91 protein-coding genes (2 of these 91 only partly in view) are annotated in these 115343 nt (G+C 47.3%); 61 read left to right on the plus strand and 30 right to left on the minus strand.

The features are described from left to right. The 3 genes in view from DS731_RS04570 to DS731_RS04580 are tightly spaced (at most 2 nt apart) and all read left to right on the plus strand, a layout consistent with a single transcriptional unit that may run on beyond the window. Positions 1-920: the 3' portion of an ABC transporter ATP-binding protein gene (locus DS731_RS04570; protein ID WP_161599097.1), read on the plus strand. It extends 673 nt beyond the left edge of the window; only the last 920 of its 1593 coding nucleotides appear in the window; the start codon falls outside the window, past its left edge; it ends in the stop codon at positions 918-920. Between the two features lies 1 nt (position 921). Beyond that, a complete protein-coding gene (locus DS731_RS04575) occupies positions 922-1185 on the plus strand; it encodes a PqqD family protein (RefSeq protein ID WP_119500216.1) in 264 nt (87 codons plus the stop codon). A gap of 2 nt (positions 1186-1187) precedes the next feature. After that, positions 1188-1637 carry a lasso peptide biosynthesis B2 protein gene (locus tag DS731_RS04580; RefSeq protein ID WP_119500217.1) on the plus strand — a complete coding sequence of 150 codons (450 nt, stop codon included), beginning with the start codon at positions 1188-1190 and terminating at the stop codon, positions 1635-1637. Here DS731_RS04580 and DS731_RS04585 read toward each other — a convergent pair. Further along, complete coding sequence (locus DS731_RS04585; protein ID WP_161599098.1) at positions 1634-3322, minus strand: asparagine synthase-related protein; 1689 nt, start codon at positions 3320-3322, stop codon at positions 1634-1636. The two genes, DS731_RS04580 and DS731_RS04585, sit on opposite strands and share 4 nt — an antisense overlap. Before the next feature lie 376 nt (positions 3323-3698). Here DS731_RS04585 and DS731_RS04590 point away from each other — a divergent pair, with 376 nt between their 5' ends. Together DS731_RS04590 and DS731_RS04595 are read left to right on the plus strand one after the other, a co-directional pair. Beyond that, complete coding sequence (locus tag DS731_RS04590) at positions 3699-4346, plus strand: PEP-CTERM sorting domain-containing protein (protein ID WP_119500219.1); 648 nt, start codon at positions 3699-3701, stop codon at positions 4344-4346. Positions 4347-4357: 11 nt separating this feature from the next. Beyond that, positions 4358-4513: a lasso RiPP family leader peptide-containing protein gene (locus DS731_RS04595; RefSeq protein WP_119500220.1), complete on the plus strand. Its 156-nt coding sequence runs from the start codon at positions 4358-4360 to the stop codon at positions 4511-4513. A gap of 91 nt (positions 4514-4604) precedes the next feature. Here the strand turns inward: DS731_RS04595 and DS731_RS04600 are convergent, their stop codons facing one another. Next, the gene (locus DS731_RS04600) at positions 4605-5570 is read right to left on the minus strand and encodes a hypothetical protein (RefSeq protein WP_119500221.1); all 966 of its coding nucleotides are present in this window, start codon (positions 5568-5570) and stop codon (positions 4605-4607) included. 264 nt (positions 5571-5834) lie between these two features. Between DS731_RS04600 and DS731_RS04605 the strand changes: the two genes are divergently transcribed. Continuing rightward, entirely contained in the window at positions 5835-8195 is a 2361-nt protein-coding gene (locus tag DS731_RS04605; RefSeq protein WP_119500222.1) for a TonB-dependent receptor domain-containing protein, read from the plus strand. Positions 8196-8299: 104 nt separating this feature from the next. Here DS731_RS04605 and DS731_RS04610 read toward each other — a convergent pair whose 3' ends face one another. Together DS731_RS04610 and DS731_RS04615 are read right to left on the minus strand one after the other, a co-directional pair. Further along, the gene (locus DS731_RS04610) at positions 8300-11149 is read right to left on the minus strand and encodes an ATP-binding protein (protein WP_119500223.1); all 2850 of its coding nucleotides are present in this window, start codon (positions 11147-11149) and stop codon (positions 8300-8302) included. Then, a complete protein-coding gene (locus DS731_RS04615) occupies positions 11146-12324 on the minus strand; it encodes an ABC transporter substrate-binding protein (protein ID WP_119500224.1) in 1179 nt (392 codons plus the stop codon). Before DS731_RS04615 ends, DS731_RS04610 begins: the two co-directional genes overlap by 4 nt. A gap of 176 nt (positions 12325-12500) precedes the next feature. Between DS731_RS04615 and DS731_RS04620 the strand changes: the two genes are divergently transcribed. Together DS731_RS04620 and DS731_RS04625 are read left to right on the plus strand one after the other, a co-directional pair. Continuing rightward, positions 12501-13016, plus strand: a complete 516-nt coding sequence (locus tag DS731_RS04620; protein WP_119500225.1) for a hypothetical protein — start codon at positions 12501-12503, stop codon at positions 13014-13016. Between the two features lie 18 nt (positions 13017-13034). After that, positions 13035-13724 carry an aspartate/glutamate racemase family protein gene (locus tag DS731_RS04625; protein WP_119500226.1) on the plus strand — a complete coding sequence of 230 codons (690 nt, stop codon included), beginning with the start codon at positions 13035-13037 and terminating at the stop codon, positions 13722-13724. Positions 13725-13748: 24 nt separating this feature from the next. Here DS731_RS04625 and DS731_RS04630 read toward each other — a convergent pair whose 3' ends face one another. Beyond that, complete coding sequence (locus DS731_RS04630; protein WP_119500227.1) at positions 13749-14246, minus strand: hypothetical protein; 498 nt, start codon at positions 14244-14246, stop codon at positions 13749-13751. A 192-nt stretch (positions 14247-14438) separates the two neighbouring features. Further along, positions 14439-15584 (minus strand): methionine adenosyltransferase, encoded by a 1146-nt coding sequence (gene metK, locus DS731_RS04635; RefSeq protein WP_119500228.1) that lies wholly within the window; start codon positions 15582-15584, stop codon positions 14439-14441. Between the two features lie 464 nt (positions 15585-16048). On the opposite strand from metK, the gene tkt reads away from it, so the two are divergent. The 5 genes from tkt to DS731_RS04660 all read left to right on the plus strand — a co-directional run bounded on the left by tkt (position 16049) and on the right by DS731_RS04660 (position 22733). Further along, positions 16049-18040, plus strand: coding sequence for a transketolase (tkt, locus tag DS731_RS04640; RefSeq protein ID WP_119500229.1), 1992 nt, complete (start codon positions 16049-16051; stop codon positions 18038-18040). 24 nt (positions 18041-18064) lie between these two features. Beyond that, positions 18065-19078, plus strand: coding sequence for an erythrose-4-phosphate dehydrogenase (gene epd, locus DS731_RS04645; RefSeq protein ID WP_119500230.1), 1014 nt, complete (start codon positions 18065-18067; stop codon positions 19076-19078). Between the two features lie 31 nt (positions 19079-19109). Next, entirely contained in the window at positions 19110-20285 is a 1176-nt protein-coding gene (locus DS731_RS04650) for a phosphoglycerate kinase (RefSeq protein ID WP_119500231.1), read from the plus strand. Positions 20286-20409: 124 nt separating this feature from the next. Next, positions 20410-21309 carry a fructose bisphosphate aldolase gene (locus tag DS731_RS04655; RefSeq protein ID WP_119500232.1) on the plus strand — a complete coding sequence of 300 codons (900 nt, stop codon included), beginning with the start codon at positions 20410-20412 and terminating at the stop codon, positions 21307-21309. Positions 21310-21572: 263 nt separating this feature from the next. Next, positions 21573-22733 (plus strand): GGDEF domain-containing protein, encoded by a 1161-nt coding sequence (locus tag DS731_RS04660; protein ID WP_119500233.1) that lies wholly within the window; start codon positions 21573-21575, stop codon positions 22731-22733. A 28-nt stretch (positions 22734-22761) separates the two neighbouring features. On the opposite strand, the gene ppx is transcribed toward DS731_RS04660, so the two are convergent. The 3 genes from ppx to DS731_RS04675 form a co-directional block, all read right to left on the minus strand. Then, positions 22762-24297 (minus strand): exopolyphosphatase, encoded by a 1536-nt coding sequence (gene ppx / locus DS731_RS04665; protein ID WP_119500234.1) that lies wholly within the window; start codon positions 24295-24297, stop codon positions 22762-22764. A 6-nt stretch (positions 24298-24303) separates the two neighbouring features. Further along, the gene (gene ppk1, locus DS731_RS04670) at positions 24304-26373 is read right to left on the minus strand and encodes a polyphosphate kinase 1 (RefSeq protein ID WP_119500235.1); all 2070 of its coding nucleotides are present in this window, start codon (positions 26371-26373) and stop codon (positions 24304-24306) included. 105 nt (positions 26374-26478) lie between these two features. Continuing rightward, the gene (locus DS731_RS04675) at positions 26479-26985 is read right to left on the minus strand and encodes a glycine cleavage system protein R (RefSeq protein ID WP_119500236.1); all 507 of its coding nucleotides are present in this window, start codon (positions 26983-26985) and stop codon (positions 26479-26481) included. 170 nt (positions 26986-27155) lie between these two features. Between DS731_RS04675 and DS731_RS04680 the strand changes: the two genes are divergently transcribed. From DS731_RS04680 to DS731_RS04700, 5 genes are all read left to right on the plus strand, one after another. Further along, positions 27156-29330 carry an ABC transporter permease subunit gene (locus DS731_RS04680; RefSeq protein ID WP_119503300.1) on the plus strand — a complete coding sequence of 725 codons (2175 nt, stop codon included), beginning with the start codon at positions 27156-27158 and terminating at the stop codon, positions 29328-29330. Beyond that, the gene (gene pstA / locus DS731_RS04685; protein ID WP_119500237.1) at positions 29323-30897 is read left to right on the plus strand and encodes a phosphate ABC transporter permease PstA; all 1575 of its coding nucleotides are present in this window, start codon (positions 29323-29325) and stop codon (positions 30895-30897) included. The genes DS731_RS04680 and pstA overlap by 8 nt, the downstream gene beginning before the upstream one ends. A gap of 2 nt (positions 30898-30899) precedes the next feature. After that, positions 30900-31706: a phosphate ABC transporter ATP-binding protein PstB gene (gene pstB, locus DS731_RS04690; RefSeq protein ID WP_119500238.1), complete on the plus strand. Its 807-nt coding sequence runs from the start codon at positions 30900-30902 to the stop codon at positions 31704-31706. 12 nt (positions 31707-31718) lie between these two features. After that, positions 31719-32438 carry a phosphate signaling complex protein PhoU gene (gene phoU / locus DS731_RS04695; protein ID WP_119500239.1) on the plus strand — a complete coding sequence of 240 codons (720 nt, stop codon included), beginning with the start codon at positions 31719-31721 and terminating at the stop codon, positions 32436-32438. A gap of 280 nt (positions 32439-32718) precedes the next feature. After that, the gene (locus DS731_RS04700) at positions 32719-33990 is read left to right on the plus strand and encodes an inorganic phosphate transporter (RefSeq protein ID WP_119500240.1); all 1272 of its coding nucleotides are present in this window, start codon (positions 32719-32721) and stop codon (positions 33988-33990) included. A gap of 125 nt (positions 33991-34115) precedes the next feature. Here DS731_RS04700 and DS731_RS04705 read toward each other — a convergent pair whose 3' ends face one another. Then, a complete protein-coding gene (locus DS731_RS04705; RefSeq protein WP_119500241.1) occupies positions 34116-35096 on the minus strand; it encodes a universal stress protein in 981 nt (326 codons plus the stop codon). 266 nt (positions 35097-35362) lie between these two features. Between DS731_RS04705 and DS731_RS04710 the strand changes: the two genes are divergently transcribed. From DS731_RS04710 to DS731_RS04725, 4 genes are all read left to right on the plus strand, one after another. Then, on the plus strand, positions 35363-36271 hold the full coding sequence (locus DS731_RS04710) for a hydrogen peroxide-inducible genes activator (RefSeq protein WP_119500242.1): 909 nt from the start codon (positions 35363-35365) through the stop codon (positions 36269-36271). Between the two features lie 233 nt (positions 36272-36504). Continuing rightward, on the plus strand, positions 36505-37053 hold the full coding sequence (locus DS731_RS04715; RefSeq protein WP_119500243.1) for an RNA polymerase sigma factor: 549 nt from the start codon (positions 36505-36507) through the stop codon (positions 37051-37053). Beyond that, entirely contained in the window at positions 37040-37705 is a 666-nt protein-coding gene (locus DS731_RS04720; protein WP_119500244.1) for a hypothetical protein, read from the plus strand. The genes DS731_RS04715 and DS731_RS04720 overlap by 14 nt, the downstream gene beginning before the upstream one ends. Before the next feature lie 15 nt (positions 37706-37720). Then, a complete protein-coding gene (locus DS731_RS04725; RefSeq protein ID WP_119500245.1) occupies positions 37721-38668 on the plus strand; it encodes a hypothetical protein in 948 nt (315 codons plus the stop codon). Positions 38669-38824: 156 nt separating this feature from the next. Here the strand turns inward: DS731_RS04725 and DS731_RS04730 are convergent, their stop codons facing one another. Continuing rightward, positions 38825-40231, minus strand: coding sequence for an undecaprenyl-phosphate glucose phosphotransferase (locus DS731_RS04730; RefSeq protein WP_232373537.1), 1407 nt, complete (start codon positions 40229-40231; stop codon positions 38825-38827). Positions 40232-40559: 328 nt separating this feature from the next. On the opposite strand from DS731_RS04730, the gene DS731_RS04735 reads away from it, so the two are divergent. The 4 genes from DS731_RS04735 to DS731_RS04750 all read left to right on the plus strand — a co-directional run bounded on the left by DS731_RS04735 (position 40560) and on the right by DS731_RS04750 (position 45336). Continuing rightward, complete coding sequence (locus tag DS731_RS04735) at positions 40560-41762, plus strand: outer membrane beta-barrel protein (RefSeq protein WP_119500247.1); 1203 nt, start codon at positions 40560-40562, stop codon at positions 41760-41762. An 86-nt stretch (positions 41763-41848) separates the two neighbouring features. Further along, the gene (locus DS731_RS04740) at positions 41849-42310 is read left to right on the plus strand and encodes a polysaccharide biosynthesis/export family protein (protein ID WP_119503301.1); all 462 of its coding nucleotides are present in this window, start codon (positions 41849-41851) and stop codon (positions 42308-42310) included. Positions 42311-42371: 61 nt separating this feature from the next. After that, positions 42372-44588 carry a GumC family protein gene (locus tag DS731_RS04745; protein ID WP_119500248.1) on the plus strand — a complete coding sequence of 739 codons (2217 nt, stop codon included), beginning with the start codon at positions 42372-42374 and terminating at the stop codon, positions 44586-44588. Between the two features lie 19 nt (positions 44589-44607). Further along, positions 44608-45336, plus strand: a complete 729-nt coding sequence (locus tag DS731_RS04750; RefSeq protein WP_119500249.1) for a tyrosine-protein phosphatase — start codon at positions 44608-44610, stop codon at positions 45334-45336. A 56-nt stretch (positions 45337-45392) separates the two neighbouring features. On the opposite strand, the gene DS731_RS04755 is transcribed toward DS731_RS04750, so the two are convergent. Beyond that, complete coding sequence (locus DS731_RS04755) at positions 45393-45806, minus strand: 3-phosphoshikimate 1-carboxyvinyltransferase (protein WP_119503302.1); 414 nt, start codon at positions 45804-45806, stop codon at positions 45393-45395. A gap of 453 nt (positions 45807-46259) precedes the next feature. On the opposite strand from DS731_RS04755, the gene DS731_RS04760 reads away from it, so the two are divergent. From DS731_RS04760 to DS731_RS04775, 4 genes are read left to right on the plus strand one after another with little or no spacing between them, the layout of a single operon-like run. After that, the gene (locus DS731_RS04760) at positions 46260-47429 is read left to right on the plus strand and encodes a glycosyltransferase (protein WP_119500251.1); all 1170 of its coding nucleotides are present in this window, start codon (positions 46260-46262) and stop codon (positions 47427-47429) included. After that, positions 47413-48732: an O-antigen ligase family protein gene (locus DS731_RS04765; protein ID WP_119500252.1), complete on the plus strand. Its 1320-nt coding sequence runs from the start codon at positions 47413-47415 to the stop codon at positions 48730-48732. Before DS731_RS04760 ends, DS731_RS04765 begins: the two co-directional genes overlap by 17 nt. Before the next feature lie 38 nt (positions 48733-48770). Beyond that, positions 48771-49898 carry a glycosyltransferase family 4 protein gene (locus DS731_RS04770; protein ID WP_119500253.1) on the plus strand — a complete coding sequence of 376 codons (1128 nt, stop codon included), beginning with the start codon at positions 48771-48773 and terminating at the stop codon, positions 49896-49898. Then, positions 49898-50887, plus strand: coding sequence for a hypothetical protein (locus DS731_RS04775; RefSeq protein WP_119500254.1), 990 nt, complete (start codon positions 49898-49900; stop codon positions 50885-50887). The genes DS731_RS04770 and DS731_RS04775 overlap by 1 nt, the downstream gene beginning before the upstream one ends. 67 nt (positions 50888-50954) lie before the next feature. Here DS731_RS04775 and DS731_RS04780 read toward each other — a convergent pair whose 3' ends face one another. Beyond that, positions 50955-51764 (minus strand): sulfotransferase family 2 domain-containing protein, encoded by an 810-nt coding sequence (locus tag DS731_RS04780; protein ID WP_119500255.1) that lies wholly within the window; start codon positions 51762-51764, stop codon positions 50955-50957. Positions 51765-51841: 77 nt separating this feature from the next. On the opposite strand from DS731_RS04780, the gene DS731_RS04785 reads away from it, so the two are divergent. The 4 genes from DS731_RS04785 (at position 51842) to DS731_RS04800 (ending at position 55347) form a co-directional block, all read left to right on the plus strand. After that, entirely contained in the window at positions 51842-52702 is an 861-nt protein-coding gene (locus DS731_RS04785; protein ID WP_119500256.1) for a glycosyltransferase family 2 protein, read from the plus strand. A gap of 31 nt (positions 52703-52733) precedes the next feature. Then, positions 52734-53525, plus strand: coding sequence for a Stf0 family sulfotransferase (locus DS731_RS04790; RefSeq protein ID WP_119500257.1), 792 nt, complete (start codon positions 52734-52736; stop codon positions 53523-53525). 71 nt (positions 53526-53596) lie between these two features. Further along, complete coding sequence (locus DS731_RS04795) at positions 53597-54400, plus strand: polysaccharide pyruvyl transferase family protein (RefSeq protein ID WP_119500258.1); 804 nt, start codon at positions 53597-53599, stop codon at positions 54398-54400. 107 nt (positions 54401-54507) lie between these two features. Beyond that, on the plus strand, positions 54508-55347 hold the full coding sequence (locus DS731_RS04800) for a class II glutamine amidotransferase (protein ID WP_119500259.1): 840 nt from the start codon (positions 54508-54510) through the stop codon (positions 55345-55347). Between the two features lie 46 nt (positions 55348-55393). Here the strand turns inward: DS731_RS04800 and DS731_RS04805 are convergent, their stop codons facing one another. The 5 genes from DS731_RS04805 to DS731_RS04825 form a co-directional block, all read right to left on the minus strand. Continuing rightward, positions 55394-56845: an oligosaccharide flippase family protein gene (locus DS731_RS04805; RefSeq protein WP_119500260.1), complete on the minus strand. Its 1452-nt coding sequence runs from the start codon at positions 56843-56845 to the stop codon at positions 55394-55396. A gap of 47 nt (positions 56846-56892) precedes the next feature. Then, complete coding sequence (locus DS731_RS04810) at positions 56893-58983, minus strand: right-handed parallel beta-helix repeat-containing protein (RefSeq protein ID WP_119500261.1); 2091 nt, start codon at positions 58981-58983, stop codon at positions 56893-56895. 208 nt (positions 58984-59191) lie between these two features. Beyond that, entirely contained in the window at positions 59192-59677 is a 486-nt protein-coding gene (locus tag DS731_RS04815; protein WP_119500262.1) for a dual specificity protein phosphatase family protein, read from the minus strand. 10 nt (positions 59678-59687) lie between these two features. After that, positions 59688-60338, minus strand: coding sequence for a PAQR family membrane homeostasis protein TrhA (gene trhA, locus DS731_RS04820; protein ID WP_119500263.1), 651 nt, complete (start codon positions 60336-60338; stop codon positions 59688-59690). 574 nt (positions 60339-60912) lie between these two features. Continuing rightward, a complete protein-coding gene (locus tag DS731_RS04825) occupies positions 60913-61326 on the minus strand; it encodes an NYN domain-containing protein (RefSeq protein ID WP_332311126.1) in 414 nt (137 codons plus the stop codon). Positions 61327-61523: 197 nt separating this feature from the next. Between DS731_RS04825 and DS731_RS04830 the strand changes: the two genes are divergently transcribed. Further along, positions 61524-63641: a TonB-dependent receptor gene (locus DS731_RS04830; RefSeq protein ID WP_119500264.1), complete on the plus strand. Its 2118-nt coding sequence runs from the start codon at positions 61524-61526 to the stop codon at positions 63639-63641. A gap of 38 nt (positions 63642-63679) precedes the next feature. Here DS731_RS04830 and DS731_RS04835 read toward each other — a convergent pair whose 3' ends face one another. Continuing rightward, positions 63680-64138 (minus strand): MarR family winged helix-turn-helix transcriptional regulator, encoded by a 459-nt coding sequence (locus tag DS731_RS04835; protein ID WP_119500265.1) that lies wholly within the window; start codon positions 64136-64138, stop codon positions 63680-63682. 251 nt (positions 64139-64389) lie between these two features. Between DS731_RS04835 and DS731_RS04840 the strand changes: the two genes are divergently transcribed. The 17 genes from DS731_RS04840 to DS731_RS04920 all read left to right on the plus strand — a co-directional run bounded on the left by DS731_RS04840 (position 64390) and on the right by DS731_RS04920 (position 79092). Then, positions 64390-65520, plus strand: coding sequence for an amidase (locus tag DS731_RS04840; RefSeq protein ID WP_119500266.1), 1131 nt, complete (start codon positions 64390-64392; stop codon positions 65518-65520). 3 nt (positions 65521-65523) lie between these two features. Beyond that, entirely contained in the window at positions 65524-66666 is a 1143-nt protein-coding gene (locus DS731_RS04845; protein WP_119500267.1) for an acyl-CoA dehydrogenase family protein, read from the plus strand. A 16-nt stretch (positions 66667-66682) separates the two neighbouring features. After that, a complete protein-coding gene (locus tag DS731_RS04850; protein WP_119500268.1) occupies positions 66683-67039 on the plus strand; it encodes an IacB protein in 357 nt (118 codons plus the stop codon). Continuing rightward, complete coding sequence (locus tag DS731_RS04855; protein WP_202980704.1) at positions 67036-67554, plus strand: nuclear transport factor 2 family protein; 519 nt, start codon at positions 67036-67038, stop codon at positions 67552-67554. Before DS731_RS04850 ends, DS731_RS04855 begins: the two co-directional genes overlap by 4 nt. A gap of 7 nt (positions 67555-67561) precedes the next feature. Next, entirely contained in the window at positions 67562-68857 is a 1296-nt protein-coding gene (locus DS731_RS04860; protein ID WP_119500269.1) for an aromatic ring-hydroxylating oxygenase subunit alpha, read from the plus strand. A gap of 10 nt (positions 68858-68867) precedes the next feature. Next, positions 68868-69350 carry an aromatic-ring-hydroxylating dioxygenase subunit beta gene (locus DS731_RS04865; protein ID WP_119500270.1) on the plus strand — a complete coding sequence of 161 codons (483 nt, stop codon included), beginning with the start codon at positions 68868-68870 and terminating at the stop codon, positions 69348-69350. 16 nt (positions 69351-69366) lie between these two features. Then, on the plus strand, positions 69367-70110 hold the full coding sequence (locus DS731_RS04870) for an SDR family NAD(P)-dependent oxidoreductase (protein ID WP_119500271.1): 744 nt from the start codon (positions 69367-69369) through the stop codon (positions 70108-70110). Between the two features lie 19 nt (positions 70111-70129). Continuing rightward, on the plus strand, positions 70130-71083 hold the full coding sequence (locus tag DS731_RS04875; RefSeq protein WP_232373478.1) for a PDR/VanB family oxidoreductase: 954 nt from the start codon (positions 70130-70132) through the stop codon (positions 71081-71083). A gap of 20 nt (positions 71084-71103) precedes the next feature. Further along, on the plus strand, positions 71104-71295 hold the full coding sequence (locus DS731_RS04880; RefSeq protein WP_119500273.1) for a 2-hydroxymuconate tautomerase: 192 nt from the start codon (positions 71104-71106) through the stop codon (positions 71293-71295). 6 nt (positions 71296-71301) lie between these two features. Further along, a complete protein-coding gene (locus DS731_RS04885; RefSeq protein ID WP_161599099.1) occupies positions 71302-71793 on the plus strand; it encodes a flavin reductase family protein in 492 nt (163 codons plus the stop codon). A gap of 12 nt (positions 71794-71805) precedes the next feature. Continuing rightward, the gene (locus DS731_RS04890) at positions 71806-73269 is read left to right on the plus strand and encodes an amidohydrolase (RefSeq protein WP_202980705.1); all 1464 of its coding nucleotides are present in this window, start codon (positions 71806-71808) and stop codon (positions 73267-73269) included. Continuing rightward, positions 73256-73816, plus strand: coding sequence for a gluconate 2-dehydrogenase subunit 3 family protein (locus DS731_RS04895; protein ID WP_119500275.1), 561 nt, complete (start codon positions 73256-73258; stop codon positions 73814-73816). The genes DS731_RS04890 and DS731_RS04895 overlap by 14 nt, the downstream gene beginning before the upstream one ends. Position 73817: 1 nt before the next feature. Then, positions 73818-75494 carry a GMC oxidoreductase gene (locus DS731_RS04900; RefSeq protein WP_119500276.1) on the plus strand — a complete coding sequence of 559 codons (1677 nt, stop codon included), beginning with the start codon at positions 73818-73820 and terminating at the stop codon, positions 75492-75494. A 17-nt stretch (positions 75495-75511) separates the two neighbouring features. Next, complete coding sequence (locus DS731_RS04905; RefSeq protein WP_119500277.1) at positions 75512-76444, plus strand: sugar phosphate isomerase/epimerase family protein; 933 nt, start codon at positions 75512-75514, stop codon at positions 76442-76444. A gap of 17 nt (positions 76445-76461) precedes the next feature. Beyond that, positions 76462-77766 (plus strand): MFS transporter, encoded by a 1305-nt coding sequence (locus DS731_RS04910; RefSeq protein WP_119500278.1) that lies wholly within the window; start codon positions 76462-76464, stop codon positions 77764-77766. A gap of 226 nt (positions 77767-77992) precedes the next feature. Further along, on the plus strand, positions 77993-78523 hold the full coding sequence (locus tag DS731_RS04915) for an HPP family protein (protein WP_232373479.1): 531 nt from the start codon (positions 77993-77995) through the stop codon (positions 78521-78523). Positions 78524-78876: 353 nt separating this feature from the next. Continuing rightward, the gene (locus DS731_RS04920) at positions 78877-79092 is read left to right on the plus strand and encodes a cytochrome d ubiquinol oxidase subunit II (RefSeq protein WP_232373480.1); all 216 of its coding nucleotides are present in this window, start codon (positions 78877-78879) and stop codon (positions 79090-79092) included. A gap of 203 nt (positions 79093-79295) precedes the next feature. Here DS731_RS04920 and gdhA read toward each other — a convergent pair whose 3' ends face one another. The 3 genes from gdhA to hmpA form a co-directional block, all read right to left on the minus strand. Next, positions 79296-80648: an NADP-specific glutamate dehydrogenase gene (gdhA, locus tag DS731_RS04925; RefSeq protein ID WP_119500279.1), complete on the minus strand. Its 1353-nt coding sequence runs from the start codon at positions 80646-80648 to the stop codon at positions 79296-79298. Between the two features lie 25 nt (positions 80649-80673). Continuing rightward, positions 80674-81075 (minus strand): GreA/GreB family elongation factor, encoded by a 402-nt coding sequence (locus tag DS731_RS04930; RefSeq protein WP_119500280.1) that lies wholly within the window; start codon positions 81073-81075, stop codon positions 80674-80676. A gap of 404 nt (positions 81076-81479) precedes the next feature. Further along, positions 81480-82670: an NO-inducible flavohemoprotein gene (gene hmpA / locus DS731_RS04935; protein WP_119500281.1), complete on the minus strand. Its 1191-nt coding sequence runs from the start codon at positions 82668-82670 to the stop codon at positions 81480-81482. A gap of 197 nt (positions 82671-82867) precedes the next feature. Between hmpA and norR the strand changes: the two genes are divergently transcribed. Together norR and DS731_RS04945 are read left to right on the plus strand one after the other, a co-directional pair. Further along, positions 82868-84448, plus strand: coding sequence for a nitric oxide reductase transcriptional regulator NorR (gene norR, locus DS731_RS04940; protein WP_119503305.1), 1581 nt, complete (start codon positions 82868-82870; stop codon positions 84446-84448). 67 nt (positions 84449-84515) lie between these two features. Next, a complete protein-coding gene (locus DS731_RS04945) occupies positions 84516-85421 on the plus strand; it encodes an HPP family protein (RefSeq protein WP_119500282.1) in 906 nt (301 codons plus the stop codon). Positions 85422-85892: 471 nt separating this feature from the next. Here the strand turns inward: DS731_RS04945 and DS731_RS04950 are convergent, their stop codons facing one another. From DS731_RS04950 to DS731_RS04975, 5 genes are all read right to left on the minus strand, one after another. After that, a complete protein-coding gene (locus DS731_RS04950) occupies positions 85893-86933 on the minus strand; it encodes an IS481 family transposase (protein WP_119500283.1) in 1041 nt (346 codons plus the stop codon). A 68-nt stretch (positions 86934-87001) separates the two neighbouring features. Then, positions 87002-87406, minus strand: a complete 405-nt coding sequence (locus DS731_RS04955) for a PaaI family thioesterase (protein ID WP_119500284.1) — start codon at positions 87404-87406, stop codon at positions 87002-87004. 282 nt (positions 87407-87688) lie between these two features. Then, positions 87689-88696 carry a zinc-dependent alcohol dehydrogenase family protein gene (locus DS731_RS04965; protein ID WP_119500285.1) on the minus strand — a complete coding sequence of 336 codons (1008 nt, stop codon included), beginning with the start codon at positions 88694-88696 and terminating at the stop codon, positions 87689-87691. A gap of 21 nt (positions 88697-88717) precedes the next feature. Further along, entirely contained in the window at positions 88718-89725 is a 1008-nt protein-coding gene (locus DS731_RS04970) for a zinc-dependent alcohol dehydrogenase family protein (protein ID WP_119500286.1), read from the minus strand. Between the two features lie 74 nt (positions 89726-89799). Then, a complete protein-coding gene (locus DS731_RS04975; protein WP_119500287.1) occupies positions 89800-90558 on the minus strand; it encodes an SDR family oxidoreductase in 759 nt (252 codons plus the stop codon). Between the two features lie 155 nt (positions 90559-90713). Between DS731_RS04975 and DS731_RS04980 the strand changes: the two genes are divergently transcribed. Continuing rightward, on the plus strand, positions 90714-91607 hold the full coding sequence (locus DS731_RS04980) for a LysR family transcriptional regulator (protein WP_119500288.1): 894 nt from the start codon (positions 90714-90716) through the stop codon (positions 91605-91607). 269 nt (positions 91608-91876) lie between these two features. Here DS731_RS04980 and DS731_RS04985 read toward each other — a convergent pair whose 3' ends face one another. Continuing rightward, positions 91877-92479: a YigZ family protein gene (locus tag DS731_RS04985; RefSeq protein ID WP_119500289.1), complete on the minus strand. Its 603-nt coding sequence runs from the start codon at positions 92477-92479 to the stop codon at positions 91877-91879. 1 nt (position 92480) lies between these two features. After that, entirely contained in the window at positions 92481-93695 is a 1215-nt protein-coding gene (locus DS731_RS04990; RefSeq protein ID WP_119500290.1) for a M24 family metallopeptidase, read from the minus strand. 244 nt (positions 93696-93939) lie between these two features. On the opposite strand from DS731_RS04990, the gene DS731_RS04995 reads away from it, so the two are divergent. The 4 genes from DS731_RS04995 to DS731_RS05010 all read left to right on the plus strand — a co-directional run bounded on the left by DS731_RS04995 (position 93940) and on the right by DS731_RS05010 (position 101412). Beyond that, positions 93940-95715 (plus strand): DUF885 domain-containing protein, encoded by a 1776-nt coding sequence (locus tag DS731_RS04995; protein WP_119500291.1) that lies wholly within the window; start codon positions 93940-93942, stop codon positions 95713-95715. Between the two features lie 162 nt (positions 95716-95877). Further along, positions 95878-97869: a putative bifunctional diguanylate cyclase/phosphodiesterase gene (locus DS731_RS05000; protein ID WP_119500292.1), complete on the plus strand. Its 1992-nt coding sequence runs from the start codon at positions 95878-95880 to the stop codon at positions 97867-97869. A gap of 25 nt (positions 97870-97894) precedes the next feature. Next, positions 97895-100408 carry a chemotaxis protein CheB gene (locus tag DS731_RS05005; protein ID WP_119503306.1) on the plus strand — a complete coding sequence of 838 codons (2514 nt, stop codon included), beginning with the start codon at positions 97895-97897 and terminating at the stop codon, positions 100406-100408. After that, the gene (locus DS731_RS05010; protein WP_119500293.1) at positions 100405-101412 is read left to right on the plus strand and encodes a PAS domain-containing protein; all 1008 of its coding nucleotides are present in this window, start codon (positions 100405-100407) and stop codon (positions 101410-101412) included. The genes DS731_RS05005 and DS731_RS05010 overlap by 4 nt, the downstream gene beginning before the upstream one ends. Positions 101413-101459: 47 nt before the next feature. On the opposite strand, the gene DS731_RS22200 is transcribed toward DS731_RS05010, so the two are convergent. Continuing rightward, complete coding sequence (locus DS731_RS22200) at positions 101460-112190, minus strand: Ig-like domain-containing protein (protein WP_119500294.1); 10731 nt, start codon at positions 112188-112190, stop codon at positions 101460-101462. Positions 112191-112431: 241 nt separating this feature from the next. On the opposite strand from DS731_RS22200, the gene DS731_RS05020 reads away from it, so the two are divergent. Further along, positions 112432-114336, plus strand: a complete 1905-nt coding sequence (locus DS731_RS05020) for a TolC family outer membrane protein (RefSeq protein ID WP_119500295.1) — start codon at positions 112432-112434, stop codon at positions 114334-114336. Then, on the plus strand, positions 114336-115343 hold the beginning of the coding sequence (locus tag DS731_RS05025) for a type I secretion system permease/ATPase (RefSeq protein WP_232373481.1). 1158 nt of this gene lie beyond the right edge of the window; 1008 of the gene's 2166 nt are visible here — the first part of the coding sequence; it begins with the start codon at positions 114336-114338; the stop codon falls past the right edge of the window. Before DS731_RS05020 ends, DS731_RS05025 begins: the two co-directional genes overlap by 1 nt.

Below are 115343 nucleotides of genomic sequence, written 5' to 3' on the forward strand. Positions count from 1 at the left end.
TTCTCGCCTCAGTGTGTATTATCACAATTATCGGGGTATGTTTGTTGCAGTTTAAAGCGGGCAAGATTGATGTATCAGATATTGTCAGTTTGCTTCTTTACGGCATGATTTTTACACGGCCCGTAAGTGCGCTCGCCGGGTTATACGGACAGACGATGCAGATGAGTGGTGCTTTATCGCGGTTACTCGCTATGCACGCTCAGGAAAGGGAGCCTACAGAAACAGGGCTTGCTGAACTGGCTGCAGAAAGAGGTGAGGTGCGGTTCGACAATGTCTGTTTTTCCTATCAGGACAATGCAGATATATTGTCTGGTATTTCTTTTACATTAAAAGCCGGTGAAACGGCGTTGATAACGGGTGAGAACGGAGCAGGTAAATCTACCTTGTTGCACTTGCTCATGCGCTTCTTTGAGCCGTCCCGGGGGCAGATCAGCATTGACGGACAGGATATATTTAAAGTCACCACCACGTCAGTGCGCGCTTGTATAGGTCATGTCTCTCAGGATGTCGTATTATGCAATGGCAGTATTCTTGATAACATTACTTACGGTGTTGAGAAACCAGAACCGGATGATATCGACAAGGTATGCAAATTGTCCGGACTTACTCAGATTGTGGCGAAAATGCCGGCAGGAATGAGCACATTAGTCGGCGAGGGCGGTATCAGGCTATCTGGCGGGCAAAGGCAACGTATCGCTCTGGCCAGAGCATTACTGAAGCGGCCAAAAATCTTATTGTTCGACGAACCTACATCGATGCTGGATGAGGGAGGAAGGCACCGTTTTAAAGACGAATTTGAACATCTCTTTAAGCACTATACGGTATTGATGATTTCCCATGACCCTACAATTGCCGATGTGGCAGACCGGTTGTTTGAATTGCAAAACCGGACATTAACTGAATTGGTAGTAAAGGAATAACATGACAGCTTATAAATTGAAAGAAGACGTCCTGGCTCAAAAAGTCGTCGATGAAATGGTGATCCTTGAGCCGGAGAACGGTGAATATTTTACAGTTAACGGTGTCGGCACCGAGATGATTTCACTACTTGAAGAGGGCAAAGATGAGGATGATGTGGTATCAGCAATGGTATCCCGTTTTGATGTATCTGAAGATGAAGTCAGGAAGGACTACGCTGAGCTTGTGGCTTCGCTCCTTGAACAGGGTCTGATTGAGAAAGCGTAAGCATGATGGCAGATGCTTTCTTTCGATTACCGTCGAGCCATAAAAAGCTTTTTATTAAGGCGTGGCTGATGTTTCTGATATGGGACTGGCGTATTTCAAAACAGCCGTATCAAAAATGGAAAGGACATATTTTTACCCCGGATCAATTTCAAAGTACGAAAACGCCAGTTCCTGAATCGTTTATCTCTGTCATTGAGAAGGCGGGCAGGCATCATATCCGGAAAATGAATTGCCTGAGAAGGTGCCTGGTGACCATGTCATTACTCAACGACCTTCAAATTTATCCCGGGTTACATTTCGGGGTGAGAGTAACGGCAGGGAAAACGGAGGCCCACTGCTGGCTGACACATGACGGCATAATCATTAATGATAGTCATGATGTTGTCAGCACTTATACAGAATTGAGAACGAAAAAAGGAAGTGAACAGGCTTTTCTCAGCGCGTTGACCTAGACATGAAATGCCTGAATCCAGCGCTGGGTGAGGATGACAAACAACAGGTCCACATGCACACCGCCATGCCGGTTATATACCGCATCATCAAAAGCTTTAAGCACTTTCTTATTGTCAATCAGTCCACGATCGCTCAGATACGGGTGAGACAAACATTCCCGGAGTTCACCAGCATTTTCTCTGACAAGATTGCCGAAATGATGATCAAAGGTGGTTTTCGTTTGACGCCAGCATACTGAATCCGGTAAGTGGCGGCTCATCGCATTACGTAAAACGAATTTGGGATAAGGCCCGCGTATCAGTTGCGAGGGTGGCACAGCGAAAGAAAACTCAGCAAGCCGGTAATCGAAGAAAGGATGCTTCACCTCTATATCAAACTCGGCAGCGATGGCATCGTAGGATCTGACAGAATTAAACGTGGTAGTTGTTTTGAGCGCAAAGTATCTGGCATGGCTGGCTGGTTCTTTGACAGGATCAAAGGGATTATGGAACCCGAAAGCTTCGTTGGCCAGCAGGCGTGATTTGTCTGTCAACCAGGCTGGCAGTGGCAGCACACCGGGTGTTTTTCCTTTCAGACGTTTGGCCATATTCAACATGGCAGTGGGTACGAAAGGTTTAATGAAGAGTTCACGGGCAACAGATTTAAAAGACATGCCAGTTTCTACGCAGGCTTTGTACACTTCAGTTAGAACACCCCATTCCCCTTCACGTAAACGCTGGGTGTATGCACTGGCATGACCCCAGCAAATTTCGTCGCCCCCGTTTCCGGTAAACAGTTTACTGATACCCATTTGCTTTAAATCTGAGAGTTCATCCCGGTAACGGGGAGACAGAACAATACCCGGATGATCAAAATGTGGCGGGTAAAGACTTAGAAAATTACGATATCGTGATTTGTCCACATCCTGAAAATGAAACTCTTCTAACTGAAGATATTCGCGCATGTCACGGATCAATTCAGTCTCATCTGATTTAGGATCGTGCTTATAGTAATGCGAAACCGCAATACAGCGGCGTTTATGCTGCTTCTGATACTGGTGTACAAGAGAGGTAACCGAGGTAGAGTCCATCCCGCCGCTCATCTGGCAGCCCGCTACTTCTGTCGTTCCAGTGTATTCTTCCACCACAGAAGTAAAGAGCTCGCGAAAGGCAGTTGCATACTCATCATCACTGGTGAGTCTGATCCGGTTTTCCGGATCAATATCCCAATATTGATGACTTGTTACCTTATCCTTACTGCATCGCAGGTAGTGGCCTGCCGGCAATATCTGCAGCCCTGAATAAATACTTAGCTGAGGGACTGGCTGACCGGCAAGCCATCCGGCTATGGCAGTGTCTGAAAGTACCGGCTTTAGTCCGGATACATCCAGCGCATGGGCAGCACTGTTACTGATGACGGTGAAATCAGGTGTAGACACGAAGTACAGAGTAGTCAGAGAAAGCGCGTCCGTACCGATGATAACAGCATCATTTTCAGACTGTATAAAAAACGGACAGTTTATAGATGCTAACTTTTCTGCAGTCCGCTCATCTGCCTGAACGGGTAATTTTGTGTCACCACTGTTTGAAAAACCACTGAGTCTGCCGTTGCGAACAAAGCAATGGGTAAAAAACTGGCTTTCAAGCCCGCCGGACTGAAGCGGACCCGGGGACTTATGGCTGTATATGAAGAGAAATGGTTTCACAAAGTTCCGTCTTGTTGCGTAAATGCACCATTACTGAGCGATCAGACATAGTAACAGGTTCTGCTGAGTATGCCTGAATGCTAACATTAATAAATTCAGGAGAAAAATTAACATTGCCAATTTAACTTCATAATTTATAATCTGTTTTCTGCATCAGTTCGGGAGAAAAATTGGTGCAGCAGATATGATCTAAAAGGATCTGTCTGAATTTTTTACAGATCTGTTTGTAAATATCATTCATTAACATCAAATTCACATCATTATTTTTTAAATAATTGAAAATACTCATTTTTTTAAATGTGGCGTGATGCTTGCTTTTCTATTGTGTACAACAATAATTTATACCACGTAGTTTTATACTTACAAGGAATATGGAATGAAAAAGTCGGCTTTACTTGGGGCAGCAGCAGCCCTGCTTTTAAGCGGTCAAGCTTCAGCTAGCTACATCAGCACTGTCACCGGCGCTGACATGGCAGGCATGGAAGTGACTGTTACTTACTCTGACCTGAGCACTGAGACGTTAACTTGGGGTGTAACCTCAAGCGACGCGACTGTACCTTATATGGAAGGTTACAGCGGCGGCGTTACCGGTACTTCGTGGTCTTTAACACAAACTGGCGATACTATCGCTGATCAGCCTCCTGGTGCCGCATATGTTTACGGTGCATGGACTTTCACCTATGACGGTACTGGCCTGAGCATTGCATCTGTTTATGTTGATGCATATGCTGCTGATGTTGTTTTTGATACTGTTTCAGGCGATGCGAGTGCTAATGGTTCTCTTGCTGGTCGTGAACTGGTTACAGACGGTTATGTGTTAGATGCTTCATATTCAATGAATATTGAAGATGAGCTTTTTGGTGGTTTAACACTGAGTGGCGTTAGCGGCAACCTGATGGACGCTGCAGGCAGCTTCCAGTTTGTTGTTGATACAGACAAAGTGGCTGTACCAGCACCTGCAACTCTGGGTATCTTTGCCGCTGCTCTAGGATTTATGGGCTTCAACCGCCGTAAAAAGGCATAAGGATAGAAAACATGAAAACTTTTGAAAATGCTTCTGAAAGCAAACAAGAGTATGTAAAGCCGGAACTGCAAAAAGTAGGTACCCTGGCTGAACTGACTGAAGGTTTCGCAGGTAGCATTCCTGACGAACAAGGCGGTCAGACTAAGCGTAACCCATTCCAGGGTTAAGCTGATCGGATAAAAAAAGGCCAGTCATACGACTGGCCTTTTTGTTTTGCTCTGAGCATGTATCCGTACCCATCACTCGAGCGCTGCGTCTCTACCCGTTCTTCGCTGAAATCCATTCATTAATTTGCCTGCAAACTTCAGTCAGTCGTTCAAGTCCATCAGGATATTTTATTTCATAAACCGGAAGCGTATTTATCAACGTAGCAAGTGAGCCAACCCGTTGTTTGTCGATTCCCAGCGCTTTATAAGCGTCACCCAGCATGCTGTTTTGCATGAGTAATATGAGCGCTTTACTATTGGCTATGCGTGTTATTTCAACAGGTCCGGTATAATTCTCAGCTCTGTTCAGAAAATACAATGCACTTATTTGAGCGGGTTTATCTTCTGACATCTGCCCGGTGAAAGTGATTTCATTTTTTGCGAAGCGATCGTGTACTTTTTTAACTGTTGTTTTATCGAATGATGCACTGTCTGCAAAATACTCTGTGCTATCTGGCCACAGACGAACTTTAGGCCAGCTGGGATATACTGAAAAAGCATTGCCGTCAGAAAACAGGGCTGCCATGTCATCAGTCGTGAGAGTAAATCCTTCGTGAGTTAATGCTGTGGTTAATGTCGACTTCCCGGTCCTGCTGGGAGCAAGAAACAGATGCGCCTGTCCTTCTTTTACCAGCGTATTAGCATGCAGGCAAAGGTGACCTTTTTGTTCAAGAAAAACAGATAAACCGATAGTTTGCAGGTAGTGAGCAGGTCCTGTGCCGTTAGCATGCCAGTCTACTTTAATACCTTCTTCAGTGAATTCGAATGCGCCTTTGCCTTCGCAATCAATCATCAGCACCTGCCGGTCATTTTCCCGGTGAAGCTCTATAACTGACTTATACCTTTCACCTTTGTCGGTCAGTTTCCATATCGCACTTTCTTGTGATGGTGATTCGACTTTGCCACTACTGAGCCGCAGTGCGTATTTGTTCTTTATTGCCGGCTTTGAATCCGTAAATAAACTCACCCCGTGCAAGGGCACACTGCAAAGTGAATAAAGCGCCGTATTGTTATCCATTCCATTTCTACTTCAGATATTGAATTGCCGCAACACACTTAGCAGTGCTACTCCGTAAAGCGCGCATCAATGTGCTTTTGATTGATTGTACAGTAATTAAATCAGGAATGATCCGCTGAAGCCACAGGAAGGAAGCTTTCTTGCAGATCCGGGCGTCAAGTTTTCGTAATCAAACAGTCAACGAATCAAAACAACCTTGTCACATTCCCTGCGTACGCTCTTCGCGATTTACTTTTATCAAAAGAATAAGCGCAAGGAAAACACATGAAACACACTCTCACTCGTAAGAAGCATATACTGGCGATGTCTGTACTGTCAGCAATCGCAGCAAGCACCTCAAATGCGTTTGCCGAAGAGATGGCTGCAGAGTCACGTGAAGGCGAAGTTATTGAAGAAATTCAGGTTATCGGCCGCAGCGTGTCTTATGCCAACAACGCCACCGACGAAAACATGAAACAGCAGCAAACAGCAATGACCAGCGTGCTGGCGACAATTGATAACCTGCCGGGTGTTCTGATTAACGAAGGCGATACATTCGGTGCCGATGACTGGTCTACCAGTATTTCCATCCGTGGTTTTCAGGTGGATCTGGATCAGCAACAAATCGGTATGACGGTAGACGGTATCGCTAACGGTAATTCCAACTACGGTGGCGGCTCGAAGGCCAACCGTTATATGGATACAGAAAACCTGCGGGCGGTCGAGGTGTCTCAGGGAACGGCTGATATCGCTTCCCGTTCAAACGAAGCACTGGGCGGTACGCTTAACTTCACAACCATTAACCCCGGTACAGAAGAAGGTCTTATCCTGAGTGGTACGCTGGCTGAATATGAAGGTCAGAAAATCTATGCCCGTTATGAAACCGGAGAGCTGGTAAAAGACACCTACGCATGGGTGAGTGTATCGTCACAGGACAGTTCAGACTGGATGGATCAGGCGGCTGAAAATACCCGTGACCACTTTGCAGCCAAAGTTATCAGCTATGTGAGTGGTATCGATTTTACCGGCTATGCCTCTTACGACGATACTCACGAAGACAACTATCAGCGCATTTATGGCAACGAACAATTTGCCCAAAATCCGGAATGGGACCAGCTTACCAGTGACTGGTCGGGTGTGCCTTATCAGGATCAGGCATATCGCCGGGGATGGTCAACACTGCGTGAGAACTTTTTCACCTATCTGAAAGCTGATATGTCGGTAGGCGCAGTGGATTTCAGTGCCAACGTTTATTACCACAATCAGGAAGGGCGGGGCGACTGGTTGCCACCTTACGTGGTCGATGTTACAGACGACGGGCTGAATCAGCCTAATTCTGAACTGGTTTCGGGTAACACGGTATACGGCGGTTCTCAGTTAGGTCAGCTTTTCTATGTGTCTCCTGAAGGCGCGGCGTTATCGCCTGCAACAGGCTGTGTCAGCTCGCTTAAATTCCCTTATGGCGGCAGTTCTGCCGAATACGACCCTGCCTGTTACGACAGCAGCGCAGTGCCGGTTGGCTCTTACCGTCATACACATTACAAAAAGGAACGCACCGGCTTCAACGCTGACATGATCTGGAATACGCAGATTGGCGATATGGACAACGTGTTACGTGCAGGCTTGTGGTACGAAGATTACAACCGCGAAGAATCACGTGACTGGCACAAGATCATCGATTCGAAAACCAGTTTCTATTATGACCACATTCCTTACTGGGTACAGTACAGCCGTGAATTCCCGGTTGAAACCATAATGTATTACCTTGAAGACGAGCTGGACTTGGGCGTAGCAAAAGTACGCCTTGGAGCTAAGCAATTCAATGTAGACGTAAAGAAAAACGATTTGTTTGATGCCAATAACAACCAAGCTGTATCGTCTGATTCTGATGTGCTGTTCTCTGCCGGTTTTGTTGCGCCTCTGGCTGACAATCTGGAATTCTTCGGTGGCTTCGCGCAAAACTACGCGGCAATCAAAGATGCAGTGCTTGAGCGTGATGACGCTGACTTGTCGGTAATTGAACCTGAAACGGCTGACAACATTGACCTGGGTGTGCGCTACTCAACCCCGGGCTTTAACGCCAGCCTGACGTACTACACAATTAAATTTGATAACCGCATTCGTTTTGTTAGTGCTGAACAGTCTGAAGGGATCGACTTCCTTGAAGAAGGTGCCGGTGGTTATGTTAATGACGGTGGTGTTGAGTCAGACGGCATTGAAGCATCTGCACAATGGCAGGCGACGGAATACCTGAGCGTGTATGCATCGTATACCTACAACAATTCTGAATATGCAGAATCCCGTTATGAAGATATTGAAGGCAATACTGTTCTTGGCACCGCAAAAGACATGGCTGTTCTGAGCCTGGACTATGCGAAAAGCAATTACATTGCCGGTCTGAGCACAAAGTATGTCGGCCCCCGGTTTATGGATCAGGCGAATCTGACAGAAGTTGAGGAGTATGTGGTCAGCGATTTCTACGCAGGCGTTGTACTGGATAACGTGGCAAGTGGCATTAAATCACTGGATGTACGCTTAACGGTGAATAACCTTTTTGACGAAAGCTATCTGGGCACAGTGGTTGCCGGTGCAGGCTGGATTGGTGCACCAAGAACAGCCGCGATAAATGTGAAAGCGGCATTTTAAATCGCTTTGACAATGTAACAAAGGCCGGGAATTCCGGCCTTTGTTTTTTCTGAAAAACTGTCCGGCAGTTTTCATGACCTGAACGCGGATAAAAAAGCTAACCTTCAGCACATCCGTGCAACAGCACTCAGCAAGTCTTCTGCGGAAAAAGGTTTGCTTATATAATCGTCCATCCCGGCCGCTTCACAGCGTTCTCTGTCACCTTTCATGGCATTGGCGGTAAGAGCAATTACCGGCACATTCAGGTATTTCTCGCCGGCGTCTCCGGCGCGAATACGCCGGGTTGTTTCAAATCCGTCCATTTCAGGCATGTGACAATCCATCAGGATCACATCAAAAGTCAGCTTCATTCTGTTCAACGCTTCCAGCGCTTCTTTACCGTTGCGGGCTGTCATGGTTTTATGCTGGCTCAGGTGTTCTCTGGCAATAAGCTGGTTTATTTCATTGTCTTCGACGATGAGAATTTTGGCGCAGAAGTCTTTAGCCGGAAGCAGAGGGGCAGGGGCCTGAGAGTCGTTGTGGCTTTGTACCGGTTGTGTACCTTCAGCATTACCCTGAAGCATCACAAAGCTGAAACAGCTGCCACGGCCCTTCTCGCTGGTGACGGTTAAATCTCCGCCCATCAACTGACATAACTGCCTGCTGATGGATAATCCCAGCCCGGTACCACCAAATTTACGGGTTGTGGACACGTCTTCCTGGCTGAATACTTCAAAAATGCTGTCCAGATTCTCAGGCGCAATACCTATACCGGTATCTTCAACATCTCCCCGTAAGGTCCATTTCTGTTTATCACCAACAGTCAGAGCAAGACGCAGAGTAATGGTACCTTCTGATGTAAATTTCACTGCATTGCTTAGCAGATTACCCAGTACCTGTCGTAATCTTACCGGATCGCCGGTGACCATAGTCTGACCATTCAGATCACTTTCCAGTTTCAGTGTCAGTCCTTTCTCACCACAACTGATACAGAACTGGTCGTATATGGTTTTTATCAGTAATTCCAGATTAAACGGAATGGCTTCCAGATTGAGCTGTCCCGCCTCGATTTTTGAGAAATCGAGTATATCATCCACAATGTGCTGCAAGTTCTTCAGACTGTCTTTTGCCAAATCGACATAACGTTTCTGTGTACTGTCCAGCGGCGTCTTATTCACCAGTTGCAATGCACCAGATACACCATGCAGCGGGGTGCGGACTTCATGACTCATGCTGGCAAGGAAGCCGGATTTCAAACGGGCAGATTCTTCTGCCTTTAAGCGGGCGTCTTCAAGGTACTGCCGTGTTCGCTCCCGGTCTGTAACATCCTGAAAGAAAGCCACGAAATGCGTTAACTTATCCTCAGTGTAGACGGGTGTCAGGATCAACTGGTTGTAGAAAACAGAACCGTCTTTCTTGTGACAAATCAGCATTTCGTCAAAGGCATGACCATGTCTGAGGGCATATTTGATTTTATGCAGCTGGCTTGCTTCAGCTTTCATCTGATTTAACATCAGGAACGTTTGTCCCATGACTTCATCTTCATCAAAGCCGGTGATCAGACTAAAATGAGGATTAACGTAGATGGCTGGGAAGCCTGCTTCCTGAGCATCAACAATGAGTATCGACACGGTGGCAGATTTCATGGCATGACTGATTACGTTTATCTGATTTTCCAGCACCCGCCGCTGAGTCAGGTCATTGCCCACCAGAATACTGCCAACCTGCTTACGCTCATCGTCTATCAGAGGAAGCACCCGCCAGCTTAACGTGACCGGCCTCTTGTCACTTAAAGAGGCGTAGTGGCCGGTAAGAGACTGTTTGTCAGCAGATAAGTCAGCTTTTATATCTCTGAGCGTGTTGTCTGATAAATCATAATAGAGGGCGTATCGCTTATAAGCGCGGTTCGCCAGAATGTTCTCACCGGTTTCGTCCTGTACAACCAGGATCTCTTCCAGTGAATCCAGCACATTAGAAAATTGTCTGTTGGACAGGGAGATAGTAGATAAATTAATGATTAACTGATTAAACGCTGTCCGGATTTCGTTAAGTTCCGCAGGTTCATTTTCACTGCCGGTGCTGGTTCCCCCTTTCTTCCGGCTGGTACTGCGCTGAATATCATCGTGAAGCTGGCGCAGAGTTACTGCGCTCAGTTTTGCAGCGTGACTGGATGCGTAAACACTTACGATCACAGCAAAGGCCAGGGTGATCAAAATTGCCGGAATTAACCAGAGTACATTAGAGTAAGCTTCCAGCGCCGGCGCCTGACTGATAAGAGTCAGTCCCCGCCATTGCTCTGATTCAGACTCCCAACCGGAATAGGCTGCATGGTCAAATAGACTGCCTGGTCTGAACATCGCCGGTTTATTTGAATAAAGGATCTTCCCTTCATTGTCGAGAATTAACTGGTTTGCATCACTGTCCCGTTGATAAATTAATGCCTGCAGAGCCGGAATATGGAGTACCAGCGCACCTTCTGCTGAATCCGCGAGTAATACCGGTACCGCGATAATTGCACCGTCACCGGAAATATTATTATAAGGTTTCGATTCGTTCAGCACCGTTTCCTGCCACGCATTGGCCATCGATGCCGGCACCTGACCTTCCCAGTTGTTTGTGATGAGCGGTTCACCATTAAACTGAAACAATCCGAGACTGAAAGATCGGGCACGGGTAAAGCGCAAAGACTCAAAAAAGATGGGCAGGTAATTCTGCCGCTGCTGAATATCAATAAAACTGTTTATCAGCAGGTCGTTAGCCGCGATACCCTCCATTAACTGCTGCGTGCTGTCGAGGGTAAATGTGAGATCTGCCTTGAGGTGTGAGATATAAGTGCGCTGTTCATTCGCCACCTGCTTCTGTGCCACATAAAAAATACACAGGCACAAGATTATGCTGACAGCAATCAGTGCGACTAAAAGCCGTGGGAGTATGGTTTGCTGCAGTTGGGTATACAGCGAGGGGCGGGTACTCACCGGATATCTGAAACCGGGATAAGGTGTCCGTCTTCGTTAAACATCGCCATAAAATAATCCTCCGCCATTAATGCGTCATGCATATTTTCCGTAAACGCCGGCGCATATTGTTTCACTGCGCCTTGCAACACCGGCAAGTTCTCAAGGGCCTGACGAACAGCATCAGCTTCAACAGAGCCGGCTTTTTTCACTGCAGCAGTCAAAATATGGACCAGGTCATAGCTATGAGCAAGGCCCACAACAGCCGGAATTGCCTGTGGAGCAATATCGTCATAACGTTGGCGGTACGCTTTCAGTAAATAAGCAGAGCGGCTATTGTTCTGATATAAAAAGCTGAAAGTTTGAATGACAGACAAGTCGAGTTTAGATAGATCTGTCAGACCGACTTCCGCGACAAAATCACCACCTGCCAGACCCCAGTGAGCAATTAACGGCATTTCTGCCGCTTCCAGTTTGAGCAGAGCTTTGCTGACAACAGCTGCTTCAGGCGCATTAGAGACAAGAATAATAGCCCCGGCACCAGACTGGATAATCGCCGACATCTCATTGGTAAAATCTGTCTGGCGCCAGTTTATCCATTGTGTGCTCACGATTTTCAGGCCCTGATGTTCAGCCGCTTTAGATAATGATGTTAAATTTGAACGACCCCAGCCTGTACGCTCAAGTACCAGGGCAATTTCTTTAACTCCCCGTTCTCTGGCTGTTTTAATCAGAACTTCTCCGGCCTGCTCATCACGGATAGAGACACGAAAAACGTTATTTGGCGTGTAATGATTATCGACCAGTGATGTACCGGCGGCCCAGGGGCTCAGGAACAAGAGGTTGTTCTTATGCACTGCATCCAGTTCGGCCACAGCTACCGGTGTATGTACACCGCCAAAGATAGCCAGTAAATCCTGCCGCTTTGCCAGTTGTTCGACGTTATACACGCCGCGGGCCGGGTTTCCACGGTGATCCGTTGTGACCAGTGAGAGTTGGTGACCAAGAACGCCGCCATTGTTGTTAACTTCCGCGATGGCAATTTCCATTCCCCGGCGTATCGCGGTTCCGCCTTCCACGGCAACAGCACTGAGATCGGCATCAAGTGCCAGTACCAGCGGCGCTTTTTCCTGTGCCACGGCCAGGCTGCCGGCACCTGTCAGAGTAAGCAGAAAGATTAAGAGAAATCTGGTCATATTCAGTCACGTAAACGTAAAGGAAAACGGTTGTTTTAAAAGGGCTCGGGATAATATTAGTATTTGCATGCGATTCTGCAATTAGACAAAGGATGGTGGAATTTATCAGAATAAAAACTTGCACCTTTCAGGTTAGAGACTTAGTTTTAACGTATAACGAATAAATCAAAATTAGCGTGCAAAATCATTATCCTCCTACCATTTTGGATGTCGAAGCCAGCGGGTTCGGCAGCGACAGTTTTCCCATCGAAATCGGTGTGAAGCGTTCTGATGGTGCGCGCTTTTGTCGTCTGATAAAGCCCTATCAGCGCTGGACGCACTGGAACAGCGAGGCCGAATCTCTACACGGTATTACCCGCGATGTGCTTTCCCGATACGGCATTGACGGCAGGGAAGTGTGCATTCAGCTCAATGCCTTCATGCAAAACAGCACCGCCTATTCAGACGGCTGGGTGGTGGATTATCCCTGGCTGATCAAACTCTACGCAGAAGCCGGCATAGAAATGGACTTTAAGCTGACAGCGCTGGAATACCTGTTATCTGAAAACCAGATGCAACACTGGCATGAAGTGAAGCAGACTCTGGTCAATCAGCAGTGTGTTAAACGCCATCGTGCCAGTGTAGATGCGGAGCTCATCCAGCAAACCTTCATGACTACAGCATCCATGCCGATGCCGGCACTGGCAAGATAGTACGTACAGGGAACTTCAATGAAGCAGATTGGTATTATCGGTGGCATGAGCTGGGAATCATCGGCAATGTATTACCGCCTGATTAACAGCTATGTGAAACAACGTCTGGGCGGGCTGCACAGTGCACGCATATTACTGAACAGCGTGGATTTCGCAGAGATTAGCCAGTGGCAGCATGAAAATAACTGGGATGCACTTACCCGGGCGATGGTTCAGGCTGCAAAACAACTGGAAGTCGGCGGCGCAGACGGCGTTGCTATTGCGACTAATACGATGCACAAAGTCGCTCCTGAAGTAGAAAAGGCCCTGAACATACCCTTACTCCATATTGCTGATGCGACAGCCAGTGTGTGCGAGCGCGGGGGCATAAATAAAGCAGCCCTGACAGGCACCCGGTTCACCATGGAGCAAGCATTCTATACTGAACGGCTGCAAGGGTATGGGATCACTGTCCTGACACCGGATATGGCCGGCCGGCAGGTCATTCATGACATTATTTATAATGAACTGTGCAAAGGCGAAACACGGGCATCCTCAAAAGAGATTTATCAGCAAATCATTGAGCAAATGGCAGCAGACGGTGCGCAGGCTGTCATTCTCGGCTGCACGGAAATTGGTATGTTGATAAAGTCCGGAGATGTCAGTATTCCGGTACTGGACACCACGGAAATTCATTGCGAAAGCATTGTGGATTTTATGCTGGGGTAACGCAGGCCGTTGTCTGAGTAAGGGTCAGAAATAGTACTGCACGCCGAGCAACAATGAATTGATGTCTTTATCACTCACTTCCCTATACTGGTACTCCACTGCCATTTTCACCGAATTTAATTCTCCGATTTGCCAGCCGACGCTGGCGGCGGTGCCTGCATTGTAAGGCAGATAAAGCCAGTCAGAATAGGCGGCCTGTTGATCGTTACTGGTTTGCAGAGCTGCGAAAACGCGTTGACTGGAGTCTTTTACCAGGGAGCGGCTGGCCGAGACCCTCACGGAGTCTACGGAGTGATACGTACTAATCTTGTCAACCCACTGGTCGTGATAAGGCAGCTCGCGGTTGTAGCGCACCCCAAATCGCCAGGCTGGCAGGCGCTGACTGCGAAATGAAATTTCAGACTGATAGGGGGAGGCAACGTATACCGGCTGACTTTTTTTCGTAGCAGAAAGTACACTGTCGCCTGCATGACACAGCGTACTTAATAAAGTCAGACAACTCACTAGCCAGAAGCATTTCATGGCATGGTTCCTATGTGTGTGCCTGAGTCTGCAGCTCAGTTAGGGATTGATTATCGGGCAGGCAATGCGATTTATACTTAAGTGTAGTTGGTTTGGATGATTATCCCAGTGGGAAAATGTAATTATTTTTAAAATAATTTAAATAAAAAAAGCGGCATGTTCCCACATGCCGCTTTCCTTTTATCTTTGTTTTTATACAGAGGCTTTAAGCGCTTCTGCTTTGTCAGTGGCTTCCCACGGGAATTCATCACGGCCGAAGTGACCGTAAGCAGCCGTCGGACGGTAAATCGGACGTTCCAGATCAAGCATCTTGATCAGGCCGTAAGGACGTAAGTCAAAGTGTTCACGTACCAGTGCCACCAGTGTTTTCTCATCAACCACGCCTGTACCAAACGTTTCAATACTGATAGATGTTGGCTCTGCTACACCGATAGCGTAAGACACCTGAATTTCACAACGCTTCGCCAGACCGGCTGCAACGATATTCTTCGCCACATAACGACCTGCATATGCCGCCGAGCGGTCTACTTTTGACGGATCTTTGCCGGAGAATGCACCACCACCGTGACGGGCCATACCGCCGTAGGTATCTACGATAATTTTACGGCCAGTCAGACCACAGTCACCCATTGGGCCGCCAATTACAAAACGACCAGTCGGGTTAATGTGGAATTGAGTATTTTTGGTCAGCCATTCCGAAGGCAGTACAGGCTTAATCACTTCTTCCATAACGGCTTCGCGAAGTTGCTCTGTGGTGACCTTTTCATTGTGCTGAGTAGACAGAACAACGGCATCAATACCCACCGGCTTGTCGTTCTCATAAATAAAAGTCACCTGACTTTTCGCATCAGGGCGCAGGAAATCGAGCTGGCCGGATTTTCTGACTTCAGCCTGCTTTTGTACCAGGCGGTGTGCGTAGGTGATCGGTGCCGGCATTAATACGTCAGTTTCGTCACTGGCATAGCCGAACATCAGACCCTGGTCACCGGCACCCTGTTCTTCAGGGCGGGCACGGTCAACACCCTGATTAATGTCAGGAGATTGCTTACCAATCGCATTCAGCACAGCACAGGAGTCAGCATCAAAGCCTACATCTGAGTGGTTGTAACCAATTTCTTTTACCGTCTGACGGGTCAATTCTTCAATATCGACCCAGGCGGATGTGGTGATCTCACCACCTACCAGTACCATACCGGTTTTTACATACGTTTCGCAGGCAACCCGTGCTTTGGGATCCTGTTCTAATATGGCGTCAAGCACAGCATCTGAAATCTGGTCGGCAATTTTATCCGGATGTCCTTCTGAGACTGATTCCGATGTGAATAAATGTGCGGCCATAAATCCTCCGTTATTTCTGGGTTAACCAATACATCACTATCATAAGCTTAAGTGACTGGCTGGTTGGGTATATTCGTTCGCCCCCGGGTATATTCTGTCGTCCCGGACGATGAACAGCATTGTACCGGGTTCGTGTAAAAATACCATCTTTACTTCTGGACGTCTAAAAGTCTATTTGTTACGTTTCGTTGACAGTCCGGTTCGTTATTACGTGAGTAAGACGAAAAACGATTTCTGTCAGCAGAGAACCTGTTTTGCGCAACGACTATCCGAATAATTGTTATAAGTTAACTAAATTCGATAAGTGCACCCGGTATAAAACACATTGAACTGGTTATGCGCTTAGGTAAGAATAGTCGCCAGTTTGAAAATTCATAGTCGGCAGCAGGAATTCCTATCCGTTTCCGGATTAATGTCCGGGTTGTCAGTGTCAAAGTTTTAAGCAAATTATTAAAGGAGTTAGCATGCCAACTCGTCGTGAACTTGCCAACGCTATCCGCGCACTAAGCATGGATGCAGTTCAGCAAGCCAAATCAGGCCACCCGGGCGCCCCTATGGGTATGGCGGATATCGCGCAGGTTTTGTGGTGCGATTATCTTTCTCATAACCCGTCTAATCCTAACTGGGCGAACCGCGACCGTTTTGTGCTTTCAAACGGTCACGGCTCTATGCTGCTTTATTCATTGCTGCATCTTACGGGTTACGATCTGCCGTTAGAAGAGCTGAAAAATTTCCGTCAGTTACATTCTAAAACCCCTGGTCACCCTGAATATGGCTATGCGCCGGGTGTTGAAACCACCACCGGCCCGCTGGGACAAGGGATCAGCAACGCCGTAGGTATGGCGCTGGCAGAGAAAGTGCTGGCTGCACAGTTTAATCAGGACGGCCACGATATCGTCGACCATTACACCTACACGTTCCTGGGTGACGGCTGTCTGATGGAAGGTATTTCTCATGAAGTTTGCTCATTAGCCGGCACTTTAGGTCTTGGCAAGCTGGTGGCGTTCTACGATGACAACGGCATCTCTATCGACGGCGAAGTGGAAGGATGGTTCACCGACGATACTGTGAAGCGTTTCGAATCATACGGCTGGCATGTCATTGCCGGAGTTGATGGTCACAACCCTGATCAAATCCGTAAAGCGGTTGATGAAGCCCGCGCGAATACCACACAGCCTACACTTATCTGCTGCAAAACCATTATCGGTTTTGGTTCCCCTAACAAGCAGGGCAAAGAAGATTGTCACGGCGCCCCGCTGGGTGATGACGAAATTGCATTAACCCGCAAAGAACTTGGCTGGACCCACGGTGCCTTCGAAGTACCACAGGATATTTACGCTGAGTGGGATGGTAAAGAAAAGGGCAGTGCGGCAGAAGCGAGCTGGAACGAAGCGTTTGCAGCCTATGAAAAAGCGTTCCCTGAACTGGCAGCAGAATTCAGCCGCCGCGTAAACGGTGATGTTCCGGCTGACTTCGTTGAAAAAGCGGATGCTTACATTGCAAAACTGCAAGCTAATCCTGATGCCCCGGCAACCCGTAAAGCATCGCAGAATGCACTGAATGCATATGGTCCGTTACTGCCGGAATTGCTGGGCGGTTCTGCTGACCTTGCCGGTTCTAACCTGACAATCTGGTCAGGCTCAAAAGGTGTTGATGAGAAAGACGCATCCGGTAACTACATCTATTACGGTGTACGTGAGTTCGGTATGTCGGCAATGATGAACGGCATTACCCTGCACGGCGGCTTTAAAGCGTACGGCGCGACCTTCCTGATGTTTATGGAATATGCACGCAACGCAGTGCGAATGGCCGCGCTGATGAAAGCGCCGTCTATCTTTGTCTATACCCACGATTCTATTGGTCTGGGTGAAGATGGTCCTACGCACCAGCCGGTTGAGCAACTGGTGGCATTACGCTCTACGCCTAACCTTGACAACTGGCGGCCTTGTGACCAGGTTGAGTCTGCGGTTGCCTGGAAAGAAGCAATTTTACGCACCGAAGGTCCTACCACCTTAATTTTTACCCGTCAGGGTTTACCGCAGCAAGCACGCTCTGCTGAGCAGGTTGCTGACATCGCTAAAGGTGGTTATATCCTTAAGGATACTGAAGGTACACCGGATGTACTGCTGATCGGCACCGGCTCTGAAGTGCAACTGGCTGTCGCTGCCAGCGAGCAACTGGCTGAGAAGGGTGTTAAAGCCCGTGTGGTTTCTATGCCTTGTACTGATGCGTTTGACCGTCAGGATGCTGAATATCGTGAAGCTGTTCTGCCTTCAAGTGTTACTAAGCGTGTTGCAGTTGAAGCATTAGCGAAAGATTCCTGGTATAAATACACAGGTTTCGGCGGCGCAATTGTGGGCATGGACACCTTTGGTGAATCCGGTCCGGCAGGAGAACTGTTCAAACACTTCGGCATTACAACAGATGCCGTTGTTGAGGCAGCGTTGTCTTTATAATAGTTCGACAACAGGCGGTTTTTTATGGTCCATGTAGCCATAAATGGGTTTGGCCGCATTGGTCGTAACGTACTGCGCGCCCTGTATGAAACAGGGCGCAATCAATTGATTAAAGTAGTTGCGATTAACGACCTGGCAGAACCTCAAGGCATAGCCCATCTGCTCAAATACGACACCACGCATGGTCGGTTCGGGTTTGATGTGGCGCTACAAGACGAACAGTTAATGGTGGCGGGTGACAGTATCCGCCTGTTGGCTGAACCAGATATTCACAACCTCCCCTGGGACACTCTGGGGGTGGATATTGTGCTCGAATGTACCGGTGTATTTTCTGACCGGCAGGCCGGTCAGGCCCATCTTGATGCCGGTGCCGGCAAAGTGCTCTTTTCACAGCCCGGCAGCACCGATTTAGACAACACCATCATTTTTGGCACCAACGAAGAATCGTTGTTACCTGAACACAAACTGGTATCTAACGGCTCGTGCACCACGAACTGTATTGTTCCTGTCATCCAGGCGCTGGATAATGCTTTCGGCGTATTAAGCGGCACAATCACTACCATACATGCGTCAATGCATGATCAGCAGGTGATTGATGCTTATAACAAAGATCTCCGTCGTGCCAGAGCTGCGAGTCAGTCTATCATTCCTGTCGACACCCGGTTAGCCGCCGGCATCGAACGTATTCTGCCAAAGTTTGCAGGTAAGTTTGAAGCCATTGCGGTGCGGGTACCCACAGTCAATGTGACGGCCATGGATTTAAGTGTCACGCTGGACACAGAAGTGAACATCACTGATGTGAACAACGCACTGAAAAAAGCGCGCGAAGGGCGACTTTCCGGTATATTGGGTTATTCGGAAGCGCCGTTAGTCTCAGTAGATTTTAATCACGATCCTCATTCATGCATTGTTGACGGAACGCAAACCCGTGTAAGTCACCGTCAGCTGGTGAAAACGCTGGTGTGGTGTGACAATGAATGGGGTTTTGCAAATCGAATGATTGATACCACGCTGGCCATGTACCAGTCGGGGTGTTGAGGAAATTAACTTCAGTTTTTAAGGGAAAACTATGGCAATTCCAAGCATGCAGGATTTGGCGCTGAACGGTCAGCGCGTGTTGATCCGTCAGGATCTCAACGTACCGGTAAAAGACGGTAAAGTCACGTCAGATGCGCGTATCAAAGCATCTATCCCTACAATCAAAGCTGCTCTGGAAGCCGGCGCAGCGGTAATGGTGATGTCTCACCTGGGTCGTCCTGAAGAAGGCAAATACGAAGAAGAATATTCACTGCAACCAGTCGTGGATTACTTAAATGGTGCACTGGACGTGTCAGTGTCGCTGGTCAAAGACTATCTGAACGGTGTTGACGTGAAGCCGGGCGAACTGGTTATTCTGGAAAACGTTCGTTTTAATAAAGGCGAAAAGAAAGACGACGAAACCCTGTCAAAACAATACGCTGCGCTGTGCGACATCTTTGTCATGGATGCCTTCGGTACAGCTCACCGTGCTCAGGCGTCGACACATGGTGTCGCAAAATTTGCGCCAAAAGCATGTGCTGGCCCGCTGCTTGCAGCTGAACTGGATGCACTGGGTAAAGCATTAGATAATCCTAAGCGTCCGATGGTTGCTATTGTGGGTGGTTCAAAGGTTTCTACCAAACTTACCGTGCTGAAAACGCTGGCAGAGAAAGTGGACCAGCTTATTGTTGGTGGTGGTATCGCCAATACGTTCATTGCTGCTCAGGGCCACAATGTGGGCAAATCACTGGTTGAAATGGACCTGGTTGATGAAGCGAAAGAGCTCATTGCACAGGCGCAGGCAAACGGCGGTGATATTCCGGTACCTACCGATGTGGTCACCGGTACTGAGTTCTCTGAAACCACGCCGGCCACATTAAAGGCGGTGGATCAAATCGGCGACGACGACATGGTGTTCGATATCGGTCCTGATTCGTCGGCGGCGTTAGAAACAATTTTGAAAAATGCGGGCACAATTGTCTGGAACGGTCCTGTAGGCGTATTTGAATTTGATCAATTCGCCGCTGGCACAAAAGCGTTAGCACAGGCTATTGCAGACAGTGACGCATTCTCTATTGCAGGTGGCGGTGACACGTTAGCTGCAGTAGATAAGTATGATATCGCAGATAAGATATCTTACATCTCTACCGGCGGTGGTGCTTTCCTTGAGTTCCTGGAAGGTAAAACCCTGCCAGCGGTCGCTGTTTTAGAAGAAAAAAACCAATAATAAAAACAGCGCTCGTGTAACGAAATTCGTTACTCAACTTGTCCGGCGAACAGTGACGTTTGCCGGCATTATTATAAACCCTACAGCCGTCTTTACACGCGGCACATAAAAAGGAGTGTTGCTCATGGCATCACAAGCGCAGCAGGCTATGCTGGATAAAATTAAAGTCCAAAAAGGTTTCATTGCAGCCCTCGATCAAAGCGGAGGCAGTACACCTAAAGCTCTGAAACTTTATGGGATCGATCCGTCTGCTTACAGCACAGACGAAGAAATGTTCGACATGGTACATGCCATGCGAACCCGCATTATTACCAGCGATGTGTTCAGTGGTGAACGCGTTCTGGGTGCCATTCTGTTTGAAAACACCCTCGACAGGGATATCGAAGGCATGCCTTCGGCAAAATTCCTGTGGGAGAAAAAGCGTGTGGTTCCTTTCCTCAAGGTAGACAAGGGACTTGAGGATGAGGCGAATGGTGTTCAGCTGATGAAGCCTATTCCTACCCTGGATACCCTGCTTGCTAAAGCCGTGGCGCAGGACGTATTCGGTACCAAGATGCGTTCAGTGGTCAAGCTGGCTAATCATGAAGGTATCAAAGCCATCGTTGCGCAACAGTTTGAGGTGGGTAAGCAAATCCTGGCTGCAGGTCTGGTGCCTATCATCGAACCGGAAGTAGATATCAACAGCCCGGAGAAGGCGGAAGCCGAAGCATTGCTTAAGCTGGAAATCATGACGCAGCTTAATCTGCTGAATGAAGGCCAGGAAGTGATGCTGAAACTCACGTTGCCAACTCAGGATAACTTCTACAAAGAACTGGTTGATCATCCTAAAGTGATTAAAGTTGTGGCATTGTCAGGGGGTTATACCCGTGATGAAGCGAATGCAAAACTGGCAGAAAACCCGGGTATCATCGCCTCGTTCTCCCGTGCATTAACTGAGGGCGTCAGTGCTCAGCAGTCGCAGGAAGAGTTCGACAGTACGCTGGATGCTGCCATTGAGTCTATCTATCAGGCGTCAAAATCTTAATTCATATCAACAAACCGGTAAGATCCTGCTTACCGGTTTGCTTTCTTTTTCCTCACACACTTTGCTGTCTTTAAGTTCTGCTTTATACTTTATTAGTAGATTCTAATTTATATCCTGTCTGAGTGTAGTTTATTAAGCATTTCATGCTACGAAATTGACAGATTGAAGCCGGCTGGACTATGGTTTCACATTGGCTAAAACTCCAACAAAGCGGCGCGAAGGCATGCGCCGGAATACTTCGCCAATAAAAGGGATCCGTTGTAGTGAGCAATACAGAACACATCTATTTTTTAATTGGCATTCTCAGTTTGCTGGTAACGGTAGGTGTTGTGTTTACTTTCGCCCTGCCTGTGCCTAATCACCGCTATAAAGCGCAATCGCCGGTTTTTGGCCGGCTATTCCTCATTTCAGTCTGGTTTGCATTTCTGGCTATTTGTCTGGAACCGCTGGGCTATCCTCTGGCCAGCGCGGCCACCCTGAACCTGTGTATTTTACTGGCGATGTATATGTTGCTGATGGTGGTAATGCGGCGCTACGGATTACCTCTCAGGCCACTGGAAGCTGCCGGCATAGTGTGTCACCTGGTCTTGTGTGAAGCCGTGTCTTTGTATTTTTATCTGGTCAATGACCAGGTGCTTATCAGAGAACTCATCGTCTCCGCATGTGTGCTGGTACCGCTGGGAATGGCGCTGAAGCTCATTTACCGGCATATTCCGCAAAATAAGGGCGGCGATGAAATGATTTTCGTCGTGGTCGCTATTACTACTGTGGGCGTCGTTTTCGGGGTGCCGGTTTATCTCTCCATGCTGGAAGAAGGGGAGTCAGTCAGTACCAATGTGGCGTTTGTCGCGATCTTTTTTCTGACTATTCTGTTCATGCTGGGCTTTCCCACCAGTCTGATGCAATCTTTATTTCAGCGGCTCAGCACCCAGGTGTATATTGATGCTTTGACAGGCACGAAAAATCGCCACTTTCTCTACAAAGAAGCACCGAAAATGCTGTCTCATACACGCCGGCATAACCAGCCCCTGTCCCTGGTGGCCTGCGACATTGATTATTTCAAAGCTGTGAATGACAAGTTCGGCCATCCCATGGGAGATATTGCCCTGAGGCGATTTACTGAAATTGTGGAAACATCTCTGCGGGATGGCGATACCATGATTCGTATGGGGGGCGAAGAGTTTTTGATCCTGCTTCCAAACAGCAAGCTGATGGAGGCCAGTACGCTGGCTGAACGGCTTTGTGAACAGGTCCGCAGCAGCGAAATACAACTGGAAAAAGCATCCATTAATCTTACAGCATCATTCGGTGTGGCCGAAATTGGTAAAGATGAAACTATATTTGAAGGCATCCGCTACGCTGATGAAGCCCTTTACAGAGCCAAGGCATCAGGCCGCGATCAGGTAAAACGGGCACAGAGCTGAATCTGGCTTATAAACAACTCTGCATTACTCAGTTTTCCTGAATCACTAACTCCAGTTCCAGTGTTTTCCAGTAGAGGATTTCTTGCTGAAGATCCGCAGACATGATGGGTTTGGTTTCCAGCCATCCGGCGGGAAACGTAAGCGTCAGCGCATGCTTGGATGCATTCACTTTCATTTCCGGCAGAAACGCTTCCTGACGTTTGATGTTCAGTAATGCGCCCAGACGAATAAGACAAATGGCCCGTTTCACGGCATTACTGTCAAACAGTTGAAACTCAGGGATCTCAGCCACTTTAATTTTCTTACGGTGAAAACGAACCAGTGTGGCCAGTAAGTCCTGTTGCTCCTGAGTGAAGCCGGGCATATCCACATTCGCTAAAATGTAAGCCGAGTGCCGCTGCACACCACGGGAGTTTATTTGTAAACCAACTTCGTGTAACAGGGCTGCCCATCCGAGCATGGCGCGGAAATCTTTGTTTTTGAATTTCCAGTCACCGGACGCCTGGTCAAAAAGACTCAGGGTAGTGGTAAGCACCATGTTCGCCTGATCGGTGTCCACATCGTACCGCGTGGCCAGGCTCTTTGCTGTCCGCTCACGGATATCGGTGTGTTTAAGTTCATCTTCCATCTGATACAACACTCCTTCCCGCAGAGCGGCCGGGGAGTATTGCAGGGTGTCGATGCCGAGGGATTCAAAAATACCGATAAGAATGGCCAGACCGCCGGCTATCACGCCACGCCGGTCATCACTGATTTCCGGCATAGTGAGTTTGTCGGTGTGGCCGGCCTCGATGAAAGACTTCATCAGATTGCGCAAACTTTTCAGCGTCACCGGCTCATCGTGACCGTTTGATTTGTCGCGCTGAGCAAGGCTGAACAGGGTTTTAATTGTGCCGGACGTACCGATACACTGAGACCAGCCTAACTGCTTGTAGCGGTTCTCAATCATTTCAAGTTCTTGCTTCGCCGCCGTAATAGCGCGGTTGAAATTTTTGGCTTTTAATCCACCGTCAGCAAAGAAGCGGTTGGTATAACTGACGCAGCCCATTTGTAACGAGCGGCAAATCAGCGGGTCAAAACCTTCGCCAATAACGAACTCTGTGGAGCCGCCGCCAATGTCAGCCACTAAACGGCGGCCGTCGCTGTGATTGGTATGGGCTACGCCCTGATAAATTAAGCGGGCTTCTTCCACACCGGAGATAATTTCGATGGGGTAGGGCAATACTTCACGGGCTGCATTGATAAACGCACGGGCATTGACTGCACGGCGAAGGGTATGCGTGGCAACAATGCGTACCGAATCCGGTTCGAAGCCCCGCAGGCTGTCTGCCACCAGTTGCAGCATTTTAAGGCCACGTTCAATCGCTTCATCAGATAATACATTGTCTTCGCTTAAACCCGCCGCCAGACGGACTTTTTCTTTCAGGCGGTGAAGAATCTGAACGGAGCCCGCATTAATACGGGCAACCACCAGGTGGAAGCTGTTTGAGCCAATATCAAGTGCCGCAACCTTAGTGGTGTCACGGCTTTCAACAGCTTCAAATACGGATTCGGATGGACTCAAATGGCGTTACTCATCTTCGAGACGCTTAAGATAGTCATAGATTTCTATCTGTGAGCGTAGTTTTTTACGGTTACCCCTACGAACGTACTTATTCGTCTGTTCCTTGTCAATCACCCGCGCTTTCAACGTGTCTTTAAATTGCAGCTCAAGGACATCGACAATTTGCTGTTGCAAACGTTTATCATAAACCGGACAACCAACTTCAATGCGGTTGTCCATGTTACGGGTCATCCAGTCCGCCGATGAGATAAACACTTTTCTGTCACCGCCACCCTCAAATACCATCACCCTTGGGTGTTCCAGGAAACGGTCAACGATACTGGTAATAGTGATGTTTTCGCTTATGCCCGGAAGACCCGGGACCAGTGAACACATGCCCCGCACAATACCGCGAATCTTCATGCCGGCCTGGCTGGCGCGGTACAGGTCGTCAATCAGCTCCTTGTCGACCAGGTTGTTTATTTTGAAGGTGATCTGGGCCTTGTGGCCTTCCTTCAAATACTGAATTTCCTGGCGGATTAGCGACTGAATTTTATTACGGCTGTTCAGCGGCGAAATTTGCAGATGCTGGAACTTATAGCGGCGGTACGGGTACTGGATAAGATCGAATACACTGGCGGCTTCTTCTGCCAGTTCCTGATTGCGGGTAAACAAACTGAAGTCGGTATAAATCTTGGCGGTTTTCTCGTTAAAGTTACCGGTACCGAAGTGCGCGTAATTGACCAGCGATCCCCGTTCCTCACGGGTTACCAGACACAGCTTACTGTGAATTTTTAACGTAGGAACACCTAGTACAACGCGGATACCTGCGTTAGTCATCCGGCGGGACCATTCAATGTTGGCTTCTTCATCGAAACGGGCACGAAGCTCTACGACTACGGTTACTTTCTTGCCGTTGTCTACCGCATCAATGAGTGAGTTAATGATCCGCGAGTTGCTTGCTACCCGGTAAATGTTGATTCGAATAGACTTTACGCTCGGGTCGAACGCTGCCTGACGCAAAAACTCGGTGAAATGCAGGAAGCGGTGATACGGATAGTACAGCAGAATATCGTGAGCGGTAATGGCATCGAAGACGGTATTGTGGGTTGAGAACATCTTCGTGTCGATGGCCGGCAGTTTAGGATTTTCCAGATACTCACGACCTACATTCGGAAAGCCGATGAAGTCTTTGAAGTTCCGGTAATGACCTGCAGCATGCATGGTATCGAGCTTAGTGACTTTCAGGCGTTTACGTAAATCCACTACCATGTCTTCCGGCATGGAGTAGTCGTGGATAACACGTACAGGTTCGGCAATCAGGCGTTGCTTCATACTCTCGGACATCTTGTCCATATAGCTCTCATCAATTTCGTCATTGATGGAGTATTCAGAGTCGCGGGTCATTTTAAAGGAATAAGCTTCAAGAGAATCGTACTTCACGAAGCCACGGAATATTTCTTCAAGACAAAGCTGAATGACGTCATCCAGCAAAATAATGTGCTTTTTCTTACGGCTTTTTTCCGGCGGGATCAGGATAAACCGTGAGGTTTCTGACGTGGGCACCTGAACAACGGCGTAACGGGTATTTTTACCTGTGCGACGTAATGCCACATACAGATAAACAGATGTGCCATTAAGGCGGCTTAGCAGATCGGTTTTTTTATCAATCAGGATAGGCGCAATGTGGCGAAGAATCTTATTGACGAAGAGGTTACGCAACCATACACGCTGGTAATCGTTCAGCTCATCTTTTCGCAGAATGAAAATGTTGTAACGGGCCAGAGCCTTCAGCACATCTTTGTGAATTTCATCGAACTTGTTGGATAGGTGTACCACTTTCTTCTGAATTTCCGCCATTAAAGCCATCAGTTTGTTGGCTTCATCATCACTGCCATTGTCTTCTGCAATCGTTATTTGACGTTTTACGTCGGCGGCGCGGACACGGTAAAATTCGTCCAGGTTGTTCGAATAAATGCCCAAAAAGCGAATGCGCTCCACTGCCGGGTTATTTTTGTCGGCAGCCTCCTGCAGCACCCTTTCATTAAAGGCCAGCCAGCTAAGTTCTTTGGGGTAATACAGTTCGTTGTGTTCCATACTTACGGTTTTACAATTCAAAAGTTGCAAAGCCTGCCACTTATCCGTGACAACCGTGTGACAGGCGGGGTTTCCGGCACGGAACCGGAGGTGATTTTCGTAGCGTTATACGCTGGTGTTGATGTCGACAACCAGGTCGTTTGCGATACCTTCCAGCGCTGTTTGCAGTGCACTGTCGTCGAATGACTCCGGCACGGCGATAACCGCTTTAGCTTTAAACATCAGACTTCCCCAGTTGGGGGCACTCTCGCAACGGGAATCAAAAGAGACAATATTCAGGTTGAACTGGTTTAGAATATTTGTCAGTTCCTGTACGATGCCGGGCTTATCGTTACCCATGATTTCTACTTTCAGGGTGTCGCTGAAGGTCTGAGAATTCTCAGCAACAGTGACAGACTGCACGGTTAAATCGGGCAGGCTGTCTAAGGCCGATACCAAATCATCGTGTTTTTCTTTGGGAACATGTACCTCAACGAAACCGGTAAACAGGCCAGCCATATGAGCAAAGCTGCTGCCCAACCAGTTGGCATCGTGACGATAAACACACTTGGCAAGGGCATCAACCAGACCGGGTTTGTCCTTGCCCATGATAGTAATGATCAGAGGTTGCATTGGCACTCCTGTTATTTTGAATGACGGCACCCGGCAACGGTGCTGACGAGTGGGTTGGCGCAGAGAGACTGCGTAACTTTCACTTGATTAGAAGTATTAAAATAACACATCATTGGCAATCAACCCTATCTGATCTTCTGAAAAATCAGGCAAAAGTTGCTTTTACAATAATGAAGTCACCTGCGGACAAACAAATTAAGAAAAGGCAGCGTAAAGACAAGCGCCTGACATTCATCGTGACACTGTTTGGTGGCATGGTGCTGTTCACGTTGGTATTGCTCATTACTCACCTTATTTCACAGGCAATGCCACTGGCTATGCGTCCGGATGTGGTTAATGTGGCCAGTGCGTCACTCAGCCCGGAACAGATAAAGCAGGGACAGGCGGTTTTGGCCAGCGGCGATCTGATGGAAGGTCAGCCATTGATGACGCGGTCAGATGAATGCCGGGTGAAAATGCTGGCGCTGAACGGCACAAAAACAGGCTTTGAGCCTTTTCATGACTATATTCGTCCCTGCGATCATGAAACCCGCGTGGTAAGTGAAACCGGACAACATTTCATTGCTGATGTCTCCTCTTCCAGTCAGGTACGGATTGTTGAAGTACAGTCTCTGGCTCTGCCCACTGCTGAACCGCAATTTAATGCCGGCGAGCCGCGAACAATCGGGGCCGGATTGATCAGCTTTGCACTACCGCAGGATATCTGGGACGGGCGCATCCGCTGGCAAATTGAATTAGGGGAGCAGTGGATTGTGGCCGTTGTTCACACGCCGTCTCAAATATTCGTCCGCTGGGTAAACCGCAGAAATCCGGTGAAAATAACGGATCATCACTACTCCTCTGATGCCAGTGTACTGCCTTTACCCGGCAGTGGCATCACGCTGGTTTATGAAAATGGCGTGCTCGGACAATATCCCCTGAAAGGCGCTCCTGAAGAAAAATTCACCAGAGAGCCGGTTTCCTGGTGGCACAGCCTGCCAAAAGATCGCACGGTGCTGATGGCGTCGCCGGAAGGGAAGTTAACCCGCTGGGTGCTGCAAAATACTGACGGTAAGATGCGTTACTATCCAACGTGGACCACCACTCTGCCTGAGAAGCAGCTCCCCGCTGATGTGACTGCCCATGCAACCACCAACGGTCTGGCGCTGCTCACAAAGCAACAACAGGTGTTGCTGATGAACAGAGTCACCGGTGAAGTGGTAAGCCGTTTCAGGAATGCAACGCCACAAAGTCATATCAGCTGGTACGGACAGCGGCTTTATCTGTGGTCAGACTCTGGTGTGTCGGTTGAGAAAGTAAACTGGCTCACCGGTATCACCACCTGGTCCTCGTTATTCAGTCCTCAGCAATATGAAGGATACCAAGAAGACGGAACTATCTGGCAAACCACCAGTGGCTCAGATTATCAGGAAACGAAATACAGCCTGGTGCCGCTATTAATCGGCAGTCTGAAAGCTTCAGTGCTGGCTCTTATCATTGCGATACCTGTAGCCGTGGGGGCTGCGGTGTATTCTGCATATTTCTCCAGAGCGGCACTCAGGCACTGGCTGAAGCCGGCTCTGGAATTGCTGGAAGCAGTGCCTTCTGTGCTTATCGGCTTTGTGGCCGCTATCTGGCTGGCTCCTATGGCTGAGCGGGTACTTTTTTCCTTTGCGTTTTTCCTTGTGGTTGTGCCGTTGATTTTATTTGCAGCGGCTTTTGTACAAAACCGCGTAGCGCGAAAATTACCCCATGTATTGCGTCAGGGTACAGAACTGGTTGTTTTGCCTTTGATGGTATTCTGTCTGGGCTACGTCAGCATGCAATGGGCACCGGAATGGATATTCAGCCTGGCCGGCGTAGACGGTTTTGAAACCATGTCGGCATCGTCTGAAACGCCGGTTGGTAAAACTACTATCGTGGTTGCGCTGGCTCTCGGTGTGGCTATTTCCCCGACAATCTACTCGCTGGCTGAAGATGCAATCAGCGGGGTACCTGATTATCTTAAGCACGCGTCTTTTGCCCTCGGGGCAACACGGTTACAGACATTGCAATACGTGGTCTTGCAGATGGCCATGCCCGGTATTCTGGCAGCGATTATGCTCGGCTTTGGCCGCGCCTTTGGTGAAACCATGATCGTACTGATGGTCACAGGGAATACGCCGGTTTCCGACTGGAGTCTGCTGGAGGGACTGCGGGCACTTACCGCGAACCTGGCCATCGAACTGCCGGAAACCGACGTGCAGGGCGCGCACTATCAGATCTTATTTTTAACTGCCTGTATCCTGTTCGGCTTCACTTTCATTGTGAATACGCTGGCTGAACTGTTGCGGCAAAAACTCCGGGTCAATGCCCGTCATGATTAAATCCAAAATTGAAGCCATTATGACGCCGGCACAGCGTCAGTCGTTTGTTATCAGCTTCACCGCATTTTTAACCACGCTGTTATTGCTGGCGCTTGTCAGTATTCTCGCCCTGATCATTTACCGGGGTGTCGCTTATTTCTGGCCTGCACCGGTATATTCACTCACGTTTATTGATGAGCAGACGGAAGAGGCCAGGTCTGTTTACGCCCAGGTTTTCAGTGAGTACAGGGAAAACAATAACACCGTGCGCTGGGTGGTGTATTCGTCGGAGCAAAATCCCCACGGTACACAGGCGCTTGTAGACGAAGATCGCACGCTTACGCTGGTGGAATCGGTAAACAGTGCCGACATCACCCTCAATGACGGGCTGTCCGTACTGGGTGTGCCGGTACAGATCACTGCCGGCGGGCAGCATGTTTTCGATGAGTCAGCCTACGGCACGGTCACTGAAAAAGTCAGCCGTCTGGAAGAAAGCATTGATGATTTGCGTACCCGCTGGTTGTCAGGGATCCACCAGAAACTGGCTGAACTGGATACGCGGGGAGTGGCTGCAGATGCGCCGGCGCGGGAAAAACTGAATGATGCCTTCCGGCAGTGGCAAAGCAAAATTATTGCACTGGAAACCGAGCGGGACAGTTACACACTGCACGTTGCCATGGCTGACGGTTCAGTCATTACGATTCCGGTGGCGAGCATACAGGAAATGATTTTTCCGGGTCAGCTTGGCATTGCCGGTAAAATCGGGGTTACGCTGAGTCATATCGGACAGTTCCTGATCCAGGCACCCAAGCAGGCCAATACCGCCGGTGGCGTGTTCCCCGCGCTGTTCGGCACAGTGTTGATGGTATTTATTATGACCATCATTGTGACACCATTTGGTGTACTGGCCGCGGTGTACCTCAATGAATATGCGCCGGATAATATCCTCACAGCAACCATCCGCATCAGTGTGTCGAACATGGCGGGTGTGCCTTCCATTGTTTATGGCGTATTCGGCCTGGGCTTCTTTGTTTATATTGTGGGCGGTAACATCGATTCGTTGTTCTTTTCAGACACATTACCCTCGCCAACTATGGGGACGCCCGGACTGTTCTGGGCAGCGCTGACCATGGCTATTCTTACTCTCCCTGTGGTGATTGTTGCTACCGAAGAGGGGCTACGCAGGGTACCGCGGGGATTGCGGGCGGGAAGCTACGCCCTGGGAGCGACGAAGGCGGAAACCATTATGCATACTGTATTGCCCATGGCTTCGCCCGGCATCATGACCGGTGTCATCCTCGCGATTGCGCGGGCTGCCGGCGAAGTTGCACCACTGATGCTGGTGGGAGCTGTGAAGTTTGCGCCTAACTTACCTTTTGACGGCGAGTTTCCCTATCTCCATCTGGAACGGCAATTTATGCATCTGGGTGTACTGATATACGACGGTGCTTTCCACAGCCAGACTGACGCAGAAGGGGCTTCCATGATGTTCGCCACCTGTTTGCTGTTATTGCTGGTGGTGCTCATTCTTAATATTCTGGCGGTGTTACTCAGAGCACGGTTAAGAAAACGGTACTTAGCGAGCTGATTATGCTGAAGTTATTTGAACATGAAACGCTGGATGTCCATCATCTGAATGATGACGATACGGCCATTAAGGTGGAGCATCTTAATCTGCGCTTTGGTCAGAAGCATGTGCTGCAGGACATCAGCATGAGCATTCCGAAGAACCGTATAACGGCATTTATCGGACAAAGCGGTTGCGGTAAATCTACCCTTATCAGCGCTTTCAACCGGATGAACGATCTGGTTGCTGACTGTCGTTACGACGGCAGCATTTACATTGGCGGCCGGGATATTAATGGCCGCAAGGAAAATGTGTCTCAGCTCCGTACCAAAGTCGGCATGGTGTTTCAGCGACCCAATCCGTTCCCTATGAGCATTTATGACAATGTCTGCTATGGTTTGCGTTTGCAGGGAATACGGGTAAGACGTTTTCTTGATGATGCTGTTGAACAGTCGCTTAAAGAGGCTGCGCTATGGGAAGAAGTTAAAGACCGGCTGTTTGAATCAGCACATATTTTGTCCGGTGGTCAGCAGCAGCGGCTTGTCATTGCAAGGGCGCTGGCATTGAAGCCGGAGATCCTGCTGTTGGATGAGCCTACATCGGCACTGGATCCGCTGACCACATTGTTTATTGAAGAGCTGATGGCCGGCCTGAAGAAACGATGCACTATTGTGATTGTCACCCATAATATGCAACAGGCTGCGCGGGTGTCTGATTACACGGCATTCCTGCATCAGGGGAAATTGATTGAATATGCTGACAGCGATTCACTCTTTACCATGCCCGAACATAAACAGACAGAAGATTACATTACAGGCCGTTATGGTTAACGGGAGATATTCATGCCACGTCAGATTGCGTTAAATACCCATATCTCCGGCAAGTTTAATACTGAGCTGGAGAACCTCAGAAATTCCGTGCTTACCATGGGAGGGGAAGTCGAGCTGCAACTGGTGGATACCCTGCGGGCGATTAAGCAGAATAATGCCGGTCTGGCTGAAAAAGTCATATTAAATGATCTCAAGATCAATGCCATGGAAATGCAGATTGATGAAGAGTGCTTACGCATCATAGCCAGAAGACATCCCACCGCTTCCGATTTACGGCTGGTGATGATGGTGTCGAAAGCCATTACCGATATTGAGCGCATGGGTGATGAGATAGAACGGATAGCCCGTCTGGTAACGAAAAATAAGCTGCCTGCTTCAGAAACGATTAAAAGCAGCATGATTCTGATTGGTGACCGGGTTGTACAAATGATGCGGGGTACCTTCGATGCTCTGGCGCGGCAAAATGAAAATTCTGCGCTGGAAGTGTATGAGCAGGATAACCGCATTGACGCAGAATATAAGAAGTTGCTGAAATACACCACCGGAGAAATGCAGAAAAGTACTGACGATATGCAGGACTGGCTGGAAGTACTGTGGGCATTACGTTCTCTGGAACGGATTGGTGACCGGTGTAAAAATATTTGTGAGTATGTTGTTTACTTATCGCGGGGAACTGATGTGCGGCATTCACCGTTAGAGAACATGCAACAGAAATTAAAGCACCTGAGTTAGTGGCGATCTGTCACAAAATTGAAATATTTGGTGTATAAATAAGCGGACGCGCGTAGTTTTATTGCGATTTAACTTATTCCGCAAATTTACACTATTGCATTGGATTGAATTTCGTTATCATGCGCCGCAGCCGAATTGGAAACGTTTAAAAAATAATCTATGCCAGATATCACACCGTTAGCGCCGGTTGTCATTTTCGACTGCGAAGATAAAACCTCCTTTACTTTGCGCCAAATGGCGTTTTCTAGCTTAGTCAGCGAATAATCCAGGAGCGAGACCTGTGGAACTTCTGCAAAGTTATGGCATGACGCTTATTATCCTGGCCGCGGTAGTCGGCTTTATAATGGCGTGGGGGATCGGTGCCAATGATGTAGCCAATGCAATGGGTACATCGGTAGGATCTAAAGCCTTAACCATCAAGCAAGCAATTATCATTGCGATGATTTTCGAATTTGCCGGAGCTTATCTGGCGGGTGGGGAAGTCACCAGCACTATTCGTAAGGGGATCATTGATCCCATGTTCTTCACCGACAGGCCGGATTATCTGGTTCTGGGGATGATTGCCTCGTTATTTGCCGCAGGTATCTGGCTGGGACTGGCGTCCTGGTTAGGCTGGCCTGTATCAACTACGCACTCTATCATTGGTGCCATCATCGGATTCACTGCCACCGGCGTAAGTATGGATGCCGTTGAATGGGGCGAAGTGGGCGGCATTGTTGGAAGCTGGGTGGTGACACCTGCTATTTCCGGCATCATTGCTTATCTTATTTTCATCAGTGCGCATAAGCTTATTTTTGACACGGCCACGCCGTTTAAAAACGCCAAACGTTTTGTTCCGTTTTACATGGGGCTGGCAGGCTTCGTCATGTCGCTGGTTACCATCAAGAAAGGCCTCAAGCATGTTGGTCTGACACTGTCTCCGGAAATGGGGTATGTGCTGGCCGTTGTTATTGCCATTATGCTGGCAGGCCTGGGCCGGTATGCGATTTCCCGCATGACATTTTCTGAAAATCAGAGTGCTGATATTCAAAGTGCCAATATCGAAAAGATATTCGCAATGCTGATGGTAGTAACGGCCTGTTGTATGGCTTTCGCTCACGGCTCAAATGACGTAGCCAATGCTATTGGTCCACTGGCGGCAGTCGTCAGTGTGGTTACTTCTGGCGGTGAAATTAACGCAAACTCAGAACTGGCGCCATGGATCCTGCCTCTGGGTGGTTTAGGTATTGTGGCTGGCCTGGCGTTATTCGGTCATCGTGTTATTAAAACTATCGGTCAGGGGATCACCCATCTGACACCGAGCCGTGGCTTTGCTGCAGAGCTTGCTGCTGCCTGTACGGTTGTTATTGCTTCGGGCACAGGTTTGCCTATCTCCACTACGCAAACCCTGGTGGGGGCGGTGTTAGGTGTGGGTATGGCACGTGGTGTTTCGGCGCTTAATCTGGGTATCGTACGCAATATCGTCGTCTCCTGGGTTATTACGCTGCCTGCAGGTGCCATTCTGGCGATTATCTGCTTCTTTGGCCTTAAAGCCTGGTTTGGCGTTGAGTAAGCAGCAAAGCTGATTGCCAGTCAGTTGAAACCGGACTAACAAAAAAAGCGAAACAGTCACTGTTTCGCTTTTTTCGTTTCAGGCCGGCGCTCAAATCCGGCCACAAATCTTCCGCACGTAGTGGTTTAGCCGTCAACATCCACCGGTGTTACAAAGCCGTCAGGCTTTAAGCCCACCACCGCGCAATCAATCTGCTCAATGGTTTCTTCTGCGGTACCGCCCATGATGTAGCCGGGGACGCCAAGGCGGGACAATGTTCCCATTACAATAAGGTCGGCGTTACATGCATTTGCTGTAGCGGCAATGTCACGGCGGGGATAGCCCCGCACAAGATGAACGGCAGGTTCCGCTATGGTTGGAGATTCGTCGTTGTGATCCAGAGCAATCAGTCCCAGCAACCGGTTGACCTCTTCTTCACGCTCCAGTTTGATTTTGCTTAAATCGTGCTGCACCGCGTCTTCATCAACGCTGATAAAGCCCTGCCGCAGGATATTTTCAGGCACCGCGTCATACACATGCACAACATGCAGTGAGGCATTTTCCGCTTCAGCCACACGCCAGGCCGTATTGAGGATATCCAGAGCCAGTTGTTTACGGATAGCCACTTCGTGTTGAGGGTAATGATAATTTACATCGACGGCTGCCACTACGTTTTGCAGCGATGTGGTGCGTACTTTGTGCATGATCCAGACAGGGCAGGGGCACTTGCGCAGCAGGTGCCTGTCATCACTGCCGGTAATTTTACTGACAACGTCGTTTTCATTCAGCTTAATAACCAGATCATGATCCGCCGACACTACCTGCCGGATAATATTGATAAACCGGTGACCGGTGCTGACAATCCCTTTGGCCGGGTATTGTTTGCTCCACACCGCAATCTGCTCATCCAGCCAGCTTTGTGCAGACTGAGTCAGCGATGAATCTGACTCCAGGTATTCAAAGGACTGCATGATCATACGGGCATTCGGGGGAAGTGCCTCAAGTGCCAGCATGATAGTCAGTGATGCGTTATGCTTGTTTGCAATTTGCATCGCCCGTTCTACCAGCACGTCCTGGCCGTGTGTGTCGTGCAACACGCACAGTATATTACTAAATTGCCCTTTCATTTATTCCCCTCCTTTTCCGGCAAAAAATGACACGTCTTGCCGGAAGCACAAAACTGCTGTGATCACATTTATACATTATCTTTTTAATTATAGTTTTTAAATATTCCCGCATCAGCCCCTGTTGATGAATATTTGGTGACGGATTTTATACATTTTACCAATCTGCACACCAGATGCTTCAAACCAGAGAAAACATGGATAATTGTTGTAGTGCTTTTAATCTTTATGTTAGATTAAATTATCGTTTTCTAATCTGATTTGTGACTATGAAATGGCCTAACCTGAAACATCTGCATTATCTGGTGACCTTGCATCAGGAACAGCATTTTCACCGTGCTGCCCAGCGATGTAATGTCAGCCAGTCGACGTTGAGCACAGCGATCCAGAATCTGGAAGAGCACTTTGGCAGTCAGTTACTGGAGCGGGAGCACAAGACCTTTGTCTTTACTTCGCTGGGACTGGAGATTGTTGAGCGCAGTAAAGTGTTGCTGCAGGAAGCCGGTGAACTGGTGGAATTTGCGCAGAATGCCGGTAACTGGGAAAAAGGTAAGCTGAAGCTGGGCGTGATCCCGACCATAGCACCGTTCATGTTTGAAGGCATGATTGGCGCATTCAAAACATTTCTGCCGGACATCAGTCTGGAGCTTCAGGAAGACACAACCCACAACTTGCTTCAGCAACTCACTGATGGCCAGTTGGATCTGCTTATCCTTGCGTTGCCGATGGAAACACCGGGATGCAAGCAGATGGTACTGGGCCATGATCCGTTTCATCTGGTGGCTCATGAAAGTCTTGCCAGCACATTGCCGGAACCCTTTGATATCACGACTCTGCCTAACAACAGTATTTTCCTGTTACAACAGGAGCACTGTATGACCGGTCATGCCGTAAGCGCCTGTAATCTGCAACATCGTGAGCAGGTAAGCAGTCTGGCCGCCAGCAGTTTATACACACTGGTGCAACTGGCTAACAGTAAACTGGGCTATACCTTCATGCCTGAGCTGGCACTGAATCAGAATATCATTAAAAATACCGAACTGAAGGCATTACCCGCGGAAGACAATGCATACCGGGAGATTGGCCTGGTATGGCGTTCCGGTACCACACGGATGCGTTTGTTCAGAAGAATTGGTGAAGTACTGTCACCTTTATTACCGGTTCCGGTACTAAAATAGTTCTACTTTATGAACGGCCCGCAACCACGATGATTGCAGGCCGTCAGCTCCTCCGGTAATTCCTTCCCGGATAAGTCAAAAATCGTCTCCACTCCCTTTTTCGAAAAAATTCAAAAACACTTCAAACTATTTCCTGTGTCACTCCGACTTTACTTGTAAGCTTCAGAGAAAAAGTGGCATCGCAGGCATTACCGTCTGCCGGAAAACCAATTAAACAGTAATAAGGAATACACGTGTTTGAAAAACACGACGACCAGCTTGTGGCCAGCGCGCTGAAAGGGCAGAAGCGGGCGTGGATAACACTGATCAAACGCTATGAAAAAGCTGTGTTCAGTTACGGGGTTCGTATGACAGGCAGCAGAGATGACGCCGCTGACCTGATGCAGGATATTTTTGTGTCTGTATTTAAAAGCCTCGGAAACTACCGCGGGGAGGGCAGTTTTAAAGGCTGGTTATTTAAGGTAGCGCACTACCGGTGTATCGAATTCTATCGCAAAAGAAAGCCTGAGCAGGGGCTTGAGGATATACCGGAACCAGACAGTGGTCAGCCTTGTCCGGAAACCGTCATGCTGGAAACTCTGTCGGGACAGGCACTGCTAAAAGCAATGCAAACCCTGCCTCTGGCTCAGAAGGCAGTAGTCGAGCTTAAATTTTTCGGGCAATTCACATTTGATGAGATTGCTCAGCAAACAGGTTTATCACCAAATACAGTGAAGTCGCGCTTATACAGCGCGCTGACGAGACTGAAAGTGTTGATGGAGGATGAGCATGCAAAAGCATGAACAGGAAAAACTGCTGGCAGGGTGGCTGGAAGGTACGCTGACTAACATTGAGCAGGAACAGTTTGAGGCACTCTGCGCGCAAAATACTGATTTTGCAGAACGGGTTGCCGCTGCACGGTGTTTAACTGAGCTGGCAACGCTCACCGGCGAAAATATGAATGTACCGGAGTGGAACCGTGACAGTACTTTTACCGCTCCTGAAAAGCAGAGATGGTGGCAATGGCAGGGCTTGCCTGCCATGTCTGTGGCGATGTCATTGGTTGCCCTGGTGATGGTTGTCAGTGGCTTTCAACTGCAGATATCCGAAGGCGATGTGACCATAGGATTCAGTCAGCCGGCTCACAAAGAAAACGAAGTCGCAGCCATCGTCGATGAGAAATTACAGAAATATCAGAAGCTCAATGAATTGATGTTCAGCAAATATGCCGATGCCATGGCTGCCCAGCAAAGAGAGAGTTCAGCGCAACTGACTCAATATTTACTGGCGTCCGGCAGACAGGAGCGCCGTGAAGATTTTGCTGAATTCGTAAAGTTTATTAATCAACAGCGGGACGACGACCAACGCTTTATGGCCCGCCAGTTAAATCATCTTAAACAGGAAATCAACGCGATGGAAAATAGCTACAGCGCGGATTTACCGGTAACCGAATAATACGAGGACTTGGGTATGCGTAAACTGAACAAAACGAAACTGGCTAAAATCATTAACCGTTCAACACTGGCCGTAATGACAGTGGCGCTATGTCATACGGGATATGCAGTCGCTGAGAATTATTCCGGGCTGGCTAAAGAAATTGAAATTGTGAAAGGTATTGTCGATACCTCTCTGAAGCAGCAACAGCGTTCAGAGGGAATACGTTACCGTTCACTGGATGCTATGTATCTGGCAGGGCAAGGTGTTGTATTTACGGTTTCCTCAACCGGAAACGGTAACTGGATGTCGCGTATAACAGATATTGTTGATCGCATTCCTCCCATCCCCCCGGTTCCTGATGTACCGGCGATCGTCAGTAACGGTGAAATCGATATTGAATTAAGTCGCGAATGGGAAGCCTTTGCTGACGAGACTGCCTCCCGGTTTGGTGAAGCCTTCGCTGAATCTACAGAACAGATGTATGACTTACGAAGTGAAGAACGGGAAATTGCCTGGGAACGCAGAGATATTGAGCGTCGCAAAAGAGATCTTGAATTTGAAGCCGGACAGGCTGATAAAGCGCGGGCAAAAGCTATCAAAGATGAAGTGGACACCCTTGAAAAAGAACTGGCGGCGCTGAGCAGCAAAGAAGGCTCTCTGCGTGCCCGCAGAGAAAGTATCGAGCAGCAAAGACAGGAAAGTGCAGACGCCCGAAAGCAGGCACAGTTGAAAGCAGCAAAAGCCTTTCTGAGTAATTTTGAAGCAGGGATAGGGGAAGCGCTTTGTCGCTTTGGCGGCGGAATGCGGGCGTTACCCGATGATGAGCATGTGACTTTTGTGCTGAAAGGTTTTGTTCAGGGCGGTCAGTCAGGACAGAATGATAAAGTGTATGTGTTTAAGAAATCAAAAATTGAAGATTGCGTAAAAGAAAAATTGAATACTGACGGACTGCTAAACAGTGCCAATGTTTACGATTTTTAACTGCAAGACAGTTATGGCATGAAATAGTTGTTAAAAAAGTGTGTTGAGCACTCGTACAACTGGCAACGCAAAGATTACACACGCCTCAAAAAAAAACGCCGCAACTTTCAGGCTGCGGCGTTTTTATTTAATCAGTCTGGTGCTTATTTACGGGCGTTAATAAGCATTTTTATCACTAAAGCCCCCGGTGACTGTTTGCAGAATGATCTTCAAGTCAAACGGGATAGACCAGCGGTGCATATAATCCAGATCATATTCCACACGCTTCGCCATTTTATCCAGTGTGTCCGTTTCGCCGCGCAGACCATTGACCTGAGCCCAGCCGGTAATTCCCGGACGCACTTTGTGTCGCAACATATAACCCGTGATCAGTTTGCGGTATTCTTCGTTGTGCGCGACCGCATGAGGACGTGGTCCAACGATTGACATCCGTCCTTGTAACACATTGATAAACTGAGGTAATTCATCCAGTGAAGTACGGCGTAAAAACGCTCCTAATTTAGTGACCCGGGGATCATTTTTAGTCGCTTGTTTTACCACAGAACCATTATCCTGTGTCGACATGGAGCGGAACTTATACACAGTAATTTCTTTACCATCGAGGCCATAACGCTTCTGACGGAAGATAGCAGGACCCGGTGAAGACAGCTTCACAGCGGCAGCGATGCACAGCATGGGAATTGCCAGTACAGTAAGAATACCCATACTTACAACCACATCTTCAATACGTTTAAGAATGTTGTTAGCACCCTGGAAAGGCGTGTCATAAATACTCAGAGCCTGAACATTTCCTACACTTTGCCAGCGAGAGTTAAGCAGTGTGTACATAAAGAAGTTAGGGATCAGATACACGTTAGCGGTGGTATCACTGCACTTTTCCAGAATCGCTTTAATGCGATCTTCTGCAGCCGTAGGCAAAGCAATATAGATATAATCTACCTTGTGGGTCTTCGCCAGCTCAATGGCTTCATCAATGCTGCCCTTGATCTGGTTACGAAATTCACCGGTAACACGGTCCTGAGGACGGTCATCATAAACCCCTTCGAAACGAATACCGAGTTGATCGTTTTCCATCATCTGTACAGCCATATTATAGCCTGCTTCGGTGGCACCAATGATAATTGCTGAGCGGCTGTTAAGCCCGCTGCGGCGTACCTTAAACAGGAACTGACGCATCACAAAACGCCAGCTTGTCAGAGTGATTAGCGAGCCGCCGAACCACATTCCGGTTACCGCAACAGTGGTGGACAGTGTGTGGGCAAATGCAAACGCGAAAACCAGTGTTGCAACAAAGCTGATAATACCGGCAACGGCTGCCATTTTCATCATTGCGCTGGTATTGCTGGAACGCCAGGAGCGGTACAGATCAAGCGCTTCAGCGGATACCTGAAATGCCACAACATTAATGAATAAGAGGATCAAAGCACCAGTAGTCACAGGCACGGCGTAGTAGAACATCGCGACATAGAAACACAATGTGATAGCGGTCAGGTCGACTAACCGGTAAATAGTAGAAAAGCTACTTTGATAAGAGCCTGAAAGACCACTGCGTTCATCGCTCATTCTCGTAACGTTGCCATTCAGCGTCTGGCTCTGCAGCAAATTGAATTTCATTTTTCGTCTCTCCGAATCGTGACGTTCTTTGATAATCAATGGGTTACAGGATAACTACCGGTATCTCATATCATTTACGTCACAGATAAAACCGTTTCCTGCATGAGTTAATGCAGATCCCGTTCCACATTTTTTGAAGACAATGGTAAATAATGTAAAAGTACTAATAGACTGATAGCAATGGCACAGTAATCGCATAGCCTCATCCGGACGAACCGGCTCGCCTCCTTAAAAAAGGAAGGGAGTAGCTATTCAATCTCAAACTCCGGGAGAAACTATGATTAAACGGACTTCAGGCGCAATTCTTGTCACCTTATTTGCCGGCAATGTTGCCCATGCGCAGGATAAAGGCGCTATTCAGGTGGGGAAGTTTGATATAAAACCCGGCCTGACCACCGATGTTCTTCATATCGATAACGTGACTTACGCCAGCGAAGAAGCTGATGAAATAGACAGCTGGGTATCAGTCGTTTCACCGAAAATTGATGCTTACACTGAGTTTAACGGGCATATCATTGAAATGGGCTACCGCCTTGAGCGCGGGGACTATTATTCTACCGATGCCGATGACTACACCGACCATTTCGCTCATCTAAAAGGCGACTTTGAAATTAATGACAGAAACAGATTTAAGGGCGTTGCCACCTATGAGGCCGGACACGATGAGCGTGGCCGCAGATATTCGAACGGTTTTGGTAACGAACTGACCAGTGTGGATACCTACAAAAATTCTGAAGTTGGAGCCATTTACTCCTACGGTGCATTGTCTGCTTTTGGCCGTATTGATCTGTCAGTAGGCTACGAAGACATGGACTATGATGGCGACACAGAACTGTATCTTATTCGCGACAGAAGCACGACAAAATACGGTGCCGAATTTGTTTATCGCATTGTCGACGGGACGAATTTGTTACTGGACGCTGACCGCAACGAAATACGTTATGACTATGATGCAAACCCGGCCAATCCACTGGATAGCATTGAGAATCGTCTGCTGGCAGGCTTCAGCTGGGATGTTAACGCGGTAACGCAAAGCTATGCCAAGGTTGGCTACAAAGAGAAATCCTTTGATGCCGCAAGCCGTGATGACTTCTCCGGTCTGGCATGGGAAGTCGGAATGAGCTGGCTGCCATACTCCTACTCAGAATTTACGGTCAGCACAAAACAGGACACCCGCGAAACAAATACCACCGGTGCGGATTACATTCGTGGCACAGACTATGCTATCAGCTGGGAGCATAGTTGGGTTCAACGCTTTTCGACTACCGCCACCATGGCATTAATGAACGATGATTACGTTGGCGACGTAGAAGACTTACGTGAAGACGATACAAAGAAATTGACATTAGCGGCTGATTACGAGTTTCGTCGCTGGTTGACGTTCGGTCTTTACTACTCAATGAACGATCGTGAAAGTAATCGCAGCGATATTGAGTTCGACAGAAACGTTTACGGTTTAACAGCAAAGGTAACCTTGTAATGATGACAAATGCGAAAAGGATATTTGCCACTTTAATTCTGCTGACCATGGCATGTGTTGCCAGCGCGCAGGAAGGAAATGCAAGTATGAGTTCCTATCGCCTGGGTGTTGGTGACAAAGTGCTGATCAATGTGTTTGGTCAAAGTGATTTGTCGATGGAAACCCGTCTGCCTGACGTAGGTAAGATTAACTATCCGTTTCTTGGTGAGTTAAAGCTTGTCGGGCTGACACTTTCTGAAGTAGAAAAACTGATTTATACCGGTTTGGAGGGGGATTATCTTGTTAATCCTTCCGTGGCCGTATCTATTGTTGAATACCGCCCGTTTTTCATTGATGGTGAAGTCAAACATCCCGGCGGTTATCCCTATCAGCCGGGTTTAACTGTGAACAAAGCCGCAGCCTTAGCCGGCGGGTATACGGAACGGGCGTCCCGTTCAGACATTCAGATTGTCCGTGAACAGGAAAGTGGCCAGGATACCCTTGAGGTAAACGTAAGTCACATGATTCAACCGGGTGACATCATCACCATTCCGCAACGTTTTTTCTGAGCGTAGTGTATTTTGCAGCCCCGCTGACACCGGGAAGATTAATGGAATTAAAGGATAGAGTATGTCGTTGAAAATGAAGGACTCGCTGCAAGCGAACATCCTGGATGATGAAACCATCGACTTTGCGCACTACTGGCAGGTATTTAAACGTTATTTTGGTCGCATCATTACGCTGGCGATTGTCTTTACTGCACTGGTGGCAATAGTGGTGATGAAAATGACCCCTATTTACTCTGCAACAGCCAGTTTGTTGATTGAATCTCAACCGGCCAACGTGATGTCTATTGAGGAGGTGTATAAGTCTGACACTACCCGCAAAGACTACATGCGCACCCAGTATCAAATTATCCAGTCCCGGCAGGTTGCAGCCCGTGCTGTGGATGAGCTGGATCTCGCGAATGATCCGGTATTTATGCCGCCTTCCGACGGGGAAATCTCACTTATTAAAGAAGCGAAAGCCTGGCTTTTCGCTAATTTGCCTTTCATTGAAAAAGCGCCCAAAACTGAGTTAACCGAAAGCGAGCGGGAAGAAAAGCGTCGCCAGGCAGCAATCAATAAACTGATGAAGTCTATTAATGTGTCACTGGTAGAAAATACACAGGTCATCAATATTACTGCGACCAGTGATTCTCCGCGTCTGGCTGCCGCCATTGCCACTACGATGGGCGATGTGTATGTAGAGAACTATCTGCAGGCCAAAGTGGAAATGACCACCAAAGCAACCTCTTTTCTGACTGAAAGTATGGAAGGCCTGCGTGATAAGCTTACTTCTGCTGAGAAAGACTTATCTGACTTTTATGAAAAAAATCAGCTGGTAAATCTTACCAATGGTGTTGTCGGTCTGGCAGCGGAAGAGCTTGAGCAACTCAGTAATCAATTGCTGAAAGCTGAAACTACGTTAAAGCAGAACAGAACGATTTATGAACAAACTCAGCGTAACGGTGCTGACTACAGTGCGCTGGCCCGTTTACCGGAAGTGCTGAATCATCCGAATATTCAAAGCGTCCGTCGTCAGGAGGCGGAAGCCATGAGCCGTGTATCAGAGCTCAGTAAAGTATTCGGTCCTAAACACCCGCAAATGGTGGCGGCCAATGCGGAACTGGATTCCGTCCGCGATACACTGCAAACTCAGATCCGCGATCTTATTTCCAGTATTACTACACAATACCGTGCTTCACAGGAACGGGTTGTGACTTTGCAGGAAGAAGTTGCAGAGGCTAAATCTGAATACCGTCAGTTGTCTAACCTGGAAAATACACGGCGTGCATTACAGCGGGAAGTGGATATCAACCAGCAGTTGTACAATTCCATGTTTACCCGTCTGAAAGAAACCAGTGAGATGGGCGGCTTCGAGTCAGCGAATGCCCGTGTGCTGGATCCTGCTCCGGTACCGAACAATCCCACTGCACCGAATAAAACGCTGTTAATCGTGGCGGCATTCATTGCCAGCTTTGGTTTTGGCGTACTGCTGGCCTTTGTGCTGGAAGCTATGAACAGCGGTGTGCGCTCTGTGGATGATGTTGAGAAGAAATTGGGTCAGCGCATGTTGGGACTTATCCCTGTTATTTCGGTAAAACGCCGTAAAGACATGGACCTGCGCGCCTTCTTTGACAGTAAATATCATCAGTTCAGCGAGGCGGTAAGAACCCTGCGTACCAGTTTATCTCTGATAAATCTTGAGAAGCAGAATCAGGCCATACTGGTGACGTCATCAGTGCCGAAAGAAGGTAAAACAACGGTTTCTATCAACCTGTCCTTCGCTCTGGGTCAACTGGACAAAACCATTCTTATCGACGCCGACTTACGTCGTCCGGCCGTTGGCAAGCGGTTCGATGTACCTAATTACCAGCCCGGACTGTCTAACCTGATCATGAAAACCCACTCTCTGGAAGAATGTCTGGTTCATGACGAGCAATCGGGTATTGATATTATTTGTGCCGGCAGTATTCCTTCGAATCCTCAGGAATTGCTGGCGGGTAACGGCTTTAAAGCACTGATCAATTATCTTAAGAAAACCTACAAATACGTGGTTGTTGATACCGCGCCTACTCAGGCGGTTTCTGATGCTATGGTTGTATCAAAAAGCTGTGACTCCGTTATTTATGTTGTGCGTGCTGACAGTACCAGTGAAAAAATGATCAAAAATGGTCTGGGCCGGTTCCTGCAAGTGGGGCACCGTGTTGACGGCGTAGTATTGAACCAGGTAGATCTTAAAAAATCAGATGTGTCTGAGCGCTATGGTGGTTTCTATGACCAGTATGGTTACAATGCTAACTGAGTTAGTGTGAGGACAAATTGTGATTGATTTACACAGTCATATAATACCGGGCATCGATGATGGTGCCAGAGACATGGACATGGCTCTGGATATGGCGCGGCAGACTGTTGCAGCCGGAGTCACTCACCTGGTGTGCACACCGCATGTTCACTGGGGCACTTTTGACAATACCCCCGAAATTATTGCCACAGGATTCAGTGCTCTGAAAGAGGCTGTCGATAAAGAAGGAATCCCGTTGTCTTTGTCCCGTGCAGGGGAAGTGCGGATAAACGAAATGGTGCCGGTGTGGTTCAGGGAGGATAAATTACCTTATCTGGGTGAATACCGTGGTAAAAAAGTACTACTGCTGGAAATGCCTCACAGCAACATGCCGGCAGGACTCGATCAACTGTTTCGCTGGTTACTGAATGCAGGGGTGCAACCTTTGATCCCTCATCCTGAGCGCAATCGTGACGTATGGAAACGTCCGGAAAAGATCCAGTGGCTGCGCAATCAGGGTTGTCTGTTACAGGTTACTGCAGGGGCTTTCACCGGGCGTTTCGGAGAACATGTAGAAAAGATTGCTAAAGACATGTTGCGGGATAATCAGATTGACCTGGTAGCATCGGATACCCATGATACCAAACGACGTCCTAATGATATGGGTGAGGCTTTTGCGGTGGTCAGTGAACTGGCTTCTGAGGAGGTGGCGAATACTCTGTTCAAAACCACGCCCGGCGATATCATTGCAGCAGGTGCAACTGCGTGACAGATACAATATTAATAACAAACCCGCCATCCGGCGGGTTTTGTATTGTTAAGCCTCTAATTAAGAATGTTAGCTTTAAACCAGCTCCATATCCCCAGCGAAAAGTTTTCAAACAAGTTAATTCCCAGTGCTGATTTGATCAGATAAAGGATGAGCAGCCCGCTCAGAACACTGAATGTAATGAACAGAGCAAACATCAGAGCCATTGTCGCCCGTCCAACCTGCTGCTCAAGCCGGGACAATTCGCGGCGGTTCTTGCCGGCCAGCACAACGAAGTAGAAACTCGTCCGCCATATATTGATTGTGCCCCGGACATCCACCTTATGTCTGGCCCAGCTGCGCCCGCCAATCGCTTTGTTCATGGCTATCAGCTGTTCTTCTGAAAAGGATGCAGCAACATCCGGTGGCATTTTACTGAGTAGTTTTTGGATCAGTTGTGACTCATGGACAGGATGAGGTGTGTTATCCACGGCAAATAATCTTCCGGTGATGTGGCTTTCCGTCATCTTAACTCAAAAAGACAGCCGGTATAAATGTGCTCTGCTTCAGGAAGTACTGAGATCCGGGCAGAGGAAATTTATGTGACAGGGAATAAATTGCCATCAACAGCGTAAATGTTGCTTCACAGCAACAGTCATTCAGATCTGAAATGCCATTTCTTATACTAAAGTTGTAATTTTGGGTTTGGTGCATGGATCTTTAATCCGTCTGCAAGCATAAAATAAATTCACGCCAAACTTTAAAACTGATTTAAAATCAGTTGGTTAATCTTTTCTGGTGTAGTGGGAGAGAACATCGGATTTAGATATTCTTTCAGCCAGACATAAAGCCCGTACATTATTTTACGATCTGGCATAAAAGCTGAATAGACCCTGTATATCGCATTTAAATATGTGTCGGAAGTGACCAGCAGGGAAAAGCACATGCAACAGGCAAAACACAACATCGCGTTTATTATCAACTCCCTCGAAGGCGGTGGAGCTGAGCGGGTGATGTGTAAGTTGTTGACTATCATGGAAGCGGATTTTCAGAGCGCTGGCTATAACGTGCATTTAATACTGCTTGATGATTTGCCGCAGGAACAGCAGTGTCCTGAGTATGTGAATCAGGTCGTACTCGATACGAAAGGTAGTTTGCACAGTGGCTACAGCGCACTGAAAAAAGCGCTGGAAAAAATAGCGCCGCATACCTGCGTAAGTTTTTTAACCCGCGCCAATATGCTTAATGTCTCTCTGGCTAAACGCCTGGGGTATCGCGCTGTGATCAGCGAACGGGTAAATACATCCAGTCACCTGTCCGGTGGCCTCAAAGATTTTATCTCCCGTTGCCTGGTGAAAGCGACATATCCTTCTGCTGATTGCGTAATTGCTGTGAGCGAAGGCGTAAAAGCTGACCTTATCGAAAACTTTTCGGTAAAGCGGGAACGGATTAAAACTATCTACAACCCGTACAACATGGCTAACATCAGCGCCATGGCACAACAACCGGTGGATGATTTACCGTCAAAGCCCTACATCATTGGCACTGGCAGACTGGTTCGCAATAAGAATTTTGATTTGCTGCTGCAAGCCGTAGCGGCATCTTCTGTCGGACACGACATCGTTATTCTCGGACAGGGAGAGGAAAAGCAGGCCTTATTGCAACGGGCTGAGTCTTTAGGGTTAAGCGGGCGCCTGCATTTATTGGGCTTTAAGTCCAATCCGTATCCATATATCAAAGGCGCAGATTTTTTTGTGTCGACGTCGAACGCTGAAGGTTTCCCCAACGCCATTGCTGAAGCTATGTGCTTGGGCAAGGCCGTGGTGGCGACCAACTGTGAGTCCGGTCCTGCTGAAATTCTTACCGGTGAGTATCCGTACAACGTATCAGGATTTGAAGCTCAGTCATACGGCTGTATTTGTGAAGTAAACAGTGTATCAGGCGTTGCCGGTGCTCTGGATTATATGTCGCGGGACGAAAACAAACAGCGTTACGAACAGCGAAGTGCTGAACGTGCCGCTACATTCAGTAATGCCGTGTTCCGCGAAAAACTGCTTAAAGCCCTTAAATTACAACAATCACAGCCGGAGACTGAACATGTTTCTGGCCGTTAAATTACTGTTCAGCCTTATCAGCGCCTGGCTGGTCTGGCAGACAATTCGTCAGCACTGTAATAAGTATCTTGCCTTTGTAGTTGTCGCAATTTGGTTACGCTTTTTCCTTTCCGCGTTCCATCAAATCACTTATGACCCGCTTATTGCCGGATTTTCTATTAATGCCCTGGCTTCAATCGGCATTGCTGCAACCGGTTTACTGATGCTGCCGCCAAAAGTGTACCAGTTGCGTGTTTTGCTGCCCCTTTACGCTTTCTTTGTTGCTGTAGTAGCCAGCGGAGTGATTAACGGCGGAGTAAGCGGCCTGATCAACGTAATGGTTAAGTGGATGTTTTTCTTATCAATAGCGTGTGCAATGTTCATGGCGATAAGAAAAACTGACAAAGATTTTGTATTAAAGAAACTGCTGGTGAGCTTCTTTTTACCTGTTTCTCTCGCTGTGATGTCAGTGCTGCTGGGTGAGGTGAAAGCCACTGAAGCCGATGGTTCAGCCAGCTATATCGGGGGTTATAACCACGAAGCGGCGTTTTCGATGATCATCGCCGGGTTCATTTTAGTGGTGGGTTTGTTGTCTCCGGGCGCGATACGATTTCGTGGCGCGCTGTTTGCATTAGGTTGTGTAGTACTGGTTTTGGTGAACTACCGCACCTCGGTTCTGGCGATATTACCGCTGGCTGCCATTTTTGCTTACACCGCAATGTCATCAAAAATCGCACCGCGTTACCAGACTGTGTTTTTCTTTGCCGCGTTCTTCGGCATGGGCATGTTGTTCCTCATGGCCTCGTACACCATGCAGGACCGTTTTGCTGATGTATTTGTATTCCTGACCAGTATCGACGATCTGATCAAGGCACCGTTCTACTACTCCGAGGCTGAAAAAGACATTTTCTCTGCCCGGGTGTACCTCTGGAGTTTGTATATCTATGAGTATGTGAACGGTTCATTTGTACATCAGCTGGTGGGGTGGGGCCCTGAATCATGGTCCGGCGTATTCCCGAAATACGCACACAACACCTACGTATCGTATTTGTATGAGTATGGCCTGATTGGTCTGCTCACATTCCTCTTCGCTGCTGCCAGCTTTGTAGTGCAGGCGATGAGGATTAAGAACAAGCAGTTTGCCTGGATGCTTTGTTCATCAATGGTGGGATTTTTGATTATGAACTTCGCCACCATGCCTCTTTGGAATATCGAGGGGTTGATTTTATTTGCCATCTTAATTGGCAACGCCATCGGACCGGTGAAATTACCTCGCAATGCATGGTTTGACTCACCTGCCTTTGTGTCTCGTTTGGCGAATTGATTTTAACTCAGGTTTGTCCTGAGATTTTGGAGAAAGTTATGAAACTATGTGCCGTAGGACTAAGAGGAATTCCCGACGTAATGGGCGGAATCGAATCTCATTGCCAGCAACTGTATCCGCGGCTGGTCAAATCGGGCATGGATGTCACTGTGATTTGCCGCTCACCGTATGTGGATCAATCTGTTGAAGAATACAAAGGCGTAAAACTGCGTTCTGTGTGGACTTTGAAGCATAAGTTCATCGAGACATTTTTACACACCTTCCTGGCTATTTTTTACGCCCGCTTCGTGGTGAAGCCGGATGTATTACATATCCACGGTATCGGGCCGGCTCTGTTTACACCACTGGCGAAGCTGCTGGGTATGCAGGTTATGGTAACTCACCATGGCGCTGACTATGACAGACAGAAATGGAATCAGTTTGCCAAAAATATTTTGAAGTTTGGTGAAACCATGGCAGTGAAATTCTCAGACCGCGCCATTGTGGTTGGCCGTTCTCTCACCGGCGTGCTGAAGAACCGTTTCTCCGGTAAATCGAACCGTATCCTGTTCGTACCCAACGGTGCTAAAACCGATATGGATACTCAGATGGGTGCTGAAGCATTGCCAAAGGATCTAGGTATTGAACCGGGTAAGTATGTACTTACTGTTGGTCGCCTCGTTCCTGAGAAAGGCTTTCACGACTTAGTCGAAGCTTACAAAAAATCTGACACAGATTTGAAACTGGTCATTGTAGGTGGTGCAGACCACGAAGATGAATACTCTATGAAACTGAAAAAACAGGCCAGCGATAAAATTATTTTTGCCGGCCGCCGTCAGGGGGATGAACTGAACGCGTTGTATAAGTTCGCCCGGGTGTTTGTATTACCGTCTTACCACGAAGGCTTGCCTATCGTTGCACTGGAAGCCATCAGTGCCGGTACAGAAGTGTTAATCAGTGATATTACACCGAACACTGATATCGGTTTGCCGGAAGATGCTTACTTCAAGGTTGGCGATACTGACGCGCTGGCCTACAAAATCACCCACGTGGATGATATGAAGCTGGCTATTAATAAAGAAGCGTTCCTGAACACCTTCAACTGGGATGCCATCTCTGATGATACTTACGTGATTGCGAATAACCTTGCTATGGGCATTCCTGTTCAACCACGCACGGCGGCCTGATGACTGAAAGACGTAAGCTGTTTCTGTATCCTTTTGTACATAGCAACGGGTTTGTCGACAGGATAAAAGGGGCGTTCAGCGAGCTGGGATATGATATCCGCCCGTTCAAACACCTCTTCCGTCCGGCAAACCTGTTCAGCAGAAAGGAAAACTGGCTGGTATTAAACTGGTATGAAGATCAGCCCTTTCGCAAGGGCATGAGCGGGCCCAAACGCTGGGCCTTCCTCCTCGCATTCTTTCTTACTGTCTGTTCCATTCCCTTGTTCAGTAGCAAAGTAATTTGGGTACGTCACAACTACAAGCCTCACAATGTAAGTACTCACTCTGCCCTTTACACATTCATATTGAAGCTCTTGACGCTTATTGCGGACCGGGTTGTCACCCTTGAAATGACCGACAGAATAGAATCAAGCGTGGTGAAGCACCCGCTTTATTTTAACGACAGGGATTTATTTCAATTCTTTGAGGCCATCGGAGATACCCAAAAAGGTATCGACTTTCTGTACTTTGGATCAATTAAGCCCTACAAGCGCCTCGATAAACTGTTAGAGGTGTGGCCGCTGAATCAGAAATTGCAGGTGATGGGCTTTTGTTCCGACAAGGAATATGCAGCCAGGTTGTACAGTATTATTGACCAGAGAGGTTTGCAGGTGGACTGGAATAATGAATTTGTAAAAGAAGAAACGCTGGAAGACGCGGTGTCTGACACGCGCTTTGTTATCATGGCCCACGATGATAACGCGATGATATCCTCCGGCACCTTTTACATGGCTATGAGTTTAGGCGCTAATGTACTGTGTTTCGATTCCGCCTTCGCACGAATGAAGGCCAGAGAGTTTCCTTTCGTTAAAATTATTGAACCGGATAATCTGGAAACCCAACTGGCAAATCTGGAGTACGTTGATTCCAGTGTGGTAGTGAATCAGGCTGTAGACCGCTACGGTGAGGAAGCTATCAGAGAATCCTGGCGGGTAGTACTGACTACCTGATTATCTCTTGCAGTTTCATAACAAAAAGCCCTGCGTCGTAGCAGGGCTTTTTCGTTGCAGCCAAAAATCAGCTTGCTCTGGCCTGCAAGGTTTGTTTGTCATTCACCATCGCATACACAGCATCATAAATGGCCTGGTCAACGCGGTTCAGCTCTGTAATAACGCCCATTAATTTCGGGTTACTGGTAATGGCTGATGAGGCACCACGATTCGGGCTGGTATTTTTGCTGGCAATATTGATACGGGTGCTGAAGCGCTGATTAAAATCTTCCTGCCATTTATCCATTTGCTCCAGCGTGCCGTACACCGAGAAATGACGCAAATTTGCAACAGCTTTAGCAATCACATCATCTGCATTCGCCATAATGTCAGCGGCATTGCGGTATCCGGAAAAATAGCGGGCATAGGTGACTGCCGAGTTAAGCGCCTTTTCTGACTGCAGATATTCTTCGATGTCAGTTTCGTTTTTCTGCCATTCCGATTCTTTAAAGCGGTTGTATACATATTCAGAAATAAAGCGGTCTGCAGGCTTTCTGAGTATCGTCAAAAAGTGCCAGTCTTTGTAAAAGTTACTGACTACCTCAGGGCGCGCCACACAATGGCCGGTAGTAAATACCTGGTGTTTACTGCTGAGTTGAAAAGTTAACTGGGTTTCCCTTGCAGTCATCATGTCCACTCCCAGTAACTTCTCGCACTCCCTGCTGGCTCTGAGATCAATATGGCCGGTGAAGCGGGTTGCTTTCAGCAGTGATGGATAGACAGACTGATAGATGGCATTAGACAGAGAGACGCCGGCACACTTAGGAACGTGGCAAAAAAAGATTTTCGGATATCGGGCGAGATACTTCTCTGATTGCTGCTTTAAGATTTCTTGCATGATTCTTGCTCCATCATATTCATGTTCGGGAAATCTACGCAGACTTCCTATTCGGATTGCAACTCACAGGGATACCAATGAGCGACAAATTCAGCGTTGTTATTACAACATTCAATCGACCTGCAGAACTCAAAGAAGCGCTGGACGGTGTATATGCACAAGTTGAGCAGCCGCTTGAGGTGATTGTAGTGAATGATGCATCTTCCTTGCCATATGATGACATTCTCACTGAATTTTCAGAAAAGCCGAACTTCCACTATCACTTTTTGAAAGAATCATCGGGTGCGAACAAGGCTCGTAACATTGGAGTAGACAGCGCAAAAGGTGATTACATCGCCTTTCTCGATGACGACGACATATGGTTGCCGGAATATTTGTGGGAACACAAAAAAGCTTACGACAACGGCGCGGACGCTGTGGTCAGCGGTTATCAGGTTTTAGGTGGTGAGCAACTGTTCGTGCAGCCTTCAAGACGGGTAGAGCGCGAAGTACTCCGCACTGGGAATCAATATTGCGGTATGAGCGGTTTCAGTGTGAAACGTGATATCGCTTTAAAGGAACGTTTCGATGAAACCCTGCCCAACGGGCAGGACTGGGATATGTACGTGAGGCTTTCAGAGCTGGGCTATTCATTATGGAATATTCCCAAGCCCATCTTCTTATACCGCTTCATGAACATGGATGGCATCGGCGCCAAAGTAGCGAAAATGACGCCGGACGAAGCGGTGGTGCGCCTGCGCTCAGCAGACAAACACCGCCAGTTTCTCGGAGACGGGAATTACCGGAAACGGGTGGCTGCTCAATTGCTGGTGTATTTGCCACTCAAAAAAGACAAGCTTAAATGGGTGATGAAGTCTGTTCACATTGCCGGTTTGTCTGTGACATTGAACCACCTGGCTGCAGTAACGGCAAAAAAAGTGCGACAGCGGGTCAGTTAGGGTTACGGGCCCTCATTACAGGAGAAGAATCATGGAACTCTATCAGGATCAGTTTTCTTCAGAACACGACTTCCCTCATCAGACGGAAACCCAAAAAACACTGGTGATTGCATCAACCGTGCGCTCAGGCAGTCATATGCTTGGACATGTGCTTCATGAAACCGGTGCTTTTGGCTTTCCCCTTGAATACGTGAACAGAAAAAACCTCGACGAATGGAAACTGCGTCTCAATCGCAAAACTTTGCCGGAAGTGCTTGATGAGCTCAGGGCGCGGCGGACATCCCCGAATGGTGTGTTCGGTATCAAAGTGCACTATTCCCATATCGAAGAGTTCGGCGGATTCAAAGCAATGTGCAAACTGCTGCCGAATCCGCATTTTGTGTTGCTTACCCGCGAAGATGTGATGGCTCAGGCTGTATCGCTGGCAGTGGCCAGACAAACCGGGTCCTGGATATCACAGCAGGGCAAGCCGGCGGCAGATCCGGAATACAACTTTGAAGATATTGAAGCAGGCCTGCGCCGCGTCAGCCTGGAAAATGCGTCCTGGCGATACACCCTGGCGGCAACCGGCAGCAAATATATGGAATTGAATTTTGCAGATGTAAAAACCAACACTGCTAATTCTGTACTCAGAATTGCTGACTTTATGGATTTGGCGGTGGAGAGTCACCGTATTCCGCCAACGCCGGTGACCAAAAAGCAAAGTAACATTTTAAACAAACAGTGGCAGGTACGGTTTCAGCAGGAGTTTAACGGCGACGATGAACTGTTACGTTTTAACCGTGAAAGTTTCTGGCACAAGTTGTCGAAAAAATTATCCTGAATCAGACAGGTTCTGAGCCAGATAAAGAGTGGAACGACGGCGTAATCCGCCGTGAGTATTAAAGGAAAACTATGTTAAATCAATGGGCAGAAAAACAGGCACTGGCAGAAGAGAAAAAGCGGGTGTACTGGTGGCAGTCGAAGAAAGATGACCGGCCAAATATCGGCGATTATGTGGCTTACGATCTGGTAAAGCGCGTACTCGCTATGAAAGGAAAGCTCATCAAAGACAAACTGGATCCCTCAACCAAGCTGGTCAGTGTGGGCTCTGTTCTGCATTTTGCGCGGGACGGAGATACATTGTGGGGCACAGGTTATAACAAAAAAATGGGCGATAAGGTCATTCAGTTTGATAACCTCGACGTCCGAGCTGTGCGTGGCCCCCTTACCCGTGAATACCTTATGAACCGTGGCATCAGTGTGCCGGAAGTTTACGGTGACCCGGCGTTACTGCTTCCTCATTTTTATTCAAAGCACCTGATGGAAAAGGCGCACAAAAAAGACTACATCATTATCAACCACATGAACGATGATATGGCGCAGTACGAAGGCTATGAGAAGGATCTGATTACACCCATGCAGTATCCCGGCTCGTTCATTGAAGCTATTGTGAACAGTAAACGGGTTATTTCCAGTTCATTACATGGTGTCATCATTGCCGAAGCATACGGCGTGCCTGCTATCTTTTACGATTCCGGCAGCGGCGAGTCGATGTTTAAGTATGAAGATTATTATCAGGGCACAGGGCGTACTGAAATTCCTAAAGTGACCAGCCTGGCGGAAGGCATCTCTATGGATTTACCTGCGCCACCGGATTTCACCGCAATCACAGATAAGCTTTATCAGGCTTTCCCCTTCGATCTCTGGGGCGCATAAGTCGTTACCAGCACGTAATAAACGCTCAGCACGCCCCGTTGTTAATTTGAATAGCAACGGGGTTTTGGCTATGCTCCTGCAACAGGTAATGTTGTAAGGAATGCATTGTGTGCGAACTCCTTGGCATGAGTGCCAATACGCCAACCGATTTATGTTTCAGTTTTACCGGCCTGACCCGCAGGGGAGGGGAAACCGGTCCTCACAAAGATGGCTGGGGTGTCGCTTTTTATGAAGGAAAGGGCGTCCGGCTTTTCCACGATCCGGAACCCTGCGCGACTTCTCAAATCGCTGAATTCGTTTCAAAATTACCGATAAAGAGTAAAACGGCAATCTGCCATATCCGGCAGGCGAATGTGGGTAACATCAACCTTTCTAATACGCATCCGTTTACCCGTGAATTGTGGGGGCGTTGCTGGGTGTTTGCCCATAATGGCCAGATCCCCGGGTTTACCCGCAGAGCCGGCATGTACGAAGCTATCGGTGACACAGACAGTGAAGAGCTGTTCTGCGATTTAATGAATCAAATCCGTCAGACTTTGCCCCGCGATGCTATGCCTGATCAACTGGCCTCTTCGCTGGTGGCCCTGTCAAAAGAATATGCTGAGCAGGGTGTGTTTAACTGCTTGCTGAGTAACGGTGACTGGCTGTTCACTTTTTGCAGTACCAAGCTGGCCAGCATTACCCGCCGGGCACCATTCGGACCGGCCTGTCTGAAAGATGTGGAGGTGGAAGTGGATTTTGCCTCTGAAACCACGCCGGCAGACGTGGTCAGTGTTATCGCAACAGAACCGCTTACCCACGATGAAACCTGGGATATCTATGAACGGGGAGAATGGCGGTTATGGCAACTGGGTGAAGTGATTGCCAGTGGAAAAGTCGATGTGCCGGTACACAAGTCTGAAGCCGCCATGGTCAGTCCCTCAAACATGCCGAGAGATTGCGCTTAGCAAATCTCTCAGCATGGCTGTCGGTCAATCCGGCAGGATAAACCAGCTATACCTTCTTCTTTTTCTTTCCTGATTTAAATTCTTTCGCAATGGCCAGAGTCTTCTTGCGGAAAAACAGTAGCAGGCTGCCGCAATAAATCAGTGCGCCAAGGCCAACCAGAGCGGGGAGCTCAAGAAATACATTATCCAGTCCCAGTAAGTGATTGCGCTCGACATACAACACTACGCAGAACATAGCTGTACCGGTAAGGGTGAACATCCAGGTTTCTCTGAATGCGTCAGTGAGGGTAATGTTCAGTGATTTTTTCACCAGCATGAATTTCAGCACCAGGGTGACAAAGTTGGCAATAACCAGCGCGGTGATCACTGCATACAGACCCCAGGGAACAGCAGCTAACGGAAACAGGAAGTTAAACGTCAGGTTTATCAGGTTAAGTTTAAATGCCTGAGCCGGTAAGCCTCTTGCAATCAGCAAGTTAGGCAGGTAGTACGCCATCACGTTACAGGGCGTTTGCAGCGCCAGAATAGACAATAAGTATGCGCTGTCAGTCCATTTATCACCGAACACCACATCAATAAACGGATGAGCGATTGCACCGACGCCGAAGTACACCGGTGTAACAAAGATGGCGGTCATACTGACCACACGGGCGAAGGTCGCCGGTAGTTTGTCGTCTTCAACCCTTGCCAGGCCGGCCAGGGCAATTCTGTTCAGTGGCTGGAAAGTGAGGTTATTTAATACTGAAAACCCTTGTCTTGCCACAGAGGTGTAGGCGAAGGTAGCGGCCCCGAGAAAGGCAGCAATAACGATGTTTGATGTACGCTGGGAGAAGAAATTCATGAAAGACATGGCGATCAGCGGTTTCGCAAAGTGGATGATTTCAGGCAGATGGGACTTATCTTCTACCTTACCGGGACGGAAATCCGAACCGTGCCAGGTCAGGGCCGTGGAAACAAATGCCTGAACAACTTTGCCGAAAATAATCGCCCATGCGCCGAAACCGGTTAATGCCGTAGCGACAGACACTACACCACCAACCAGCACGCCCGCTGTGTCGTAGGCTGCCAGCCGTTTGTTGGCAAAGTCCCTTTCCATTTTTGCTTTATGGACCAGGCGCAAACCGTTGGCCAGCGGAATAATTGCCAGCGCCGCAATAAGTTGAGCGGCGAGTTCTGAATAGGTGTACCAGGCAACGGGCACTGCTACGGCGAACATCAAAATTGCGATGACCAGTGACACACCCATCAAAAACCAGAAGGATAAACTGGCGAAGTTGTTGTCCCATTCTTTTCGCTGAATGAGGTTTTGCGATACGCCCACGGTGACGAACAGGTTACAGAAATCGGTGACCATCAGACAAATAGCCACCAGACCGAACTCTTCAACGCCCAGAATACGCGCCATGATGGCGTAGACGACAAAATTTACCAGCTGGCCTGCGCCATTCGCGGATAAATTAAAAAACGCGCCCTTAAGGGACTTGGCTTTCAACGACATAGAGACTGACGTCCTTGTTACTGCACTTGATGTTGCTTATTTAATTGTTACTCAATAATTCCGTAGATTGCTTGTGTGCCGTCTTCATTGAGTCTGGTGAAGTTGTTTATACGGTATTTGTCAGAATTTGGGAGCAATACGGTTTTGCCTTTTATAAATAAAGCTTCTGCGATTTGCTGATTCAGTTTAGCCTCATCAAATTCATAGGGCACGGTAATATTCGCCTGAATTTTCGGCTTGCCCGCAGAAAGGTTATAGAAGTAATTGTTGATATATTCTGATCCCGGATAGCCCTGCGGATCGAAAACGGCAAAGCCTGAACGGTTCGCGTCTTTTTGATTTATTACCACATTATTCTGTACCTGCGTCCAGAAAGTGTTGTCGTCCTTAAACCGCGAAGCGGTTAATCCGTTACGCTTTGTGGTGATCAGATTATGCAAAATAATGCTTTGTCCCAGCGGGCTGGTGAGCAGGCCACCCATCTTGATTGATGCCCACTGTTTTCCCCGTAAGTCGCCCAAATCATGGATATAATTATTGAACACAAAGCCCGGGCCAACGCGGACCGGCGTAATACTTATCCCCGAGTAAGTGTGTGAAATGTCGTTGTTGTAAACCAGTACATTCTGCTGGCCGCCGTCCACTTCAATGGCATCATCGTTGGAATATGCCAGTACATTGTTATAAATCGCCGAGTCACGGACAAAACCGCCAAGAGGCTCTGCATTCTTGCGCCCTTCAATCACATCATTTAAACGGTGGTCTGCCGTACCGGTGAAGTGATTGTTACGAACAATCACCTGGCCTTTAAATTGCGGGTCAGGATGGTTTGCGTGTGCAAGAAACGCGTTGGGTCCTTTCGGGTGACCATGAGACCAGTCATTGGCAATGGCGCGGGGATCGTGCACGTGACAGTTTTCCACCGTGATCACGCCGGACTGACGAAAGTAAATGGCTGAGTCATAGTTAATCGGGCCGGCATCTTCCATTTCATAGGCAATGCCTTTTTTCATGACGTTCGGCGCCCGGCCCCAGCCGGAAATATCACACTGGTTTATCCAGATATCATGGCCTTTTTCACCATAAATAGCGTGCACTCTCGCGCCTTCTATAGTGATGTTCTCAAAGTAGATATAGCTGTTGTCGCCGGTAAAGATGGCGTATTTATCTGAATCGTCAGGGGTAATAACTGTGCCGGCGTCCCCAACAATTTTGGCGTACCCGTCTTTGCTGCCTTCAATGCCCAGCGCTTCAAGATCCAGCATGCCGCCTTTATAAATGTCGGAGAGTTTATATACCTTATCCGGGTCAATCACAGGTTTATCCGCGCGGGTGGTAAACCGGCTTTCAATTTCCCTGACAGGCTGCTGAGGAGCATGCAGAACTACCTTCACATCGTACGCTGTACCGGCCTCAAGATACACAACCGGCCCGGTCAGGATCCCGTTGACCGGCTCGAAACTTAAATCCCTTGCCTGCTGCCATTGTTCAGCACCTGAGCGGCGATAAAGTAATTCTGCGCGGGTGTCAGCGGTGACATCAAATACCGATATACTGGCTGACTCAATGAGTGGCTGGATAAACAGACCTTTATCATCCGGTGCCGGCATAGTCGGTTCAGTGAGGACCCCCGCATTTTCTGCCCACTTGTTCAGCAGTGTATCCCGTATCCCCAGGTGTTGTTGCAGATAATGGTATAAGTCAGCCTGATTAAGGGGAAACAGGATAAATGCCGATTTGACCACATGGCCCATCGCGGTTTCAGAACCTGCTCTTTTGGCTAACTGCAGGGTCGCTTTTTCCAGTGACTCGCCGCGACTCATCATCATTAAGATCTCACCGGACTCTTCGTTGTAGTCCTGCTTGAGCAGATTCAGCATCCGTCCGTAGCGCTTCGAAGCCGCTAAATCTTCCACTAATGCCTCTGCACTTTGTAAATCTGACACGCCCTGCGCAGCGATTTTCTCCAGCGCCACGCTGCCCGGTTGAGCCGGTGCTACGCTCGCGGCTTGTGCGAAGTGTACAGTCAGGCAGGACAATCCTAACGCAAGTACTTTAACGAAGTGCGAAGGGCGTGACGTGCGAAGATTTCGCGGAAGAGAAAGAGAGGCATAGACTGATTGCGGCGATAGTCGCATTAAGATACTCCGTGACGGGAAAATGAGAAGAAACTAATTACTCATTACTGTCAGAAGCAAAACAAAGGCCACAATGGGGATTTAACGGTGAAGCCTTGCGGCTTTGCGGTTTTAACCGGTTCAGGACTGGTCAGAACCGCAAAGAGGTAAGAGGAAACCTGCGGAGTGTCTTGTTTTGAATACACTTCGCAGGCAACAGGTTATCTTATTAATGCACCGATAACCCAAGGCTGGCAGCCCACTGTAATTCTGCACGGCTTAAACGGTTTGCTGAGCCTGATGATAAGTCGTGCAACATAGGGTAAGCACTGGATGACGGGATGCGGCGATGGTGGAGCAGGGCAAAAATCAACAACATACAACGGTTTCTGGCATCGTTGCAGTGAAAATAAAGCTGTTTGCCCTCAGTGGTAAGCTTACCCAGTTCCTGAATATACTGCCTCAGTAATTCAAGTCCGGTCTCTGTACTGTCGAGGGTTTCGGTGAACGGAAACCAGCGCCAGTGCATACCCGCATCTTTAACCAGCCGTTCCACCTGTTCAGCATGCTCTGATGAGGTCTGCAGCGTGATAACGTGGGTGATACCCTGTTGTTTAAGTGTCTGAATGCTTTGCGCATCCGGCACCGCACCCAGTGTGATGGATGCCGTTCCGGTGATCAGACGGTGAGAAGCCGGTTTGTCGGTTGTGTTCATGCTTGAGCTTTTACACCACAAAATAATAAATTGAAAAGAAATGGCAACTACAGCCACCCAGCACAAACAGATGCCAGATAGCGTGAGTGTAACGCTTTGACTTGGCAACGTAAAATAACACTCCGATACTGAAGCATAGTCCTCCGGCAACAATCAGCCACAGTCCGGCTCCCGGCAGCGCCATATAAAGCGGATAAATCAGGCCTAGGGCTATCCAGCCCATCAGCAAATAAGTTGCCACAGATACTTTCGGGAAACGGTGCCGGGCAATGAGTTTAAAGGCAACACCGCCTGTAGCTAACATCCACACAATTGCGGTCATTGTAATACCCAGCCATCCGCCGATACCGACCAGAAGCAGGGGAGTATAAGTCCCGGCAATGAGCAAATATATTGCGCTGTGATCAAAAAGCTTCAGCATCCCCTTTACTTTGGTGTGGGAGATACTGTGATAAAGGGTAGAACTGAGAAACATCAGGATCAGCGTGGCGCCATAAACGGCGGCTGCGGCGATGGCTACCGGTTGCTCAGCACGAAGCAGTAAAAACACCAGCCCTACAATGGCCGCAACAAACCCCGCACCATGGCTGATGCTGTTTAACCATTCTTCCAGCACAGAGTAGGCTTTTGCCGCAACAGGCCGCTTTTCTGATTGTGTCATGTGATGCTCCCACAGATCTTACCAGTCAATAAAAACCAGTGTATAGTTTCAGCGTACACTTGTACACTCAAAATGCTGCAGAAGTATGACGCTCTCCGGGGATTACGTGTGAGTTTTAGGTCCATTGAACTTATGTTCAAAGTTATGGACTTGATTTAAATTATTGTATCTTATGGTTTTTTATCCAAGGGGAATGTTTCTTCTGTTTTAGTCCAGCCCTGTCTAAACGCACAAATAAAGCATGATCAGTAGGAAATAATGCAATGGACACCGAACCGTTCCCGGCTAGTTAAGTAAATACCATATTTAATTTTGGAGTATGGGCTACACTTACCTTTTGGACGATTCTTTTTCGTCGATATTATATACGTAGATTAATGACTTATATTGATTTGAAAAGAGTTGTTTGAATTCCGAATTCAATAGGCTGACTTCGACCATACTGCAAACAACCATTTAACTTTGAAGCATTGAGAGTTGATTCTGAACATTACTTTTTCTTACCACCATAAGTACGAGGATCGAAGTCTGGTTTTGCCCGTTTCAGGAAACTACCAGCAGGACCAGCGTTAACCTAGCCGTCTTCATTTTGACAGAGTTCCCATGCTTTAAGAAATGCCGGAATAAGCTCTTCAGCACCGTTAGAAGAGCTGACAGGCGAGGGGCCTGCTACTACTTTTTCGGGTTTGGCATCCTGACCTGTATCCAGCTTTTCAGTAAAGACGAAATCATCGCAAGCATTCCGAAACGAAACTGGCGTTTTCTTCTCTCCCACACCAAATACGAATTTCTCTGATTCCCTCAATCTGGATGCGAGTTTAGTAAAATCGCTGTCACTACTGACCAGTTCAAAAGCGTCTATCCGGTCAGAATAGAGTAGATCCATAGCATCAATAATCATTGATGCGTCGGTAGCAGTCTTCCCAGTGGTATAGGCAAATTGTTGAATTGACGGAACGTAACTATTAGATAAATGGAGTTTGTTGATTTTTTACTTGAAAAGTAAAGTAAGTTGTATAAGGATAGTTCGAAGGTTGAAAATTCAATCAAATTATCAGGTTTTTGTACTCTGGCTAAGTTGATCAAAAACAAGGCATTTGAGCGAAGCAGTTTTGATACCTGTGAAAAGAAGGGGCAAAAGTCCCTCAGTAGAAAAAACAACAGGATCCAGCGAGGAACAACAAGATGAGTGAATTTAAGCATTCCAGATTGGCGTGTGCGGTAATTAGTATTTTTTCTGTCAGTTTTGCGAGTTCAGCTTATGCTGAAGATGGTGATCAGGGAATCGAGAAAATAGAAGTCACAGCGACAAAACGAACAACAGGCCTTCAAGATACAGCAATAGCAATGAGTGCCTTTACAGGTGAAACTTTAAAAGAGAACGGCGTTAGCGAAGTTACTGACATTGCGACCCTTGCTCCCGGAGTATCAATTACGCAAAATTCTGCGAATGTCATAGTCAGTATTCGGGGTGTGAACAGTCAGGACACCAACGAAACTGGTAACCCTGCAGTTGCAATAGCACAGGATAGCTTTTATATCGAAAGAGCAAATTCTTTTTCAAATGCTCTATATGACATGCAGCGAGTAGAGGTTTTACGAGGCCCTCAAGGCACTCTTTACGGTAAAAATGCGACGGGCGGAGTAATTAATTTTATTACAAATAAGCCTACATCAGAACAAGAAGGCAGCGTTTCCGTTGGAATAGGCAACTATAATCTCATAACTGCTGAAGGTATGTTAAACGTACCAGTGACCGATGAAGTCAATATGCGTGCTGCTTTTTTTAGTAAATCTCATGACGGATACAGAGAAAATGAAGCTCCTGCGACTCCTGGCGATGATGCTGACATGAAAAGCGGACGCGTGCACTTAAGTTATGCTCCAAGCGATGATCTTAGTATTTTACTCAGCGGTCAGTGGACCGATCTTGGTGGGGTTGGAGCGACCGTACAAGGGGTTGCAATTGACGAATGGAATAATGATGAAGTACCTTCTTTTGAGAAAGAAGGTATAGAACATAGCTTGCCGAGTCAGAAATTAGATCACTTCTACGAAACCTACCAGGTTCAGGTTGATTATTCTCTTGACTTCATGGATATCACACTACTTAGTGGATTGCGAAATTCTGACTACAGTCAAAGACGAGATTTAGACGGGACTGCCCGTGCTGACCGGTATATGAACGTAAATGAAGATGTTCAGGATGTTTCACACGAATTAAGATTCTCTTCAAATACAGATAATGCGTTTAGCTGGCAGTTTGGTGGCAACTACTTTAACGAGACAAATTCACTGTATTCAGTGTTCGAAAGTTGGGCTGTAGCGAATTCGCCAGATGGAATGATGACTTTTGATTTTGATGTTGAAACAACGTCCAAAGCAGCGTTCATTCATACAGGTTACAAGTTAACAGAAACGCTGGAGCTCGAAGCGGGCCTGCGCCGTTCAAAGGATGAAGTATCGCGGAAAGGGCAGCAAGATGTATTCGGTACTGCGAGTGTTTATGATAACAATGCAGATAGTGCTAAAACTACGCACCACCTTGGCCTTAACTGGAAAATGAATGAAGACACCTTACTTTATGTAAAGTCGACAAGTGGATATAAGGCCGGAGGCTTCAATAATTCTACGGATGTTGGAAGTGATGCGTATTCTCCGGAAACGTTGGATGCTATTGAAGTCGGATTGAAATCGCAGTTTTTTGATAATTCACTTCGGATAAATTCATCTGCCTTTACATACAAATATAAAGATCAACAAGTTAAAGTTACTGGCGCCAGTGGTCTATCAGCTATTGAAAATGCCGGGGAATCTAAAATCAACGGTTTAGAAGTAGAGTTTGTATGGCAAGTGACTAGTTATGACCGGGTTGATGGTTCCGTGGTGCTTCTGGACGGAGAATATGAAGATTTATGTCTCGCTTATAGCTCAGATGGAGTATGTGCGACTGATTATGCTGGTAATGAGACAGCTATGACGCCAGATTCTCAGTTTAACTTGAGTTACGAACATGAGTTTTTGTTGGACGACGCTTCGCTTGTAGCTAAAGTGCAAACTCATTACGAGTCTGAGTCCTTCTTAGGTATCGAGAACTTCGGCTTCCAGTCGAGAGATGCTTACACAAAAACAGATCTCATTCTTACTTATTACAAAGATGATTGGAATGTCAGGGCGTATATTCGCAATATCGAGGATGACGTGGTTATCACCAGCGCAAATAAAAGTAGTTTATTCGGTACCTACAATTATGGTCTGATGGCTCCCAGAACATTTGGCGCAAGCATTTCTTACATTTTCTAAATCAAAATGGCAAGAAGCTGGATTACAGCTTCTTGCTTCTAGCCTTCGATGTTAGTAAATAGTTTCGCAAGAGAAGTATTTAATTGTTTTATATCTTCTTCGTTGAAGCCCTCAAAGGCTTCATTGAATATTTTGGTTGTTGACTTTAATACGGATTGAAGTGTTTCATCACCCTCAGTGGTGATTTTGACTATAGAAACTCTGGCATCGTCAAGGCTCGGCTTGACCTCCACGAGCCCTTTTTCTTTGAGTTTATAAACAACTTTAGTAATAGTCGGTAACCTGGCTACAGCATGAGTGGCTATGTCGCTCATACTAATCGCACCGTTTTCCCGCAAGATCATACACACTCGCCATGATGTGATGTTCATACCTACCTTTTTTAAAGCAAACTCCATACGGTGTTCATACCGGTTCCCGACTCTGGAAATCCAGTAAAACGGGAATTGACGGAATTCGAAATCTTTATCAAAAGGCTTAAAGTGTGAATCTGACATAGTTTGTCCTGTTTATTTTGTTTGTAAATTTACTAAAAGCCGCCTGCCTTTACTATTTTTATTTAAATTTTCACATAACTATTACAGTTAACGGGCATGAACAAAATATAATTTGAAAAATTACTTGAAAAGTAAAGTAAATGTGTGGAATATATAGTCACGCAACAGGCGCATAGTTCTACAAACAATAAAAATCTTGTTACATTTAATTTGTTGAATATTCAACTTCTTTTTCAAGTAAGGCGGCTATTTTGTTCACTCATAGTTTTATCAGTGGCACCGGAGATATCAAAGTTGTCATTAAAGATAATTTTGATATCAAAGGGTTAGTAACGACATGTGGAAGCAAGGCATTGTCGGATATGAACGCTGCGAAGAAAAATTCAGAAGTAGTTGAGAGAATAGTGGCGAGCAATCAATGTAGCCTCGTTGGCAGAGTCACGATGCATGAGTTGGCTTTCGGTATGACCGGAATTAATCAGTGGGCAGGAACACCAGTAAATGTTCGATATCCGAATTTGATGCCCGGAGGTTCTTCTAGTGGTTCAGCGGTTGCTGTTGCTTCGGGGATTGCAGATTTTGCATTGGGCACTGATACAGGAGGATCGATCAGGTTACCCGCTGCCTGTTGCGGTGTTTATGGGTTCAAGCCGACTTTCGGAAGAGTGTCCAGAAAAGGTGTTCTGCCGGAAAACAGCTCTTTAGACTGCGTTGGCGTGCTTTCATCACAAGTTACATGCCTTACTAAAGGTCTTTCCATCATTGACCCGACGTTCGACTGGAGCATTCCTGACTTTGAACTTAAGCAACTGAGATTTGCTTTTCCGGTAATTCAACTTCATCCACTTATAAATTCTAAATTCACAGAACTTCTGAGTCAGTTATTTGATGAATCAAAAGCTGTGGAAATAAAATCTCTGTCAGATGCAAATGAAGCGGCCCGCATACTCATGGGGAGCGAAATGTTTACTGAATTCAAACACCTCTTACCCTACAAAAAACTTGGTGCTGATGTTCAGAAACGGCTGGAAGAGGTAAAACCTCTGACTAATAAGAAGCTACATGAAATTGAGAGTATTAAAAACAATATAAACAATGAATTGAACAAAGTTTTCTTATCTTCTGATCTTTTAATCACCCCAACATTGCCATCTTCCCCATTAACTTTAAGCGAGGTGAAAGACGGTAAAGATGTATTGAGTCTTAGCGCATTAGTCCGGCCTTTCAATTTATCAGGCAATCCCTCTATAGCTATTCCTGCCGGAACATTGGAAGGAGCACCTTTCTCTCTACAAATAATTGGACCTCACGGTTCGGACGAACTTGTATGCAGCGCTGCTTATTTAATCAAAAGAAAATTAGTCAAACTCGGAGAATTTTGAAACATGTGGGAAATCGATAGAAGTCTTTGGGGTTCCGAAGACGAATTGGACCAGATACTGACCGAAATAAGAAGCAGAGCGAACGAGTTTGAAGAGCAGCGCTTTATCTCTCAGGACATCATAGACGGTTTGAAAAAAATAGGTGTCTATCGGGCATTTGTTCCAAAAAAATTCGGTGGTCTCGAAGTTTCACCTATCGACTTTTTACTACTGATTGAAGAAATTGCAAAGTCAGATGGCTCAACTGGCTGGGTAGCCAGCTTTGGAATGAACCCCGCTTATCTGGCGGCGCTGCCAGAGCACACAGCTCAACAGATATGGAAGGATAGTCCCGATATAGTGTTTGCCGGAGGTATCTTCCCCGCAACTCCGTCAAGTGAAGAAAATGGACTCTACACAGTTAACGGCAGATGGAAATTTGCCAGTGGCTGTATGAGTGCAGATTATCTGGGCGTCGGAATCAAACCTTCTAATGATGAAAAACTGCCCAGAATGGCCGTGTTACGGCCTGGACAGGTCAAAATAGAGAAAACCTGGGATGTGCATGGGATGGCCGGTACAGGGAGTTTTGATCTGGTTGTCGAGAATCAGCACGTCGCTCACGACTGGACCTTCGTCCGTGGTGGTATGCCGACTATCAAATCTCCATTTTTTACATATCCGTCCCTCGCACTCGCTGCTCAGGTTTTGTCAGTAAATCAGTTAGGGCTTGCGCGCGAAGCGTTGAATATCATCCGTAAAGTTGGAAGCCGGAACAAAACTGTCACCGGTGCACCCAGTATCGGCGATCGCGAGTATGCACAAATTGATATAGCAAAAGCAGAAGCAAAAGTACTTGCAGCACGTGCATTCTTTTACAACGCCACACACGAACTATGGACACACATACTGAAGACCGGGGAGTCAGATGACAATCTGACAAACGCTGTTCGTTTGGCAACTACAAATGTTGCGAGAGAGTGTGCATCCGCAATTCAGACAGTATATCGAATACTGGGAATGGCCGGTATCTACCGGGATCAGACGATGTCGAGAATTTTCAGAGATTCTCAAGTCATCACTCAGCATGCATTCATGGGTGAGTTCACCTATCAGAATGCTGGCCGAATGTTCTTCGGTTCCAATCCTTTTCCTGGTTACCTTTAAAACGGAGTAGCAAATTATGAAGTCAGATTCACTTAGAGTTTTGTTTTGTATAGGTATTAACCAAAATTTTATGGATGGTACCGAACAGGAGATGAAAGATGTTTGGGGTGCATTCAGCACTATGATGAGTTCCATAGCATCACTTCCTGACGTAAATGTTCTCGGTATTCTGGATGATGACCAATCCCAGGTTGGCGCTTCAGCAGATGCGCCCTGGACATGTTACATCATGGCAGATGTCCCTGATTATCAAACAGTCGTAGAAGCCTGCAATTTCTTCCGCACTACGCCAGTGGGAGACGGAAAATTCAAATTGTGGAAATACGCAAAAGTTGAAGCCCGAATTGGCAGAAAACTGGTGGTTCCAGAATGATGCAGGTTGAAAAGGAGCTGATATCAAGGCTGACGCTTCTGGAAGAAGAAAAAGCTGTGTCGGAGTGTATGAAGCGATATATGAAGCTCTGTGACGATCTTAATTCGGAAAAAGTCCTGAATGAGCTACTGAGCCTGTTTGCTGATAATGCAGTCTGGGAAGGAGTTGGCTCTCGCTATAGTAATTCTTTTGGAAGCATTAATGGACAGGATGCCATCAGGTCGATGTTTTCAAAGTACTGTAAAGCGCCACCTCACTTTTCTATGAATCTCCACTTTTTGGGAAACGAAACTATTCATATAAGCGACCTCGATGCCAGGGGCGAGTGGACATTACTGCAACCCTGTTCAATGAGTAGCGGGGAATCCAGGCTCAGCTGTGCGCAAATTACTGCAGAATTTAGGAAAATTGACCACCAATGGAAAATTACACTTTTCCAGACGAGAAGTATTTTTAACAGGCTTATGAACAGTCAGTGGGATGACCAGACAAGTCAACCTGTACCACAAAGGTAGGTATGCCATGACAGATATAATATTTACAGATAAAAAAATTTCAGAATCAAATTGGAAAGATGAACTCGTTCAGGAAGACCGGGTACATAAATCTCTTTATTCAGATGAAACGATATTCAATCGTGAGTTGGAAAAAGTCTTTAACCACACTTGGGTATGGGTCGCACATGAGAGTGAGATTCCTGACAAAGGATCTTATAAAACCGCAATGATTGGCAAACAGCCCGTGATTGTTGCCAGGGACCGCAAAAACAATATTCATGTATTAGAGAACCGGTGTCGTCACAGAGGCGCAACAGTTTGTGAGGGTAAAAAGGGTAAAACTAAATCCTTTAGCTGTCCTTATCATGGTTGGGGTTACGCTCTGGATGGCGAGCTCAGAGCTCTGCCTATCCCGGAAGAATACGATGGAATTTTAGAGAAAGAAAAATTTGGTCTGGTAAGTCTCCGGCATGAGACTTTCATGGGGATGATATTTGCAACACTTGACGTTGATCTTGAACCACTTGAGGACTTTCTTGCAGGTGCAAAAAAGTGGATAAAGTTATTCATGAAACAGTCTGGTGGCTACCCAATGAAGGTACTCGGAGACCACAGGTTCAGATTTCCGGGAAATTGGAAAATACAACTGGAAAACACAACTGATGCATACCACTTTCCGATAGTTCATAAATCCTTCATCTCTTCGATAGACGAGCAAACACAAGAAGTATTTGATTTCCTGGGCGGGGATGGATTTGTCGAAGACCTTGGGAACGGACATAGTGTGATGGTCATGATTCCCGAGTTAGTCGACCTGGAAAGTAATCTTGAAGAGCCAATACCAGAAAGGTTTGAAGAGCTCGCCCAAGATCTCAGAAGTGAAGGTATTGAAGAACCTGAAATCAGGAGATTAGTTCGCGCGGTGGGCGGAACCGGCTTCAACTTGAATTTATTTCCGAATATATCCTGTTCCATGGCTTTTTTCCGAAACCTTGTACCCATTTCAGCCCGGGAAACAGAAATCCATCATATTGCCATTGGTGGAGACGGCGCACCAACTCCTTTTAATCAAAAGCGTATTCGATTGCATGAGCATTTTCAGGGACCAATGGGCTTCGGTACTCCGGATGATGGTGAAGCCTGGGAGCGGGTCCAGAAAGGTTCGTTATCAGGGGTTGACGGCTGGATCATGGTCAACCGGGGTCAAAACAACCTGAGAACTTCAGAAGATGGAAATGTACAGGGAGCAGTTTGTTCTGAAACGGGAATGAGAGCTGCCTATCAACAATATAAAAAACTAATGACCATTAAAAAAGGTTGAGGAGCCCCTGATGCAAGATTTGGAACTACTTGATGAAAAAGCCAGACAATTTTTAGAGTGTGAAGCAGATTATTTAGACAATAAAGAGTACGAAGCATGGCTTTCTTTATGGGATGAAGCTGGCCTGTATATCGTGCCAGTAGATCATTCAGCAACAGATTTTGAAAACTCTGTAAATGTTGCTTACGACAACAGTGAAATGCGTTCTGAGCGAGTCAGAAGGCTGACGGGCGGGGAAGCTGTTTCTACATCTAACTCACTTCCGACTGTCAGAACTTTATCCAGGTTTCGTCTTTTAGAAAATACCGGGACTGAACTTACCGTTCGCTGTGCTTATTGTCTGTTTGAGAACAATAAGAATGGTATCAGGCAATTTCCCGCGAACGTAGAGTTTGTGCTTAAAGTTACGTCAGATGGTTACAAAATTCTGAGAAAGGTTGTCCGGGTTATGAAATCTGATGAGTATCTGACAACTGTAAGTTTTTTATTTTAGAAAGGCGTTGAAAACTATGAATAAAGTAGCGCTGGTAACAGGTGCGTCAAAAGGGTTGGGCGTTGAAATCGTCAAAGCGTTAATTGGCGACGGATACAAGGTCGTCATGACTTCGAGTTCACGCAAGGGGGTTGATCTAGTCGCAGGTGAACTTGGGCTTGAATATGATAAATATCGTACTTTGGCACTCGATGTCAGAGATAAGTCTGACTTTGAAAATGCGCTTTCGTTTTGTATTGAAGAGTTTGGAAGTTGCGAACTTCTGGTCAATAACGCTGCTATAACACCAACTACAGATGTAATGGAAATTACCCCCGAGGAATTTTCCGAGGTTGTTGATACCAATCTCAGAGGTACTTTTTTAGGCTGCCAGGTTTTTGGTAAATACCTGGCAGGAAAAAATTACGGAAGAATAGTTAATATCAGCTCGCTGGCAGGACAGATGGGGGGGACTGCATCCGGCGCTCACTATGCCGCTTCAAAAGCAGGAATAATAACCCTGACCAAAATTTTCGCTCGGAAACTAGCGCCATTGGGGGTCACTGTTAATTCTATCGCTCCGGGTCCAATTGATGTCCCTTCTATGTCTGAAAAGTTGTCAGCACAACAACTCGAAGACATTGTTAACAATGCCATTCCAGTAAAAGCACTTTCATCGGCAAAGTACATCGCGGATATGGTTGTGATGCTGGCTAGAAAGGATGCCGAAACTGTTACAGGCGCCACATGGGATATCAACGGCGGCATCTACATGCGTTAACAGGTCTTCGGAGAGCAAAGTGAAAAGTCAATTTATCAAGGCACGTATTATATCCCGGGAGACACATGGTGGCTCGGTAGCTGTTATTTCATTAACCGGAGACGGCTGCAAACTACCTGCATTTTCTGCCGGAGCACACATAGATATATTCGTAAGTGATGACATAACTCGTCAGTACTCTTTATGCGGAAGCCCGGAGATCGCTAATCTCTATAAAGTCGGCATTTTGAATGATCCGGAGTCCCGGGGCGGATCAAGTTTTATTTATGAGCATTTCGACAAAGGACGTACTGTTTTCATCAGCACTCCCAGAAATCATTTCCCTCTGGAAAATAACGTCAGTAAAGCAATCCTGATTGGCGGTGGGATTGGCATTACCCCTTTGTTGTCAATGGCATACAAATTAAAGTCTGAAGGAAAACCATTTGAAATTCACTATTGTGTGAAGACGTCAAAGACGGCGGGGTTCATTGATGAGCTGGCTCAAAATTTTGCTGATTCTACTCATATTTATGAGTCACAGTCAGCGACACCGAACAAGTTAGACGCGATGGCATTGTTTAGCCGGTTGGAAGGCAATGAAGAGATTTATATCTGCGGACCAGATAAATTTATGGAGTCAATCCGGTCCAGTGCTTCCTCAGCAGGTTTTACGGAAAAACAAATCCATACAGAGTATTTCTCTGGCGACATTGACACATCAGGTCAAGCTTTCGAAGTCGTATGTGAGCAAAGTGGAAAAACCCTTAGTGTAGCAGCTGATGAGACGATTGCAGATGCCCTGAAAGCTGCAGGCATTAAGGTTCAAATGTCATGTGCTGAAGGTGTTTGCGGGACCTGTATCACTGATGTTCTTGAAGGTGAGCCGGAGCATCGTGATCTGTTCCTTAGCGACGAAGAAAAAGCTGACAATGATCAAATTGCAGTGTGCTGTTCGAGAGCAAAGTCAAAACGATTAGTGCTTGATATATAAATGATATTTAAGGTCCGACAATGCCAATTGTAAAAGTTGAAATGATTCAGGGGAGAACACCTGAGCAAATTGAAAAACTTATCGAATCAGTAGCGAAAGCGGTTAATGAATCAATAGGTGCTCCTGAAGAAAGCATCAGGGTGATGGTAAAAGAATACCCGAACACACATTGGGGTATCGGTACAAAGCAAGCTTATAAGCTCGGAAGGTAAATGACTATGAGTATTAAACAAAATTTGCGTCGTGCATTAGGTCAGTTTCCGACCGGTGTGACAGTGATGACGGCCAGAAAAGGCAACGAATTGGTTGGTGTGACTGCCAGCAGCTTCAATACTGTGTCACTTGAGCCTCCACTTATTCTGTGGAGCATAGATAAAGCCGCGTTCAGCGCCGATATTTTTATAAACAGTGATTATTTCACGGTGAATGTACTCAACGAATCACAAACAGATATTTCAAACAAATTTGCGAGTAAAGGCGCTGATAAGTTTTCTGATGTGGATTTTGAGAATGGTTTGGGGAATGTACCTTTACTGAATCATTGTATAGCTAATTTTCAATGTGAAGTCTGGAACGTTCATGATGGCGGCGACCACTACATCATAATTGGTGAAGTTAAAAAGTATGATTACAGTGAAAATCTAAAGCCACTTGTTTTTTCGCAGGGTCAATATAGCAGTCTTGTTCCCATGGCTACACTGCAAAATTAGGAGTCCGGACTTTTGAAAATTACAGTTTTGCTTTGTTTTCTTTTTTTTATCGGGTCTTCAATTCAGTGGGCTGTCTCTGAGGAGTTAGATGATAAGCGTTTTGTAGAAACAAATACAAAAGCGATTGCGGGTGAAATCACCCGGCTTTCCGATGCCGTTTGGCGCTATGCTGAAGTGGGATTTGTGGAGCGAAAGAGTTCGTCTGAATTGGCGGCTTATCTTGAAAAAAACGATTTTAAGATCGACATGGACGTGGCAGGCATGCCAACAGCATTTGTCGCCTCATATGGTTCCGGAGGACCGGTAATCGCCTTGCTCGGTGAGTTCGATGCATTACCTCAATTATCACAAACAACTGACACTTTCAGACAATCAGCTAACGGTGTAGCAGGCCATGGGTGTGGGCATAACTTACTTGGAGCTGCTTCTGCTGGTGCCGCGGTTCTTGTAAAGAAATGGCTGGAAGAGAATGAAGTAGATGCCACGGTAAAATATTTTGGGGCACCTGCTGAAGAAGGTGGTTCAGGGAAAGTATATCTTGCCCGGGATGGCTATTTTGATGACGTCGATATTGTCCTGCACTGGCATCCAAGTGACTCTAACAATACCAACTCATTATTGAAGACGCTTGCCGTTATTTCAGCCAAGTTCAGGTTTTACGGAACATCAGCCCATGCCGCGGGGACACCTGAAGAAGGACGGTCCGCACTTGATGCAGTGGAATCAATGAACTACATGGTCAACATGATGCGTGAGCATGTACCTGACTCGACAAGAATTCACTATGTTATTACCGATGGTGGCGGTGCGCCCAATGTAGTGCCAAATTTTTCCGAAGTTTATTACTACGTGCGGAGTCCGGATGTAAACGTGCTTAAGGAAGTATTTAATCGGGTAGTCAAGGCAGCTGATGGTGCAGCTCTCGGAACCGAAACGCGTATGGATTATGAAAAGGTAGGGGGTACATATAGTCTGCTTGCTAACTTAACACTTAATTCAATATTGGATACAAACCTCAGAAAATTTGGTGGCGTCGAATACAGCGAAACAGAAATCGCATATGCCAACGAAATCCGAAAGACCGTTTCGCGCTCTAAATTGCCAGAGTTAGACTCTGCAAACTACATCCCCCCGCTGACAAATGAAATCGTACTGGCTTCGGGCTCTACCGATGTAGGTGACGTGTCATGGATTGTACCTACTGCAGGAATAAATATCGCTACATGGGTACCTGGTACGTCCTTTCACAGTTGGCAAGCTGTTGCAGCCAGCGGTATGTCCATTGGTCATAAAGGAGAGCTACTAGCAGCGAAAACGCTTGCCTTGTCGGCAATTGATTTGATCAAGGACCCTGAAAAAGTGAAGCAGGTCCGGGAAGAATGGTTGAGTCGCAGAGGTAATGAATTTCAATACGAATCACTTTTAGGTGACAGAGCTCCGGCATTGAATTACAGGGTGAAATATGACCAGCAATAACTCTAATCTCCCTCCTATCAGCCGTCGCTCATTACTCAAAGCAATAAGCGTTAGTCTGGCAGGTGTGTCCGGTCAGGTACTCGCTGACTATTCAATTGCTTTCAGTCGAATAAACCCATCGGTCACGGATTGGACGGAAGAAACCAAAACAATGGTAGCGTCTTTGTGCGAATGTATTATTCCAAAAACAGACACGCCGGGGGCAATTGAATCAGGTGTCCCCCAGTTTGTTGAATCTGTTTACGCAGACTTGTTATCCACCGAAGCGCAAAGTGAGTTTTTTGCTGCGTTGGCTGAGTTGAACAAAGCTGCGCAAGAAGAGTTTGGATTCACTTTTTCAGAATGCCCGGTGAGTGAGCAAAACAAGATTGTATCGACCTTTTCCTGCCACTCATATGAGCTATACAAGTCTCTGCAGCGCATTATCACAGTCGGCTATTTTACCTCAATGAACGGGGTTACTAAGGCACTTTCTTACAACCCTATGCCACTTAAATACGATGGAAGTGTTGAGGTTAGTGGTTTTCCAAAGCAGTGGGCGTATTAAAATGGACAAACATTATGATGCTATCGTTGTTGGATCGGGCATATCTGGTGGTTGGGCCGCGAAAGAATTGACAGAAAAAGGCCTGAACGTTCTTGTTCTCGAAAGGGGGAAGATGGTTAAACATGTCCGGGACTATAAAGGGGAGCATATGCCCCCCTGGAAAATACCCTACGGTGGGATGCCAATTGACAAACTTTATGATGAAGAATATGCAGTTCAAAGAAATTGCTATGCGTTTAATGAAACGACGAGACACTTCTGGAATAACGACAAACTTAACCCCTACGATGCAGGAGATAGCAATTTTGAATGGATTCGGGGTGACGTTGTTGGTGGTCGCTCCCTTATGTGGGGGAGGCATTCATATAGATTAAGTGACCTGGATTTCAATGCAAACAATGTTGATGGTTATGGTGTTGACTGGCCAATAAGGTATCAGGATATTGCTCCGTGGTATGACTATGTTGAAAGCTTTATCGGAGTAAGTGGTCAACCTGAAGGGTTAGAGCACTTTCCTGATGGTAACTATTTGCCGCCAATGGAATTAAACATTGCTGAGAAGCATTTTCGTAAAGTACTTACCGGCAACTATGCAGAAAGAACACTTACCATAGGCAGAATTGCCGTACTAACAAAACCACACAATGGCAGGGGACAATGTCATTATTGCGGTCCCTGTGAGAGAGGATGTTCGGTTGGAGCTTACTTTTCCAGTCAAAGCTCTACCCTACCTGCTGCTGAAAAAACCGGCCGCCTTACTTTACTCTCCGACATGGTTGTTGAAAAGCTTGAATATGACGAACAAAAAAAACGTGTTTCAGCGGTTCATGTTATCAACGCCACCACCGGTGAAAAGAAATCATTTCGCTCAAAAATAGTCTTTTTGTGTGCGTCGACTATTGCCACAGCGCAGATACTACTCAATTCCAAAAGTGACAGGTTCCCAAATGGACTCGGAAACGATTCGGGTCAGGTCGGCCGCAATTTGATGGATCACACTATGGGGGTATTTGCTACGGGATATTTCGACACGTTTCAGGATTACACTGAGTTTGGTCAAAGGCCTACAGGTATATATATTCCCAGGTTCAGAAATATCTCGAATGAAGAGAACCTGCCATTCGTGAGGGGATATGGATTTCAGGGACGTGCAAAAAGGGACGATTGGAGAGCTCAACTCGCAGAGTCTGGTGATTTTGGTGTCGATTTTAAAAAGCATCTGGAAACTCCCGGAAAGTGGAAGATGACGTTAGTCGGGCTTGGTGAGTGTCTTCCCAATGAAGACAACCGGGTTACCCTCGCAGAAAAAACAGACCGTTTCGGAATTCCTCAGGCCAAAATCAGTTTTGCTTATCAGAAAAATGAACACGAAATGATGAAAGATATTGGTCAGGAAGCTGAAGCTATGCTTCTCACCGCAGGTTGCAAGGATGTCGCTGTCGACATCCGCCCCCCTGTTCCGGGAAGAACTATACATGAGATGGGGACAGCCAGGATGGGGAATGACGCCGGGACATCTGTACTCAACGGCTGGAATCAGATGCATTCAGTTCCCAATGTCTTTATTACCGACGGTTCATGTATGTCCTCATCATCTTGTGTAAATCCGTCACTAACCTACATGGCTCTCACCGCCAGAGCCGCAGATTTTGCTGCCAAAAACATTAAAACAATATAATTACCGGAGTGGCTCACATGCACAGAAGACAATTTATAAAATATTCAACTGTATTATTCGCTTCAGTGGGAGCCGGAGCATGCTCTGTTCAGGTGCAATCAAAGTCTCTGAATACAAGTCTTGGCGTTCAGCTATTTATGCTTAGAGAATCGATGCAGAAATCGCCGGAGAAAACTCTGGAGGAAATTGCTGGTATTGGTTTTAAAGAGGTGGAGCTTTTCGGATTTGGTAAAAGTCTGTTCAACAGTGATCCGTTCTTTGGTCTTGGGCCCCGTAGATTTTCTGAAGTGTTGAAAAACAATGGTCTTACTGCCCCGATAGCTCACCTCGCCGGTAGCGTAGATGATGAAGAGAAACTTGCTGAACTTGCCGATATCGTTGCAATAAAAAGGTTTGTCATAGCAATGCCGCCGGAGTTTGTTGACAGGACGAGCGGACGGGCCAGGATTGTTGGTGTTCAGTCTCTTGAACAACTTGACCGGATGAGCGAAAGGCTTAATAACGAGGCCAGTAAACTAAGCAAACACGGTATTGGCTTCGGCTATCACAACCACAATATGGAATTTAAGAACGTCGGCGGGGTTGTAGCTTTTGATTATCTTATGCAACAACTCGACAGAAACTTAGTTGCAATTGAACTGGATTTAGGTTGGGTCGCAGCGGCAGGGCTCAGTCCTGTTCAATGGATTAACAAATATGGAAGCCGCATTCAATCAGTACATTTGAAAGATTATTCATCTTCAATACCTGCAGGCCTGGATTCTACAAAATATCCAATTCCTGAAATGTCTCAATTGGTGCTTCCGGGACATGGCGATCTTAAATTTAAAGATATTTTTAATGCGTTAGACAGCATGGGCATAAAGCATAGATTTTTAGAAGTAGATTTACCTCAAAATCCAATGGAAGAAGCTCAGATTGGTTTTTCATATTTAAGTCGATATTTGTAACATTCCGGGAGGAAAACATGAGCATGTCATCTTCCGTAATTCCGGAAAATAGATTTGTGTCCTACAGACAGTACGTCCTGATAATCATTTGCTTTTTTCTCAATATCGTGGACGGGTTCGACATTACTATGATTGCTGTCACTATTGCCGATATTGGGAAATCCCTCGAAATTCGTGAAGCATCGCAAGGAATTGTTTTTAGTTTTGCACTAGCAGGGATGATGATCGGTGCAATGGTCGTTGCTCCTGTTTCCGATTTAATTGGTCGCCGGGTTTTATTGCTTTTGTCTTTGGCCACAATTGTGATCAGTGTTAGTTGCACTCCCTTATCTGTAAATTTATCAACACTTGCATTTTTTCGCTTTCTCAGCGGGCTCGGGGGCGGGGCGCTTCTCGCAGCTCAGGCTACACTTGTCAGTGAGTTTTCACCTGAAAGATATAAAACATTATGCGTTACATTTGTAACTGCGGGGTATCCTATCGGCGCTATGACTACCGGCTTTGTGGCAACTTTGGTAATACCCGAATATGGCTGGCATGTTATGTTCTATATTGGCGGAGCGTTGACACTCTTTCTTCTCGTTCTTTCCTCAACACTGCTACCGGAATCTGTCGAGTTTTTATTAATTAAGCAGCCTAAGAATGCAGACGTAAAGTTAAAGAAGATCTTAAGTGATTTTAATATTAGCAATGGCCCGGTTCATTTCGAATCAATAACCCGAAAGAATGGTCTTATAAGTAATATTCAGGCGTTGTTTCTACCATCTAACCGCAAAGCCACATTGCTGCTCTGGTTGGTTTTTTGCTCCTGTTCATCAACACTTTATTTTTTAATGAGCTGGATTCCGAAGCTCGCTACCCAAATTGGCTTTGAGCAGTCAGTGTCTTATTCTGCATTTTCCTATTTTAGTTTCGGTGGTGTATGCGGAATTCTTTTACTCGGTTTTTTATCCTCAAGGTTCGAAGTTGTAAAATTAGTCGGCGTGTTTTTATTTTTCTCTACCTTGTTCATGTTGCTAATGGCTTATGGTGCGGAAAACGAACTTATGTTCTTATTCAGTATCTATTTTGTGGGGCTTACGCTTCAGAGTGCTTATAATGCGCTTTATGCTGTAGCTACGAGACTTTATCCTGCTGCTGTACGAAGTACCGGAGTGGGTTGGGCAATAGGCATTGGCAGATTAGGCGCTGTTATTGCTCCTGCTGTTGCTGGTGTGCTACTGGCAAACGGAACGGGCGCATCTTCGAGCATTGGCCTATTTTCTTTACCAATTCTAATATCTTCATTTGCAGCATTCTTAATAATGAAAGAAACAAAATAATGCTTTGCAAATACAAGCGACCAGGAGAAGCCTGGTCGCATCCATGGTTTACCTAATCAAGGAGGTTCTTTGCGGTTACAGCTAATTGCGCCGCCCGCGAGCCTACATCAAGTGCATCAGCCGAACTCGCGTTACCTTGAATCGCTCTGGCATAAACACCCTGGAGTATCGAAGCAAAATTACTTGACCATTACAAATCATCCTGTCCGATCTAACGATGACCGCTTTGGCAGTTGTAATTGGTGGATCTGCGATAACGGATTTAAGTTATTGGTACGTGCTCACTTCAACTTTTATCACCTGCATGATTCTGTTTGCTGTTGCGATAATGTTCAACAATCTTTTTCACTGGAGGCGTTACCCGCAAAGTCTTATGCGATATAAGGGGATAGGCTATAACCCTGACACGAGACGCATAAAAATGCGACATATCCATGAGGCAATCAACCGGTCAGAATTGGTTATTGATGCCAGTGACGAGCAAATTAAACATATCATTGACTTAGCTGATACGATTTTACACGAAGAATTAATAGCCGGTTTTGAGCTCGAAATGGGCGCATTCTACACAAATAACCAACCCGGGCGTTTATGGTCTGTTCGTCAGGTTGTAGACGAAAGAAAACATAATTGTGAGTATAATCAATTTCTTATATATAGGGTGGTTGAAGGTGATGGGAAGGGATTCTCCGATTGCTGTACGTATCAAGAATTTGCCGAATGGGCAAAAATGAGAATGACGCCATCGCAAGTTTAGCATGCTGGTTAATAGTCAAACTGATACTTAGCTTACATAGTATCGCTTCAAGATTGAAGTCTATCGCAGAGGCAATAAGTGATCGAAAAGAAGTCCTGGTACCTACATAATGATATATCCCATGGCTTTCTATGCAATAAGGTATGACTGCTAATTGCTATCGCAAAACGATATAGGTGATTAGGTGCAAAATAGTGACAGGCAACAGAATCTAGGGCAAGAAAACGATGGATGTATTCAGGTACGCGGCGCTCGTGTACACAACTTAAAAAACATCAATATTGATATATACCTCGAAATGAAGTGGTGGTATTTACGGGTGTGTCTGGTTCCGGTGTAGTGGTCAAGTCATTTTGGCCACTACACTGCTATGTTTTGCCGCGTTTGGGATAAGTTACTATCCCTACATTGTACCGGGTCAGCTCACCATCATGGATGCGCTGGCAGACGCGAATTCTCTTCGCTTTTTGTTGGTAGGTACCGTTATTGTTGTCCCTTGTATTCTCGCTTACACTGTCATGGTATACCGAATATTTGCCGGTAAATCGGAAAAATTTTCTTATTATTAAGAAAAGTAAACAGCCTGAAATTCTCAGGCTGTAGATTTGCCTCATCTGTATTTAATAGTAATTAAAGTGATGTTTATAAAAGTCAGCTGCAGTCCCGTCACCGTGACTAGATGATGATGAGATTCTGATATTTATTTGTTTCTTGCATTCAGACTAGATTTGACATGAATTTCGAGGCGATCTGAATTCACTTTATGCGTTTTTTAAACTACACCTTGCTCAATCATTGCGTCTGCAACCCGACGAAAGGCAGCAATATTAGCTCCTAATACAAGGTTACCGGGCGCACCGAATTCTCTTGCAGTCTCACTGGCTCGTAGATAAATATCCTTCGTTATTTGTAGTAATTGACAATCGACTTGTTCGAAAGTCCATTTTTGCATACTGGCGTTTTGCGCCATTTCTAACTGACTTGTCGCTACTCCCCCGGCGTTAGCGGCCTTACCCGGACCATAAGAAATACCGGCTTTAAGAAAGTACTCTACCGCACCTTGTGAAGAAGCCATATTTGCACCTTCACTAACCAATTTGCATCCGTTAGAAACCAGTGCTTCGGCATCACGAGTTGTTAACTCATTTTGTGTGGCACATGGAAACGCTAAGTCTGCCTTGTATCGCCAAATAGTATGTCCTCCTGAAGGATATTCACTGATCGGAATGAACTGTGCCCTGGGGTGAGAATTTAAGTAACGTAAAAGCGAAGTACGTTCTTTTTCTTTGATTTCCTTAATAAGAGACAGATCCAGCCCTTGTGCATGATATAGCGTACCGGTTGAGTCACTACAGGCAATAGGAGTAGCACCAAGTTGATAAAGCTTCTCCATTGCATAAATAGCGACATTTCCAGCACCGGACACGAGGCAACGTTGTCCTTGTAAGTTTTCACCACGTGCATTAAGCATATGATCTGCGAAATATACTGTTCCATATCCTGTTGCCTCCTTTCGCGCGTACGAACCACCCCAAAGCAAACCTTTTCCGGTAAGCACGCCCTCATATTTCCCGGTTAGTCTTTTGTATTGACCGAACATGTAGCCTATTTCTCTGGCGCCTACACCAATATCACCGGCAGGCACATCAGTATTGGGTCCAATATGACGATAGAGTTCATTCATGAATGACTGACAAAAACGCATTATTTCGGCATCGCTTCGTCCTTTTGGATCGAAATTTGCGCCTCCTTTGCCCCCCCCAATTGGCAGGCCAGTTAACGCATTTTTAAATATTTGTTCAAATCCTAAGAATTTTATAATACTGGCATTGACCGAAGGATGAAAACGAAGTCCTCCTTTGTACGGACCAAGTGCCGAATTAAATTCAATGCGGTATCCCTTATTAATCTGTATTTTTCCGCTGTCATCTTGCCAGGGCACCCGAAACATAATTTGTCTTTCGGGTTCAACTAATCGCTGTATAATTGAATGCTTCGCATAATAGTTATTTTTTTCCAGAACAGGTTCCAGAGTTCGCAGGACTTCTTCAACAGCCTGATAAAATTCAGTTTGTGCCGGACTGCTTTGTTTTAGCTGAGAAATAGTAGTACTTAAATAATTCATAAATCAACCTGTTAATGATTACCTTCTAATCACAGACGAGATAACGGACTTTTCTTTTTACTTCTAATATATCAATTTGCTGTTCGCCACTTTTAGTATTCCAGCTAATTTTTTGACCAGCTCTTAAACCTAGTAATGCCGAGCCAATTGGCGCGAAAATTGAAATGCCGTCTTCGTATTTATGCATATCCAATGGAAGGCAGAGTGTTTTAGTCAAGTATTTATCAAACTTACTTATTTTAAATGTAACCTGAGAACCTATTGCCACCACGTCTGGAGCAAGATCTTTAATGTTAACGACTTTGGCGCGAACTAATTCTTTTTCTAATTCGTCAAACCTTTCAGCCGGTAATTTAATTTTTCTTAGCTGTTCTTCAATATCATTCAAGTCTTCATATGAAATTGTGATGTTAGGTTTTCTTGACATGATAATCCTTCCTCTTTGAATTAAAAATCACCCGCAGGAGAGCCTTCCCTGTGAGGAAATAGAAATTTAATCTATAGCTTTAATTTATTCCGGTACGGAATTTCTGGTTTTAGATAAATAAGAGGCGGCCGAATGCAGAACTGCATCCGGCTTAATTGGGTAAGGTGAGTAAAATGCTCTTGTTAAGATTACAGTGCTTAGTCATGATTTCCTCATTGCTGTCACTGATATTAATACTTAATAAAAAAATAACAAGAACTTTTCAGATTATATCGCTCCGTATTTATGCAATAAGCAGTGAAAAGTTCTGAGTTTTTCGCCATGAGCAATATTTTATTCTTTAAGGTATTTTTTTTGCTGATTTATCAAAGAGTTTATTGGCGTCAATTATCGTTGAAACTTGATTAAACTTCTTGATGCGGTCCGAATAATTCATAATTTATTCGCGATTGACTGACGCCCAAGGCTAATAATTCATGCTTGATAGCAAGCATAAATTGCAAAGGTCCACAGAGATAAAACTCGCCCTCTTTCAGCGGTAAAGAGCCTTTAACGTCTTCTATTTTCATTCTTCCGGTAGTTTCATTTTGACTACTGCTAACGTCATTTTCATACCACGTGTGCGACTGCAGGTTCAGAGTATTCTTAAGACTCTCAACATGTCCTTTGAAAGAATGCTGATTTCGATTTTTACATGCGTGAAGATAGGTCACCGGATGTGCGAAGTTCTCTTTTACTAAAGAATCTAACATCGCTTGCATAGGCGTCAGACCCACACCTGCAGAAATCAATATAACCGGAGTATCAAGTTGTTTTAGATAAAAGTCCCCGGCAGGGGGCATGACCAGGACTTCATCGCCAACATTTATTTTTAAATGAAGATAATTAGACATTACACCACACATTTCACCCAGGCCTTCCCGTTTAACACTAATGCGATAGGATTTTCCATTCGCGGCAGTTGATAGTGAATACTGCCTTATTTCATCATGCTCACTACCATGAGGATGCACCTTTATTCCTAAATACTGGCCCGGTTTATAATCGATAACACTACCGCCATCGACGGGCATTAAGGTAAAACTGGTTACGAGTTCGGATTCGGTCTCTTTTGAGACGACAGAAAAGGCTCTGAAGCCAGACCAGCCTCCTTTTACAGCAGCTCTTTTTTGATACAATTCACTTTCAACTTTAATGAAAATGTCTGCTAATTGACCATATGCAGCTGTCCATGCCTCTTCAACATCAGGAGTAAACGCGTCCGGAGCCAATTCTCTCAATGTCTCAATCAGATGATGTCCCACTATTGCGTACTGTTCAGGCTGGATATTAAAACTGGTATGCTTGTGTGCAATACGCATAACGGCATCTGTCAGTAGCTCTAACTGATCTATGTTGGCAGCGTATGCAGCTATCGCATTAAATAGAGCCGCTGGCTGACGACCTGTTTTTTGATGCGTCATGTTAAATATATTTTTAAGCTCAGGATTATGTAAGAACATTCGGGCGTAAAAATGTTCGGTAATTGCGGTTCCTCCCGAAGCAAGTAGTGGAATGGTCGCTTTGACACTATCTATATGAGTTTGAGTAAGCATTAACATACCTTTAATGACGTTAAGTATTTAGTAGCTATGAGTAATGCGACTCGTGTGCCAAATTTTATTTCACCTAGTATCAATGTGTTACGAATAACTCTTTAAATAATGTGTCAAAATGACTCATTGCTTAATAGGTCAATTAGGATTGTTTGTGTCATAATGACCTGTACTTCGTGTTAATACAAAATGGTCTCATGAGTAAAATATCTCAATTTAGTTTGGTTAACTTTGCCCTTGATCTGTCCGCCGCAGTTTCGATGAATTGTTTTTATGAAAGTTTGATTTCTGCCGTTTGTGCAACTATTAAAGCAGATGCTGTAGCACTATTGATTTTTCGACACGAGACACTTGTTCCCGTTGCGCAGAGAGGGTTGTCCGATGACGTCATGGGGCGACGGTTTATTCCAGAGCAACATCCACGTTTAAAAGCAATCTGTAGCACGAGGGCGGTCACTCGCTTTTCAGCTGATTCGCCGTTACCAGACCCCTATGATGGAATGATTGCAAGTCATAACCATAATATGAACGTACATTCCTGTATGGGAATTCCTTTATATAAAGATGAAACGTTGCTAGGTGTACTTACTCTCGATAGCCTGGAACCTAATGAGTATGATGGGCTTGATGCCGCTTCAGTTGACACACTGTCCAGGCTGGCAGCCCGGCTTTTATATGCTGCGTTATATATCAGAGAGTTAAATGAACAGAAGACTTATACTCAGCATGTATTACGGACAATGAATGAGAATAGCTCTGAGCATCATCAGGGTGAAGAAATAATAGGAAATAGTGTTACGACAAAAAAATTAAAGCAGACCATTCGACTGGCAGCTTCGTCCGACCTCACAATTTTGGTGCAAGGTGAAACTGGTGTGGGCAAAGAACTTGTTGCCCGTGAGCTACATTATCAATCAAACCGGCGGAATAAACCGCTCGTATATGTAAATTGCGCTGCTATTCCTGTTCATCTGATAGAAAGTGAACTCTTCGGCCACGTGAAAGGTGCGTTTACCAGTGCCGCAAACGACCGCGATGGTAAGTTCTTACTTGCTGATGGCGGAACATTATTTCTGGACGAAATTGGAGAGCTTCCGCTTGAAATTCAGGGTACATTGTTGAGAGTAATACAGAATCAGGAAATCCAGGTGGTCGGTCAGGATAAGAGTCGAAAAGTGGACGTTAGAATTATTGCTGCTACGAATAGAGAGTTAGGGCATGAAGTTCAAAATAAACGCTTCCGGGCCGATCTTTATCATCGTCTCATAGTGTTTCCGATATATGTCCCGCCTCTTAGAGACAGACAAAGCGATGTTCCGCTTCTGGCTGGCTATTTTGCAGAGAAAATGCGGCGAAGTCTGGGACTGCAAAAGTTGATACTGGCTAAAGAAGCAATTTATAAACTGACAGTTTATCACTGGCCGGGAAATGTAAGAGAGTTAGAGCACGTAATATCACGCGCAGCACTTTATGCTCGAGAGAAGAATCCAACCGGAAATACAATAATTGAGCCATCTGACATTACCGGTTTAACCGTGTCTTCAGACTCTTTAACAAGTAAAGACACAGATTCGTCCACCGTATGTTTCGAGACCGATAGCCACACCGACTTACGGGAAGCAACAGATAAATTTCAACGTCAACTCATTATCAAGGCATTGCATCACGCAGAAAACAACTGGTCTAAGGCAGCCAGATCTCTGTCAATGGACCGTGCAAATCTTGTCAGACTGGCGAAGCGCCTTAATATCACCCTAGTGAAAAAGATAAGAACGTAGCTTTTCGTTCACAGAAATTATAGATATTGGCTATACGTTTCCTATATCTGCCCTTACAAAGGAATATATGTTAAATACGCTAAAACGGTTTTGGGGTTTTCAAAACAACGTAGTTGTATCAGAAAAAGTCGTTGCCACTATCGGTGGAATGCTAGCTATATTTTTATGCTTTTTTCTTACAACATGGTTGCTAGGCACGGAGGGAGCAGCGGCAATTTTACCATCCATGGGAGCGTCGACGGTCCTTCTTTTTGCTGTTCCTCATGGCCAGCTATCGACGCCATGGGCATTCTTCGCTGGCAATGTTCTTTCTGCTATTGTCGGCGTTACAAGTGCACAATACATTGAAAATCTCTTTATTGCCGCTCCGGTAGCAGTGTCGCTTTCGATATTTATTATGCACCTATCCCGCTCATTACATCCTCCAGGTGGTGCTACCGCTTTGGCAGCTGTAATTGGTGGGTCTGCGATAACGGATTTAAGTTATTGGTACGTGCTCACACCAACTATTATCAACTGCATGATTCTGTTTGCTGTTGCGATAATGTTCAACAATCTTTTTCACTGGAGGCGTTACCCGCAAAGTCTTATGCGATATAAGGGGATAGGCTATAACCCTGACACGAGACGCATAAAAATGCGACATATCCATGAGGCAATCAACCGGTCAGAATTGGTTATTGATGCCAGTGACGAGCAAATTAAACATATCATTGACTTAGCTGATACGATTTTACACGAAGAATTAATAGCCGGTTTTGAGCTCGAAATGGGCGCATTCTACACAAATAACCAACCCGGGCGTTTATGGTCTGTTCGTCAGGTTGTAGACGAAAGAAAACATAATTGTAAGCATAAGCACTTGCTTATATACAGGGTGGTTGAAGGTGATGGGAAGGGATTCTCCGATTGCTGTACCTATCAAGAATTTGCCGAATGGGCAAAAATGAAAATGACGCCATCGCAAGTTTAGCATGCTGGTTAATCGTCAAACTGATACTTAGCTTACATAGTATCGCTTCAAGATTGAAGTCTGTCGCAGAGGCAGTAAGTGATCGAAAAGAAGTCTTGGTACCTACATAATGATATATCCCATGGCTTTCTATGCAATAAGGTAGGACTACTATTTGCAATCGCAAAACGATATAGGTGATTAGGTGCAAAATAGTGACAGGCAACAGAATCCAGGGCAAGAAAACGATGGACGTATTCAGGTACGCGGCGCTCGTGTACACAACTTAAAAAACATCAATATTGATATGTATTGGTCAACAATAACCTTTTAAACGGAATCAAGCTTTCAGAGAGTTAATTGTTTAAATATTCTCACTTCGTTCCGGTGTATAGGGCGGTATAGAGTATGTACCCACAGCATGTGCTACTAAATTGTACTAGCTCAGACCTGATCTGACAGTTACCCAGTTTTTCTGGTGCCAGCGTCAGACTAGATTTGAGCTAAATTCTTCTCAGCCCAAACCTGTTTCCCATCAATTAATGTTTCCATTGGCGTTCTGCCGCAACACATTTTGCCCTGATGAGTTCGTTCATTGTTGTAATAATCCAGCCACTCGTCCAGATCTTTCTGCAACATTTCCAGTGAATCATAGAGTTTCTTACGGAACGTAACCTGATAAAACTCGTTGAGAATGGTTTTGTGGAAGCGTTCACAGATACCGTTTGTCTGTGGATGACGGGCTTTTGTTTTGGTGTGGTCGATATCATTTATCGCGAGATAAAGCTGGTAATCATGCTGTTCGACCTTTCCACAGTATTCCGTGCCTCTGTCGGTAAGAATTCTTAGCATCGGCAGCTCCTGAGCCTCGAAGAACGGCAATACGCGATCATTCAGTACATCTGCGGAGGTGATAGGCGTCTTCGTTGTGTAGAGCTTGGCAAACGCAATTTTGCTGTAAGTATCAACAAACGTCTGCTGGTAAATCCGACCAACACCTTTTAAATTTCCAACGTAAAACGTGTCCTGAGAGCCGAGATAGCCTGGGTGATGTGTTTCAATTTCACCGCAGGCTTCATCATCCTGTTTCTTCCTTTCCAGTGCAGAAACTTGCTCGTCGGTTAGTATAATTCCTTCCTTCTCGACCTTCTCCTCAAGAGCAGCCAGACGCTTTTTAAAGTTCTCAAGGTTATGGCGGAGCCAGATAGAACGCACGCCGCTGCCGGACACGAATACGCCTTGCTTGCGAAGTTCATTACTGGTTCTTGCTTGACCGTGGGCAGGATAATCGACGGCGTGAACGAGTACAGCTTGCTCGGTCTTCTCATCAACGCGATTCTTTAAGTTAGGTGTTCTTCTGGATTTGCTGATTAGCGAATCAACACCGCCATCTTCAACTAACTCTTGATAGCGATAAAACGTGTCTCGGGATACGCCCATCACTTTACAGGCTTTAGAGACGTTGCCGAGTTCCTCGGCCAGATTGAGTAATCCTGCTTTGTGTTTAATGATTGGATTGCTAGTATGCAACATGAGAGTTACCTTTTGGTTTGTTTAATAAAGATTCGACACCTTTATCAAACTGGGTAACTCTCATCTTTTCAAGTCGATGTGTCAGATCTGGTCGGAACTAATTCAACTAAATCACTCACCCCCTCAGAGTACAGAGAAACCTCCCCAACCACGAGAGTACGGCCGACTTTGATCAGAGAACATTCCGCAATGATTCGCTCATTTGCCGATGGCTTACGTAAGAAGTTGATGTTAAGGCTAGTTGTTACTGCCAATGGCACGATGCCAATTTTACCAAGTATCGCCACATAAAGTGCCACATCAGCCACACTCATTAAAACAGGCCCCGAAACCGTTCCGCCAGGACGTAATTCATCCTGACCTACATGATGAGTTACAGTCGCTCCACCGTTGCTCACTGCTTCCACAACGCATTTGCTTTGTGGAAACTCCGATTTCATGAAAGCGATAACTTCTTCTTTTGTAGCTGTCATTGAGACTCCTTAAATATTTATTCACGTTTATAGGCACCTGGTGAAGCGTTGCTCCAAGACTTCTATACCCCATTGTAAGCCTGGTTTCTCTTCCACCAATGCAAAGCCCTGACTTTCGTACAGAAGCTAGAACTTTATCGTCCTGTTTGATCGTCCAAATCTCATTGCTTGGATTATCTAGCCTTCCAATAAATTCCGCCATGCTACTCGCCACTGAACATGCAAATCCCGACCAAAATCAGGCACTGACTGAGTTGAGAGACTAGCGGAAGCTACAAACTGTTAATCAAGTTCGACCACTATTTTACCAATCTGCTGATTGGACTCCAGATAGTGATGCGCTGCTACTATCTCTTCAAATTTAAAGCTTCGATCAATGACAGGCTTGAGTGTTCCCCCGGATAAACCCGAGTGGATAAATTGCTTTGCTCTGCGAAAAAACACGATGTCTTTTATAACTTCAGTAAACACATATCCCCTTACTGTCAGACTTTTACGAAGTGCTATTTTTAAGGGAAAAGGAGTGACTTCGGGACTTAATGCTCCGTGTACTATTATTGTTCCTTCAGGGCTCATTGCTTCAGCAATTTCAGCTATCTGCGGCCCACCGACAGCATCAAATGCGACTTTTAAATTGTTTGCTCCCAAGATGCTTATCAAGCTATCCAGCAGCGGTTCTTCTTGGGTTGCAATCACATGGGCCGCGCCAGCCTTGAGCACAGCAGCCTTTTTAGCTCCTGTTAGAGTTGTAGCGATAGGGATACCCCCCAGAGAATTCACAATTTGAATCGCAGCCAATCCAACACTGCTCGATGCAGCGGTTATCAGTACTGCATCGCCTTTTTGCACGTTAGCAATTTCGACCAAAGCGCCATAAGCTGTCAGGTACTGCATCCAAGCTGCTGCGCCTTCAGCAAAGGTTAGTCCTGCTGGTTTAAGTGCCACACATTCACTTGGTACGACAATCTCTTCTGCGTAGCAGCCATTCTGAGAAAGCCCCATCTGAGGGACAATACAGACCTCGTTCCCGAGGCGTAAATGATTTACCTCTTCCCCGACTTCAATGACTATCCCGGATGCTTCATAGCCAATTCGCGAAGGGAAGTCAGCCTTTTCTATATAGCTGCCTCGCCTAAACATGGCATCAGCACGATTGAGCCCAACAACTTTGACCGCAATACGTACATCAGTGGCCTGCAAACCTGGACTCGCGATCGAGTCAATAGTTAATACCTCGGGGCCACCTAATTCATGGAAACGAACAGTTCGAATTAGTTTTCTTGGGCTCATATGCATCCTCAACAATGACTTTTAAGCAATTACATCAATAACTACTTTACCCATGGATCCCAACTCTACGGCATTATGTGCATCCATTGCCGTGTCCAGGGAAAAGCGTAACGGATCGAGTAGTGGCTTAATTTGTCCAGCTTCAACGAGAGCCGTAATTTGCCGCAGAATGTCACCATGATGTTTGCGCCCCTCTCCGCTGAGCTGTGGGTGTAACACAAAAATCGCTGACAATGTTGCAGAGCGTAATGACGACGGTGCCAGATTATGTGAGCTGAATGCAGCACAGCTTAAAATATGTCCATAATGTGCAATGATACCTAATGAGGCATCGAGTACAGAGCCACCGACAGTGTCGTAAACGATATCGAATCCTTTGCCTTGGGTGTATGCGTCCACGTAGTCAGCAGGGCTTACAGTGTGATAATCAATTGGCGTGGCACCAAGCGCCTTGAGCAGTTCTTGTTTTCCAGTCGATGCAGTGGCATAAACGTCGGCACCTAAGGCCTTAGCAATTTGCACAGCTACATGCCCAACTCCGCCAGCTCCACCTTGGATAAGGACTTTCTGGCCCGCTTTAACATTCGCCTTGTCAACCAAACCTTCCCAAGCGGTAAGTGCAACCAGAGGTAAAGCCGCAGCTTCACGCATGGACAAATTTTTCGGTTTGAGAGCAAGTAACTCAGCATCTACGTTGGCATATTCAGCCAATGATCCTTGCAATCCTCGCACTCCGCCAGTCAGACCATAAACTGCATCGCCTACTGCAAAGTCGGTGACGCCGTCGCCGATAGCAACAATTTCTCCAGCTAAATCGGTGCCAAGTACTGCGGGTAATTCCGGCATGGCATAAGGAGCGATACCTTGGCGGATTTTGTAATCAATAGGATTGACTCCACTTGCAAATATTTTTACTTGCACCTGACCTGCTGATGGAGAGGGTAAGTTAATCAGGGCATCCCGGAATACTGTACCCTCTTCATATCTATCTAATACCAAAGCACGCATTTGTCTGTTTAACGCTGTCATCAATAACCTCACAAACTGAATATTCAGCGTGTGGTTAAATCACCCGCTGGTTAATAGGTCTTTTATTAAACGATTTAAAACTCTTGAACAGTTGGGCGCAGAACAATCTCGTTGATATCTACATCCGCAGGCTGCTCAATTGCGTATGCGATAGCACGAGCAACAGATTCAGATGGAATTTCATTTTGCTGATAAAAATCTTTTACAAAGGCTGCCCCCTGAGTATCTGAACTTCCATGTTTTAATTCAGATTCGACTGCCCCCGGTGAAATGATTGTTGAACGAATGTTACCCCCAACTTCATGGCGCAAGCCTTCGGCAATAGCGCGAACAGCGAATTTGGTTCCGCTATAAACCGTGCCGCCGGGACTGAATACTTTGATACCCGCTACGGACGAAATATTGATAAAGTGGCCTGTTCCCTGAGCCTGAAAGATCGGAAGCGCTGCGGCTACTCCATACAGCAGACCTTTAACGTTGATGTCAATCATGCGATCCCATTCGTCAACCCGAGTCTCAGCTAACGGTGCAATCGCCATTAACCCTGCATTATTGATAACCACATCAACTTTACCGAAGCGCTCTTGTGCAAGATTTACAAGGGCCTTCACTTGGTCCGGGCTAGTCACATCTGTCGCTTGAACCGCAACTTCTCCGCCCGCTGTGCGTATGTCAGCAGCAATAGCTTCAAGCTTGTCGATGCGTCGGGCACCTAAAACAACAGATGCGCCAAGGCTGGCTAAATGTCTTGCCGTGGTCTCGCCTAAACCGCTGCTACCACCAGTGATAACAACGACCTTACCGCTGATGTTATTTGCTAAAACACTGCTCATAGTTAATATCCTCAAATAAGTTGAATGACGTTGTCTAAATAACAAGCAAAGTATCTCTTACCTTCAAAAACCAATAAATGGAAATGTTTTAATTTCACAATTCCATATTTTGGAATAATATTTATGTATTCATTTCAAACCTGAATGTGACTGTGATGCTTAACAGATTGGAAATGCTCCGGATATTTTGTACTGCTGCTGAGTCTCGCAGCTTTAAAGAAGCGGCTAACCGTCTGGGAATTTCTCCTCAGGCAGTGACACGAGCAGTGAAGGAGTTAGAGCGATTGCAAGGGGAGCTTCTATTTCATCGAAATACTCGACACATACAAGTGACCCTAGTTGGAGAAAAATTTGCTGTGATAGCAAAAGAACGCCTGCGTGCTGTAGATGAATTGTTTCAAACAAGCGCCCCTGACTCGGGTAATGAATTACAAGGGCGGGTTCGTATCGCAGCGCCTGTTGGTTTTGGTCATAAATGCTTAATGCCAGTATTACTGGAACTTTCAACAATACATCCTCAACTGGATATAGACCTGACACTCAGTGACGAGCGCGTGGATGTAGTTGACGAAAAAATAGATATTGGGATTCGTATCGGCTTCATGAGAGATAGTCGATTTATTGCCCGTCAGCTCACCAAAATTAATATGTATGTCGTGGCTTCGCCTGAGTTAATAAATAGAGTGGGAACGCCTGCGTCTATTGAAGAACTAAACCACTTGCCCGTTACAGGGTTAGTAGATCGCAATACGGGAAAGCTTTGGCCATGGGTTTTTTCCATGGACAGACAGTGGACGCCATCCATAACACGTTTTCGAAGTGCCGACACCGAAGCTGAATTAATGGCTATACAAAATGGGCTGGGGTTTGCTCAAATTCCTGACTTTTTGGCCCAAGACTTATTACGCCAGGAGAAACTTGTGAGAGTGTTAGAAGAGGTCGAGCCGGTGCCTTGGGATTTATATATTTATCGCCCTCAACGTGGTCCAGTACCACAACGTATTCGATTGGTTTTTGATCACTTGGTGTCAAGATTGAGTGTCCGCTAATGGCACATATGCGACTGTCAGATTTGACAGACGAATCCAAAGGAGGACTCAAATAAAGTTGAAGTATATTTTTCACCCGCACGCTCAGAAATTGTCATCAGTCTGAGCTGCTTTTAAGCAAATTTTTTCCCAAAAGTTCATATATAGCTGAACTTTAGCAGAATTCTTATTTAAACGTCCCCGTCAAACCCGCATGAATAGTGGAGCTGAGAACTGCATTAAGTTCATTTCCACCAAATATCACATACGCTTTTGTAGTTAACGGACCGTCACCCTTTAACGGCTTTTACTGTCAAACCGAGGCTTCCTTCATACTGACGTAAAGCCTCAACGGCGCTGTCGGGTATGGCAATGCTAAGGGTTACAGCCTGCGAGTAAGTGCAATCTGTGACTTTACCTTTTACCGATTCAGTCCAGTGGCGGACAAATTGTTCCTGAGCAAAATCAGTGGTCACGGTAAAGTCATTGAGTTTTACCTGAGTAATAACCGGCAGGGTTTCCATGGTCTGTTGTGCTGCGCCAGAATAGGCGCGGACAAGTCCGCCGGCTCCCAGTTTTATACCGCCAAAATAGCGGGTAACGATCATCATGATGTTACCCACCGGTTTGTGCTGTAATACATTGAGTATAGGCTTTCCGGCCGTGCCGGAGGGTTCCCCGTCATCAGACATCGCCACGCTGAGTGGCTGCTCGGGATGGCCTAACAGATAAGCCCAGCAATGATGCCTGGCATCCGGATAGCGGGCTTTCACTTCATCAAGCATCAGCATGGCGTCTTCGCGGGTCTGGGCGAAGCCGGCGCAGGCATAAAACTTACTCTTCTTAATTTCCAGCAGGGTTTCGTAACGCTGCGCAGGAATGGAATAACTCATCTTAGTTAAAAGGGTTCTCAATACTGTTAGCGGGCTCAGTAAACCATGCAGGGCCTTCATCTGTCATGTAGAAATGGTCTTCAAGGCGAATACCGAACTCCCCGGGGACCACTATCATCGGCTCGTTACTGAAACACATTCCGGTAGCCAGTGGCTGCGGATTATCTTTCACCAGATAGGGCCATTCGTGTATGTCCATGCCGATACCGTGACCGGTGCGGTGGGGCAGGCCGGGCAACTGATAATCGGGGCCTAACCCGTAGCCCGCCAGGCACTCTCTGGCTGCGGCATCAACCTGTCCGCAAGGCGTACCGGGTTGTGCTGCGTTAAACGCGGCAATCTGCGCTTCTTTTTCTGCCTGCCACAAGCGGGCCTGTTTTTCTGTAGGCTCCCCGAAGCAGTAGGTACGGGTTATGTCAGACAGATAACCTTTCAGTTTACAGCCCGTGTCGATGAGGACCAGGTCGCCGGGTTTCAGTACCTGTGGATCTTTTACTCCATGAGGAAAAGAGGTAGCTTTACCGAACAGGACGATGCAGAAATACGAACCTGCCGGCGCGCCAGTTTTCTTGTGCGCTTCATGAATGAACTGTTCCACTTCGGTGGTGGTGATCCCTTCGTAAAGAATACTGGCGGCGGCTTTGTGCACCTCCAGCGTCATATCCATGGCCCGCTGGATCAGCGCCAGTTCCGGTGCCGTTTTATGCATGCGGCACCCGGCTGTCACCGGACTGGCGTTAACCAGTTGCAACTCAGGCATGGCTTTTTGAAAACCGTCGGTAATAAAAAAGGCCGTTGATTCGTCAATACCCACTTTGTCGCCGGGCTTTACACCGGCTTGCTTCAGTAACTGCGCGAACAGGACGTAAGGACTTTCATGTTCCTGCCAGCCGGCAATGTCACCGGCGATGATCTGACGTTCAGACAGGGAAGCTATTTCGAAAAACGGTGCAATAAAAGTGACCGGACCTTCTGCTGGCAGTAATGCGCCCACCAGTCTTTCACTGGCGTACCATTCAAGGCCGGTGAAATAAGTCATATTGGTGCCGGCATTCAGGTAAAGCGCCGCAATACCCTGCGCTTTCATTAATGCCTGCGCTTTTTGGATCCTGGCTTCAAACTCTTCTTTGCCAATCGCCACAGTATCTTTTGTCATATCCTGAAGTGCGGACAAAGCTTCTTCTTTTGTTTTCCCGCCTATGCCGTTTCCTGTCATGGTACCTCCGGTAAATTCGCTTATTCTGCCGGTTATCTGTCCGGCTTCTTGTGGTTGCTATCATACGGATAAATAAGCAAAGGATCTCCTCGTCCGGCGGTAAATTCAGTCCGCCTGCCGATTTGCTGTTTATCCGCTCATTTTGCACAACCGGCGGCTAAATCTGGTAATCCGTTGTCCTGCCGTGTTAAAACTCAATGCAGCCCATTTCAGGTAAATAACAATAAAAACAGGGAGAACATTTGTGACCACTTTTACACGCTCTGTCCGCATCCTCAGTTTATCCGTCTTTCTGGCCTTTCAGGGAAGTGCTGCAGTGTATGCTGCTTCTGAATCCCTTGCTACAGATACTGCCGACGGCCAGTTTGAAACCTTATACTCGCAGGAATGGCAGTGGCGTAAGAATTACTACAGTGTGGATGAAAACAGCGATACACACGCAGCGCCATCTGCTTTGCCGGATGTGAGTCAGGCCACACAGGAAAAGCGCCTGAGCCGCTGGCAGTCTGTACTGAGAGAGCTGAATACCATTGATACCTCCACATTGTCGCAAGAGAATCAGACCAACTATGCGGTGTACCGTAATCAGATTGAAAACCTCATTATGGAACAGGAATACCGTACCTGGGAAAAGCCGTTGCTGGGCGATACCGCATTCTGGAGCGACCTGACTTACCTGGCGCGGGAGACATTTCACAGCGAACAGGATTATGTGAATTACATCGCCTGGCTTAACGATATGCCACGGTATTTTGATCAACAGATTGCCAACATGAAAATGGGTCTTGCGCGGAAGTTTACCTTACCGGCGATTTCTCTGGCTGGCCGTGAACGCTCTGTGGAGTCGGTAGTTGATGCTGCTGGTGAAGATAACGTGTATTTTCAGCCGTTTACTAAATTCCCTGCAAAAATTCCAGCACCGCGACAACAGGCTTTGCGTGCACAGGCACAAAAAGCGATCAGCGAAGCGGTTATTCCTGCGCATAAAAAACTGCTGTCCTTTTTAGTTGAAGAGTACATTCCCGGGGCACAACCTTCCATTGCCGCTTACGATTTACCTGATGGCAAAGCTTATTACCGTGCTCAGGCAAAGAAATACACCACACTGGATCTAACCCCGGAAGAAATTCATCAGATTGGTCTGGATGAGGTGGCGAAAATACGTGACCGCATGCACGATGTCATGGCTGAGGTGAACTTTGACGGTGATTTGGCGGCATTCCTTCATTTCCTGCGTACCGATCCGCAGTTTTATGTCGATACGCCTCAGGCGCTGCTCGACAGAGCGGCCTGGACGGCTAAAGAGTTTGATGCTGTAGCCTCTGACTTCTTCGGTCATTTGCCCCGTGCCCGTTTTGCTATTATTCCTGTGCCTGATGATATTGCACCGTTTTATACTGCCGGTCGCGGTGGCCCTGGCGTTTATCTGGTTAACACCTACGATTTACCGTCACGCCCGCTTTATTCGCTGCCAGCCCTGACCTTGCATGAGTCAGCACCCGGACACGCCTTCCAGATGCCGTTGTCACTGGAAAATGACGGGATCCCGGACTTCCGTCGTGAAAGCTACATTTCTGCTTACGGAGAAGGATGGGCGCTGTATACCGAGAAACTGGGCGAAGAGATGGGAATCTACCACACCCCTTATGAAATCTTCGGCATGCTGAGCTATCAGATGTGGCGTGCAGCACGACTGGTGGTAGATACCGGTATCCATGCAAAAAGCTGGAGCCGTGAACAGGCGCAACAGTTCATGAAAGACAACACGGCGCTGTCGGTCCATGAAATTACCACTGAAGTTGACCGTTATATTGCATGGCCTGGTCAGGCGTTGTCTTATTACCTCGGACAGATGGCAATGGAATCAAACCGTGCCCGTGCTGAATCTGCATTAGGTGAAAAATTCGATATCCGCCATTTCCACGATACTGTTCTGCAACTGGGCTCAGTACCGTTGTCTGTGCTTGAACAGCGTATCGACCGGTTTATTGAAGAAGGCGGTGTGTCTCCTTATCAGTAATCGTTTTACTTCACGCTACCTGCCCTGATCATTAAGGGCAGGAAGTCCGTAGTTTTATTGCAAAATGTTCATTTTTTATCTTTTCCGATATAGCGTCTATGCTATATACAGTATCGGGCATGGGTTGTTGCCCGGATTCAATTTTATTATGCAGGGTTTGTTTTGGATTACACGGATTCAACTCACGAAAGGAATCTACTTTCCGGCAATCTTCACGAATTACTGGTGAGTCTTAATGATGGCTTTACAGCTTTTTATGATAAAAATAAATCGCTGTGTAAGACGTCACCTCCGGTATCGCATTTTGCTTTTCACGCTTTACTCCCTCATTCGTTAAAAGTATTTGAAAATATAGAGTTAACGGATTTGCCCCGCGTCCTGGACGTACAGAATTTCCTCGGTTATCACTGCGTCTTATCTGCATCAGGGTCTGAACAGTACCCCTGGGCATTATCGGTGATTGCTGATAGCAAGAGCATTTCAAAAATTGCCCATGATTTACCAATCGGCGTTATCAACGTGGATAGCAACTGGAATGCGGCTTTTATCAATGCACGCTGCGCTGACATGATGAAAACTTCATTGGATGAGTTATACGGCAGGAAATGGATTGATTATTTGCCCCCGTCACTGGCCAGGGAATTCCGCGATCACGTGAGTGATACTGAAAATTGCCGGAACCTGTATAAAACACGGATAGAGTTCGTTACGCCTCTGGGCAGCATCTATATATTTTCAGTGCAACTGGCTGCTTACTTTGATTCCAGGGACAATTTTATCAGTGCCTCGGTAACCCTGAATGATGTGACCAACGAATTTCGGGCAGAAAGCAAATTGCAATATATGGCTGACCACGACTCATTAACTGAGTTATTTAACCGGTCCGCCTTTATTCGCAAAGTCGAAGAGATGGATGCCAACCGGTTTTCCCGTTCTTTATTTTTGTTTATCGACATCGACAGGTTCAAAGAAATTAACGATACCATGGGTCATAAATTTGGTGACCTGGTCCTGAAGTTTGTCGGCCGGAAGATAAGTTCTGCTGTGCGCGAAAACGATCTCAGTGCCCGATTTGGCGGCGATGAATTTGTTGTTTGTATGTCTTCTATCACTTCAGACAGAACAGTTGAGGGGATAGCACGAAAGATAGATTCCTTATTGAACAGTACCTGTGTGCTGGATGGGCGCGAAATAGAATTGCGTTGCAGTATTGGTATTGCCTGGACGCCCACTATTCAGTTTGAAGAAAATCAGACCAGAGCTGAAAAGGTTCAGGCTGTTCTGGATGCAGCCGACCAGGGGATGTATGAAGTAAAGCGGGGAGCGCTTACTGCAGAACACTTTAAAATTTATGATGTGAATCTCAGAGAGCAAAAGAAGTGGCTCAAGAATCAGAAAAAAGAACTTCAGGACGTTTTAAGTGACGATGGTCTGACGTGCCATTTTCAGCCAATTTACAGTGTGGACGGCCATATCCGTTCAGTAGAAGCCCTCGCCAGATTTAAAACACCGTTTCAGTATTTCAAAGGCATCGAATCCGTTATCAGTTTTGCTAAACGGCAGAACATGGAGTTGGCACTTTTTGATAACGCATTAAAAGAGGCATTGAAAGGCTTCGCACGATTACGCGAGCATCAGCCTGCGTTGACGCTGAATATGAATGTGGATGTCAGTCAACTCGAAGAAGAAAATTTCAATAAAGTCATTACACAACTCTGCATGGAATTCGGGGTTCCTCTTTCCAGTGTATGTATTGAAATTACAGAGATGATGCTAGAGCGTAACAGCACAAGGGTACAGCGACAGATAAAACAATTGCAGCGCAGAGGGTTTTTAATTTCAATGGACGATTTCGGTACCGGATTCAGTTCATTTAAAAGGTTAATGAATTACGATTTTAATGAACTGAAAATAGACCGCTATTTTGTTCAGAATGTGTCCACCAATGACAAATATAAGAAAACTCTGACAGCAATGATCGCAATGGGGAAAAGTCTTAATCTGCAAATTCTGGCTGAAGGTGTGGAAACAGAGGAACAGTTCCAGCTCTGCAGAAATCTTGGTGCCCAGCTTTTTCAGGGGTTTTATTTTTCTAAGCCACAGGATTCGGATACACTAATAAAAATGCTTAACAGTCAGCCATGTGTAACCTGACACAGGTAGTCTATCGGGAATGAAAATGGAAAAGAGAGCAACGGAAAAGGAAGCGCAATACATTGTAGGCATAGGAGCTTCTGCCGGCGGTCTTGAAGCTCTGCAGGAACTCTTTAATGTACTGCCGGACAATCTTGGCGCATCGTATGTCATTGCTCAGCATTTATCGCCTGACTTTAAGTCGATGATGGATGAGCTGTTAAGTAAAAATACCAAAATGGCTGTACATCAGGCAGTAGAGGGGGAAAAACTGAAACCTGATACGGTTTACCTCATACCTGCCGGCAAACTGATGAGGGTGGCTGAAGGATGCATTTACCTGTCTGATTTACCCCCTGACAACCGCATAAATCTCCCCATTAACGAATTGTTCAGAACCATCGCAGAAGACGTACAGAATCGCGCGATAGGTATAATACTATCCGGTACTGGCTCCGACGGTAGCCGTGGCATTCTGTCTTTGAAAGAGATGGGGGCGATGGTCATCGCCCAGAATCCCGCTGAGGCTCGCTTTGATGGCATGCCGTTAAATGCAATCAATACCGGCTCTGTGGATTTCGTGCTGAATGTTCAGGAGATCCCTGAACAGTTAAGACGTTTCATCGAGCATCCGCTGGTGCGGGAGCAACCCAGTAAGTTCCGTGAACACCTATCTAAGAACTCTAAAATACTCGACGACATTCTTGGTTTAATTAACGATCGTACCGAACTGGATTTTCGTGCTTACAAAGAATCTACGGTCTCCCGCCGTATTGAGCACAGAATGAGCATTAACAGCAAGCATACTTTGCTTGAATACTGGGAATACTTAAACGGTACACCAGATGAAGTTGAGCTTGTAAAACAAGATTTGCTCATTGGTGTCACTCAGTTCTTCAGAGACGCTGAGGTTTGGGAAAGGTTGTATGAAGATGTTGTAAAGCCTATGGTGCTGGAAACATCGAAAGATGACACCATTCGTGTATGGGTTCCGGGGTGTTCTACCGGCGAAGAAGCTTATTCTTATGCCATCCTGTTTTCTGAGGCAATGCAGGAACTAAAAGTGGAGCGTCAGGTTACACTGTTTGCCAGCGATATTGATCAGTCTGCCGTAGCGTTTGCCGCGAATGGAATTTATCCCGGCAGTATTTCTTCTGAAATGTCTTCAGAATTCATTGCGCGGTATTTTAATTTACTGAATGACGGCAGTTACCAGGTGACTAAAGAAATCAGAAATATGGTGGTGTTTGCCACCCACAATCTGATTCAGGATCCGCCATTTTCTAACATGAATCTGGTGAGTTGCCGTAACACGCTTATTTATTTACAAAATGCAGCGCAACAAAAAGTGATGGCGTTTTTCCATTTTGCGTTGAAAGTGAAAGGTTACCTCGTATTAGGAAGTGCAGAATCTCCGGGAAGCTTCAGTATCTATTTTGACTTTACCGATCAGCGCAACCGCATCTATCAGAAAGCCAAAGATATAAAAGTGCCTTCCTCCCAAATTCACTCTGCAAAGCCTTTTCAGAACCGGCATTACAAGCCGAAATCTGTAGCTCACTATTTGAGTTCTCCGAATAAGCGCATTGAGGTAGATCGCAAGTCTGCAGCCGTTGGCAGACAGGCAATGATGGAAGCTTACCTGCCTCCGACATTAATTACAGATACAAAATTGCGGGTTATATACAGCTACGGCGATACGACCGCCTTCACAGCACCTCTGCGGCCGGGTTTGGTTACCCATGATTTATCCGATGTCTTGAGAGACGATTTATCAGGACAGGCCATATCAGCTGCCCATCAGGTATTACGTGAAAATATCTCGGTATTCATGGAAGACATCAGAGTAACCGAAACGGAGCGCTGGTCCTTGCGTTGTTTCAGTTTTAATGAAAACGGGCCTGATAATGTGTTTGTCGCTATAAGTTTCGTACCGGGTTCAATGCAATCATCCCCTGATTCAGACATCACCTATAAGCGTAGCGAGCAGACAGTTAAACGCATAGAAGAACTGGATAATGCTCTGATAGAATGTCAGAAGCTTTATCGTGAAGCGCTGGAAGACTTAGATACAACCAGTGAAGAGTTACAGTCGAGTAATGAAGAGTTGATGGCAGCTAATGAAGAACTGCAGTCGACCAACGAAGAGCTGCAATCGGTGAACGAAGAACTCTATACGGTAAACAGCGAGTATCAGCAAAAAATTGTTGAGCTGACGGACATCAACAATGACTTAGAGAATCTGATGATTGCTACCCATCTGGCCGTGCTGTTTCTTAACAGCGATCTCAAAATCAGAAGATTCACACATGCAATGAAGCAATATGTGAATATTATTGATTTTGATATTAACCGGGATTTCAGAGATTTGTCGTTTAAGAAGCCGCTGAGTTCATTAGATGAGCTCGTTTCCCAGGTTAATCGTGGACAGAAATCTACTGTTAAGGAAGTCTATCAGGATGACAGTACCGCGCAGCGTTACGAGGTAACCGTCAGTCAGTATAAAATTGGCGATAGTGCAAAAGGCGTAATTATCTCTATTGTTGAATTACATCAATGAAAGATTCTTCTCACCCTGATGCTATGCTGGAGCAAGGGCAGCATTACCTCGAAAAGGAACTGCTCAATTTGTTGCAACGCGACAAATTAATGTTCGAATTTTTTCAGGATGATGTTGTAGACGGGCTCTGGTACTGGGATTTAACCGACCCTGAAAATGAGTGGATGAGCCCGAAGTTCTGGCGTCTTTTTGGTTACGACCCGGAATTTAAAGAGCACAAAATTACTGAATGGCAGGACATCATTTTTCCTGAAGATCTTGCTGTCGCTAAACGTAATCTTGAGCTTCACCTGAAAAACCCGAAACATCCTTACGATCAGGTAGTCAGATACTGGCACAAAAACGGCACAATCGTGTGGGTACGCTGTCGCGGTATTGCCATTTATTCCAATGAGGGTGAGCCGTTAAGGTTGCTGGGATGCCATCTTGATATGACAAGGGTCATGGAAAGGCAACAGGAGTTGCTTGGCCTTCAAATAAAATATGAGCATCTGCAAAGAAGACTGGATGAAGTGCATTCAGAGCTTTCCCAGGTAAAGCTATTAAATGACTCTCTGCTCCGCCGCTCGGAAAGTGAACGAATCCGGGACGAATACGGGTTTGCCGGAAGCCAGTTTTTTATTGAGCATGTGCGCTTGCTTGCCCAATCTGCTGACCGCTTAGGATGTAAACTCACTACACTAAGGTTCTCTTTCAACGGTATTAATGGCGATATCACTCAGTCGGATGAATTAAAAAACTTTCTCAATAAATCCGTTTTTGCGTTGATTCCGGGGTGTGTTCCTTTTCAGTTTTCAAATGAGCTGATAGGCGTTGTTATGCTGGATTATTCGGAAAATGACGTCAGAAAAATTGAGTTAGAAATGCGAAGTGCTGTTCAGACTCATTCGTGGTTAGCAGGAAAGCCGGTCATAGGCTTGCAATACCGTGTTTTGCCGGTAAACAGCGAAATGTTAGATAAATATCTGGACCTGTCATACATTCTCGAAATGTTCTTTAAATAAAAAGGGTGTGCTGTGAAGCACACCCTTCGGTCTCTTTCTGAATTTCCTCAGATATCGATACTTAACGGGCCAAGGTTCAGAGAAATCAGTGAACCCGAATCACCCGAGTCGCCGGAGTCAGAGCTTGGACCACTCAGGAAGCCTTCGAGTAGTGACAGACTTCCTCCTTCATTCACAGTGGTTACGTTTCCGGCAGCATCGGTAACAGATGCCGATAACGATATCGGGCCTACACCCAAATCGAGGAACGGTCCGTATGTCCAGGTACCATCTTCAGCAATAGTTACGGTTACTGACACAGTTTGCTCAATTCCCAGAATGTTGGCAGTCAAATCTACATTGACGGCCAGACCTTCCAGTTCCGGATCGGCAGTTCCGGAGATAAACGGTTCAGTAATTGTAGGTACGTGGGTCACATTGAGTGACGGCGGGGTCACGTCGACTTCGCCACTCAGAGCTACCTGACTGAGGTTACCGGCCACATCCAGCACTGACACATTTACATTCAGAATACCTTCCGCCACATCGGCGGGGATATCCAGCGTGTATGAGCCGTCACCGGCTACCGTCGTTGTCAGCGACTGGGTTGCGCCCAGCGCATCTTCTGTTTCAATGGTCACCGTCGCGCCGATTTCATCAGATGTACCAGAGATGGTTGGTGTTAAATCGTTAGTGAAACCAATTGCATCAACGGTCAGTATTGGCAGGGTTAAGTCAATTAACCCTGACGTGCTGACGGTTGCCAGGTTTCCGGCATCATCCAGCACCGACACATTCACATCCAGCAAGCCCTCTGAAATGGCGGTTGGCACAGTCGCGGACCAGGTGCCGTCACCGAGTACTGTGGCGTTGAAGCTCTGGGTATCGCCATTACCATCCGTCACAGCAATACTGACAAGAGCGCCGATTTCGTCAGCAGTACCGGAAATCAACGGGGTGTCACTGGCCAGATCGGTGATCGGGTTGATGTTCAGGATTGGCAACGTCAGGTCAATCAGGCCGGAGGTGTTCACCGTAGCCACATTACCTGCTGCATCCAGTACCGACACGTTCACATCCAGTAAGCCTTCTGAAATTGCCATGGGCACGTTGGCAGACCAGGTACCGTCGCCCAATACTGTCGCGTTGAAGCTCTGGGTATCGCCGTTACCGTCTGTAATGTCGATGGTAACCAGGGCACCGATTTCGTCAGACGTACCGCTGATGAGTGGCGTGTCGCTGGCCAGATCGGTGATCGGGTTGATATTCAGGATTGGCAACGTCAGGTCAATCAGGCCGGAGGTATTCACCGTGGCCACATTGCCCGCGGCATCCAGTACCGACACGTTCACATCCAGCAAGCCTTCTGAAATTGCCATAGGCACGTTGGCAGACCAGGTACCGTCGCCGAGAACTGTCGCGTTGAAGCTCTGCGTGTCGCCGTTGCCGTCAGTAATGTCGATGGTAACCAGTGCGCCGATTTCGTCAGACGTACCGCTGATAAGCGGTGTGTCACTGGCCAGATCGGTGATCGGGTTGATGTTCAGGATTGGCAACGTCAGGTCAATCAGGCCGGAGGTATTCACCGTGGCCACATTGCCTGCCGCATCCAGTACCGACACGTTCACATCCAGCAAGCCTTCTGAAATCGCCACAGGTACGTTGGCTGCCCAGGTGCCGTCGCCGAGAACTGTCGCATTGAAGCTCTGGGTATCACCGTTTCCGTCTGTGATATCGATGGTTACCAGTGCGCCGATTTCGTCAGAGGTACCTGAAATCAACGGCGTGTCGCTTGCCAGATCAGTGATCGGGTTGATGTTCAGGATTGGCAACGTCAGGTCAATCAGGCCGGAGGTGTTCACCGTAGCAACATTACCTGCTGCATCCAGTACCGACACGTTCACATCCAGCAAGCCTTCTGAAATCGCCATGGGTACGTTGGCGGACCAGGTACCGTCACCGAGAACTGTGGCGTTGAAGCTTTGGGTATCACCGTTACCATCCGTGATATCGATGGTTACGATACCGCCGATTTCGTCAGAGGTACCTGAAATCAACGGGGTGTCACTGGCCAGATCGGTGATCGGGTTGATGTTCAGGATTGGCAACGTCAGGTCAATCAGGCCGGAGGTATTCACCGTGGCCACATTGCCTGCGGCATCCAGCACCGACACGTTCACATCCAGCAAGCCTTCTGAAATCGCCATGGGCACGTTGGCAGCCCAGGTGCCATCACCGAGAACTGTGGCGTTGAAGCTCTGGGTATCACCGTTACCGTCAGTGATATCGATGGTTACCAGGGCACCGATTTCGTCAGAGGTACCGCTGATGAGTGGCGTGTCGCTGGCCAGATCGGTGATCGGGTTGATATTCAGCACTGGCAGCGTAAGGTCAATCAGGCCGGAGGTATTCACCGTGGCCACATTGCCTGCGGCATCCAGCACCGACACGTTCACATCCAGCAAGCCTTCTGAAATCGCCATGGGCACGTTGGCAGCCCAGGTGCCATCACCGAGAACTGTGGCGTTGAAGCTCTGGGTATCACCGTTACCGTCAGTAATGTCGATGGTTACCAGTGCGCCGATTTCGTCAGAGGTACCTGAAATCAACGGGGTGTCGCTGGCCAGATCAGTAATGGCATTCACGTTCAGAATTGGCAGTGTCAGGTCAATCAGGCCGGAGGTATTCACCGTGGCCACATTACCTGCCGCATCCAGTACCGACACGTTGACATCCAGCAAGCCTTCTGAAATCGCCATGGGTACATTGGCCGACCAGGTACCGTCGCCCAGTACCGTCGCATTGAAGCTCTGGGTATCACCGTTACCGTCAGTAATGTCGATGGTAACCAGTGCGCCGATTTCGTCAGAGGTACCTGAAATCAACGGGGTGTCGCTACCAAGGTCTGTAACCGGGTTAACGTTGAGTACCGGCAAGGTTAAATCGATCAGGCCGGAGGTGCTGACAGTTGCAACGTTGCCCGCATCATCCATGACCGATGCGTCGATTGTCAGTAATCCTTCATTGAGATCTGATGGTACGTTAACAGACCAGGTGCCATCAGGCTGAACCGTGGCAGAGAGGGTTTGTTCAACACCCAAACCGTCTACAAGCACGATTTCAACGTTGGCGCCCAGCTCATCTGAAGTACCGGAGATCGTAGGCTGCACATCGTTTGTATCGACAAACGTGTCCAGCGTGATGCCCGGATCGGCTGTATCGATTGTGCCCGCTGCACTTACGTTCACGATATTGCCTGAATCGTCCAGAACCTGCGCCTCGACGGTGACAGAGCCGTCGGGCAGAACGGGGAGATCTGAGCTCCAGCTTCCATCAGCCTGAACAACTGCAGACAGATTGTATTCAACGCCATCTGAATCGGTCACGGTTAACAGGACAATAGTGCCTACACCTACATCCGTACTGCCTGTAACTGTCGGAGAGTTGTCATTGGTGATATCAATAGGATCGATGATTAAGCTCGGTGCGGCCATATCAATAGTTGAAGTGAGCGTTGCCGTAGCAGTATTACCAGCATCATCGGTAGCCGATGCCTGAACCGTGAACTCACCTTCAGCCAGATCGGTGGGAACTTCAACACTGAATGAACCATCTGCGGCTACAGGAACAGTAAGAGTTTGCTCATTTCCGGCAGCATCGGTGATCACAAGTGTAACGATATCACCTTCAGGAATATCCAACGTACCGGTGATCATGGGGGTTGCATCATCATAGGTTGTGGTAACAACAATGTTTCCTGTAGGAGCTGTGGTATCCACCTCTCCACTTGTTGAAGCACTACCTGTATTCCCCGCGGCATCCGTAGCAGATGCATCAACTGTGTAGTTGCCATCGGCCATGTTTGCAGGCACATCTGCACTGAACGTGCCATCAGGCTGAACTGTTGCAGTGAACGTTTGTACATCACCGTTGGCATCAGTGACGGTTAATGTCACAGCCTCACCCGGCGTCAGATCCGTGGTGCCGGAGATTGTTGGCGTAGCATCATTACCGAGACCTTCAGCATCCAGTGTGACTACTGGTGCAGTGGTATCGATATTACCGCTGGTTGAAGCCGTCCCGGTGTTACCGACTGCGTCGGTCGCGGCAGCATCAACCGTGAAGTTACCTTCTGCCATTTCTGCTGGCACATCGGCGCTGAACGTGCCATCAGGTTGCACAGTTGCTGTTACTGTTTGTGCATCACCGTTAGCATCGGTCACGGTCAGGGTGACAGATTCGCCCGCTGGCAGATCGGTGGTACCTGAAATGGTGGGCGTGGTGTCGTTACCTGTGCCCTGAGCGTCCAATGTGACTGTCGGTGCGGTTGTATCCACCGTACCTGACGTTGAAGCCGTGCCGGTGTTACCGGCTGCATCGGTAGCGGCCGCATCAACGGTGAAGTTACCTTCTGCCATTTCTGCAGGGACATCGGCGCTGAAAGTGCCGTCTGGCTGCACAGCAGCGGTAACGGTTTGCGCATCGCCGTTGGCATCGGTGACTGTTAACGTCACTGATTCGCCCGCTGGCAGATCGGTGGTGCCTGAAATAGTCGGGGTAGTGTCGTTACCTGTACCTTGTGCATCCAGCGTGACTGTCGGTGCAGTGGTATCCACCGTACCTGAGGTCGAAGCCGTACCGGTGTTACCGGCTGCGTCTGTAGCGGCAGCATCAACGGTGAAGTTACCTTCTGCCATTTCCGCAGGGACATCGGCGCTGAACGTACCGTCAGGTTGTACAGTTGCGGTAACAGTTTGTGCATCGCCGTTGGCATCGGTCACGGTAAGGGTGACGGATTCACCGGCTGGCAGGTCGGTTGTACCGGAAATGGTCGGTGTGGTGTCATTGCCTGTGCCCTGGGGATCCAGCGTGACCGTTGGGGCAGTGGTATCGATATTGCCACTGGTTGAAGCCGTACCGGTGTTACCGGCTGCATCGGTAGCGGCAGCATCGACGGTGAAGTTACCTTCTGCTAACCCAGCAGGAACATCGGCACTGAACGTACCGTCTGGTTGTACGGTTGCGGTAACAGTTTGCGCATCACCATTGGCATCAGTGACTGTTAACGTCACTGATTCGCCCGCTGGCAGATCGGTGGTGCCGGAAATAGTTGGTGTGGTGTCGTTACCGGTGCCCTGCGCATCCAGCGTGACCGTTGGCGCAGTCGTATCAACTTCACCGCCAGTTGCTGTTGCAGTCGTGGAATTACCGGCTTCATCAGTGGCCGTCGCTTCAACGGTATAGCTACCTTCAGCTAGTTCCGCAGGGACATCGGCACTGAACGTACCGTCTGGTTGTACGGTTGCTGTTACTGTTTGTGCATCACCGTTGGCATCGGTCACGGTTAACGTCACAGATTCACCGGCTGGCAAATCGGTGGTACCAGAAATAGTCGGGGTAGTGTCGTTACCTGTACCTTGTGCATCCAGTGTGACTGTCGGTGCAGTGGTATCCACTGTACCAGACGTTGAAGCCGTACCGGTATTACCGGCGGCATCCGTGGCGGCAGCATCAACAGTGAAGTTACCTTCTGCTAACCCAGCAGGCACATCGGCGCTGAACGTACCGTCTGGTTGTACGGTTGCTGTTACTGTTTGTACATCACCGTTAGCATCGGTCACGGTCAGGGTGACAGATTCTCCCGCTGGCAGATCCGTGGTGCCTGAAATAGTTGGCGTGGTGTCGTTACCTGTGCCCTGAGCATCCAGAGTGACAGTTGGTGCAGTGGTATCAACTTCACCGCCAGTTGCTGTTGCAGTCGTGGAGTTGCCCGCCTCATCAGTGGCCGTAGCTTCAACGGTGTAGCTACCTTCTGCCAATTCCGCAGGGACATCGGCGCTGAAGGTACCGTCTGGCTGCACAGTTGCTGTTACTGTTTGTGCATCACCGTTGGCATCGGTCACGGTTAACGTCACAGATTCGCCCGCTGGCAGATCCGTGGTACCGGAAATCGTAGGCGTGGTGTCATTGCCTGTGCCCTGGGCATCCAGTGTGACTGTCGGTGCGGTGGTATCCACGGTACCTGAGGTTGAAGCCGTACCGGTGTTACCGGCTGCATCGGTAGCGGCAGCATCGACGGTGTAGCTACCTTCTGCCAGTTCTGCAGGCACATCGGCACTGAACGTACCGTCAGGTTGCACGGTAGCGGTAACAGTTTGCGCATCGCCGTTGGCATCTGTCACGGTTAACGTCACAGATTCTCCCGCTGGCAGGTCGGTTGTGCCTGAGATAGTCGGTGTGGTGTCGTTACCGGTGCCTTGTGCATCCAGTGTTACTGCCGGTGCGGTGGTATCCACCGTACCTGAGGTTGAAGCCGTACCGGTATTACCGGCGGCATCCGTGGCTGCCGCATCGACGGTGAAGTTACCTTCTGCCATTTCCGCTGGGACATCAGCACTGAACGTACCGTCTGGTTGTACGGTTGCGGTAACAGTTTGCGCGTCACCATTAGCATCGGTCACGGTTAGCGTCACAGATTCACCGGCTGGCAGATCCGTGGTACCAGAAATCGTAGGCGTGGTGTCATTGCCTGTGCCCTGAGCGTCTAATGTTACCGTCGGTGCAGTGGTATCAACTTCACCACCTGTCGCGGTAACCGTTGTTGTGTTGCCTGCTTCGTCAGTGGCGGCGGCCTCTACAGTAAATCCGCCTTCTGCCATTTCTGCAGGCACATCGGCACTGAACGTACCGTCAGGTTGCACGGTAGCGGTAACAGTTTGCGCATCGCCGTTAGCATCGGTCACAGTTAACGTTACAGATTCTCCCGCTGGCAGATCCGTGGTACCGGAAATAGTCGGCGTGGTGTCATTTCCTGAGCCTTGCGCATCCAGCGTGACCGTAGGGGCTGTGGTATCAACTTCACCGCCAGTTGCTGTTGCAGTCGTTGAGTTGCCTGCATCATCAGTGGCCGTCGCTTCAACGGTGTAGCTACCTTCTGCCAGTTCCGCAGGGACATCGGCACTGAAGGTGCCGTCAGGTTGCACGGTTGCGGTGACGGTTTGCGCATCGCCGTTGGCATCTGTCACTGTTAATGTCACAGGTTCTCCCGGTGGCAGGTCGGTTGTGCCTGAGATAGTCGGCGTGGTGTCGTTACCAGTGCCCTGAGCGTCTAATGTTACCGTCGGTGCAGTGGTATCAACTTCACCACCTGTCGCGGTAACCGTAGTTGTGTTGCCTGCTTCGTCAGTGGCGGTGGCCTCTATAGTAAATCCGCCTTCTGCCATTTCTGCAGGCACATCGGCGCTGAAGGTACCGTCTGGTTGAACGGTCGCTGTCAGAGTCTGTGCATCACCGTTAGCATCTGTCACGGTTAATGTTACAGATTCTCCCGCTGGCAGATCCGTGGTGCCTGAAATAGTCGGCGTGGTGTCGTTACCTGTCCCTTGGGCGTCTAATGTGACTGTTGGTGCAGTGGTATCAACTTCACCGCCTGTCGCGGTAACCGTTGTTGTGTTACCTGCTTCGTCAGTAGCGGTGGCCTCTACAGTAAATCCGCCTTCTGCCAGCTCTGCTGGGACATCGGCACTGAAGGTGCCGTCAGGTTGCACGGTTGCGGTGACGGTTTGCGCATCGCCGTTGGCATCTGTCACGGTTAGCGTCACAGATTCACCGGCTGGCAGATCCGTGGTACCAGAAATCGTAGGCGTGGTGTCATTGCCTGTGCCCTGAGCGTCTAATGTTACCGTCGGTGCAGTGGTATCAACTTCACCACCTGTCGCGGTAACCGTTGTTGTGTTGCCTGCTTCGTCAGTGGCGGCGGCCTCTACAGTAAATCCGCCTTCTGCCATTTCTGCAGGCACATCGGCACTGAACGTACCGTCAGGTTGCACGGTAGCGGTAACAGTTTGCGCATCGCCGTTAGCATCGGTCACAGTTAACGTTACAGATTCTCCCGCTGGCAGATCCGTGGTACCGGAAATAGTCGGCGTGGTGTCATTTCCTGAGCCTTGCGCATCCAGCGTGACCGTAGGGGCTGTGGTATCAACTTCACCGCCAGTTGCTGTTGCAGTCGTTGAGTTGCCTGCATCATCAGTGGCCGTCGCTTCAACGGTGTAGCTACCTTCTGCCAGTTCCGCAGGGACATCGGCACTGAAGGTGCCGTCAGGTTGCACGGTTGCGGTGACGGTTTGCGCATCGCCGTTGGCATCTGTCACTGTTAATGTCACAGGTTCTCCCGGTGGCAGGTCGGTTGTGCCTGAGATAGTCGGCGTGGTGTCGTTACCAGTGCCCTGAGCGTCTAATGTGACTGTTGGTGCAGTGGTATCAACTTCACCACCTGTCGCGGTAACCGTAGTTGTGTTGCCTGCTTCGTCAGTGGCGGTGGCCTCTATAGTAAATCCGCCTTCTGCCATTTCTGCAGGCACATCGGCGCTGAAGGTACCGTCTGGTTGAACGGTCGCTGTCAGAGTCTGTGCATCACCGTTAGCATCTGTCACGGTTAATGTTACAGATTCTCCCGCTGGCAGATCCGTGGTACCGGAAATAGTCGGCGTGGTGTCGTTGCCTGAACCTTGCGCATCCAGCGTGACCGTTGGGGCAGTCGTGTCAACTTCACCACCAGTCGCGGTAATCGTAGTTGTGTTACCTGCTTCGTCAGTGGCGGTGGCCTCAACAGTGAATCCGCCTTCTGCCAGCTCAGCAGGGACTTCTGCACTGAAAGTGCCGTCAGGTTCAACGGTAGCTGTAATTGTTTGTTCATTGCCGTCTGAACCAGTGACAGTCAGCGTGACGGTCTCCCCGGCTGTTAAGTCTGTTGTACCGGAAATGACAGGCGTAGTATCGGAATCTACATCAGGTGGATTGATAGTCAGTTCAGGCGCTGTTGTATCTGGCTCAACAGGATCGACGGGGTCTGATGGTTCTACTGGCTCAGAGGGATCGACATCTGTCGAGCCTTCTGAGGGAGGCGGGGTAGTGGTGCCACCTTCAGGGGAAGTTGTTGTGTCGCCACCCTCAGGAGTAGTGGTTGTTTCTCCGGTTTCACCCGGAGTAGTGGTCTCGCCGGTTTCACCAGGAGTTGTGGTCTCACCGGTTTCACCCGGAGTTGTGGTCTCACCGGTTTCACCCGGAGTAGTTGTCTCGCCGGTTTCGCCCGGAGTGGTTGTCTCGCCGGTTTCACCCGGAGTAGTGGTCTCGCCGGTTTCGCCCGGAGTGGTTGTCTCGCCGGTTTCGCCCGGAGTGGTTGTCTCGCCGGTTTCGCCCGGAGTGGTTGTCTCGCCGGTTTCACCCGGAGTAGTCGTTTCGCCGGTTTCGCCCGGAGTAGTTGTTTCGCCGGTTTCGCCCGGTGTAGTGGTCTCGCCGGTTTCGCCCGGAGTGGTTGTTTCGCCGGTTTCGCCCGGAGTGGTTGTCTCGCCGGTTTCGCCCGGAGTGGTTGTCTCGCCAGTCTCACCCGGTGCGTCAGGTGCTGTCTCTTCTGCCGGTGCTGGTTCTGACTCAGCCGCTGTTACAGAGAAGGTGTCGTTAGCCTGAGTCTGGTTGCCGGCTGCATCCGTTGCGGTTACACCTACTGTGTAATCACCCTCAGCGAAGTTGTCCGGTAAAGTCAGATTAAAACTGCCGTCCGCGAGGACATCAGCAGTAAAAGTCTGACTGGTGCCATCTGCACCGGTCACGGTAATTTCAACGACACTGCCCTGAGCCAAATCAGTCGTACCGCTTAGTACAGGCGTTTCTCCTTCAGCAGCATTTACCTCAAAAGTAAGCTCTGGTGGAGTGAAATCTGTTTCACCGGTGGCATTTACTGACGTCGTATTACCCGCTTCATCGCTGGCGGTAACCGCTACATCAAAAGCGCCTTCCACAAGAGGGGCTACCGGTGTTGCGGAGAAGCTGCCATCTTCAAGAACGATGGCAGTGATAGTTTGCTCGTTTCCGTCTGCATCAGTGATTGTGATGGATATTTCGCTGCCTGCAGGCAAATCTGAAGTGCCGCTGATTTCGGGAAACTCATCGTTGGTAACCTCGATGGGATTTACATCGATAGTGGGAGGCGTGGTATCAACCAAAAATGTTTCTGATACCGTAACTGTGCCGTTCTGAGGATCCGGTGCTTCAACGACAACATCGAAAGTACCGTCTTCCAGCGTATCCGGTAACGTAGCATTGAAACTGCCGTCATCTGCAACGACAACGTCAATAGCTGTTTCAGCGCCAGTCTCATCAATGATTGTAATTGTAATCGGGGTACCGGGTTCCAGATTAGAATCACCGGCTACTACAGGCGGAAAATCACCGGAGATGGTGATGTTGTCCAGTGTAGTAGATTCGTCCTGAGTCGCTGTACCGGCAGGATCCTGCTCGATATTCTGTGGTTCTGTCGTCGCCGGCTCATAGTCAAATGCCAGCGGATCCACATCTTCGGCAATACGGCTTAATTGCACAAATGACGCACCGCCGCCACCGGCACCACCGCCGCCACCGGCCGCAGTTTCTTCTAACGCATCAAGGATGTCTCCGTCGCCACTCAGCAGGGCGTCAATATCCGGAACGCCCTGCGAACCGGTGGAGTCAAATCCCGCATCACCACCGTCAACCATGGCAAGCATGTCATCAAGAGAATCGTCGTAAACCACGAATTCATCATCGAAGGCAGATGCTTCAAATGACTCTACATCTGCTACCAGTTGCGGTGCACCCGGAGCAAGGTCAATGGCTCCCTGTTCCTGAGTGATGATCTGGCCACCGTTGTCTGAAACGATTTGCGCATCTGACGGGATCGTATCGCCGGCTGAGACCGGGAATTCATCCCCGTTGGGAAGGCGGATAAATACGTCACCGGACACATTAGTTACGTTCAACATAATTCAATACCTTTTGCGTTTGATGCACTAAAACTAGTCGCCGCGAAAAGTTTGACCCTGTACCAGAGAACAGTCTGAATCTAAATATCTGTTTTTATAGCAATTAAAAATTAATTTTTTTTTCCGTAATAAAAATTCATTCCTGCCGGTTTGCGGGCTTCAAAGTTCATGACTACTTTTACAACTACAGGGAATTAATAGTGAAAATGGATATTTGTCGGTAAACGGAAATGGGGTATTCATGCTGATTCGAATTTTGGCCGTGGGTTTGGCAGCAGGTTTTTCGCTGGGCGGCTCACTTGTGAGCGCAGCACCAGTGAGCCTGACAGAAGTCGTAAAACAAGCCATTGACACAAATCCTGATGTACAGGCAGCGTGGCGGGAATTTCTGGAAGCAGAACAAAATGTGAAGATCGCCAGATCGGGCTATCTCCCGAAAGTGGATGTTACTGCCAGCTCGAGTCTGGTGCGCCGGAACTATGGTCTCGACCAGAGTTACGTATCCAATGAAGCCCGTATTTCTGTTACCCAGATGCTTTACGACGGCTTTTTTACCTCATCGGAAGTAAAGCGTCTTGAGTCGGCGAAGAAGGTCAGATTCCTTGAACTGTTAAATCAGGTAGAACAGATTTCATTAGAAGTTGCCACTGCCTACTCGGATGTATTGCTTTACCGCGAGTTGTTACTGGTGGCAGAAGACAACCTCAAAACCCACGTCGACGTTTATAAACAAATTGAAAAAAGTGCTGCTGCCGGTGTGGCCAGACGGGCTGACCTGGAACAAATCAGCGGACGTCTGTACCTGGCTGAATCTAACGTGATGACAGAGCAGTCGAACTTGCATGATGTTTCTTCCCGCTTCCTGCGATTGACCGGGTTTCGCCCGCCGGCGGAACTTGAACCGGTAGACAATCTCATAAACGCTGAGATCCCGTTATCGATGGAAGAGAGTTTACTTGAAGCCTACAAGCGCAATCCCGGTTTTCTGGCGTCATGGTACAACGTAAATTCAACCAATTACGGTATCGATTCTGCCAAGAGTCGTTATCATCCCACATTAAATCTGGTGGGCAGTTACGGTTCTCAGTCCCGGGATGAAGCGGGCCTTGATAACACCCAGACCGAAGGGCAAATCGGACTCCAGTTCTCATACAATCTTTACAACGGTGGTGCAGACCGGGCGTCTATCCGTGCTGCGCTGGCAGTAACCGATCAGGCTAAAGATCTGCGGGATAAATCCTGCCGCGATGTTCGTCAGACAGTGCAGATAGCCTACAACGACATTCGCAATCTGGACAGACAGATCCCGGCTCTGAACGAGCACCGGCTATCTTCCAGCAGGGTGCGTACAGCTTACCTGGATCAATTCAAAATCGGTGACCGGACTTTACTGGATTTACTGGACTCAGAGAACGAAGCCTATGAATCCGGCCGGGCATACACCGAAGCTGTTTTCACTCAATACAAAGCCATTTTACGTTTGATGGCCGGTAGTGGTGAACTGGCTGAATACCTTACGGTGACGCGGGATGAGTTTGATTTAACTGAAGCTATTCGTCTGTCGGAAGCCGTATACGATCCTATGTACGTTTGTCCGGCTGAAACCATCGATGTGATGTCTCAGGAAACCAATATTCTGATCCGTGATACAGACGGTGATGGCATTACCGACTTGTGGGATGAATGTCCTGATACACCTTTTGATACCGCAGTGGATGACTTTGGTTGCGCAACTCAGCAGCAAAACACCGGTGACATCATTGGTGTAAAACATCAATCTGAAGTGGTGATTCCTTTCGGCGCTGATTCCGCTGAACTGGACCCTAAATACCTCGTTAAACTTGAGCCTATGCTGGATACGCTCGGTAAAGACCCCGCAGCCGGCGTTGTTGTGTACGGCCACGCCTCTCTGGAAGGGGAGTCTCACTACAATATGATGCTCTCTGTACGGCGTGCCAATGCCGTTGCTGACTGGCTGAAAGTTCAGTCCGGTAGTAATGAGCAACGGATCTCTGCCATAGGCCTGGGTGAAGATAAGCCCCTTATCAATGACATTTCACCTGAAGCGAACCTGGCGAACCGGCGCGTGGAAGCCGTTGTCGTGGTACTTAACTCTTCAATAGATTCGCCGGAGTACATCAATTAATGGCGCAACCTAAGTTGTCTGACCCCGCAATCGAGAAGCTGGCCGAATCCTCTGCAATCCATGGCGGCTGTCTGATGGCCTGCCTGAAAGCAATTTGTGATTTCCACGGCATTACCCTCGTGCCCGATGCGGTTATGGCAGGATTGCCAATGGACAACGGAGAATTATCACCATCGGTAATGCCCCGCGCTGCCAGCCGGGTGGGTCTGAACTGCAAAGTGGTCAAACGTGAGCTGGTTGAAATAAATCCTGCGTTATTGCCGGCAATTCTGGTGTTGTCAGAACAGCGTTCCTGCGTTTTAGTTTCCTGTCAGATTGAATCCGGCCAGGCTGAAGTGGTATTCCCTGAAGCACCGGAAACCGTTGAAGTCGTCGATATAGAGGATATTGAGAAGGACTATACTCAGTTCGTTATGTTTTTGCGTCCGGACAGGCGCATCGGAAAACCGGCATCGGTATCCAATTCTCAAAAAGGTGTGCACTGGCTCTGGCATACCGTAGGTTCAGCGGTTTCGCTGTATAAAGATGTATTGCTTGCCTCAATATTCATCGGGCTGCTGTCTCTTGCCATGCCACTGTTTGTGATGAATGTGTATGACAGGGTAGTGCCAAACGCGGCGACGGAAACGTTGTGGGTACTGGCTATCGGTGCTGCTATGGTGCTGTTTGCCGAGTTTTCATTACGTATGCTGCGGCATTTCTTTGTTGAACTGGCAGCCAGTCGTATCGATATCACTCTGACGGCGAATTTGATGCAAAAAGTGCTCGGCTTTTCGTTTAAGGAAAAGCCGGCCTCCACTGGTGCCTTTGTCAACAACCTGCAATCCTTTGAGGCGATCCGCGGATTTACTAACTCACTGACCCTTGTGGCGCTGGTCGATCTGCCTTTTGCAGTATTTTTTATTGTCATTATTGCGCTGATCAACGGCTTTTTATCACTGCCAATTCTGGTGGGAGGACTTTTACTGATTTGTTTCGGGCTTTACGCCCAGCGCAACATGGCCAGG

It is taken from the genome of Alteromonas sp. RKMC-009 (genome assembly GCF_003584565.2).
In the GTDB taxonomy this organism is placed as follows: Bacteria; Pseudomonadota; Gammaproteobacteria; order Enterobacterales; family Alteromonadaceae; genus Alteromonas.

Excerpts from the sequence above, each read along its gene's own strand:
- DS731_RS04605 (WP_119500222.1), top strand. The coding sequence starts at position 5,835 with ATGAAACACACTCTCACTCGTAAGAAGCATATACTGGCGATGTCTGTA.
- trhA (WP_119500263.1), bottom strand. The coding sequence starts at position 60,338 with ATGACACAATCAGAAAAGCGGCCTGTTGCGGCAAAAGCCTACTCTGTG.
- DS731_RS04880 (WP_119500273.1), top strand. The coding sequence starts at position 71,104 with ATGCCAATTGTAAAAGTTGAAATGATTCAGGGGAGAACACCTGAGCAA.
- epd (WP_119500230.1), top strand. The coding sequence starts at position 18,065 with ATGGTCCATGTAGCCATAAATGGGTTTGGCCGCATTGGTCGTAACGTA.
- tkt (WP_119500229.1), top strand. The coding sequence starts at position 16,049 with ATGCCAACTCGTCGTGAACTTGCCAACGCTATCCGCGCACTAAGCATG.
- DS731_RS04865 (WP_119500270.1), top strand. The coding sequence starts at position 68,868 with ATGCAAGATTTGGAACTACTTGATGAAAAAGCCAGACAATTTTTAGAG.
- DS731_RS04970 (WP_119500286.1), bottom strand. The coding sequence starts at position 89,725 with ATGACAGCGTTAAACAGACAAATGCGTGCTTTGGTATTAGATAGATAT.
- DS731_RS04760 (WP_119500251.1), top strand. The coding sequence starts at position 46,260 with ATGCAACAGGCAAAACACAACATCGCGTTTATTATCAACTCCCTCGAA.
- DS731_RS22200 (WP_119500294.1), bottom strand. The coding sequence starts at position 112,190 with ATGTTGAACGTAACTAATGTGTCCGGTGACGTATTTATCCGCCTTCCC.
- DS731_RS05020 (WP_119500295.1), top strand. The coding sequence starts at position 112,432 with ATGCTGATTCGAATTTTGGCCGTGGGTTTGGCAGCAGGTTTTTCGCTG.
- DS731_RS04705 (WP_119500241.1), bottom strand. The coding sequence starts at position 35,096 with ATGAAAGGGCAATTTAGTAATATACTGTGCGTGTTGCACGACACACAC.
- DS731_RS04830 (WP_119500264.1), top strand. The coding sequence starts at position 61,524 with ATGAGTGAATTTAAGCATTCCAGATTGGCGTGTGCGGTAATTAGTATT.
- DS731_RS04845 (WP_119500267.1), top strand. The coding sequence starts at position 65,524 with ATGTGGGAAATCGATAGAAGTCTTTGGGGTTCCGAAGACGAATTGGAC.
- DS731_RS04950 (WP_119500283.1), bottom strand. The coding sequence starts at position 86,933 with ATGTTGCATACTAGCAATCCAATCATTAAACACAAAGCAGGATTACTC.
- metK (WP_119500228.1), bottom strand. The coding sequence starts at position 15,584 with ATGGCCGCACATTTATTCACATCGGAATCAGTCTCAGAAGGACATCCG.
- DS731_RS04955 (WP_119500284.1), bottom strand. The coding sequence starts at position 87,406 with ATGACAGCTACAAAAGAAGAAGTTATCGCTTTCATGAAATCGGAGTTT.
- ppk1 (WP_119500235.1), bottom strand. The coding sequence starts at position 26,373 with ATGGAACACAACGAACTGTATTACCCCAAAGAACTTAGCTGGCTGGCC.
- DS731_RS04810 (WP_119500261.1), bottom strand. The coding sequence starts at position 58,983 with ATGCGACTATCGCCGCAATCAGTCTATGCCTCTCTTTCTCTTCCGCGA.
- DS731_RS04855 (WP_202980704.1), top strand. The coding sequence starts at position 67,036 with ATGATGCAGGTTGAAAAGGAGCTGATATCAAGGCTGACGCTTCTGGAA.
- DS731_RS04625 (WP_119500226.1), top strand. The coding sequence starts at position 13,035 with ATGAAGCAGATTGGTATTATCGGTGGCATGAGCTGGGAATCATCGGCA.
- DS731_RS04680 (WP_119503300.1), top strand. The coding sequence starts at position 27,156 with ATGAAGTCACCTGCGGACAAACAAATTAAGAAAAGGCAGCGTAAAGAC.
- pstB (WP_119500238.1), top strand. The coding sequence starts at position 30,900 with ATGCTGAAGTTATTTGAACATGAAACGCTGGATGTCCATCATCTGAAT.
- DS731_RS05005 (WP_119503306.1), top strand. The coding sequence starts at position 97,895 with ATGGAAAAGAGAGCAACGGAAAAGGAAGCGCAATACATTGTAGGCATA.
- DS731_RS04930 (WP_119500280.1), bottom strand. The coding sequence starts at position 81,075 with ATGTCAAGAAAACCTAACATCACAATTTCATATGAAGACTTGAATGAT.
- DS731_RS04630 (WP_119500227.1), bottom strand. The coding sequence starts at position 14,246 with ATGAAATGCTTCTGGCTAGTGAGTTGTCTGACTTTATTAAGTACGCTG.
- gdhA (WP_119500279.1), bottom strand. The coding sequence starts at position 80,648 with ATGAATTATTTAAGTACTACTATTTCTCAGCTAAAACAAAGCAGTCCG.
- DS731_RS04745 (WP_119500248.1), top strand. The coding sequence starts at position 42,372 with ATGTCGTTGAAAATGAAGGACTCGCTGCAAGCGAACATCCTGGATGAT.
- DS731_RS04975 (WP_119500287.1), bottom strand. The coding sequence starts at position 90,558 with ATGAGCAGTGTTTTAGCAAATAACATCAGCGGTAAGGTCGTTGTTATC.
- DS731_RS04740 (WP_119503301.1), top strand. The coding sequence starts at position 41,849 with ATGAGTTCCTATCGCCTGGGTGTTGGTGACAAAGTGCTGATCAATGTG.
- DS731_RS04710 (WP_119500242.1), top strand. The coding sequence starts at position 35,363 with ATGAAATGGCCTAACCTGAAACATCTGCATTATCTGGTGACCTTGCAT.
- DS731_RS04780 (WP_119500255.1), bottom strand. The coding sequence starts at position 51,764 with ATGCAAGAAATCTTAAAGCAGCAATCAGAGAAGTATCTCGCCCGATAT.
- DS731_RS04580 (WP_119500217.1), top strand. The coding sequence starts at position 1,188 with ATGATGGCAGATGCTTTCTTTCGATTACCGTCGAGCCATAAAAAGCTT.
- DS731_RS04895 (WP_119500275.1), top strand. The coding sequence starts at position 73,256 with ATGACCAGCAATAACTCTAATCTCCCTCCTATCAGCCGTCGCTCATTA.
- DS731_RS04910 (WP_119500278.1), top strand. The coding sequence starts at position 76,462 with ATGAGCATGTCATCTTCCGTAATTCCGGAAAATAGATTTGTGTCCTAC.
- pstA (WP_119500237.1), top strand. The coding sequence starts at position 29,323 with ATGATTAAATCCAAAATTGAAGCCATTATGACGCCGGCACAGCGTCAG.
- DS731_RS04795 (WP_119500258.1), top strand. The coding sequence starts at position 53,597 with ATGTTAAATCAATGGGCAGAAAAACAGGCACTGGCAGAAGAGAAAAAG.
- DS731_RS04905 (WP_119500277.1), top strand. The coding sequence starts at position 75,512 with ATGCACAGAAGACAATTTATAAAATATTCAACTGTATTATTCGCTTCA.
- DS731_RS04965 (WP_119500285.1), bottom strand. The coding sequence starts at position 88,696 with ATGAGCCCAAGAAAACTAATTCGAACTGTTCGTTTCCATGAATTAGGT.
- DS731_RS04675 (WP_119500236.1), bottom strand. The coding sequence starts at position 26,985 with ATGCAACCTCTGATCATTACTATCATGGGCAAGGACAAACCCGGTCTG.
- DS731_RS04615 (WP_119500224.1), bottom strand. The coding sequence starts at position 12,324 with ATGACCAGATTTCTCTTAATCTTTCTGCTTACTCTGACAGGTGCCGGC.
- DS731_RS04815 (WP_119500262.1), bottom strand. The coding sequence starts at position 59,677 with ATGAACACAACCGACAAACCGGCTTCTCACCGTCTGATCACCGGAACG.
- DS731_RS04900 (WP_119500276.1), top strand. The coding sequence starts at position 73,818 with ATGGACAAACATTATGATGCTATCGTTGTTGGATCGGGCATATCTGGT.
- DS731_RS04650 (WP_119500231.1), top strand. The coding sequence starts at position 19,110 with ATGGCAATTCCAAGCATGCAGGATTTGGCGCTGAACGGTCAGCGCGTG.
- DS731_RS04735 (WP_119500247.1), top strand. The coding sequence starts at position 40,560 with ATGATTAAACGGACTTCAGGCGCAATTCTTGTCACCTTATTTGCCGGC.
- DS731_RS04770 (WP_119500253.1), top strand. The coding sequence starts at position 48,771 with ATGAAACTATGTGCCGTAGGACTAAGAGGAATTCCCGACGTAATGGGC.
- DS731_RS04990 (WP_119500290.1), bottom strand. The coding sequence starts at position 93,695 with ATGACAGGAAACGGCATAGGCGGGAAAACAAAAGAAGAAGCTTTGTCC.
- DS731_RS04595 (WP_119500220.1), top strand. The coding sequence starts at position 4,358 with ATGAAAACTTTTGAAAATGCTTCTGAAAGCAAACAAGAGTATGTAAAG.
- DS731_RS04575 (WP_119500216.1), top strand. The coding sequence starts at position 922 with ATGACAGCTTATAAATTGAAAGAAGACGTCCTGGCTCAAAAAGTCGTC.
- DS731_RS04835 (WP_119500265.1), bottom strand. The coding sequence starts at position 64,138 with ATGTCAGATTCACACTTTAAGCCTTTTGATAAAGATTTCGAATTCCGT.
- phoU (WP_119500239.1), top strand. The coding sequence starts at position 31,719 with ATGCCACGTCAGATTGCGTTAAATACCCATATCTCCGGCAAGTTTAAT.
- DS731_RS04885 (WP_161599099.1), top strand. The coding sequence starts at position 71,302 with ATGAGTATTAAACAAAATTTGCGTCGTGCATTAGGTCAGTTTCCGACC.
- DS731_RS04985 (WP_119500289.1), bottom strand. The coding sequence starts at position 92,479 with ATGAGTTATTCCATTCCTGCGCAGCGTTACGAAACCCTGCTGGAAATT.
- DS731_RS04600 (WP_119500221.1), bottom strand. The coding sequence starts at position 5,570 with ATGGATAACAATACGGCGCTTTATTCACTTTGCAGTGTGCCCTTGCAC.
- DS731_RS04785 (WP_119500256.1), top strand. The coding sequence starts at position 51,842 with ATGAGCGACAAATTCAGCGTTGTTATTACAACATTCAATCGACCTGCA.
- DS731_RS04775 (WP_119500254.1), top strand. The coding sequence starts at position 49,898 with ATGACTGAAAGACGTAAGCTGTTTCTGTATCCTTTTGTACATAGCAAC.
- DS731_RS04730 (WP_232373537.1), bottom strand. The coding sequence starts at position 40,231 with ATGAGCGATGAACGCAGTGGTCTTTCAGGCTCTTATCAAAGTAGCTTT.
- DS731_RS04765 (WP_119500252.1), top strand. The coding sequence starts at position 47,413 with ATGTTTCTGGCCGTTAAATTACTGTTCAGCCTTATCAGCGCCTGGCTG.
- DS731_RS04945 (WP_119500282.1), top strand. The coding sequence starts at position 84,516 with ATGTTAAATACGCTAAAACGGTTTTGGGGTTTTCAAAACAACGTAGTT.
- norR (WP_119503305.1), top strand. The coding sequence starts at position 82,868 with ATGAGTAAAATATCTCAATTTAGTTTGGTTAACTTTGCCCTTGATCTG.
- DS731_RS04860 (WP_119500269.1), top strand. The coding sequence starts at position 67,562 with ATGACAGATATAATATTTACAGATAAAAAAATTTCAGAATCAAATTGG.
- DS731_RS04870 (WP_119500271.1), top strand. The coding sequence starts at position 69,367 with ATGAATAAAGTAGCGCTGGTAACAGGTGCGTCAAAAGGGTTGGGCGTT.
- DS731_RS04805 (WP_119500260.1), bottom strand. The coding sequence starts at position 56,845 with ATGTCGTTGAAAGCCAAGTCCCTTAAGGGCGCGTTTTTTAATTTATCC.
- DS731_RS04590 (WP_119500219.1), top strand. The coding sequence starts at position 3,699 with ATGAAAAAGTCGGCTTTACTTGGGGCAGCAGCAGCCCTGCTTTTAAGC.
- DS731_RS04720 (WP_119500244.1), top strand. The coding sequence starts at position 37,040 with ATGCAAAAGCATGAACAGGAAAAACTGCTGGCAGGGTGGCTGGAAGGT.
- DS731_RS05010 (WP_119500293.1), top strand. The coding sequence starts at position 100,405 with ATGAAAGATTCTTCTCACCCTGATGCTATGCTGGAGCAAGGGCAGCAT.
- DS731_RS04980 (WP_119500288.1), top strand. The coding sequence starts at position 90,714 with ATGCTTAACAGATTGGAAATGCTCCGGATATTTTGTACTGCTGCTGAG.
- DS731_RS04790 (WP_119500257.1), top strand. The coding sequence starts at position 52,734 with ATGGAACTCTATCAGGATCAGTTTTCTTCAGAACACGACTTCCCTCAT.
- DS731_RS04725 (WP_119500245.1), top strand. The coding sequence starts at position 37,721 with ATGCGTAAACTGAACAAAACGAAACTGGCTAAAATCATTAACCGTTCA.
- DS731_RS04850 (WP_119500268.1), top strand. The coding sequence starts at position 66,683 with ATGAAGTCAGATTCACTTAGAGTTTTGTTTTGTATAGGTATTAACCAA.
- DS731_RS04655 (WP_119500232.1), top strand. The coding sequence starts at position 20,410 with ATGGCATCACAAGCGCAGCAGGCTATGCTGGATAAAATTAAAGTCCAA.
- hmpA (WP_119500281.1), bottom strand. The coding sequence starts at position 82,670 with ATGCTTACTCAAACTCATATAGATAGTGTCAAAGCGACCATTCCACTA.